The 115,343-nt window shown below is 60.8% G+C and carries 94 protein-coding genes and 16 pseudogenes (1 of these 110 cut by a window edge); 51 read left to right on the top strand and 59 right to left on the bottom strand.

The window, feature by feature from the left end:
• Positions 1-131 precede the first annotated feature (131 nt).
• Both GCT13_RS14740 and GCT13_RS14735 read left to right on the top strand, forming a co-directional pair.
• Positions 132-1,082 carry a LysR family transcriptional regulator gene (locus tag GCT13_RS14740; protein ID WP_152759204.1) on the top strand — a complete coding sequence of 317 codons (951 nt, stop codon included), beginning with the start codon at positions 132-134 and terminating at the stop codon, positions 1,080-1,082.
• Positions 1,083-1,098: 16 nt separating this feature from the next.
• Complete coding sequence (locus tag GCT13_RS14735; protein ID WP_152759201.1) at positions 1,099-1,470, top strand: potassium channel family protein; 372 nt, start codon at positions 1,099-1,101, stop codon at positions 1,468-1,470.
• A gap of 148 nt (positions 1,471-1,618) precedes the next feature.
• Here the strand turns inward: GCT13_RS14735 and GCT13_RS51180 are convergent, their stop codons facing one another.
• Positions 1,619-1,774, bottom strand: coding sequence for a diguanylate cyclase domain-containing protein (locus GCT13_RS51180; protein WP_407670799.1), 156 nt, complete (start codon positions 1,772-1,774; stop codon positions 1,619-1,621).
• Between the two features lie 135 nt (positions 1,775-1,909).
• Positions 1,910-3,007 (bottom strand): IS5 family transposase, encoded by a 1,098-nt coding sequence (locus tag GCT13_RS14725; RefSeq protein WP_152759195.1) that lies wholly within the window; start codon positions 3,005-3,007, stop codon positions 1,910-1,912.
• A 1,028-nt stretch (positions 3,008-4,035) separates the two neighbouring features.
• Between GCT13_RS14725 and GCT13_RS14720 the strand changes: the two genes are divergently transcribed.
• Both GCT13_RS14720 and GCT13_RS49215 read left to right on the top strand, forming a co-directional pair.
• Positions 4,036-4,896 (top strand): DUF2092 domain-containing protein, encoded by an 861-nt coding sequence (locus GCT13_RS14720; protein WP_227746842.1) that lies wholly within the window; start codon positions 4,036-4,038, stop codon positions 4,894-4,896.
• Positions 4,897-5,672: 776 nt separating this feature from the next.
• Positions 5,673-5,992 (top strand): annotated as a pseudogene (locus GCT13_RS49215) (IS6 family transposase); the annotation flags it as partial.
• A 54-nt stretch (positions 5,993-6,046) separates the two neighbouring features.
• Here GCT13_RS49215 and GCT13_RS14710 read toward each other — a convergent pair.
• Positions 6,047-6,344 (bottom strand): annotated as a pseudogene (locus GCT13_RS14710) (DDE-type integrase/transposase/recombinase); the annotation flags it as partial.
• 32 nt (positions 6,345-6,376) lie between these two features.
• Between GCT13_RS14710 and GCT13_RS14705 the strand changes: the two are divergent.
• Positions 6,377-6,737, top strand: a pseudogene (locus tag GCT13_RS14705) (DDE-type integrase/transposase/recombinase); the annotation flags it as partial.
• Positions 6,738-6,763: 26 nt separating this feature from the next.
• On the opposite strand, the pseudogene GCT13_RS14700 reads toward GCT13_RS14705, so the two are convergent.
• Positions 6,764-6,922: pseudogene (locus tag GCT13_RS14700) on the bottom strand (IS3 family transposase); the annotation flags it as partial.
• A 448-nt stretch (positions 6,923-7,370) separates the two neighbouring features.
• Positions 7,371-7,958, bottom strand: a complete 588-nt coding sequence (locus tag GCT13_RS14695) for a hypothetical protein (protein WP_152759192.1) — start codon at positions 7,956-7,958, stop codon at positions 7,371-7,373.
• A 745-nt stretch (positions 7,959-8,703) separates the two neighbouring features.
• Here GCT13_RS14695 and GCT13_RS14690 point away from each other — a divergent pair.
• Entirely contained in the window at positions 8,704-11,637 is a 2,934-nt protein-coding gene (locus GCT13_RS14690) for a Tn3 family transposase (RefSeq protein ID WP_152759189.1), read from the top strand.
• A 67-nt stretch (positions 11,638-11,704) separates the two neighbouring features.
• On the opposite strand, the gene GCT13_RS48355 is transcribed toward GCT13_RS14690, so the two are convergent.
• A complete protein-coding gene (locus tag GCT13_RS48355) occupies positions 11,705-12,124 on the bottom strand; it encodes a hypothetical protein (protein ID WP_193727667.1) in 420 nt (139 codons plus the stop codon).
• A gap of 672 nt (positions 12,125-12,796) precedes the next feature.
• On the opposite strand from GCT13_RS48355, the gene GCT13_RS14680 reads away from it, so the two are divergent.
• The 4 genes from GCT13_RS14680 (at position 12,797) to GCT13_RS49205 (ending at position 16,362) form a co-directional block, all read left to right on the top strand.
• The gene (locus GCT13_RS14680; RefSeq protein ID WP_152759186.1) at positions 12,797-13,255 is read left to right on the top strand and encodes a hypothetical protein; all 459 of its coding nucleotides are present in this window, start codon (positions 12,797-12,799) and stop codon (positions 13,253-13,255) included.
• A gap of 992 nt (positions 13,256-14,247) precedes the next feature.
• Entirely contained in the window at positions 14,248-14,880 is a 633-nt protein-coding gene (locus GCT13_RS14675) for a protein-L-isoaspartate(D-aspartate) O-methyltransferase (protein ID WP_227746841.1), read from the top strand.
• Between the two features lie 99 nt (positions 14,881-14,979).
• Positions 14,980-15,789, top strand: coding sequence for a hypothetical protein (locus tag GCT13_RS49210; protein ID WP_227746840.1), 810 nt, complete (start codon positions 14,980-14,982; stop codon positions 15,787-15,789).
• Positions 15,790-15,903: 114 nt separating this feature from the next.
• Positions 15,904-16,362, top strand: a complete 459-nt coding sequence (locus tag GCT13_RS49205; RefSeq protein ID WP_227746839.1) for a hypothetical protein — start codon at positions 15,904-15,906, stop codon at positions 16,360-16,362.
• Positions 16,363-16,410: 48 nt separating this feature from the next.
• On the opposite strand, the gene GCT13_RS14665 is transcribed toward GCT13_RS49205, so the two are convergent.
• Complete coding sequence (locus tag GCT13_RS14665) at positions 16,411-17,313, bottom strand: M28 family peptidase (protein ID WP_152759183.1); 903 nt, start codon at positions 17,311-17,313, stop codon at positions 16,411-16,413.
• A gap of 715 nt (positions 17,314-18,028) precedes the next feature.
• Here GCT13_RS14665 and GCT13_RS14660 point away from each other — a divergent pair.
• Positions 18,029-18,892, top strand: a complete 864-nt coding sequence (locus GCT13_RS14660) for an NUDIX hydrolase (RefSeq protein WP_152759180.1) — start codon at positions 18,029-18,031, stop codon at positions 18,890-18,892.
• Positions 18,893-19,065: 173 nt separating this feature from the next.
• On the opposite strand, the pseudogene GCT13_RS14655 reads toward GCT13_RS14660, so the two are convergent.
• Positions 19,066-19,800: pseudogene (locus tag GCT13_RS14655) on the bottom strand (IS6 family transposase).
• A 538-nt stretch (positions 19,801-20,338) separates the two neighbouring features.
• On the opposite strand from GCT13_RS14655, the gene GCT13_RS14645 reads away from it, so the two are divergent.
• From GCT13_RS14645 to phaZ, 3 genes are all read left to right on the top strand, one after another.
• Complete coding sequence (locus tag GCT13_RS14645) at positions 20,339-20,578, top strand: hypothetical protein (protein ID WP_152759177.1); 240 nt, start codon at positions 20,339-20,341, stop codon at positions 20,576-20,578.
• 106 nt (positions 20,579-20,684) lie between these two features.
• Positions 20,685-22,394, top strand: coding sequence for a PHA/PHB synthase family protein (locus GCT13_RS14640; RefSeq protein ID WP_227746838.1), 1,710 nt, complete (start codon positions 20,685-20,687; stop codon positions 22,392-22,394).
• A gap of 246 nt (positions 22,395-22,640) precedes the next feature.
• Positions 22,641-23,885, top strand: coding sequence for a polyhydroxyalkanoate depolymerase (gene phaZ / locus GCT13_RS14635; protein WP_152759171.1), 1,245 nt, complete (start codon positions 22,641-22,643; stop codon positions 23,883-23,885).
• Between the two features lie 908 nt (positions 23,886-24,793).
• On the opposite strand, the gene GCT13_RS14630 is transcribed toward phaZ, so the two are convergent.
• Positions 24,794-24,982, bottom strand: coding sequence for a hypothetical protein (locus tag GCT13_RS14630; protein WP_407670795.1), 189 nt, complete (start codon positions 24,980-24,982; stop codon positions 24,794-24,796).
• Positions 24,983-25,513: 531 nt separating this feature from the next.
• Here GCT13_RS14630 and GCT13_RS14625 point away from each other — a divergent pair.
• Positions 25,514-25,885, top strand: a complete 372-nt coding sequence (locus GCT13_RS14625) for a hypothetical protein (protein ID WP_193727666.1) — start codon at positions 25,514-25,516, stop codon at positions 25,883-25,885.
• 125 nt (positions 25,886-26,010) lie between these two features.
• On the opposite strand, the pseudogene GCT13_RS14620 reads toward GCT13_RS14625, so the two are convergent.
• The 9 genes and pseudogenes from GCT13_RS14620 to GCT13_RS14585 all read right to left on the bottom strand — a co-directional run.
• Positions 26,011-26,247: pseudogene (locus GCT13_RS14620) on the bottom strand (Tn3 family transposase); the annotation flags it as partial.
• A gap of 50 nt (positions 26,248-26,297) precedes the next feature.
• Positions 26,298-26,756, bottom strand: coding sequence for an SET domain-containing protein (locus GCT13_RS14615; RefSeq protein WP_152759292.1), 459 nt, complete (start codon positions 26,754-26,756; stop codon positions 26,298-26,300).
• Between the two features lie 76 nt (positions 26,757-26,832).
• A pseudogene (locus GCT13_RS14610) lies at positions 26,833-27,086 on the bottom strand (hypothetical protein).
• Positions 27,087-27,202: 116 nt separating this feature from the next.
• The gene (locus tag GCT13_RS14605; RefSeq protein ID WP_227746837.1) at positions 27,203-28,102 is read right to left on the bottom strand and encodes a hypothetical protein; all 900 of its coding nucleotides are present in this window, start codon (positions 28,100-28,102) and stop codon (positions 27,203-27,205) included.
• A 22-nt stretch (positions 28,103-28,124) separates the two neighbouring features.
• Complete coding sequence (locus tag GCT13_RS48345) at positions 28,125-28,271, bottom strand: hypothetical protein (RefSeq protein ID WP_407670794.1); 147 nt, start codon at positions 28,269-28,271, stop codon at positions 28,125-28,127.
• 55 nt (positions 28,272-28,326) lie between these two features.
• Positions 28,327-29,302: pseudogene (locus GCT13_RS14600) on the bottom strand (DNA-binding protein); the annotation flags it as partial.
• Between the two features lie 157 nt (positions 29,303-29,459).
• Positions 29,460-30,665 carry a hypothetical protein gene (locus GCT13_RS14595; RefSeq protein ID WP_152759165.1) on the bottom strand — a complete coding sequence of 402 codons (1,206 nt, stop codon included), beginning with the start codon at positions 30,663-30,665 and terminating at the stop codon, positions 29,460-29,462.
• Positions 30,666-30,833: 168 nt separating this feature from the next.
• Positions 30,834-31,820 carry a DNA-binding protein gene (locus GCT13_RS14590; RefSeq protein WP_152759162.1) on the bottom strand — a complete coding sequence of 329 codons (987 nt, stop codon included), beginning with the start codon at positions 31,818-31,820 and terminating at the stop codon, positions 30,834-30,836.
• A gap of 185 nt (positions 31,821-32,005) precedes the next feature.
• Positions 32,006-34,444 carry a TOTE conflict system archaeo-eukaryotic primase domain-containing protein gene (locus tag GCT13_RS14585; RefSeq protein WP_152759160.1) on the bottom strand — a complete coding sequence of 813 codons (2,439 nt, stop codon included), beginning with the start codon at positions 34,442-34,444 and terminating at the stop codon, positions 32,006-32,008.
• Between the two features lie 110 nt (positions 34,445-34,554).
• Between GCT13_RS14585 and GCT13_RS14580 the strand changes: the two genes are divergently transcribed.
• Positions 34,555-35,532, top strand: a complete 978-nt coding sequence (locus GCT13_RS14580) for a site-specific integrase (RefSeq protein ID WP_227746836.1) — start codon at positions 34,555-34,557, stop codon at positions 35,530-35,532.
• A 68-nt stretch (positions 35,533-35,600) separates the two neighbouring features.
• Here the strand turns inward: GCT13_RS14580 and tnpC are convergent, their stop codons facing one another.
• The 4 genes from tnpC to GCT13_RS14560 all read right to left on the bottom strand — a co-directional run bounded on the left by tnpC (position 35,601) and on the right by GCT13_RS14560 (position 40,480).
• Positions 35,601-35,954, bottom strand: a complete 354-nt coding sequence (gene tnpC, locus GCT13_RS14575) for a Tn3 family transposase post-transcriptional regulator TnpC (RefSeq protein ID WP_321574358.1) — start codon at positions 35,952-35,954, stop codon at positions 35,601-35,603.
• Positions 35,955-35,978: 24 nt separating this feature from the next.
• On the bottom strand, positions 35,979-38,975 hold the full coding sequence (locus GCT13_RS14570; RefSeq protein ID WP_152759154.1) for a Tn3 family transposase: 2,997 nt from the start codon (positions 38,973-38,975) through the stop codon (positions 35,979-35,981).
• Between the two features lie 498 nt (positions 38,976-39,473).
• On the bottom strand, positions 39,474-39,911 hold the full coding sequence (locus tag GCT13_RS14565) for a hypothetical protein (RefSeq protein ID WP_152759150.1): 438 nt from the start codon (positions 39,909-39,911) through the stop codon (positions 39,474-39,476).
• A 2-nt stretch (positions 39,912-39,913) separates the two neighbouring features.
• A complete protein-coding gene (locus tag GCT13_RS14560; protein ID WP_152759147.1) occupies positions 39,914-40,480 on the bottom strand; it encodes a hypothetical protein in 567 nt (188 codons plus the stop codon).
• A 290-nt stretch (positions 40,481-40,770) separates the two neighbouring features.
• Here GCT13_RS14560 and GCT13_RS49190 point away from each other — a divergent pair.
• Positions 40,771-40,960, top strand: a pseudogene (locus tag GCT13_RS49190) (IS5/IS1182 family transposase); the annotation flags it as partial.
• A 10-nt stretch (positions 40,961-40,970) separates the two neighbouring features.
• On the opposite strand, the pseudogene GCT13_RS14550 reads toward GCT13_RS49190, so the two are convergent.
• Positions 40,971-41,778, bottom strand: a pseudogene (locus GCT13_RS14550) (IS5 family transposase); the annotation flags it as partial.
• A gap of 354 nt (positions 41,779-42,132) precedes the next feature.
• Between GCT13_RS14550 and GCT13_RS48335 the strand changes: the two are divergent.
• Both GCT13_RS48335 and GCT13_RS14545 read left to right on the top strand, forming a co-directional pair.
• Positions 42,133-42,309, top strand: coding sequence for a hypothetical protein (locus GCT13_RS48335; protein WP_193727663.1), 177 nt, complete (start codon positions 42,133-42,135; stop codon positions 42,307-42,309).
• A 124-nt stretch (positions 42,310-42,433) separates the two neighbouring features.
• Positions 42,434-43,699: an IS256 family transposase gene (locus tag GCT13_RS14545; RefSeq protein WP_152759143.1), complete on the top strand. Its 1,266-nt coding sequence runs from the start codon at positions 42,434-42,436 to the stop codon at positions 43,697-43,699.
• A 269-nt stretch (positions 43,700-43,968) separates the two neighbouring features.
• Here the strand turns inward: GCT13_RS14545 and GCT13_RS14535 are convergent, their stop codons facing one another.
• From GCT13_RS14535 to GCT13_RS50855, 7 genes and pseudogenes are all read right to left on the bottom strand, one after another.
• A complete protein-coding gene (locus tag GCT13_RS14535; RefSeq protein WP_321574357.1) occupies positions 43,969-44,355 on the bottom strand; it encodes an ester cyclase in 387 nt (128 codons plus the stop codon).
• A 425-nt stretch (positions 44,356-44,780) separates the two neighbouring features.
• Positions 44,781-45,224, bottom strand: coding sequence for a universal stress protein (locus tag GCT13_RS14530; protein WP_152759140.1), 444 nt, complete (start codon positions 45,222-45,224; stop codon positions 44,781-44,783).
• Positions 45,225-45,573: 349 nt separating this feature from the next.
• A complete protein-coding gene (locus GCT13_RS14525) occupies positions 45,574-45,921 on the bottom strand; it encodes a hypothetical protein (RefSeq protein ID WP_152759138.1) in 348 nt (115 codons plus the stop codon).
• 474 nt (positions 45,922-46,395) lie between these two features.
• Entirely contained in the window at positions 46,396-46,731 is a 336-nt protein-coding gene (locus GCT13_RS14520; protein WP_152759135.1) for a c-type cytochrome, read from the bottom strand.
• A 147-nt stretch (positions 46,732-46,878) separates the two neighbouring features.
• Positions 46,879-47,013 (bottom strand): hypothetical protein, encoded by a 135-nt coding sequence (locus tag GCT13_RS50560; RefSeq protein WP_265335288.1) that lies wholly within the window; start codon positions 47,011-47,013, stop codon positions 46,879-46,881.
• 117 nt (positions 47,014-47,130) lie between these two features.
• Positions 47,131-47,325 carry a BON domain-containing protein gene (locus GCT13_RS50860; protein WP_321574356.1) on the bottom strand — a complete coding sequence of 65 codons (195 nt, stop codon included), beginning with the start codon at positions 47,323-47,325 and terminating at the stop codon, positions 47,131-47,133.
• A 128-nt stretch (positions 47,326-47,453) separates the two neighbouring features.
• Positions 47,454-47,774 (bottom strand): annotated as a pseudogene (locus GCT13_RS50855) (CBS domain-containing protein); the annotation flags it as partial.
• A gap of 457 nt (positions 47,775-48,231) precedes the next feature.
• On the opposite strand from GCT13_RS50855, the gene GCT13_RS14510 reads away from it, so the two are divergent.
• Both GCT13_RS14510 and GCT13_RS14505 read left to right on the top strand, forming a co-directional pair.
• Positions 48,232-48,735, top strand: coding sequence for a universal stress protein (locus GCT13_RS14510; RefSeq protein ID WP_152759132.1), 504 nt, complete (start codon positions 48,232-48,234; stop codon positions 48,733-48,735).
• Positions 48,736-49,438: 703 nt separating this feature from the next.
• Complete coding sequence (locus tag GCT13_RS14505) at positions 49,439-50,209, top strand: DUF3047 domain-containing protein (RefSeq protein WP_152759129.1); 771 nt, start codon at positions 49,439-49,441, stop codon at positions 50,207-50,209.
• A gap of 1,062 nt (positions 50,210-51,271) precedes the next feature.
• On the opposite strand, the gene GCT13_RS14495 is transcribed toward GCT13_RS14505, so the two are convergent.
• Together GCT13_RS14495 and GCT13_RS14490 are read right to left on the bottom strand one after the other, a co-directional pair.
• Positions 51,272-51,619: a hypothetical protein gene (locus GCT13_RS14495; RefSeq protein WP_152759126.1), complete on the bottom strand. Its 348-nt coding sequence runs from the start codon at positions 51,617-51,619 to the stop codon at positions 51,272-51,274.
• A gap of 134 nt (positions 51,620-51,753) precedes the next feature.
• Positions 51,754-52,329 carry a hemerythrin domain-containing protein gene (locus GCT13_RS14490; RefSeq protein WP_152759123.1) on the bottom strand — a complete coding sequence of 192 codons (576 nt, stop codon included), beginning with the start codon at positions 52,327-52,329 and terminating at the stop codon, positions 51,754-51,756.
• Between the two features lie 550 nt (positions 52,330-52,879).
• Here GCT13_RS14490 and GCT13_RS14485 point away from each other — a divergent pair.
• Positions 52,880-53,464, top strand: coding sequence for a hemerythrin domain-containing protein (locus GCT13_RS14485; RefSeq protein ID WP_152759121.1), 585 nt, complete (start codon positions 52,880-52,882; stop codon positions 53,462-53,464).
• A 555-nt stretch (positions 53,465-54,019) separates the two neighbouring features.
• Here GCT13_RS14485 and GCT13_RS14480 read toward each other — a convergent pair.
• On the bottom strand, positions 54,020-54,817 hold the full coding sequence (locus GCT13_RS14480; protein ID WP_152759118.1) for a potassium channel family protein: 798 nt from the start codon (positions 54,815-54,817) through the stop codon (positions 54,020-54,022).
• A 358-nt stretch (positions 54,818-55,175) separates the two neighbouring features.
• On the opposite strand from GCT13_RS14480, the pseudogene GCT13_RS14475 reads away from it, so the two are divergent.
• The 3 genes and pseudogenes from GCT13_RS14475 to GCT13_RS14465 all read left to right on the top strand — a co-directional run bounded on the left by GCT13_RS14475 (position 55,176) and on the right by GCT13_RS14465 (position 58,594).
• Positions 55,176-55,939, top strand: a pseudogene (locus tag GCT13_RS14475) (IS110 family transposase).
• Between the two features lie 302 nt (positions 55,940-56,241).
• Positions 56,242-57,267 (top strand): IS110 family RNA-guided transposase, encoded by a 1,026-nt coding sequence (locus GCT13_RS14470; protein ID WP_152759284.1) that lies wholly within the window; start codon positions 56,242-56,244, stop codon positions 57,265-57,267.
• A gap of 622 nt (positions 57,268-57,889) precedes the next feature.
• The gene (locus GCT13_RS14465) at positions 57,890-58,594 is read left to right on the top strand and encodes an IS6 family transposase (RefSeq protein WP_152759115.1); all 705 of its coding nucleotides are present in this window, start codon (positions 57,890-57,892) and stop codon (positions 58,592-58,594) included.
• 579 nt (positions 58,595-59,173) lie between these two features.
• On the opposite strand, the gene GCT13_RS14460 is transcribed toward GCT13_RS14465, so the two are convergent.
• Both GCT13_RS14460 and GCT13_RS14455 read right to left on the bottom strand, forming a co-directional pair.
• Positions 59,174-59,539, bottom strand: a complete 366-nt coding sequence (locus tag GCT13_RS14460) for a hypothetical protein (protein ID WP_152759112.1) — start codon at positions 59,537-59,539, stop codon at positions 59,174-59,176.
• Positions 59,540-59,803: 264 nt separating this feature from the next.
• Entirely contained in the window at positions 59,804-60,742 is a 939-nt protein-coding gene (locus tag GCT13_RS14455) for a LysR family transcriptional regulator (RefSeq protein ID WP_152759109.1), read from the bottom strand.
• A gap of 97 nt (positions 60,743-60,839) precedes the next feature.
• Between GCT13_RS14455 and GCT13_RS14450 the strand changes: the two genes are divergently transcribed.
• Together GCT13_RS14450 and GCT13_RS14445 are read left to right on the top strand one after the other, a co-directional pair.
• Complete coding sequence (locus GCT13_RS14450; RefSeq protein WP_152759106.1) at positions 60,840-61,853, top strand: zinc-binding alcohol dehydrogenase family protein; 1,014 nt, start codon at positions 60,840-60,842, stop codon at positions 61,851-61,853.
• 24 nt (positions 61,854-61,877) lie between these two features.
• Entirely contained in the window at positions 61,878-62,303 is a 426-nt protein-coding gene (locus tag GCT13_RS14445) for a GlcG/HbpS family heme-binding protein (RefSeq protein ID WP_152759104.1), read from the top strand.
• A 1,713-nt stretch (positions 62,304-64,016) separates the two neighbouring features.
• Here GCT13_RS14445 and GCT13_RS14440 read toward each other — a convergent pair.
• Positions 64,017-64,301: pseudogene (locus tag GCT13_RS14440) on the bottom strand (transposase); the annotation flags it as partial.
• 196 nt (positions 64,302-64,497) lie between these two features.
• On the opposite strand from GCT13_RS14440, the gene GCT13_RS14435 reads away from it, so the two are divergent.
• A complete protein-coding gene (locus tag GCT13_RS14435; protein WP_321574355.1) occupies positions 64,498-64,848 on the top strand; it encodes an RNA chaperone Hfq in 351 nt (116 codons plus the stop codon).
• A gap of 25 nt (positions 64,849-64,873) precedes the next feature.
• Here GCT13_RS14435 and GCT13_RS51175 read toward each other — a convergent pair whose 3' ends face one another.
• From GCT13_RS51175 to GCT13_RS14370, 12 genes and pseudogenes are all read right to left on the bottom strand, one after another.
• A complete protein-coding gene (locus tag GCT13_RS51175) occupies positions 64,874-65,281 on the bottom strand; it encodes an efflux RND transporter periplasmic adaptor subunit (RefSeq protein ID WP_407670792.1) in 408 nt (135 codons plus the stop codon).
• 271 nt (positions 65,282-65,552) lie between these two features.
• Entirely contained in the window at positions 65,553-65,897 is a 345-nt protein-coding gene (locus tag GCT13_RS14425; protein WP_321574354.1) for an H-NS histone family protein, read from the bottom strand.
• Positions 65,898-66,214: 317 nt separating this feature from the next.
• Positions 66,215-66,454, bottom strand: a complete 240-nt coding sequence (locus GCT13_RS14420; protein WP_152759095.1) for a hypothetical protein — start codon at positions 66,452-66,454, stop codon at positions 66,215-66,217.
• A gap of 247 nt (positions 66,455-66,701) precedes the next feature.
• Positions 66,702-66,893 carry a hypothetical protein gene (locus GCT13_RS14415; protein WP_152759092.1) on the bottom strand — a complete coding sequence of 64 codons (192 nt, stop codon included), beginning with the start codon at positions 66,891-66,893 and terminating at the stop codon, positions 66,702-66,704.
• A 496-nt stretch (positions 66,894-67,389) separates the two neighbouring features.
• Positions 67,390-68,461, bottom strand: a pseudogene (locus GCT13_RS49185) (DUF4158 domain-containing protein); the annotation flags it as partial.
• 222 nt (positions 68,462-68,683) lie between these two features.
• Positions 68,684-68,803 (bottom strand): annotated as a pseudogene (locus tag GCT13_RS49180) (IS6 family transposase); the annotation flags it as partial.
• 262 nt (positions 68,804-69,065) lie between these two features.
• Positions 69,066-69,365, bottom strand: coding sequence for a hypothetical protein (locus tag GCT13_RS14395; RefSeq protein ID WP_152759083.1), 300 nt, complete (start codon positions 69,363-69,365; stop codon positions 69,066-69,068).
• 443 nt (positions 69,366-69,808) lie between these two features.
• A pseudogene (locus tag GCT13_RS14390) lies at positions 69,809-70,737 on the bottom strand (ATP-grasp fold amidoligase family protein).
• A gap of 256 nt (positions 70,738-70,993) precedes the next feature.
• The gene (locus GCT13_RS51170) at positions 70,994-71,425 is read right to left on the bottom strand and encodes a helix-turn-helix domain-containing protein (RefSeq protein ID WP_193727661.1); all 432 of its coding nucleotides are present in this window, start codon (positions 71,423-71,425) and stop codon (positions 70,994-70,996) included.
• Positions 71,413-71,886 carry a type 1 glutamine amidotransferase family protein gene (locus GCT13_RS14380; protein ID WP_152759077.1) on the bottom strand — a complete coding sequence of 158 codons (474 nt, stop codon included), beginning with the start codon at positions 71,884-71,886 and terminating at the stop codon, positions 71,413-71,415. The genes GCT13_RS51170 and GCT13_RS14380 overlap by 13 nt, the downstream gene beginning before the upstream one ends.
• A gap of 257 nt (positions 71,887-72,143) precedes the next feature.
• Positions 72,144-73,520 (bottom strand): undecaprenyl-phosphate glucose phosphotransferase, encoded by a 1,377-nt coding sequence (locus tag GCT13_RS14375; RefSeq protein WP_152759075.1) that lies wholly within the window; start codon positions 73,518-73,520, stop codon positions 72,144-72,146.
• A 41-nt stretch (positions 73,521-73,561) separates the two neighbouring features.
• The gene (locus GCT13_RS14370; RefSeq protein ID WP_152759281.1) at positions 73,562-75,037 is read right to left on the bottom strand and encodes a mannose-1-phosphate guanylyltransferase/mannose-6-phosphate isomerase; all 1,476 of its coding nucleotides are present in this window, start codon (positions 75,035-75,037) and stop codon (positions 73,562-73,564) included.
• Between the two features lie 752 nt (positions 75,038-75,789).
• Between GCT13_RS14370 and GCT13_RS14365 the strand changes: the two genes are divergently transcribed.
• Both GCT13_RS14365 and GCT13_RS14360 read left to right on the top strand, forming a co-directional pair.
• Positions 75,790-76,251 carry a hypothetical protein gene (locus GCT13_RS14365; protein ID WP_152759072.1) on the top strand — a complete coding sequence of 154 codons (462 nt, stop codon included), beginning with the start codon at positions 75,790-75,792 and terminating at the stop codon, positions 76,249-76,251.
• A 490-nt stretch (positions 76,252-76,741) separates the two neighbouring features.
• Complete coding sequence (locus GCT13_RS14360) at positions 76,742-77,221, top strand: hypothetical protein (protein ID WP_152759070.1); 480 nt, start codon at positions 76,742-76,744, stop codon at positions 77,219-77,221.
• 443 nt (positions 77,222-77,664) lie between these two features.
• On the opposite strand, the gene GCT13_RS14355 is transcribed toward GCT13_RS14360, so the two are convergent.
• The 3 genes from GCT13_RS14355 to GCT13_RS14345 form a co-directional block, all read right to left on the bottom strand.
• The gene (locus GCT13_RS14355) at positions 77,665-78,435 is read right to left on the bottom strand and encodes an IS6 family transposase (protein ID WP_152759067.1); all 771 of its coding nucleotides are present in this window, start codon (positions 78,433-78,435) and stop codon (positions 77,665-77,667) included.
• 152 nt (positions 78,436-78,587) lie between these two features.
• Positions 78,588-79,157, bottom strand: coding sequence for a DUF4142 domain-containing protein (locus GCT13_RS14350; RefSeq protein WP_152759064.1), 570 nt, complete (start codon positions 79,155-79,157; stop codon positions 78,588-78,590).
• 287 nt (positions 79,158-79,444) lie between these two features.
• Positions 79,445-81,403 (bottom strand): alkaline phosphatase family protein, encoded by a 1,959-nt coding sequence (locus GCT13_RS14345; RefSeq protein ID WP_152759061.1) that lies wholly within the window; start codon positions 81,401-81,403, stop codon positions 79,445-79,447.
• Positions 81,404-81,522: 119 nt separating this feature from the next.
• On the opposite strand from GCT13_RS14345, the gene GCT13_RS48330 reads away from it, so the two are divergent.
• Positions 81,523-81,666, top strand: a complete 144-nt coding sequence (locus GCT13_RS48330) for a hypothetical protein (protein WP_193727660.1) — start codon at positions 81,523-81,525, stop codon at positions 81,664-81,666.
• Positions 81,667-82,011: 345 nt separating this feature from the next.
• Here GCT13_RS48330 and GCT13_RS14340 read toward each other — a convergent pair whose 3' ends face one another.
• Positions 82,012-83,796 (bottom strand): IS1634 family transposase, encoded by a 1,785-nt coding sequence (locus GCT13_RS14340; RefSeq protein ID WP_152759058.1) that lies wholly within the window; start codon positions 83,794-83,796, stop codon positions 82,012-82,014.
• Positions 83,797-84,444: 648 nt separating this feature from the next.
• Here GCT13_RS14340 and fae point away from each other — a divergent pair.
• From fae to GCT13_RS14290, 11 genes are all read left to right on the top strand, one after another.
• Positions 84,445-84,978 carry a formaldehyde-activating enzyme gene (gene fae / locus GCT13_RS14335; RefSeq protein WP_152759055.1) on the top strand — a complete coding sequence of 178 codons (534 nt, stop codon included), beginning with the start codon at positions 84,445-84,447 and terminating at the stop codon, positions 84,976-84,978.
• Between the two features lie 305 nt (positions 84,979-85,283).
• A complete protein-coding gene (locus GCT13_RS14330) occupies positions 85,284-86,264 on the top strand; it encodes an NAD(P)H-dependent flavin oxidoreductase (RefSeq protein WP_407670798.1) in 981 nt (326 codons plus the stop codon).
• Positions 86,265-86,287: 23 nt separating this feature from the next.
• Positions 86,288-86,683, top strand: a complete 396-nt coding sequence (locus GCT13_RS14325; protein ID WP_152759050.1) for a group II truncated hemoglobin — start codon at positions 86,288-86,290, stop codon at positions 86,681-86,683.
• A 372-nt stretch (positions 86,684-87,055) separates the two neighbouring features.
• Positions 87,056-87,391 carry a hypothetical protein gene (locus GCT13_RS14320; RefSeq protein WP_152759048.1) on the top strand — a complete coding sequence of 112 codons (336 nt, stop codon included), beginning with the start codon at positions 87,056-87,058 and terminating at the stop codon, positions 87,389-87,391.
• Between the two features lie 124 nt (positions 87,392-87,515).
• On the top strand, positions 87,516-87,902 hold the full coding sequence (locus tag GCT13_RS14315; RefSeq protein ID WP_152759045.1) for a hypothetical protein: 387 nt from the start codon (positions 87,516-87,518) through the stop codon (positions 87,900-87,902).
• A complete protein-coding gene (locus tag GCT13_RS48325; RefSeq protein ID WP_193727671.1) occupies positions 87,899-88,039 on the top strand; it encodes a hypothetical protein in 141 nt (46 codons plus the stop codon). Before GCT13_RS14315 ends, GCT13_RS48325 begins: the two co-directional genes overlap by 4 nt.
• Before the next feature lie 44 nt (positions 88,040-88,083).
• Complete coding sequence (locus GCT13_RS14310) at positions 88,084-89,478, top strand: APC family permease (protein ID WP_152759042.1); 1,395 nt, start codon at positions 88,084-88,086, stop codon at positions 89,476-89,478.
• Positions 89,479-89,494: 16 nt separating this feature from the next.
• Entirely contained in the window at positions 89,495-90,172 is a 678-nt protein-coding gene (locus tag GCT13_RS14305) for a hypothetical protein (RefSeq protein WP_152759040.1), read from the top strand.
• Positions 90,159-90,446: a hypothetical protein gene (locus GCT13_RS14300; protein WP_152759278.1), complete on the top strand. Its 288-nt coding sequence runs from the start codon at positions 90,159-90,161 to the stop codon at positions 90,444-90,446. The genes GCT13_RS14305 and GCT13_RS14300 overlap by 14 nt, the downstream gene beginning before the upstream one ends.
• Before the next feature lie 290 nt (positions 90,447-90,736).
• Positions 90,737-91,867, top strand: a complete 1,131-nt coding sequence (locus tag GCT13_RS14295; protein ID WP_152759038.1) for an aminomethyltransferase family protein — start codon at positions 90,737-90,739, stop codon at positions 91,865-91,867.
• 183 nt (positions 91,868-92,050) lie between these two features.
• Entirely contained in the window at positions 92,051-92,566 is a 516-nt protein-coding gene (locus tag GCT13_RS14290) for a hypothetical protein (RefSeq protein ID WP_321574351.1), read from the top strand.
• Positions 92,567-92,574: 8 nt separating this feature from the next.
• Here the strand turns inward: GCT13_RS14290 and GCT13_RS14285 are convergent, their stop codons facing one another.
• The gene (locus tag GCT13_RS14285) at positions 92,575-94,458 is read right to left on the bottom strand and encodes a sensor domain-containing diguanylate cyclase (protein ID WP_152759036.1); all 1,884 of its coding nucleotides are present in this window, start codon (positions 94,456-94,458) and stop codon (positions 92,575-92,577) included.
• A 72-nt stretch (positions 94,459-94,530) separates the two neighbouring features.
• Here GCT13_RS14285 and GCT13_RS14280 point away from each other — a divergent pair, with 72 nt between their 5' ends.
• Positions 94,531-96,345 carry a histidine kinase gene (locus GCT13_RS14280; protein ID WP_152759034.1) on the top strand — a complete coding sequence of 605 codons (1,815 nt, stop codon included), beginning with the start codon at positions 94,531-94,533 and terminating at the stop codon, positions 96,343-96,345.
• A gap of 20 nt (positions 96,346-96,365) precedes the next feature.
• Here the strand turns inward: GCT13_RS14280 and GCT13_RS14275 are convergent, their stop codons facing one another.
• The 5 genes from GCT13_RS14275 to GCT13_RS14255 form a co-directional block, all read right to left on the bottom strand.
• On the bottom strand, positions 96,366-97,502 hold the full coding sequence (locus GCT13_RS14275) for a porin (RefSeq protein ID WP_152759032.1): 1,137 nt from the start codon (positions 97,500-97,502) through the stop codon (positions 96,366-96,368).
• Positions 97,503-97,634: 132 nt separating this feature from the next.
• A complete protein-coding gene (locus tag GCT13_RS14270; protein WP_152759030.1) occupies positions 97,635-98,228 on the bottom strand; it encodes a dimethylamine monooxygenase subunit DmmA family protein in 594 nt (197 codons plus the stop codon).
• Positions 98,229-98,255: 27 nt separating this feature from the next.
• Entirely contained in the window at positions 98,256-99,935 is a 1,680-nt protein-coding gene (locus GCT13_RS14265) for an APC family permease (RefSeq protein WP_152759028.1), read from the bottom strand.
• A 148-nt stretch (positions 99,936-100,083) separates the two neighbouring features.
• Positions 100,084-101,154, bottom strand: coding sequence for a heme-dependent oxidative N-demethylase family protein (locus GCT13_RS14260; RefSeq protein WP_152759026.1), 1,071 nt, complete (start codon positions 101,152-101,154; stop codon positions 100,084-100,086).
• 15 nt (positions 101,155-101,169) lie between these two features.
• Positions 101,170-102,126, bottom strand: a complete 957-nt coding sequence (locus GCT13_RS14255; RefSeq protein WP_152759024.1) for a PDR/VanB family oxidoreductase — start codon at positions 102,124-102,126, stop codon at positions 101,170-101,172.
• Between the two features lie 502 nt (positions 102,127-102,628).
• On the opposite strand from GCT13_RS14255, the gene GCT13_RS14250 reads away from it, so the two are divergent.
• The 8 genes from GCT13_RS14250 to GCT13_RS14215 all read left to right on the top strand — a co-directional run bounded on the left by GCT13_RS14250 (position 102,629) and on the right by GCT13_RS14215 (position 114,892).
• Positions 102,629-103,741 carry an aminomethyltransferase family protein gene (locus GCT13_RS14250; protein WP_152759022.1) on the top strand — a complete coding sequence of 371 codons (1,113 nt, stop codon included), beginning with the start codon at positions 102,629-102,631 and terminating at the stop codon, positions 103,739-103,741.
• 153 nt (positions 103,742-103,894) lie between these two features.
• Positions 103,895-106,087: an oxidoreductase gene (locus GCT13_RS14245; RefSeq protein WP_152759020.1), complete on the top strand. Its 2,193-nt coding sequence runs from the start codon at positions 103,895-103,897 to the stop codon at positions 106,085-106,087.
• Between the two features lie 151 nt (positions 106,088-106,238).
• Complete coding sequence (locus GCT13_RS14240) at positions 106,239-108,401, top strand: heterodisulfide reductase-related iron-sulfur binding cluster (protein WP_152759018.1); 2,163 nt, start codon at positions 106,239-106,241, stop codon at positions 108,399-108,401.
• 29 nt (positions 108,402-108,430) lie between these two features.
• Positions 108,431-109,996: a hypothetical protein gene (locus GCT13_RS14235; protein ID WP_152759016.1), complete on the top strand. Its 1,566-nt coding sequence runs from the start codon at positions 108,431-108,433 to the stop codon at positions 109,994-109,996.
• On the top strand, positions 109,993-110,790 hold the full coding sequence (locus tag GCT13_RS14230) for an electron transfer flavoprotein subunit beta/FixA family protein (protein WP_152759014.1): 798 nt from the start codon (positions 109,993-109,995) through the stop codon (positions 110,788-110,790). The genes GCT13_RS14235 and GCT13_RS14230 overlap by 4 nt, the downstream gene beginning before the upstream one ends.
• Positions 110,790-111,749: an electron transfer flavoprotein subunit alpha/FixB family protein gene (locus GCT13_RS14225; protein ID WP_152759012.1), complete on the top strand. Its 960-nt coding sequence runs from the start codon at positions 110,790-110,792 to the stop codon at positions 111,747-111,749. The genes GCT13_RS14230 and GCT13_RS14225 overlap by 1 nt, the downstream gene beginning before the upstream one ends.
• A 220-nt stretch (positions 111,750-111,969) precedes the next feature.
• Entirely contained in the window at positions 111,970-112,617 is a 648-nt protein-coding gene (gene narL, locus GCT13_RS14220) for a two-component system response regulator NarL (protein WP_152759010.1), read from the top strand.
• Between the two features lie 235 nt (positions 112,618-112,852).
• Positions 112,853-114,892: a sigma-54-dependent Fis family transcriptional regulator gene (locus GCT13_RS14215; protein ID WP_152759008.1), complete on the top strand. Its 2,040-nt coding sequence runs from the start codon at positions 112,853-112,855 to the stop codon at positions 114,890-114,892.
• A gap of 32 nt (positions 114,893-114,924) precedes the next feature.
• On the opposite strand, the gene gph is transcribed toward GCT13_RS14215, so the two are convergent.
• On the bottom strand, positions 114,925-115,343 hold the 3' portion of the coding sequence (gph, locus tag GCT13_RS14210; RefSeq protein ID WP_152759006.1) for a phosphoglycolate phosphatase. 352 nt of this gene lie beyond the right edge of the window; the window shows 419 of its 771 coding nt (coding positions 353-771); the start codon falls outside the window, past its right edge; it ends in the stop codon at positions 114,925-114,927.

Genomic DNA, 115,343 nt, shown 5'->3' with positions numbered 1-115,343 from the left:
CACAACGGGCTCTGGATTCTACCTATATCGGTCAAGGTTACCTTTGCGAAGCGCTTACCGTTTTCTATAACTCCGTGCATGAGGGGCAGCCGCCGGTACGAGGCCACGACAGCTAACTTCGGATAGTGCTCATGAATCAGGTCAATCTGATGCGCGTCTTCGTGCGGACCGCGGAGAGCGGCAGCTTTCGCCGTGCTGCTGACCAGTCGCAGGTATCGGGGGCACAGGTCTCTCGCGCCATCGCATCGCTTGAATCGCGCGTACAGACGCAACTGCTGAGCCGGACGACCCGCAAGGTTTCGCTTACCGAGGCGGGCATGCGCTACCTACAAGGCAGCCGGGAATTCCTGGAAAAGCTTGACCAGCTGGACCGGTCGGTCTCCCGCAACGATGGAATTTGCGGTGGTACGCTACGCGTCGTCGCCACTGACGCCCTGCCGCCGCAGACGCTCATTCGTCTGCTCGACGCGTACCGACATCGATGCCCGGAAGTAAAAGTGCACATTTCACCCGGCGAGGGTCTTTCTCATCTGCTCGATGACCGACACGATGTTGCACTGTTTGATGGCTCATGGCGGCCCATCCTCGGCGGAGAACTGGAAACCGTCCCGCTTTCCTTTCCGGCCCAGCGCCTGATACCCTGTGCAGCGCCCGCCTATCTGGCCGAAAGCACCGAGCCCGCCGAACCTGAGGAACTGGCTAGCCATGCCTGCATCTCGAACATCGACAGGCTGCAGCAACTCGTGTGGAAGTTCGTCGACGCGAATGGCAACATACACGACGTCAGCATCAACCCTTGCTATACAGTCAACAGCGCGTACCACCTGCGACTTGCCGCAATTGCGGGAATGGGGGTCGCGGTCCTGCCCGAACCCCTCGTAGCCGATGAAATCGCCAATAGCAGATTAAAGCGCATTCTCCCCTGCCACACGATCGGCAATTTCGATACGACGGTATCGCTTGTCTATCCACGCCGGCGATTCCTGAACCAGAGAGTCCGCGCATTCATCGACAACGCGATCGAACTCGCCGGCCAAGGCTCAGCAACGATTGATCTCATGTCAGAAGTAAGATCAGAGTGAAAACGCACCGCCTGAGATGGCGAAGAATTCCGAAGAGGCGTCGCCGGCTCGCCATGTAGTCCACGAATTTACCAGGAGCCTTTGGCACCTGCGTGATCTGCTCGCATTTCTGATTGTGCCGCTCTTTTTGCTTTCGGTTGTCATGTATTTCGTCGGCGGCCCGGTCGAATCGGGTAGCCGAACGCCATCCTGGTTTGCGCAAACCCTCTACTTCTGCGCGATCACGGCGCTCACGGTCGGTTACGGCGACGTGGTGCCCACCACAACTCCTGACCGTATCGATTCGGTATTGCTCGGAGTCTTCGATGTGCTGATGATGGGTATGGTCACCGCTGTAGCGGTTCAAGCTGTTCAGGAGGCAGCGCGCCGCGCTGGCCGACAGCGCTAAGGCCCTTTCCCGCAGTTGAGACAAGAGTTTGAAGCGGGTTCAAATTTTCACGGGCACCTGATGGTGCAATGGACGGCTTGTCGCCATACCGGTGCCAAGGACCGGTCCAGTGCGAAGATCAGCGGTTGGAAGCGACGTCGTAGCTTTCTCATCCTTTTCGCGGATCCACGAACAGGATTGCTAATTCGTCACCCGTCACCCGCGCGACAACGTTCTTTGGACCGGCGAGTTTCCTGCGTCGACGGCCCATCTCGCAGAGAAGGAGGTCCCCCAACTTGTGCCCTAACAGGTTGCTGAAATACACCCGAGCTGAAGCGGTCTCGCTCCAATTACGTGGCTCTCGCCGCAAGATTTTCGCATTGTGCAAATTCAATGCGAATTCAACGTCCTTTTAAGCGTTTTGAGGCCATTCCTGGCCTCATGTCTGCGTTTACCGTCACTATGGACGGACCTGTGCCAATGATCGCAGGCGCACGAGGTTGTAGGCGGCCATGTTCAACACGAACATCTGATCCACCTTCTTTAACCCGCGCACCATCGCCTGGCGCATCCGCCCTACGGTCTTCGCCCAGCCGAAGCCTTGTTCGATCAGCTTGCGCTTTTGCTGAGAAATGGCGTAGCCCACGCTCGAGGCAATCGTGTCGGCCACCGCCGAACGTCGCCCCGCGGTATTTTGCGCTACGTGCGGTGTGACCTTCATCTCGTGGCAGGCCTCGATGAATTCCTGTGCGTCGTAACCCTTGTCCGCACCCAGCGTGATCTCTGCGCTCGCATCCTTTACCGCTTGCCGCGCGTCGTTGATCATGATCTTGGCCGCTTCACGCTCGGCATGCCCGTCAGCGCGTGTCACGCGCGCGTTGACCACCAGGCCGTGCCGGTTATCCGTCAGCGTATGGCCCATGTACCGCAATTCGCTGGCCGTCTTGCCTTTGCGGTAGAGCCGCGCATCGGGATCGGTCCTGGACTGATGCGTCCCGTTGCTGCGCTTCTCGCCCTTGAAATTGCCTGCGCCCCCGTCGTCGCTGTCCTGATCGTCACCGTCCTTGCGCACGAAGCTCTTGTGCCCCGCCCACGCCTGGATCAGCGTGCCGTCCACGCTGAAGTGCTCGCCCGAAAGCAGGCACTTCTTCTCGGCGATCGCCACCACTTCGTTGAAAAATTCGATGACCGCATCGTGCTTGATCAATCGCTCGCGATTCTTCGTGAAGACCGTGGGCACCCACACCTCGTCATCCATTGCCAGCCCGATGAACCAGCGAAAAAGCAGGTTATATTGCACCTGCTCCATCAACTGCCGCTCTGAGCGGATGCTGTAGAGGATCTGGATCAGCATGGCTCGCAGCAGCTTCTCTGGCGCGATGCTCGGCCGCCCGCCCTTTATGTCCGCTTCGTACATCCCGGCAAACAGTCGATCCATCTTCGCCAGCGCTTCGTTCGCCATCACGCGGATCGATCGCAACGGATGCGACTGCGGGACGAAGTCGTCCAGCTTTCGCAGGGAAAACAGACTCTCGGTGAACGTGTCGGCGCCGCGCATGATCTCCAGTGGGCAAGTGAGGGACGTAATATCAACGCATCAGCGGCCTTATGCGATGACGTAAGCCGCCAGTACTTCAGCAACCTGCTAAGGCATTGTTAATGTCCTTGAACCCATCGAGATCAAAGAGGACAAGACCGCACACGATCCTCAGGGCAGAGTACTTCGGCACACCTGTGCGTCTCGGTGCCTACACGGTACGTAAAAGTGAATGGGCGCCCGAAGGCCTCCTCGATGAGGGAGGGAAAGTTGCGACACTCGCGCTACTCCGCCCATTTACTTGCCATTCGGTGCCTGGACAAGGCACGAAAGAGCCCTTGCTGAATCTGCGTGCCTGAAAGTGCGGATAACGGGCCAGTCGAATTTGACGCGCTTAGCGTTCTGTAAAAGGGATTTGCGCAGTAGTCCGGCACTCCCGGTTCATCGGCGAGTTTTCGCGTGAGGTCCGCTGTCGTGCTTCGTTCTTCAATGTGCTGACGAGCGAGATTCAGAGCCCGCCCTCCTTCGATCAGAAATGGATCATTGGCGGTCTCCTTTGAGGATTGCTGGTAGACATGCGGAATGATTGACCGGGCATGGCGCGCCGGGTGACCAGGCTGGGTTATGCCAGATCAACAATCAGGTTAGAAAGTCGCGGACCTTCGAACGCCACGAAAGCAACGGAATATTGGAGAGCCATTCCTACTGCGGTGGGCGCAAGAGGTTGTCGGCGTTGCGTGCTGCCAGTCTTATTGTCGTGCGGCGTGTGCCGGATTGCGGTCCCGTTTCGGCGGGTTATCCTTTCGACGTGGGTTTTGATCACGAAATAAGCGGAGAAGCTGAGGAGACGAGCGCAAAAATGTCTCGTTCTCGTTCGCTCCCAATGCGCTGTGGGCGTTGGTGATCACCCCTATTTCAGGGGATACGCGTTATCGGTGCGTGAGAGACTTCGGTCGGTGGAGAACTGTACTATATTGAATTCTCAAGGCGGGGGTCTCCTTCACGGGCTCGCGTTAGCGGTGAGGCCCAACGGCAGAAAGGGATAGCTCATGAGCACAAAACGTCACATGCTGCAGCGCTTCGAGTCTGCTTTCCTCGTCTCTGCGCTCTTCTTTATGAGCGGCCAGCTGGCTTATTCGCAACAGTATTCGACACCACAGCAGAAGCAAACCGCAGCGGTGAAGGAGACTGAGTCTCAGGCGCAAGCCCACGCGATCCTGATGAGGATGGCAGAGTTCCTTGGCAACGCAAACGCGTTCAGCGTCGATCTACGCAGTGGCTATGACGCCGTTCAAGCCTCCGGACAGAAAATTGAATTCGGTGAACTGAGAAATATCACGGTAAGCCGGCCCGACCGACTGCGTGCTGAAAGCGAACGCAGTGACGGCACCAAGACCGTTGCCGTTTTCGACGGCAAGGACATCGCCGTGGTCGATTTTGCTAACAAGGTCTATGCGACTGAAAAGCAGCAAGGTAACGTGGACGACACGCTCGTCCATTTTGTCCGCGATCTCCATCTGCGCTTTCCCTTGGCAATGCTGCTGACAAGCCGGCTGCCTGCAGAATTGCAACAGCGGGTGTGGCGGGTCGATTATGTGGAAAAGACAAACATTCAGGGCATTCCCGCGCATCACATTGCCGCTCGCACCGATACGGTGGATTTCCAGGTCTGGATCGCGGACGGCAACGAGCCCTACCCGGTGCGCGTTGTCCTGACTTATAAGGATTCTCCAGGTCAGCCGCAGTTCTGGGGGCAGTTGTCGAACTGGAACTTTGCGCCGAAGCTTGTCGAAGACACGTTTGTAGTGAGAATACCCGACGGTGCAAATAAGATCGCGTTCGCCGCTGAGATTCCCACGCTGCCCTCCAAGGCACGCAGGTCGTCGTCTGCCAAAGGAGCCACGAAATGAAAACCCTTCCATGGAGTAGCGTTGGTACAGTGTTGCTGGCTAGCCTCGTCCTTGCGGGGGGCATGCTCGACGCCAGCGCGGCGGGTCGTGAGGGTCGTGGCCGGGCTGGCGGTGAGCGCGGCAGCGGCGGTGAGGGGGGCTTCTCACGGGGAGGAGCTGCGGCTGGCGGATCGTTCTCGTCGGGGCGTGGAGGCGGAGCGGGTGCCTCCGCATATAGCGCGGGCGGCGGGCAGGCTGCCAGCGGTCAGCGCAGGCAAGCGGCCGGCGAAAATCAGGCGCAGCGGCAGTCTGCAGTGAATCAGGCGCAACAGACATCCAGCGCCAATCAGGCACAGCGACAAGCGGCCGCAAGCCAAAACCAGGCACAGCGACAAGCCGCCGCTAGCCAGAATCAGTCACAACGACAATCGGCGGTCAGTAACTGCTCCAATTGCGGCAGTTCCAGTTGGGACAACAATGATGCTGGCGCTGCATTTGTCGCTGGCGCGATGATTGCCGGCACGGCAGCAGTCGCAGCAAATGCGGCTGCTACTCCGCCTCCCGTGAGTACAGCGGCACCCATGCCTGCACCGCCACCGCCGCCAGCCCCGCCGCCCTGCAACGTGGCCCCGATCCTGGTCAGCGGCGCCTCTTATTACAAGTGCGGGGCGACATGGTTTACAGAGGGGTACGGAAGCGGCGGCGTCGTGTACGTGCCGACCCAGCCACCACCTGGCCATTCATAGCAGTTTCTGCGGCTCTGTCAGGCTGGTATGGACCGGCGGTAGAACGGAGCGGTGAAGAATACGAAATCGCTTTATCTCACGGCCACCGCTTCCCCGCTGTCGGCATTTGCTGCGCGATTCGGCGGCATTCCGGTTCTGCTTGAGCCTGCGCGACATCGACGTGTAGCTGCTTGAGCGTGGGGTCGTGGTCACCTACGAAACGATCCGTTGCTGGTTACGCCAGGTTCGGTGCTGGATTCGCCCAATGCGCAAGGCGGTGCGTCGGGCGGAAGCCCGGCAGCACTTGGCATCTAGATGAAATGTTCGTCACGCCGCGCGGCGAACCGTATCTATTGTGGTGTGCGGTCGACGAACATGGCGCCGAACCCGACGGTCACTGATCGCGCTCACCAATGAGTTCGCGCTCCCTCGCGCGAGCGTGCGCCTCAGTTAGCCACGCAGGAGCCACCTCCGGCTCCGCGTTGAAAGCCCGTGGCGATCATGTGCATGAGACTCGATGCCGCTCAACAGGATCCGGGCGCAACGAAAATTCTTGAAGCCGAGCATAGGCCGCGTGCGTCGCTTGATCGCCCGATGATCTTGCTCGACAACATTGTTCAGATACTTGTTCTGGTGAATCTTGATCGGTGTTTCCCGCTCCGCGTCGAGAGCATCCAGCGCGGCCAGGTTCGCACCGCTTTTATCGATTGTCACCGTCGCGGGTTCGCCGTTTGGTTCTGTTGCAATAAGGCGGTCGGATGAAAGCTTGATGATGAATGATGGCGGAGCGAGGCATCTCAGACGATCATTCAACCGTACATCGTGGGCTCTCAAACTGCTGCCTGTGCTGGAAAAGGCGTTTCGCCACTATAAACGCCCCGTCGGCAAGAGCTGGCGCGTTGACGAGACCTACGTCAAGATCAATGGCCAATGGAAATACTGTATCGCGCCGTCGACACGACAAGGCCGGCAACACCATCGACTTTCTGTTGCGAGCCCAGCGGGATAAGACTGCGGCGCGCGCGGCATTTCGAAAAATCGATCGCCCAGAGTGACGAACCCGAGACGGTGACGATCGCCAATATGGCTGCGCTGGAAGCCATTCACGCCGAGCGAGAAAAGCCCATCATGAACCGCCCCGGGAATCGTGGAGGCTGGTTGGTTTAGTAAGTCGATACCGGCGCAGCAGCTGTATTGCTGAGTTGCCGGTAGTGGTTGAACCACCATTCCAGCGTCGCCAGCTCGACAGACTCACGCGTTTTCCACGGCGCACGGCGATGAATCAGTTCTGCCTTGTACAGGCCGTGAATTACGGTGGCGAGCCGATCACCTCGAGCTTCGTCGAGTCAGCGGTCAATCAGGTGGTCAGCAAGCGCTTTGTGACCATCATCGGCTGATGGAACCGCTCGGCTATATCCCGCCCGCAGAAGCTGAGGCAAACGGATGCTGGAGCGGACACAATCGCTGACGGGCTCGAGTGGTCGTATGGGTGGGGACGTGCCGGCCGCTCAGCACACGTACGCGCCGGTGCGCGATCGCGTCCTGCGTAATCGGCGACGACAAGGCGCGCCCTGCGTTCGGCGCTCGTATGATAGAAATTCGCGCGTACCTTGTTGGCATCCCGATTACGAAGGGAAGCGCCGGTACGCGCGTGAGTACGGCCGAGCCCGGCCTGCGCTACTATTCCTCACGCCAGTAAGCGGCGGCGAACGCAACGCAAGAAAAACCGTCGCCTTCGCGGGCCCACCCTTCCGGTGGGCCCGCTCCGTCCTATTTTGTGCTGGCTGGCGTGACAGAGATTGCGACCGACTCCGTGTACACCACCTCGACGTGGTCGCCCTTGCGGATATTCTTCAGCTGTTCCGGATTTTCGACGATCAGGTCCACGTCACTGCCTTGAGGGCCTTTGACCGTGATGGTTTTCAGCTTCGGGCTCACCGAAACGACATCGGCCATCACCGTCACCTCGCGGCCAACTGTGCCGCCGGGCTTTTCCCCGGAAGCCGCGCGCTCCTGGATCAGGCGTTGCGTGCCCGAACGGGGGCCGCCCTTTTTGGCAAGACTCACCGAGATCGCCTTTGTATAAACGGTCGTGACAACGTCGCCAACCTTGAGCTGGTCAAAGTTGCGCGTCTCGTCGCCCACTTCAAGCCTGATCACCTTGCCTGCGCCGTCCTTCAGCGTGACGGTACGGGTTGCCGGCTCAATCGCAACGATCGTGGCGGTGACTGTGGTCGTTCCCGCCGCCGTGGTTTTCTCCGGTCCTTTTGTGACGTCTAGGGAGGTTTGAGGCTGCGCAAGCGCCACAGTTGTCGTCAATGCGGCGACAGTCATGCACACCAGATTCTTCACTTTCATGTCTGAGCTCCTGTCCATGTCAAAGAGCGTTTAGCACGCTCTTCAGCAGCCAAAGCTTCGACCGTCGAGCGGAGCCGCTAATCACATCACAAATTTTGGGCGGTAGACAAGGGTGCAACGCGCAAACCCACCGCGCGGGCGCAATCCGGGACGCTCCTGCTAGAGTAAGCATTCGCTCTGTGACAACTCACCGCAAGTCGCCCTCCGTAACGTTTTTATACTGAAAACGTTCCGAAAGACTGGCAATAAAACGTACCAAAACTCAGCGAGCTTCTCGGTCAATCGAAATTTGTATTGATTTTTGTAAGTGAAGCACTCGCCATGAAAACTCTTAAATCTCTTCTCGCAGCAACCCCTCTCGCTCTTGCCTCTGTGGTTTAGCTCAATCGACACAAAGGAACGCGCGAACCGCGACGTATTAATCTCCATTTACATCGTTTGCATGAACGAGGAACGACTCCCATGACCTTGCTTGACATTGTGTCTTTGTTACTGCGCCTTCTATGAAATACACCGAAGCCTTTTCTTTCTTTTGGGCGAAACCGACAATATCAATTGGTCCGCTTCTATTCGTCGCGCACGATAAGGGGTATCCGTCCTTTTCGTGCTAAATCTGGCGGTTTCTCCGCAGAGCCTTTATTTATAAGGCTGTCGTCGGCTCTGGCTCTTCAGGAGATCGCAAAAGTATCTGCGATAACATACCTGCCCGCGATCACGGATCGCGCGACCTTGTCGGGAGGCGAAGATGCCAGGCTTGGAATTTCGCTATGTGGGACAGGATCGCCTGCCCGCCCGACTTTCGGAATTTGACGTGGAGCGCTACTTCGCGTTGACTGATAGCGACGTTGCCGCAGTCAACGAGCGTTTCCGGCGCGATCACCGTGCCGGCGTCGCGATCCAGTTGGTCTTTCTGCGTGCCAGTGGCCACACTCTCGATCATGTCGGCACTCTGCCGCGCCAGTTGTTGCGCTATGTCGGCGAGCGGCTCAACCTGCCCACCCCGACGATCGCCTCCCTCCGGACGCTCTATCAGCGCTATAAGACACTGTACGAGCATCAGCACTGGACCTGCGAATATCTCGGCATCACGTCGATCGGACCGAAGCACTGGGCGGAATTGGAAACGTGGATGCGACAGGACGCCACCGAATCGCTCACGCTTGACGAACTGCTCCAGCACGCCCTTTGCTGGCTGTATGAGCGTCGCATTCTGATACCCGCCGAACGGAAGCTGCGCGATCTCGGCCGTTCGATCTGGTCGGACGTTGAACGTGGTCTGCTCGCACTTATCGAGGCAACGGTCACGGAAACGCAGTTGATGCACGCCGATGCTGTTCTCTCTGCCCAGCACGGGACGTCCGGCATGAGAGTTCTCGAATGGCTCAAGACGCCACCGGCGCGACACAGCCCCACGACGCTCACCGAAACTCTCGCAAAGGTTCGGTTCCTCAAGGAACTCGGCGCGCATACTTGGCTACTCGACGCCGTGCCAATCGAAAAGCAGCGTGCATACGCGCAGCGCGTCCAGGCTCGCCGTCCTGCGAAGGTCCGCGAACTCAAGGCATCGACCCGTACCATCGAGCTGATCTTCTTCCTGCGCGTCACGCTGCTCGAGCTGACTGACGCGCTACTCTACCAAACAGGGCGCCGCGTATCCGACCTCGTCCGGCAGGCTTACGATCGAACGACGGTTCGACAGGCACGCTCTGCTATCGAATACCGGCAGCAACTGGTCGCGATAAAGGAGCTGGTTCACGATAGCGAGCGCACCGCGCAAGAACGCCTCGACGATATTGGAAAGCTGCTTGAGGACCTCGTAGACAGGCCACCGATAAGTCACGCAGCCAGCGTACGTGAAACGCTCACCGACGATCACCACCGCATCCGCAATCCGCTGGGGCCGTTACGTGAGCTCGGCTTCGTGGGACGCGACGCGGAACCAAGCCTGCGGCAGTTCGAACTTGTCGGCACACTGCATGACAGGGGCGCGACCGAATTGCCGGTCGACTGCGACGTGCCGGTCAGCGCGGCCTGGCGCGATCTCGTCCAAGGTGACGATCGGGCGCGCGCGTTGCGGGCACTGGAAGCCTCGGCAATCACCGGTCTGCGCAAGGGACTTCGCCGTGGCTCGGTCTGGATTGACCACAGCCTGTCGTTCCGGGAGCGTGACCAGTTGCTGATTCCACCCGCTCAATGGGAAAGCGAACGCGACCGCTACCTGGCATCGCTCGGATTGCCTGCAACCGCGGAGCCATTCCTGGAAAGGTTGACGGAACATCTCAAGGCCGGCCTGGCCGCGCTTGAGGAAGCGCGCGAGGCAGGCCGCGTGACGATCGGCACGGACGGCGCGGTGCACCTGTCGACGATCGAAGCGTTGCCGACCGATGGCATACCGAAACACACGCGGGACCTGATATTCAGGGAGATCGGCAACGCGCAGTTCGCCGACATGATTATGGAGATGGACGCCCACACTGGCTTCAGTGAAGTGCTCCGGTCACGCAAGGCGCGCGATACGAACGAACTCGTCTCGCTGTACGCCGCGTTGATCGCCCACGGCACGGAACTGGACGCGAGGAGCGTCGCGGCCATGATCCCGCAACTGGACCCCGCGAACATTTCAACGGCAATGCGCTTCCTTGAAATGCCCGGTCGGCTGCCGCGTGCAAATGACCGCGTGGTTGAATTCCAGCGCACGCATCCGATTACGGAACTCTGGGGTAACGGACGGCAGGCATCGAGCGACTCCATGAGTCTGGATACGTCACCGCACCTGTTTTATGCGCGGGTCGATCCACGGCGTCGCACCCATGCGGTGGGCATGTACACGCACGTGCTGGATCAGCACGGCATTGTCTATAACCAGCCCATCGTGCTGGACGAACGCCAGGCTGGCGTGGCGATCGAGGGCGTAATCCGTCACAACGAGAACCGTGACGACGGTGGACTGCTGCGTCTCTCAGTAGACACGCATGGATACACGAACGTAGGGATGGCGGTGTCGAAGCTGCTCGGTTTTGATCTCTGCCCACGTCTGCGCAACCTCTCGGAACGCAAACTGCATCTGCCGAGAGCCGTGGCTGCGCCCGACGGGCTGGCAGCGGTCGTCGCCTACGAGATCTCCATCAAGGCAATTCGTGAAGGCTGGAAGGAACTGCTGCGCCTCGTTGCATCAATTCATGCGGGACGCGTGAGCGCAATGGTCGCGTTGCAACGGTTCGGCAGCGCGGCGCAGGGCGACCCGGTGTACCGGGCTGCAGACCACCTCGGCAAGTTACTGCGCACGCTTTTCCTGTGCGACTACTTCAGCAACATTGAGTTCCGGCGAGAAATGCATACGCTGCTCAACCGCGGTGAATCGGTTCATCAGTTGCAGCGCGCAATCTATACCGGCAAGATCGCGCCAGAGCGCGGACGGCGCCGCGACGAAATGATCGCGATTTCTGGCTCCTTGACGCTGCTGACAAACCTGGTCATTGCGTGGAATACACAGCGCATCCAGGCGACCCTTGATCGTTGGCGAAGCAAGGGTCAAGGGGTGGACGACGACTGGTTGCGGCGGATGGGGCCAGCGCACTTTACCCATGTGAATTTCCGTGGAACGCTGAGCTTTCCGATCGATCGCTATCGAGAGATGCTTCTGGATGCTGCGCCATGGCGGCGCATCGCTCGATCGTGAATCGGTTCTGCATGCACACAGATTGCAGGATTGAGGCGCGTGGCGCGGTTTCGTCGGCCGCCCACAGTCATGCGCTCGCCGGCCAAGCGCGCGGGCGGATGAAAGCGCCAGATTTTGCATCAAAAGGATGCGGTCCCGCAGAATCGAAGATTTGCAAGTGTTTGTTTGTAAAAGAAAAATCAAAACAAACCGCCAGATTTAGCACGAAAAGGACGGATACCCCGAAAATGATCGACAGCGCGAAGTGGACAATCAGGGCCACCATCACAATGCCCAGGTCAAACGCGGCCGGTTGCGCCAGGATACCCTGCCCCAAGGCGATTGCCGCGATCATACGCGGTGGTCCCCATGGGCTCTGCCCCATAACCCACATGGCGAGGAGCTCGAGCACCAGAAAGACCACACCTGCCACACAGCCGCCGATGATTGCTGCACGCCAGTCAGGCGTACGGCGCGCGAAATGATGGGAGTGCATGTGAAGTTCCATCGTGACCTCCTTTGAGAGCGTCTCGGGTTACCGGATATCACAGAATTTCGGGAGTGAGTTTGACAAGGTGATCCGGTTCGGCATGCACGCGCAGCCATTCCTGCGTGATGCCGCAGTTCGCTTTCGATACGCGCCTACTCGTCCGCGCCCGCGTTAGAAAGGGGCAGCAAACCCTTCGGCAGTCATCCGTACCAGTCGAATTGCAAGAACGCCCTACGTTGGTGGCGCGTAAGACCGGTTCGTCAGATCACTTCTGCAAATGATGGTTAGCCAGCAGACCGGTGCCCGGTCGGCGCAGACGGCATAGAGCAGCATTGGCTCCAGCTTTAGGGCCGCGGCGTTATCCTGGGAAATCGGATCACGGACGAAAACAATCCCATGGCTCGGGTGGTTAAAGTTGAAGCTGGCAATCACCATGTATGACGCGAACGACAAGCCCATTGGCCATAGCGATAAGCGTGGCCACAGGACGGTGCCACCCGGCTCGCAGGCTATGATGGTCGCGACGGTGCTCTGCGAAGGTGCGCAGGCCAAGAAGTAACCGCATGCGATAGAATCGATTGTGCGCATCTCCTCCAAAGACTGCGCATTACCTTGTGTTTTTCGGGGCGCCTTGTGCGCCCTCTTTTTCTTGCCAGCCGGCCCGCGTTACTCGCCGCCTTCGGGGGCAGCATGAAAGAGGCAACAGCAGTGGCGTTCCTGGTCGCATGTGCGTATCTGCCTATTCGAGCCTTCGCGAAGCAGCCTCCGTCCGATATAGACCTTCGAGCGGCATACTGCATACCGATCGTCAATCAACAGGTGGCCGTCTACCAGAATGCACTGTCCAGCCCCGGCCGGCCATTGCCTCCGCAGCTAGAACAGACGATCAAAAACATGGCTGCAGACGCACAGGACAGGGCCGACCACCTGAAGCGCTATCTCCAGCCGAGGATGGCAGACCTCGACGCAACCGCATTGCTAGCAGCCGCAGAGCAGGGGAAGCAGGACTTGCAACGCGGCGAACAGGATGTAATTCAATGCATGACCTCCTGCCAGAACGACGCCAATCCGGCCGCGTGCACGTCTTCATGCAGCACCGACACGTTGGCTAGGGTGAGAAGGTGTACGAAGCTGGACTGGCTGCCCTGACGCACTCCCAGATCCGTTGCCCTTTCGCAAGGCTGCGGAGCCAAAACGATGGGCAGCGGAACCATAAACGTAGTCCTTTCGCGAAGGCACCCGATTCGCGGTTCGTAAAGTGAAAAAGTCCCGGTGCGCGCCCGCCCGCGACTCGACGTTGGTCCGATTGTCCCCATAGACGTAGGCTTTTCACGTCGGACCATCTCTTCGGACCCGCATAGGCAGGGCGAAAAGACTATGTCTATAGGGGCGCGGCGACGATGTCGCTGCATGTCCTGAACTCCCTCTCCTTCCGCACAGCATCTTCGAGCCGTTGCTCGACGAAGTCTCCAAGCCCGAGCCGGGACCCGATTCGCGACCAAATCTTGATTTGCGACCAGTCAATTCCCATGGCGCACCCCCGGATTTTTAGAAACGAATACCGGCGCCCCGGGTGTTTCATCAACAGCGTGCGCCCAGGTCGACGCACCGCCGCAGGAAGATGCCGAAGGGAGTCGCAGTTATTGCGACGGGGCACATCAAAAACCGCGTGCCACGTGTAGTCCGCCAAGTGTGCAAGGGCGGTTTGACAAGGTTCGTGCGACAGGCCGACGTCCGCGCCAATGTTGTAGCATTTCGCCTGACGCGATCGGCCGTAGCCGACCAGGAACTGACGTGCGCGGTTGCAAGAGAGCAAAGACCGCACTCAACGGCTCTTCGGTCATTCGGTTTCCTATTTGCTCGGCACGTGCCGCAAAGCAAGAGCGGCCGCGCCGCCCCGGACGCTCTGCGGCAGCGATACGGCGCGACGGGCTCGGGGGCTGCGCCTGACACGCGGCAGGTGGTCGGACGGGCCCTGCCCGACCTCGCATGCGCGGGCGTAGAATTGAAGCAGGTCCGGCAACAGGGAGCCGCACGGTGAAACCCATCATGCTGCGCTGGCTGCGCACCCTGATTCCAGCAATCGCATTGGTGTGGATGTCTTCCACGCGGCCGACGATTTTGCGCCCCTTCGCACGAAAATGATCAAGGACATCGGGGAGCTCACGACCGAAACCTTCGCCGCAACCGGCAGACCCGCCATCGATCCGCGCGTGTTCGCCGCAATGGACCAGGTGCCTCGCCACCAGTTCGTTCCGCCTGGCGAGGAGCGCAACGCCTACGAGAACCGGCCGCTTCCCATCGGCTACGGCCAGACCATTTCGCAGCCATACATTGTCGCGTTGATGACCGACCTGATGATGATCAAGCCCACTGACGTCGTGCTGGAGGTCGGCACGGGCTCAGGGTACCAGGCGGCGATCCTCTCGGCACTCGCGCGAGCGGTTTATACGATCGAAATCATCGAGCCTTTGGGCAAGGCGGCACAGGAGCGCTTGCAGCGGCTCGCATACAAGAAGGTGGAAACCACAGTGGGAGACGGCTATTACGGGTGGGAAGTCCACGCGCCCTACGACGCCATCATCGTCACCGCCGCCGCGAGCCATGTCCCTCCTCCCCTCGTGCGGCAGTTGAAGCCGGGCGGCAGGATTGTCATTCCGGTAGGCGCGCAGTTTCTGACGCAGTATCTGCTGCTGATCACGAAGGCGAACGACGGGACCGTCTCCACCCGGCAGATTCTGCCCGTCAGCTTCGTGCCACTCGCCGGGCACTGATTCTGCGCGGGAATCAGGCGACGCAACGGGACAGCGCGAACCCGCATCAGCATGGGCTGAGCGCGCCCCGTCCCGCATCCCCTTCAGGTACACGCAATCATGCCCGCCGTGCCGTTGTTCGCCCTATCCCTGCTTTCGGCCGCAACGCTTGGCTACGAGATTCTGTTGATGCGGCTCTTTTCGATCATTCAATGGCATCACTTCGCGTACATGATGATCAGCGTCGCGCTGCTGGGTTACGGAGCAGCCGGTGCGATGGTCACGCTGGCGCAGCGCTGGCTCGCGCCCCGGTTCGAAGCCGTGTTCGTTGGCGGCGCGATTCTGTTCGGCGTTTTTGCGGTTGCCTCGTTCTCTGTCGCTCAGCGTGTCGCGTTCAACCCGCTGGAGATTCTGTGGGATCCGCGCGAACCTTTGCGCCTGCTCCTGATCTATCTGCTGCTCTTCGTTCCTTTCTTTTGCGCCGCGACCAGCGTCTGTCTCACATTCACGCGGTTCAACGATCAGATTCCTCGCATTTACAGTTTCGATATCGGCGGAGCGGGCTTGGGCAGAGTCGCAATCATTGGCGTGCTATTCGTGCTCCGTCCGCTGGATGCACTACGGTTACTGGGCGCTTCGGGCGTCCGTCCCGCCACGGACGACAAGCCCTACTTGTTTCACTTTTTCAAATGGCGGTCACTGCCTGAGTTTCTCGCGTTGAAGGGGCGAGGCGGCCTGCCCTTGCTGGAGTGGGGCTATCCGGTACTGATCGCGACGCTGCTTCAGGCCACGTTGATGGCCCTGACATTGATCCTCTTTCCTCTCTGGGTGATAACGCGCCGCAAACGCACGGCTCATGATTCGCCCCTCTTGAAGGCTACTTCCCGCAGTAACGCGATTTCCTTCGGTGGCGGCGATATCCGGACGTAGAGTCGCGATCTATTTCGTCCCGATCGGCTTCGCCTTCATGCTCATCGAAATCGCGTTCATCCAGAAGTTCGTCCTGCTCCTGAGTCACCCGCTCTACGCTGTCGCCGTCGCGCTATGCGCGTTCCTTTCGTTCACGGGACTTGGAAGCCGGTACGCGCAGCGCCTGCAGGGCCGCGGCCGCGCAGGAACACGAATCGCTGGTCGGCCGCGGCGACGGCCATCGTTGCGATCTCCGCCATCTCGTTTTTCTACCTGTTCGTGCTCCCCGCTCTGTTCCCGTTGCTGATCCCGCTATCCGATCCGGCCAGGATCGGTATCGCCGTGCTGCTCGTCGCACCGCTCGCGTTTGCAATGGGGATGCCCTTTCCGCTGGGGCTCAGCCGCATTGCTGCCGGCGCCGAAACGCTCGTGCCATGGGCGTGGGGCGTCAATGCGTGCACTTCCGTGGTGGCTGCAGTTCTGGCGATGGTCCTGGCACTTCATCTTGGCTTGACCGCAGTGGTCGTGATAGCTGTCTTGCTCTATCTTTGCCGCGGCGGCTGTCTATCCTTGATCCAGCATGATCCGGTTTGATTCGACGTGGTTCCGAACGGGCCCGCGTGCTCACGAGCAGGAGTGTGCTCACCGCATCCCGGGTTTTGGGGACGTCGGCGCGAGCGACGCGACGCTCGCTGCGAGGCCGAGCGTCACGGCAGCCATGCGGCCATAGTCGAGCGTCGCGGGGACATCGTGCGCCGTATGGTAGTGTGGGTTGCGCAGGTACGCGGTGTCCGTGACCATCACAGCCGGATAGCCTTCGCGCCAAAAAGACGAGTGATCGCTCAACGCGACGCCCGGCACCCACCACGGCAACGCCGCGCTTTGCAGCGGAAAATCCGACGAGGCCTGAAACGCATCAGTTAGCCATCTCAGTCGCTGCGCCGAGCGAAGGTTGGAAACGAAGCCGATGAAATTGCCGCGTGACGGATAGAAGTAACGCAGCAGCGGCGGATACGCCTGGGTGCCCGGCTCGTCCCGGTAGTAGCCCAGCATCTCGAGCGACAGCATCAGGCGAATGCGATCCCCGCGCAGACGTGCGGCCCTCGCATACCGCAGGCTTCCCATGTCGCCTCGGAAGAAAAACGGCGCTTCCTCATTCACGAACGCGACGCAGCGCATCGTGTACAGGGGCGTAAACGCCTGAAGCAGGAACATCGTCTCGAGCAGCGCGGCGACGCCGCTGGCATTGTCGTCGGCCCCCGGACTGCCGGGCACCGTGTCGTAATGCGCACCCAGTACGATGATTTCGCCAGACTCAACGCTGCCCGGCAGCGCCGCCTCGATGTTCGCGCACTGGACGCCTCGTACCAGATAGTTCTGGCGCGTCACCGCGCAGCCACGTATCGCCCAATGCCGTTCGATATAGTCGGCAGCCGCGTGCAGCGCAGTGGGGTGCAACACGTTGCGCTCGCCAATGTCTCCAGCAAGGACGTTCACATGGCGTTGCAACGCCGCCGCCAGGTCGGACACGCTCGCAGTCTGCATACGACTTCCCCCGCGCACGTTGTTATCGACTCGAAGCTGGACCCGTTGCAGCCGGGTGGTTCGGTGCGTGTCGCCGCGGGAGATGCACGGATTCCCGCTCGCACGCCCACGGTCACGGTCACGATTACGGTCACGGTAAAAGCGTCCTGTCGCCGCTCGATGGTTTCAGCCTAGCCATCAGCCGGGAGAATTCAAGGCGCGACGCGTACGCGGATGCGGACCGGCAACACCTCACAACCGAGCCTGATGACGGGTATTCTGGCTGACGAAAACTCCCGCCCACCGTCACACGGAAGCGGAAGCGGAAGCGCTCAATTCAAGTTCCGCTTCCGCGAGCGTCTGGTGCCGCCCATGAATGAGCCCATGCCCATATCACGCAATGGTTAAGGGAGCCGATTCAATGCCTGAACAAATTACCAAGCATCCAGACGTGACGCTCCGGGTGCTGTAACGCGCGGGTGCCATGTGCGGTGAAGGAGCCAGCCAGAAAATCCTGACGTAATGCCGTGCTGCGCGGTTCTGCGCGCTACCGACCGGCGAGACCTGTCTGACTTCCGTGCGCGCCTCAAGCTCGCGCCCCAGAAGCTGCAGGATATCGGTTTTCTCAAGACCTTCATGGTTCGCAACGATATCGTCCACAGCGGATCGAGCCCATCCTGACGCGCACGACTATGATGTAAGAGGACTTGGCCGCCTTCGAAAAGGGGAAGGAAAGATGAGCCCTGTGCTCGAAACACCTCCCGACGCAACTGATGCGCCGGAACGCAAGGCAACCCCGCATACGGCCATACTCGAGCCCGACCGCCGCAAGGACACTGAGCTCCCGTCCGGCCTTATTCCGGAGAAGGACGCGGTGCGCATGGCGGGCTATCCCGGCATCATGTATCTCGGCATTCGCGGTCTGGAGCCGCTGCGTCTCGGCGACGAGGTGCCGTACTACGAGGTCGCGATTCACGGAACGGTTTATCGTGGGCTGGCGCGCCCTGTTCCCGGCCAGAGTCGGCAAGCCGATACCCGCGACCTGAAATACGGGCTTGCGCGTTCCTGTGCGCAAGGCCTACAGGTCGCTGGACGGACGCTCGAACCATCGCCGGCAGCGATGCCAAACACGCCGCGCGCGCTGGTGCGCGAACTTCAGGAGGTAACGGACCTGTCCATCGGAGACATCGTCGATAACGCGTACAGCATCCTGAATTACCGTCGTCACCACGGCGCACGCTATCCAGACTCGATGGAACCCAGGGGTTACCGGTTCAGAGAACTGTTTCTGATGTCGGTCGACGCCGACGGCAACCTGAAGACGTTCTATGAAACACCCGCGGGCGTGGACCCGGAAAAATGGACGCACTTCCTGCGTGTGCTTGACCGCAAGGAGTGTGATTCGCTGCGCCAGTACGCAGTCTCCGGCATGGTTCACAGGGAGTACGGAGAGGCCGGCACGCAGGCCATTCGCGAGGCGTTACGACTGCGTGACGGGGAGCTTCGCCGTTTCCCGCCGATGTCGTACGTGCCCTTCCTGGAGCTTTTCCCGCCGGAATTCCCGACGCTCGAGCGGACCGTAGGCGGCCAGCGGCGATAGCCCAGGCTAGCGGGAACGGGCACGTGCCTGTTCCCGGTATTACCGTACCGCAAACAGGTAGAAGTCAAAGCTCCTGGTGTTGTGACCCACCCAGTTCGCGCACCGCAGGACCCACAGGGGCGCTGTCACGTTGAGGTGTTCGCCACGCAATGACGGAGAGGTAGCCCACGCTTTCAGAAAGCGGACGTAGCTTGGGTAAGCTCTGTGAAATGACGCCACGCGACAAAGCGCGCGGCGAGCTGCTTGCGATAGAGCGAGGCGCGCAGTAAATGTCGCTTGAGCGCGAAGTGCTGCCGGATCGGACCGAAGCTCGAAAGGAATGCCTGGGTGCGTTGAGGAACCCGGAAACCACGCATCCGACGCTCGCGTTCCCGTGTGGGCTGATGACTGTTTTCGGCTCGGTTGTTCACCCGGGCGCTGGCTTTGACGAAGACATGCTTGACGTTCGTCAGCTCGGCGATTTCAGCTTTCGCGGCCGGATAGCTGCGCAGTTGATCGGTCACGATCTTGCGCGGTGCTTCGGCACAGGAGGCAAGCACGCGCTTGAAGAACCGCTTGGCAGCAGCCTTATCGCGACGCTTTTACAGCAGGATATCGAGTTCAGCGCCGTGCTGGTCGACTGCTCGCCACAAGAGATAAGGTTCGCCGAGCAACCTAACAAAGACTTCGTCCAGATGCCATGTGGTGCCGGGTTTGCGACGCACGGCTTTCGCTCGATGGGCGAAGGCCTCACCGAACTTATCGCACCAGCGCCGGACCGTCTCGTAACTGACGACAACACCGCGCTCGAACAGCAACTCTTCGATGTCGCGCAGGCTCAACTGGAAGCGAAAGTACCAGCGCACGGCGCAGGCGATCACAGCGCCCGGGAAGCGGTAACCATGGTAAAGCGATTTCGGTTTGTTCATCGCGTCATCTTACGCGACAGCCGCCGCAACTTGACAATGCCGGGCGGCCTGAAGGCCCATTGCTGCATCAAATGCCTGCCTGCCCTTGTCTGTCAAAATGACAGGTTGCGCGCGGCGATGGTGGGGGTTGACCTCGAATCGAACCAACCCGTCCCCTTCCAGATCGTTGACTATTCGTTTCACGTTCTGGCGGAAAGCGAATTTTCCGACCGGCCTACACAAGGAAAACGCACCAATGAGGATTGCCGGCTATTTGCACGATTCGTCAATCGAGGTCGCGCTTTCGCGGACCGTGCGATGTCAAAGCCATCGGCCGTACGTCGTCACGCAGACACCCCCGTGCCAGACGACAAAATCACTACCGCGAAGGCGGCAGGCCGTGGCGGCGTTCGTCAATCGTGGATGAGTGTTGCCACGGCTATGTTATTCGCAATCCGTGCGGCACACTTCCGCTATCGGCAGTCGTCCGCGGTACCGGCACTTAGCGTATCCCTTTTTCAGGGCTTATCATGATTCGACCAGCAAGCAACGCGTTGAAATGGCCAATGTGGGTGTCCTGTTCGGTTTCGCACTCGAAACAGCCGATGCAGAGGAAAAACTCGCCCGGTTAGCGCTCGCCACAGCCGCATCGGGCTTTTACAAGGAGCGCTTGCAGACGTGCGCGCGTCGGTCAGGTTCAGCGAACAAACAGGCCGTTAGGTTTCCCAGACCGCAAACGCAAAATGCGATGCGGACGGCAAGCGCCGCCTGCCACAAGGCAATGATGGGCTACATGTGACTCTCTTTTCATTCGTATGCGAGCCATCGAGACAACATCCTCCCCTGCCCCCGTCTCGCCGACACGCCTGACCGGGGCGGCCGTTGGGGCGGGTCCTGAAAGGGAATTGCCCCAGGCATCGTTCGATGCCGCATTGACGCGACTCGACCGGGCCGTCTATGCGGCATTCGCCCGCGTCTCGGGTGGCGGGTCGCCTGCCACTCCCGTGCTGGCGTGGCTCGACTGGATGCTCCATTTTGCCTGCACGCCGGCCAAGCACTACGAACTCGCGACTCACGTGCTTGCGTACCTGGAATCCTTCATGACCGGCTCTTTGCCCGATCACCTCGGGAACGACGATCCGCGGTTCGACGACCCTGGGTGGGGCCATTGGCCCTTCAACCTGCTGCGCAACGCATTCGCTCAATACGATTCGTTCTGGCAACAGGCGACCACCAACGTGCGTGGCGTTTCCCCGCGCAACGAACAGTTGATGCACTTCGCTGTTCGGCAATCGACGGACGTCCTGTCGCCGGCCAATTGCTGGTGGCTGAATCCCCAGGTGCTGCGAGTGATGGTTGAGACCGGGGGGAGTAACCTCGTCAAAGGAGCGCACAATTGGCTCGAAGACCTGGAGGACCTGCTTACGTCCCGTGTACCGGGCAGTTCAAATCGCAGGTTCGCTCCCCATCAACTTGGCCGCGACGTTGCGGCCACGCCCGGCAAGATCGTCTATCGCAATCCGCTGATAGAACTGATCCAGTACCAGCCACAAAGTCCTACGGTGTGGCGTGAGCCCGTACTGCTCGTGCCTTCGTGGATCCTCAAATTCTATGTTCTGGATCTTTCGTCACATCACTCCCTGGTCCGCTATCTCGTCGAGCGCGGACATACGGTCTTCATGATTTCCTGGCGTAACCCTCATGGCGAGGCACGGGATCTCGGATTGAGTGACTATCTTGAAACGGGCCTGTTCGACGCCCTCAGGCAGGTCCACCGCATCACGAGCGCTCCCGTGCACGGGGCAGGTTATTGCCTTGGCGGTACGCTTCTCGCACTCGGGGCCGCCGCAAATGCGCGGGCGCACCAGAAGGAGATTCCCGAGCTAAAGACGATCACGCTCTTTGCTGCCCAGACCGACTTCAGCGAGCCGGGGGAGCTGGGTCTGTTCGTCGACTCCAGCAGACTGGCGTATCTTGATGCACTTATGTGGGAACAGGGTTATCTGGACGGCGAACAGATGGCCGCAGTCTTTCAGATGTTACGCTCGCACGATCTGATCTGGTCGCGCCTCGTACGGGAATACCTGCTCGGCACGCGCACACAGCCTACTGACCTGATGGCATGGAGCGCAGACACCACCCGGTTGCCGTATCGGTTGCATCTCGAGACCCTCACACATTTCTATCTGCACAATGACTTCGCCGAAGGCAGGTATCATATACACGGAAAGCCGGTGCACCTTGGCGCACTAAACGTGCCGATATTTGTTGTCGGCACGGAACGCGATCACGTCTCCCCATGGCGCTCCGTCTACAAGCTCCACCTGTTGACCGATGCGGAGATCGGTTTCGTGCTGACCTCGGGGGGGCACAATGCAGGTATCGTTTCGGCGCCTGGCCATGCGCACCGGTTTCGCTTCCGAATCAGGCACAAGGGCGAACATTACATGAGCCCGGCCGAGTGGCTCGACGCCACACCGGTGCAGCACGACTCCTGGTGGCCCTGCTGGCAGCAATGGCTCGCCGATCGTTCGAGCAGCCAGGTCGATCCGCCGCCAGTCGGTGCAGGGACCACGCTGGGCGATGCGCCCGGATCGTACGTGCTCGAATGCTGAAGGCACGCCCGACCGCGCCCGAGCAGCCGCGCCAGGAGACGCGATGCCTCACCCCCACTGGAGTTCGAAATAACCGAAATGCCGTTTTTGACGCATAAGCCCCAACGCGCTGCTCAACCCGGAGCGGCAAGCTGGATCGATCACCATCTGCCTGGCGGCGTGCTGAGCCTGAATGGGGACCGGTCGATGTTTGCGCAGACTATCGGCCTGCACGCCAGCGACGCAAAGCAGCAACCTGGTGCGTAAATGTGGTACGCGTGGATCGACGCCGAGCGAAATCTCGTTCGCCATCTCGGTGCACTCGGCTGGCATGTGATTCCAGGTTATGACTGGATGTCGCAGCTGCTTCAGCCGCCGCCGGCCGTGCCTGCGTTCGATATTGCGGCGGTCAACATCGACGGGAACAAGGTGCCGGTCGTCGAGCAGGTCGTCGACCGCATCCCTTTTTGCGAGCTGCGGCGCTTCTCGCTCCAGCCAGGCGCACCGCTGCCTCCCGCTCGCCGGGCAGCTCCCAGCATCCTGATCTGCGCACCATTGGCCGGTCACCGCGCGGTGATGCTGCGCGACATGGTCGAAACGCTGCTCGAGGACGGCGACGTCTATCTGACCGACTGGGCCGATGCGCGCGACGTCCCGCTCAACGACGGGGATTTTGGCCTCGAGGACTACGTCCTCGCCGTCGAGCGATTCCTGCGCAAGATCGGCCGCGAACGCATCAACGTGATCGCCGTCTGCCAGGCCGCCGTGCCCGCGATAGCAGCCCTCGCGCTCGCCGCAGGCGATGGCGCGACGCCTGCCGCCGCGCTTACCTTGATGGGCGGCCCTGTTGACACACGCATCAACCCGACCGCTCTCGCCCGGTTTGCGCAGTCGCACAGCTTCGACTGGTTCCGTCTCACCTTGATCGACACGGTCCCGCCACCCTACGCCGGAGCCGGCCGCCGCGTTTATCCGGGCTTCTATCAACAGGCCGCCATGATCGGCGTCTTCCCGCATCACAAATGGCAGCTCGAGGCGAGCTACTGGTCGAACTGGATCGCCGGCGATGCGGAAGGGACCGCACGTAGTCTGCGCAGCCTCGGCGATTACGCAGCGCTCCTTGACATGAGTGAACGCTACTTTCTTGACGCGATTCGTGTGATCTTTCAGGAGCAGTGGCTCGCGCGTGGCAAATGGCGCATCGGCGCCCGTCTCGTACGCCCGCGGGCGCTTTCCTCCCTCGCGCTTTGCACGATCGAGGGCGGCCGCGACAACGTCACCGGCGCCGGGCAAACTCACGCCGCTCACACGTTGTGCGGCGCGATTCCCGACTCCAGGCGGCTGAAGATCACAATTGCCGATTGCGACCACTATGGGCTTTTTAGCGGCAGGAGGTGGCGCGACACGATTCATCCGGCGCTTACGCAATTCTGGAACTCGGTGTCCACATCCATCAATGCCTGGGATGCCAAGGCTTCGCCACGCCGCGTCGTCGCCCATCCATCAAGCTGATTGGCACCCGGCCGACCCGGCCGCATGCCAGCGGGTCGGTTGCCGCCCGAGCCTGCGGGACAGGGACGCGCACCCTGACGCATGCATACGGCGCCGCGCAACCCACCTGTCTTTGGAAAAGACGAAAAGACGACGCGCCGTGTTCCGTACGGCCTCCCGTCCTCACACGGAAGATTTCCCTGGCCACCATCCTTCTGTCGACCGGATTTTCTGGCGAAGCTTGGCAAGTGGGTTGGGGTGATCGTACTTTGAGTTGAAACCCGGATGCGCCGGGCAGTTTGCGAAGGCCCCGCGCCCCGGCGGCTCATTGCGCCGCTCCCGTGAGTACCGCTCACATTAGCGTGTCACGCGCGTGAGGTTGCTCGCGACCATCGTAAGCTTGAAGTGCTGGTCGACCCAGTTGATGCCGCGATACGACAACGTTGCTCAGATCCTTGTTCTGGCGAATCTTGATCCTTGTATCACTTTCAGCGCGGGATGCTTCGAGTGCAGCCAAATTCCTGTAAATAGTAATGCTACATAATTACTGAAAGATACACTTCATGTTAAACGATGACGCAACCAGTGCCGCGCAAACGCGACGTTGAGCGTGACACGCGAACGAGCCCCGTCGGCTATTCAGCGTGAGGCTTAGCAATGTTTCCGGACGGATCATGGGCGATCAGAACCTGGGAACTCGACCATGTCGTCAAAGCGCCTCGCATCGGCAAAACGATGTTCCGACAGACATGTGCGCGTGATCGCTTCCCATGCGAGATATGCGCCGAAGGCGTAGTCGCGATACGTGCTGCGTGATGCCTCGGATAATGCTGAATCAGCCGCGCGCCGATTCTTCCCGCCAAACCGCTCTACTCGGTGTCGAAGCCAATCGGTTCGTCAAACCGATTTTCGCCGCGCTAGCCGCGGCGTTACTGGCCACCTTGCGAGCCGTTGCCAGGCTGGAACATCGTGTCGCCGCTCGTGCCGTTGTACGTGCGGGTCGTCGACGGGCGGTTAAGCGTCGCGCCCGTTCCCGTGCCTGCGCCGCCGCCCGTGCCTGTCACGCCAGGCGAGCCGTACCCGCTATCGTTCGTGGAGCCGCGCGGCATTCTGTTCACGCCGGCACCCGCCTTGAGCGTGCACCGTCGCGCGACTCAAAACACATCGAAGGAAGATAGTGATCGATCAGGATGACTACAGAATGTTGATAAGTATTCTTTAGGTTAACTATCTTTATGGACATCCAATGTGCAGAGAACCGATACAAGAATGCTTGCGCCGAGCCTTGTTCGAGTGTATGATCGCGCCTCGCTGTTCGGAAGCGCGTGCCTGGCATGCCAGCGAGTGGACAAATTGAAAGGTGGTCCGAATTCGCAACCCCAGTTCCAGGCAACAATCATCGAGGATCATCCGCGGCCTTGGTAGTCGGAGGTCGAGGTAGAGACTGCATCTGGCATCGCACCGCCGTAACTTTGTCGCGGCCACCTTACCTTTTCCGTCGGCGCCCGCAAATATCGCTGCTCACGTGTCGACAGATCGATCCGATCCTGCGCAATCGCGTTTTAATTGAATTTGTGTTCAGCCAGCGACAGCACGATGCTGCGCGGCGCCAGCGCCGACTGGACAAAGCAAATCTGGAGACGAAGAAAATGCCTGGAAACCTGCGTGACCCCCATTCGACCCGTCAGACCTCCGATCGTATCCGCGCTGCGAAAATCGCCCTGATTCGGTGCGCGAGCGATCGCGCTGGCATGGAGGTGGTCGATTTGCACGGCTACCTGTACCGCGCTGACGACGCGGGCGTCCTGTCGTCTTTCGATCCGCTCGGTGTGGATTCGCACGCACAGGACATCTTCGATGCCATGCGCTTTATCGTTGCCGGCCGCTTTCTCACGCGCAGAATCGTCTCGCCGACGGGCGTCAGCATTCCTGCCGTGATTGGTCGCGGCAGGCTGTGGCGCAAGGCGGTTGTCGACTTCGCCGCGTCTCATGCGAGTTCGCGCATGGCTCCAATCTCTTGATTCACCGCGCAGCTGCTTGGCCTGTCCATCGAGTTACGTAACTGCAGATCCACGCCCTCACTTCGACACCCACGCGATCAGCGACTGTGAGAACACCGGGCGGCGTGCCAGAGGGTCGGCCGGTCGCGAACCTCAAAGCCTTCTGCGCGCAGTTGCGCGAGCACGGCGTCCATGTAAATCGTGTTCCAGAGCACGATGACGTTCAGGATCCACCCGAGGGTCGCCCAGCTGGTCTACCCGACCTTCCCGATACTGCTGATGCAGTTCGCCGCCGTTTGCCATGGAACAGCTCGCGCGCAAGCTGATGCCGGCGTTCGCCCAGATTCAGCTGGATAAACGGTATCGCGTCGATGCGCTTCGTCAGACCGACTGGCGCGCAGCATTCTCCGGCGCTGGCGCTATCCCGACCTGCCTATCGTGACCCTCCTCCAGCGATCATCGTACCTCGACATCGCCGGGCCCCACAGTGACAGGCATACCGTTCGCGAAGTGCCTTTGACATCTTTTCATCACTGACCAGCGCATAGTCGATGCTCAATTCTTCACCGGCGTCAATCTGGCGACGGGCACGAATGAAGATTTTCTGTCCTTCCAGCTCCGGTACGCAACTGGGATTGCATGAATGGTTAATCCATCGTGCGCTGTTGCCACCGATGGCACCGTCGATGACATAACCATCTCCGATATCGAAAAGGAAGGTGTGGTCCGGTTGCGCCAGATCCCGGGGAGGACCGCTCATCGCGGCTTCCCATGGGACCCGTTTTCCCTTGTACTCGCAGATCAGTTCCCCGCGCAGGATCGTCACGGTCGCAAACACGCCTTTACCGTGAATGGGTGACCTGCGGACCGAGATTCGACGTCGACTTTGCATCTGATGATTAGCGACCATTGTTGCCGGGAAGCAGGGCGGACCTCGCGAAAAGCCTGGAACACGTCGGCGCCATCGCTCAATGGTCGTCAAAGAGGTCTGAAATCACATGGCTCGCCTCTTGTCGTAGCGGCATCAAGCCGCTCCTGACCTGCGAGAGTACATCCGGCGGCAGCCAGGTAGCTTCAATAGCAGCGATGCCGCTCTCGATGATCTGCTGCAGGAAAAACGACTGCCTGCGTCCGGTTACTTCCGCCAGTAGCCGCAACCTTTGCTCGATCTGGGGGTGACGCGTACCGCGACCACCAGCTTGTTCCCAGCGGTCCTTTTCACCGCATCCTCCTGTCTTCATTGTGGACGGTGCTTCTACCACGGTGAATCGCGGCCCGCAATACTGATTCGACGAATGGACCGCGATGCCCCCTTGCTCGCCATCCGTGTCAGGCCCTTCATCGATGCTGCACTTTCCGCGTTGTCATGTACACGTCGAACAGACCCGCATGGAGGTGGCTGAACTCCTGCCGCAGGCTGACCAGTTCGTGCTGGTCGCCTTCATGCTCCCGGCGCAGGATCTCCCCCAGCAGGGCCGTCGCGCGCGAGGCCGCGTGGTCACGCTGCACGCGCGCCTCGCTGAGGCGTCCCGCGAGCGCCGGCTTGACCACCAGCAGCCACGCCGGGAACCACGCATAATCGTCGACTGCACCGGTGCCGGGAAACTCCGCATCGAAGCGCCGGCGCAATACATCAAGCAAGGCGTCGCCCAGTCGAGGCAGCAATGCCGCGAACCGCGCGGGCGCCAGCCACGCCAGTTCCGCGAGCAGCGGCCACGCGGCATCCAGCCCGCCCGTCCGGTAGCGCGCCTCGGTCATCCATGCGAGCGGTGCCGGGACGCGCCACCACGATTCGATGCCCTCAACCGCATCGATCGCGGCCGCCCCGTCGCCCGCCAGCAGCCACAGCGGCGCGGCGTGATTCTCATGATTTTCAGCCTCGGTGCCGCGAAACGCCAGGGGCGCGGCACGATCAGCGAGCGACCGCCAGCACGGCGCGAGCCATCGCTGTACGTCCTGTACGGTTAGCACCCGTCGGGCGGCGGGTATCACCTCGTCTTCAAAGTAACGGCGTGCGACGGCCAGTGCCGCGTGATCGGCAAAGGGTGCGGTCGATGTGCGTTCGAGTTCGCCAACGAGCACGGTCATCGCAGGCAGCGCGCCATCGTCCGGATATTCGCTGGCGAACCGTTCCAGTGCCGGTCGGGCCAGCACCGCATCGCGACGCTGCAATTGTTCCAGCACGTCATTGCGCAACATCACGTCGTGGCTGTCGGCGAAGATATCGAGCTGCTGCATGGTCGGCTGCATTGTCATCGCGTCAGAAAAGCTGCCCGTCAAGAGCGGCCAGATTAGCCCACTTCACGGCGCTGCGGAAGGTGCGGCCGTCCTCGTCGACCGACTCGATGATTACCCGCTGGCCGCTCGCCTCGGCGATCACGCGCACGGTCCGCTCGCCGTAGCGCATCAGCGCACCGATCGGCGGGCAGGCCGGGCCGTTGGGTCGCCTGCGCGGGCGGGGGCTACCTGTCATCGGTCCTGCCCCGCTTGCGGCGCACCGCCGTCTGGCTGGCGGGCGCGGACGCGGCGCGCGCCGCACCTGCGGGACGTGCGGGGCGTGTCGCGCCTGGACGTGCCGCGGTGGTCCCGGCAGCGGCGCCCTTTGCGCGAGCCTGCCGGACCGGCCGGGCCTCGCGCATGTCCGCCCCGCGCCGGGCGGCCAGCTGCTGCTGCAGCGTCACGTTCGTGGCCTGCACCGCATCGAGCCGCCCCTGCAGCACACCCGCCTGATGGCGGGCATCCCCGAGCTGCGCCTGCAGCGTCTCGACCGCGCGGCGATGCTCCGCGTCGCGCCGGTCGGTGCGCCGGTTCGCCTCGTCGAGCTCCTTGTGCAGCTTCGCAGCGGCGCCCCGTTCGCGGTCGATCTCGATCAGCGCGCGCTTCTCCGCAGCACGCAGACGCTCCTCCGTACGTTCGGCGGTCTCGCGCAGTTTCTCCAGATCCCGCGAAAACCCCTCCCGCACTTGTTCCAGTTCGCGGTCGCGCGCCGCCGCCTCGGCTTTCAGGCGCGTGACCTCCGCCTCCAGCGCCCGCCGCGCCGCGTGGCCCTCGGCCTGCGCCTTCTCCAGCTCGCGGACCTCGACCTGGGCGGCGAGCAGCGCCGCGGTGCGCTGCTCGAGCGCCGTTTCGGTGCGGCCCAGTTCGTCGCGTGCGGCCGCGACGCGCCGGTCTGCCTCGGCCCGATGGTCTTCCACCTCCGCCCGCAATGACGCGAGCTCCGCCTGCGCCGAGGCCGTCGCGCGCGTCCACAAGGATCGCGACCAGTTCCCCCGCCGCATCCCGCAGATCGGTGGGCAGGTCCGGGTGCTCGATGCGCACGCGGCTCTTCTCGCGCAGCTCCGTCCAGAACTCGCCGAGCACCGCCGCGGGCGTGCCCATGCTGCCGCGCTTCACCAGCTGGTACAGGCGGTTGGCGGTCGGCGTCTGGCCGAAGCGGAAGAGGGGGGCGAACAAGGTAAGCACAATTTCCTATCATAGGCGTCCAAGTTATTATGACTTGGCCAAATCGCCGAAAATTGGCATATATGCCGGGCGTGCCATGTGGGCTCGGAGCTCATCCCGGATTTGCGGAAATTCCTTTGATTCAGTAAGAAGGCTAAGACTTGGGTTGCCACAAATACCCCGCTTTTTGCAGCCGGGCAAGCCAGGCTCCCCGCTTGCCGTGACTCGACATCAATTGCGCCAGGCGACGCCGGAATACGGCATCCCGCCTGGCGTTTGCATATGCTTCGGCGAGATCCTGCAACTTGTGGAATGCTTGATCGTAGGCGCTGCCCGTTGTGCGTCGCAGTTGAGCATCGATGCTTGACCACGCCGTGTCTTCCTGTTCGAGAAGTGATGTGAGGTACCGTGTGCGTTCCTCACGACGGCGGGCCTCGGCTGCCTGGCGTGCTTCCTCCTCCCTTCTTTCACGGATGGCACGATGAGAGGCGACCCTTGATTCGATTTCGGATATTCGACGGCGCCTGGGCAAATTCAATTGCTTTGCATTCCTACCTTTCTCCCATTTGAGAAAAGCGTTTCGAAGCGTTCGCTCCGCTTCACGGCTGCGCCCCTGTAGCAGCATGCGCAGTTTCGCCCGCATTTCCTCAACCGGCAACTCACGTAACCAGGGATCAAAGCGCCTGTCTTCGCTCCCGCTGGATTCTGGGGCCAGTAATGACGGGCTGGCCTCGGCGGCGGCGGCGAGCCAATCCGCATCCAGCATCAGAAACTCGGCCAGTGCTACCTGTGCGGGCGTCAACGCCTGTAATCCCGCAGGCACCGGCGGTTCGATTTCATTGTCGTGTAGCTCATCATTCCCGAGTCGGGCAAGCCATCCAAGATAAAGCGGGCGGGCATCGCCGCCGAGCAGCTCGTCGCGTACGGGCAGCAGGCGCGTCATCCACCCCGCACCATCCATCTCCTCCGAGAAGCGGGCGTGTTCGCCCGAGTCATCGTTGAACGACCAGTCGAGGAGGCACCAGTCATCGACGTCCATGGCCTCGAATGCTTTCTGGAAACGGGAGCGCCTCTTTCGTCCAGCCTTGACGTAATCGCGGATGGTCGCCGCGTCAATCGTCCCGTGCGGCAGGCGAAGAAGCAGGCGGCAGCTCCCCCAGTTGGAGGAGTAGACGTGGGCATCGAAATATTGCTGTACCCATTCGAGCGGGTCGCCCTTGAGATTTCCCCAGTGATATTCGTTGACGAAGCTCGAGGCGGTGATCGTGGCCCGCGTGGAGAAACTGCGCAACTCTGCCTGCTGGGTTGCCGTAAGCAGCTGGTCGACGCATGCAAACTCGTAGTATTGGTATTCGCTCATGCCAGATTCCCGTAGCGAAGCGCATGGAAGAAGGTGAATGTGCTGGTGCGCAACCCGCCGGAGCCATGAAACTCCGAGCCGACGCGAAAGCCGGAATGCTTCATGGCAAGCGCCGAAAGGCGTGCGCGTTGCCATTCTGACGTCCTTTCGGCACGCGATGCGGCGCTTTCAGCCAGCCGCGCCGCCCAGCCGCATCCGGTAGTCCACCAGGAGCTGCTGCTGTGCTTCGAGCTGCGCGGCCAGCTTCGTGAGGTCCGCGCGGAGCGAGTCGCGAGCCTCGCGTACCTGGAGCAGCTCGGCTGCCCGCGCATCGGCTGCCGCCTGCGCTGCGTCGCGCTCCGCCTCGGCGCGCGCCCGATCGGTGAGCGCACGATTGAGGGCGGACTGCAGCGCCTCGCCATGTGCCTGCTGATCGCGTGCGAGCCGGGTCGTGGCCGTCGCTTCGGCGACGAGCCGCGCGTTGTCCCGGTTCAGCTGTGTGATCTCGTTCTGCCGGACGATGGCCGTCTGGTTCGCCTGGCGTAGCTCAGCCTGCACCTGCTGGACCTGCTGCTCATGTCGGCGCGCTTCCTGTTCGCGCTGCTCGCGCGCGGCCGTACGGAAGTGCTCGAGGGCATCACGCGCATGCACGAGCTTGGCCTCAAGCGACAGGCGGAAGCCTTCCTGCTCGGCAACACGCTCGGTCTGGTCGCCTACCTGCTGGGTGAGCCGGTCGACGTCCAGGTCGCGCTGATGCAGCGCCACGCGAGTCCCGGCGTGCGCCTCCTGCTCCGCGCAAAGGGCGGCGGTCGCGCCGGAGAGTTGCTCCCGCACCGTGGCCAGCTCAGCGCCGAGCCTTGCGATTTCGGACTGCGCCTGCTGGCGCTGCGCGGCCGCAGCGGCGGCCTGCCGGTCGACGAGGGCTTGTGCTTCTTCATGCAGGCGGGCCGCGAGCCGGGCCACCAGATCCTGGATCGCGTCCGAGAGCGACCCGGCGCGTGTGAGTGACGCGCCCTCATCTTCCTCCAGTTCCTTCAGGTACCGGTGGATCGTGGTTTTCGAGCCCGTGTTGCCGAGCGCGATACGTATCGCGTCGATCGATGTGTGCTGCCCCTGCGCAAGCAACGCGTCGCGGGCGCGCTTTACGTCGATACGCGTAAGACCGGTGCGGGCCATCTGCTTCCTCGCTCGAATATCGTACTGTATTACGTACCATGTATATACGTATCAATGCACGCGGTCAAGAGCGGCTGGATGTGGGTGTGACTGGCTTGCGATAAAGGTGGATTATCGAATGTGAGAGCCGAAGAGTGGCTTCCGGCGGCCGGAAACGGTACGGAATACGGATTCGCTGCCCGATTTCAGGCCAGCTGCAGCTGGAGATCTTCTCCGGGCGTGCGGACCTGATAGCCCATTGCCCAGTAGCCGCGCTGGCGTTTCTCCCACATGCGCTGCAGCACCGGATGGCCGCCATCCACATAATCGATCACCCGTACGCCGGTCTTGCCCGCATGCTCGCGGTGCAGCCGGCCGGCGTACTGCTGCAGCGTGCCCCTCCACGCAACCGGCATGGCCAGCACCAGGGTGTCCAGCGCCGGGTGGTCGAAGCCTTCGCCTACGAGCCTGCCAGTCGCCAGCACCACACGGGGCGTGTCGCCGGGCAGCGCGTCAAGGGCCGCCAACTGGGTAGCGCGCGCTTTCCTGCCGAGGCGACCGTGCAGCACAAACAGCGGCTTCACCGTGTCCTCCAGGACCTGCTGCAGGCTTTCGAGATGGTCCGTCCGCTCGGTGAGCACCAGCACGTTCCGCCCCTGCACGTATTGCTCACGGATGGCCGTGGCGATCATGTGCGTGCGCGACGCATCCTGGGCGAGACGCGCGAAGACCTCCTGGATTGGCGCGTCGGCCGCGACGTCCACCGCGGAGGCAAGCCTTTGCGGGAAAACCTCAAGCACCTGCGGTGCGCCGGCGGGCGATTTCGCCGCATGCCGGATCGGTCCGCACAGCATGAACATCACCGGTTGCTGGCTGTCGCGCCGCACCGGCGTCGCCGTCAGTCCGAGCACATAGCGTGCATTGACGCCCTTGAGCACGGCCTCGAAGGAATCCGCGGAGACGTGATGACATTCATCGACGATGACATGGCCGTAACGCCGCAACAGCTCGCCGCGGGCACCATCGGGTGCCACGGATTGCAACATCGCGACATCGATCCGGCCCGTCGCCTTCGACTTGCCGCTGCCGATCGTGCCGATCGCGCGCGCGTCGAGTGCGAGAAACGACTGCAGGCGCTCGCGCCACTGGTCAAGCAGCTCCCGGCGGTGCACAAGCACGAGTGTGTTGACGCCACGCTGCGCGATCATCGCGGCCGCCGTCACGGTCTTGCCGAACGCCGTCGGCGCATGCAGGATGCCGGTGTCGTGTCGCAGCAGGTCGGTAACGGCCGCCTGCTGGTCATCGCGCAACGTGCCGGCAAAAGGAACTGCAAGCGGCTCGCCGGTGCAGCGCTCTTCGCGGATGTCGCAGGCGATGTCGTTATCGCGCAGTAGCGTCACGACGTCGTCAAGGCATCCGCGCGGCAATGCAATGTGGCGCGGGCAGTTCTCGGCGCGCCCAATGATGCGTGGCTTGTCCCATACGCTGAAGCCGCGCGCCTGGGCTCGATAGAACTCCGGATTCTGGAAGGCGGCCAGCCGGATGAGTCGGTTGAGCAGTGCCTGCGGAAGCTGCGCCTTTTCAAGATAGAGCTGGTTCGCGAGCGTCAGCGTAAGCGACGCCGGCATCGTTCCGGCCAGCCGCTTCGGTTGCGCGGGCGGTGGCTTCCAAGGTTCGGCCTGGTCCTCCTCGGCGATGAACGCGACGTCGAGCGGGTGCGCACCGCCCGTGGCGCGAAAGATCACCCCCTCGATGTCGCGGCTGTCCATGGTTTGCACGGACGCGAGATACGACCACTGGTCAGCGTACGGCTGAAAGCCGTCATCGACAAACACGCTCCAACCGTGCTCGCGTGGCTGCTTCTGCAGCGGCAGGGCAATGAGGTTACCGAAGCCGCCTTTGGGCAGCACATCCTGGTTTGGAAAGAGCCGGTCATAGGACGTCAGTTCGAGCTGCCGGGTCCGGGCGCAGGTGTGGCTGATGATGGCTGAGCCCATCCGTCGCGCGTCGCGTGCAGCGACGGCCGACGAGAAGAAGATCCACGCGTGCGCGCCATTGCCGGAACGCGAGATTTCGAGCGATACGGGCACGTCCATCTCGAGGCAGGATTGCCGGAACGCCTGCGCATCTTCACGCCAGCCTTCCTCGTCGAAATCGACAGCGAGCAGGTAGCAGGTGCCGTCCGGCATCAGCGGATAGAGGCCCACCGTGCGATCGCCGGCCAGGTGCGCATAGACGACCTGGTCGTCCAGCGTCAGCAGTACACGATGCCCGCAGTCGGCGCAGCGGATGCGGGGCTTGTCGCAGATCCCGGCGCGCCATTCGTTGGCGCACGCCGGCGCGTAGCCGGATTTTCCGGAATTGCGGCTTTCCCAGCGTAGCGGATAGACATCCGTGCGGCCGCGAAACAGCCGCCGGAAGAGCTGGACCTTCTGCTGGGGCGAAAGTACGGGGGCGCCAGTGTTTCGCACTGCTGGCGATGGTTCGTTCCGGGCCACCCGCACGGGCTTTGCCTGCGCCTGCAGCGTTGCCGGCAGCAAGGCGGTGAGCCGCGCGATTTCGGCCTGCAGGCGGGCGAGCTCCGCGAGCAGCTCCTCGCGTGTGAAATTTTCCCAGTCTGCCTGTAGCAGCTTGCCTTCGTTCATTGCTTCACCGGCCGAAACCCTGGCTCCTATCGAGCACGCCGGCTGGCGCACACGTTCGTTGTTGCATATCATCGTGTCCGATACAGATCACCTGATTTTACCCACGAGCCATGTCTGCCATCGATCGCTACGTCGAAGCCGCGACGCGCGAAAACACCCGGCGCAGTTACCAGTCGGCGCTCCGGCATTTCGAGGTTGAATGGGGCGGTTTTCTGCCCGCGAGCGCTGACATGATCGCCCGGTACCTTGCGGATCACGCAGAAACCCTGTCTATCAATACCCTGCGCTCGCGGCTTGCAGCGCTCGCGCAATGGCATCAGACGCAGGGTTTTCCGGATCCGACGAAGGCACCGCATGTACGCAAGGTCCTCAGAGGCATCGTCGCGCTGCATCCCGCAACCGAGAAGCGGGCGAAACCCATGCAGCTCGCGCAGCTCGAAAAGCTCACAGCCTGGCTCGATGAGCAGATCGCCAGGGAAGCAGACGAGCGCGAGCGCCTCGCGTGCATTCGCAACCGCGCCCTGGTGCTGCTGGGCTTCTGGCGCGGCTTTCGCTCCGACGAACTCAGTCGGCTGCGGATCGAGCACGTAGCCGTTGAGGCGGGCCGCGGCATGACGCTGTACCTGCCCCGCACGAAAGGCGACCGCGCGCAGCTGGGCGCGACCTTCAAGGCCCCGGCGCTTTCACGCCTGTGTCCGGTGACGGCTTACGAGGCGTGGATTGCGGCGTCCGGCGTGACGGAGGGGCCCGTGTTCCGGAGCATTGACCGCTGGGGAACCATCAGCGACGAGGGACTGCATGCGGGCAGCTTCGTGCCGCTGTTGCGTGCGCTTTTCCAGGCGGCAGGCCTGGCCGCGCCGGACAGCTACAGCAGCCATTCGCTACGGCGGGGCTTCGCAACGTGGGCCAACTCGAACGGCTGGGATCTGAAGATGCTGATGCAGTACGTTGGCTGGAAAGACGTGCGCTCTGCGATGCGCTACATCGACGCGGCCGATCCGTTCGCGCAGCATCGCATCGAATCGGCACTCGCAACGCCAGGCGCAGACGTGCAGGAGCTACCCGTCATCGCATTGCCTGCAGCATAGTTGCTGGCTCGAGGTATCACTCCACGCTCCCCTGACGGATAAGCACGGGGGGGAGATTCGCTGCCAGCTCAATCGCGATCTGGGCCTGCCATATCTTCATGGCGGAGCGCTTCGAGCGGGCGCAGTACATCGCGGATCGATAAAAGTCCGGCGACATAGTGATCGATCTGGTCAAGCACGTCCTCGAGCTGCTCGACAATCGACGCGTCCCGGGTTGTTGCCGCGAAGTTCGCGCCGTTGACGAGTGCATGCACGATGCCATGCAGGCGCAACAGATCGTCCCGCAGGCCTTCCGGATCGTTAAGGCCCGTGCGCAGTTCGTCGAGCGTATCCACCGCATCGAGCACCCGCGCCGCGTCATAGCGCGACTGCAGTCCCTCCAGTGCGGCGGCATCAACTTCACCGTACGGGGTGGTGGTCACCGCGGCTCTCGCGCTCATCCAGCGTTACCTCATTTCGTCGTGAGGCCGGGCCGCCCGGCCAAACAGGGCATCGTTGATCCAGCTTTCGGGCGGACGTTCCAGATGCAGCCGGTAGCGCCCGAAGCGGCGAATGTTGTGCGTCGCATATGGGCTCACGAATTCAATGTCCTCGGTGCGGACCTTCTCGCCCTCGGCCACCATGTCGCGCAGGGCCCGCATCATGTCCACCGTGTTCTGCAGGATCACGGCCGATGCGATGAGGTCATTGTAGCGTAGCCGTTTTTGTTGCTCTTCCGGCTCATTCTCCGCGATCACATCGCCGCCGAACGACAGCCATTTGGCGAAGCCGTTGTATGACTCTATCTTGTTGGTGCTTGCCGTCACGTCCTGGCGCAGTTCCCGGCTGCCGATCCATTCAAGGAGAAAGACCGTCCGTACGACATTGCCGAGTTCGCGTGCAGCGAGATACAGGCGGTTCTTGCGGCTCTCCGACCCAAGGCGGCGCAGCAGCAACGGTGAAGAGATCGTGCCCGCCTGGATCGACACAGCCACCTGCATGAGCTCTTGCCAGTGCCGTTCGATCAGCACCCAGTCGATGGTCGCCGTGAAAAGCCCGTCGATATGCCTGTACTTCTCGTCGCTGTGCGGGCGGTACAGCACGAGGTCTTTCCAGTTGCGGATTCTGGGCATCAGCTTGATGCCGAGCAGATGGGTGAACGCAAACACGGCGGCCGATTGTCCCTGCGTATCCGCATGCACGGTGTCGGCCTTGACGGACAGGCCGGCCTTGAGCAGCCCTTCGATTACATAGATCGCTTCCCAGACGCCCGGCGGGATGAAATGCCGGAATACCGCGATATAGTTGTCGGCGACGTGGCGATAGGCGACCGCACCCATTTTCCGGTAGCGGAAGTGATAGCCGGCCAGCAGGTTGTTGTCGTAGAAGTCGTACTGCGTGCCGTCGGCCGCTACCGTCTTGCCGTCGCCCCAGTGCTTTGGCAGATCGAGCCGCAGGTATAGCTCGATCAACTCGCGCTGCGCGGCCTCGAGCCTGTCCAGATTCATATGCCGACGGTTCACGAATGACAGCATGTGCGCCGTCACGTCGGTATCGAGATGGCGCGCCGCCTGGGTCGGGCCCAGGTTGCAGCCCATCGCGAAGATCGTCAGCAAATACCGCTCGGCCGCCTTGCGTATCTGCGGATCGATCCCGGACAATGGTCCGAAGTGCCGGGTAAAATGCGTCCAGTGCTCGATGTTCGCGAGAATGTCGAGCACATTGCGGGTCGGCAGACGCGCATTGATCCGCTCCTGCAGGGCGATCGCACTGGCTGGAATTTCCCTGGCGATGGTCTTGCGCAGGATTGGCTCGCCTTTCTGGTCGATCGTGACATGCTCGCGCTCGCGCGGATACTCGTCGTCAAGCTTACTCGCCGCGTCGGTCAACCACTGACGCAGTTGGGCAACGAATTCGCTGCCCGTTTCCGGCAGGCCGACTTTCGCGCAGTAGTCGGGCAACTGCTGCTCACACTGTCGCCACGGCAGCAGGTGGTCGCGATAGTCGGCGTAGGCATCGGACCCGGACACGCACAGATCGCCGACGCGCAGTTCCTCCGCCATGTACGAGAACACGCACAGCTCAAGATAGCGCCGGTTGGTCGGCGCCCCTTCGCCGTGGGAGCGCCGCACAAGCTTGCGCCAGCGCGCCGCTGCGAAACTCAGGTCCACATCGGCATCGATCCACTCGCGGTGTAACGTTTCGTTTTCCAGCACAACACCGAGCGCATCGAGAAGCGTGCGTACCTGGCTCGTGGAATCCCATTCGAGCGTGCGGGCGAGACGCATGAGGACCGAACGGTGCGCCCGGAAATGCTTCCAGAGCAGCGGCAGGTGATTGCGGCCGCTGAATGCGCGGATCTCGGCACAGCTCTCACGCAGCGGTTCGAGGTCGCCTTTCGGTGCAAGCCACTTTCGTATGGACTGCGCGATCGTCCTCTCGTCGGACTCGTCAGAAAGAATGTCGACGACGCCATCGAGCAGGACCACGAGAACCTCGACCTTGTCACGCTGCCTGCGCTGAACGATTTCCAGTTCGTCGCTCGCGCGCTTGTGGATCGCACCCATACGTCGCACGAACATGTCGGCGAGATCGTCGCGGGCGCGCACGCGCATGCGATTAAGCAGCGCCACGATCAATGTGTAACGTTTCTCGGGAAGAGTGTCTTTCCGGAGGGCGGACGCGTCGAGTGCCATCGCCTGCGTGGCCAGTGAGCGCAGCTTTGATGCCGGGACGCCGGCGAGCGCAATGGTGAAGTCGCCGATCTCGTCGAGCCAGGTAATCTGGTCAATCAGCAGGTCCAGGTGCTGCCGCGATGGCCGCCTCGCGTGGCGCTTGATGCGGTTGTAGTCGGTCTGCCGGCTCGACAGGTCGCGGGCCAGCAGACGGTCCAGATTGTTCTTCTGTTCATCGGTCAGGCGTCGTGCGACCCGCCGGAAAAGTCGCGCCTGGGTCTTTGCATGGATCTGCTCGGTAATCCGGTCCAGCGTCGAAAAAGCCGGTAGTTCGATGTCCTGCGCGATCAGTTCGTCGATCGTGGCATTGATGATGTCGACCGGCTGGTCCATGGACAGCGCAGCCGTATGTGCGGCGCGCGTCGCAATCGTGCCCGCGTCGGTGCCGTAGTACGGCTTGACACCGAGGTGCTCACGCACTGCGGCGTAATGCCGGAACAGCGTCGGCGATGCCTGCGTGTCATATCCGAAGCGTACCGCGGGACCGATATTTGCCACCGCGCGCACGTGTTCCACGACGGCCACCGGGATGCTGTCGAGCGACGGGAAATGATGCATCTGCTGAAAGACTTTCAGGAGCACCAGCAGACCCAGCCGGGGGCGCTCGCCCCGGGACGAGCGCCGCGCCCATTCCAGTTCATCGGGCAGGGGTGTGTAGCAGGCTTGCAGGTCCCGCGTGGCAAGGACCTTAGGAAAGCGCGGATAGGCAGTACGTTCGATGGTGGCCATGCGAGTCGTCCTGATCGCAGCGGGCCGCTCAGATTAGCTGAAGAAAATCCGGTCGTTACCAGGTCAGTTCGAAATGATTCCGCGCGTCTCTATAACCCGAGAGCTTATGATAGGAATTTACGCTTACCGTGCCGCTACCCCAGGTGCGGATCAACGCGAGTTCGAGCGCTGGCGACAATGACAGAGGATGGACCAACATTACACTCGCCCCCCCCCAGAAGATAGACCTCCTCTCACTCACGACGGCACGATGGCGACGCTCGGTCAGGCCACGCTGCCGCTGTCTGAATTCCCGGCGCCACCTCTCTTGTTGCCGGAATCAGCGAATTGAACGTCTGCAGAGCCCAGCTGACCTCCGCACAAACGGAGCGATCTCGCATCACCTAACAGACGCTCGGTCGAAATTCAGCAAATTTGAAATCACAGATGCAATGACAGTGCGGCGATCAATCATGCCAATTCACCCGTTAAGCGAGAGTACGAACCGGACATGTGTCTCTATTTACCTTGAAGGAGATCCATGAATGGCGGGAAGGTAAGCAGGACAGCGAGGGCCAGCAATACGAACGAGGCCAGAATGATGCGGCCGAGTTGCACCGTCCTGTCGCCCCAGCGACGCGACAACCCATACCATGTGAGCAGCCAGATCACGATTGCGGTCGTCGTCACGCCAGAGAGAGCGCCGGTCGGCTTGTAGAACGTGAACATGTGCGAAATCGCAGGCGAAGCATCGCCCGCCAGGGCGAACAGTCCGACCAGGAAGCAGCCGATGCCCGCCGCAAGAATCGCTGCGGCCGCCGGGCCGTTGACGAGAGTGCCGGCAGCACCGTTGATTTGAGGGGACGTCGTGCCTGAATCAGTAGACGGATATGACTCGCGCTGCTGAGCCGCCTCGGTGCTCCGCTGTGTGGCGCTCCGGACGTCGGGGGTATTCATCGCTATTCTCCATTCATGATGTGGATGGTTGCGCCACCGCGAACCGGTGCGTACTTGTTCAGGAAGGCGCCGAACGCGCCGGCAACGCCCGTCGCGATGAACGCGACGACGACAAACGCCAGCACGGCAGCCCGTATCTGACGCATCCCGCCAATGGCGGGCCCGTACTTGGCAAACACGTAGGCGACCATGGTCATGCCGATCGGCGCGAGCCACGCGACGTGCTCTTTCCACTCCATGCCCAAGCTGTGCCAACCGGACGTATTGTGGCTCGACAGCAGCAGTTGCCGAGGGTAGTCCGCCAGGTCCGTCACGCCGGCCGGCGCGACACCCCGGTACCACGGATAAACCACGTATGCGCCTGATAGCACTGCGGCCCATGCGAAGACCACCATGACAGAGAGATAGAGGACGAGCAATTTGTGCTCCCGCGCGCTCGGCTGTGGCGGCGCCCCTGGCGCGGACATTCTGTATAACTCAGCAACTGCCCCCGAGAACGCGAGCATGAACAGCGCGCCAAACCCCATACCGTGTAACACCGTCATCAAGTCGCGTAGGGAAATTTCCATGGCGGGTCTCCGTATGGATATGGATTTGCTGGTGATAGCGTGGCACCGCTCCTGAACGCAACCTTGACGCAAGTCAAGAGGGGTACAATCACTCGTCCCGAGAGCCCACCTAAACCGGAGACACTTCTTCAGCCCGGAAAGGAAGGTGTGACTAAAATTCGTGCAAGAATGCCCCGGCCGAAACGTCCGTCACGCCTGTCGCATTGCCCCGAATGGAACAGCCGCGACAGGAACTACACGGCGGGCACGTCGACAAACGTCGGCAGCAGATCGAGGAGAGCGTCCAACGATCCGGCATCGTCGGCTACAACGTTCAGGTCGCGGTGGACACGAAGCGCCACCTGTTCGTTGAACACGAAGTGAGCAATGTTGGAAACGATCACGGGCAACTCGGCAGGATGGCGCTGTCCGCAAAGAACGCGATGGCCAGGCCGAAGCTAAAGGTGATGGCCGACCGGTGGCTACTTCAGCGGCTCGGAGACACGTTAAGGAAGGACTTTGGCACGGATGCCCGCCTTGAGCCCTTGAGCCGCTCGATCTGATCGTGTATCGCGTCCAGAGGATCACTTAGGTCCAGTAGTCTGCGCTTGCCCGGTCTCATCGCAACATGCCAACGAGCTGCGTCTGCCCCACAATGCTTTTCGATTCCCTGATACCGGGCGTCAGCGTAGACATCCGTCTCCTTGCCGTGCAGCAACGCCTGGGCAACGGTGACGTCGTGCACATTGGCCGCCGTTCCAATGACTGGATGAACCAGTCCGGAGTCTGCGTCCACGCCGATGTGCAATTTCGTTCCGAAGTACCAGTTGCCGCCTTTCTGCGTCGAGTGCATCTCTGGATCCCGAGTGCCGGAACCGGTCCTTGTCGAACTGGGCGCGGCAATCACGGTGGCGTCGACTGCGGATCCAGCCTTTAGCATCAAGCCTTTTTCCGTCAGGATCTCATTGACCAGCGCGAGCATTTGCGCAGCCAGCCCATGTATTTCAAGCAGATGGCGGTACCGGAGAATCGTGCTTTCATCCGGCAAACGCACCATGCCGCCGTCGAGACCCGCGAACTCGCGATACAGCGGCACGTCGTACAGCGCCTCTCCGACAGACCGAACCACTGCTGCATAAAATGAATTTGCAGCATCGTCGCGATCGGGAAAGGCGGCCGTCCGGTTTTCCTGCCGGATAGTGCGGCTCGATCCGCGCAATCAGCTTCGGCCAAGGCACAACACGCCGCATCTCATCGAGAAATTGCCGCTTGTGCGAGCGCTTGGTTGACAGATCCAGGCCAAGACCCAACGGCGACATTACTCTTCTCCTCAACTAATTCGCGCTGCTTCCAGGATAGCTGAACGGGGCGTCAATGCCAAGACTTTTGCAGACCTTCCTTTTAACCGACGCACGCCAGCCGCGGGTATCGTGGAACAAAGGCAAATTGACCGACCGCTGTCCAGACCTTACTGGTCATTCTGCGTTGCTGAGAAAGCTGTCTACGCAGTCATGGTAGTTCATGGCGCACTCACGCGAATGCAAACGGTTACAACCAGGCGAACACGCAAACGCCAATTGGCAAATGTCTGTGCCCGACCGGTTACGTTCGGACACACTTCGCTGCGAATCAGAACCCGTCCGCCATCTACAATCCGCGCACGGAGAAAAAACATGATCAGACTTTTGTATGTCCTTGCGCTTGGGGCTAGCCTGTCAGGCTGCATTGTCGCTCCGCCGTACGGCTATGCGCCTGCGCCGGCCTATGGATATGGTTATGCGCCGGCGTACTACGCAGCGCCTTCCGTCGATGTCGGCATCGGTTTCGGCGGTCACGGGCACGGCTGGTGAAGATAAGAGATATGCTCGGATCTGGTGTACGGGGGAGTTGGGGCGGGCGATTGAAGGCGGTGGAGGTTTTAACTGAGAATCTGATTGTCGAAATCGGAAACCAGCAAACAACAAACCATCCACCATGAGCAAGTTTACGGAAAAAGCGGTTATTGGTCTATCAGAAAGCGGTCTGGGCCTGGACGAATTAGTCCGTCAAGGAGCCCGTCAGGTGATTCAACAGGCGATCGAAGCAGAGCTGCAGGCGCTGCTGGAGCGGTTCGAAAACGTCAAGACGTTGCACGGACAACGCGCGGTGGTACGCAATGGCTATTTGCCGGAGCGCGAGGTATTGACGGCGGCCGGCCCGATTGCGGTGAAGGTCCCCAAGGTTCGCGATCGTTCAGGGTCAGGCGTGAAGTTCAATTCATCGATCGTGCCACCGTATGTGCGCAAGTCGCCGCGTGTGAGTGCCGCGTTGCCCTGGCTTTATCTGAAAGGCATCTCAACGGGCGACATGAGCGAGGCGTTGAGCGTGCTGCTGGGCGAGGATGCGAAGGGTTTGTCGGCGAATGTGGTGAGTCGCCTGAAGGCCCAGTGGGCCGACGAACATACGAACTGGAGCCGGCGTGATCTGTCGAAGTCGCGCTACGTGTACTGGTGGGTCGACGGTATTCACACCGGGCTGCGAAGCGAAAATTCGGACGGGCAATGCCTGCTGGTGATCATCGGCGTGAAGCCGGATGGGCGCAAGGAGCGTGTGGCGATCGGCGATGGGTATCGCGAGTCGAAGGCGTCGTGGCAGGAGTTGCTGCTCGACCTGAAATCGCGAGGCCTGCAGGCTGGTCCGCTGCTGGCCATTGGCGATGGCGCGATGGGCTTCTGGGCCGCACTGGAGGAAGTGTTTCCCGCGACGCGAGGCCAGCGCTGTTGGTTCCACAAAATGGGCAACGTCCTGAACGCGCTGCCGAAATCGCAGCAAGGCAAAGCTAAAGCCGATCTGCAAGCGATATGGATGGCCGCGACGCGCGCCGACGCGCATGCCGCCTTCGATCGGTTCGTGACGATCTATGCGGCAAAGTATCCGAAGGCTACTGAGACGTTGAAGAAGGATCGCGAAAGCCTGCTTGCTTTCTATGACTTCCCGGCCGACCACTGGCAGCATTTGCGAACGACAAACGCGATCGAGTCGACGTTCGCGACCGTGCGCCACCGTACTACGCGCACGCGCAACTGCGTGTCGCGACCAACCTTCCTGGGTCTGGCATTCAAGCTGATCGAGGAAGCCGAGAAAACATGGCGGCGCATCAACGGCCCCGAACAGATCACGCTGTTGCTGGAAGGCATTGCCTTCAAGGACGGCGAACCGGTGCAAGACGATCAACACGGTCAGCAGAAACTCGCCGCCTGACGTCGCCGTTCATCCAACCGCTCATACACCAGACTTGACCGTATCTCATGAAGATAACCTCATTGCGGTACCGGCTCCGTTCACGAAGGGGGCTATCATTCAGAAAGCAAAGACCCAAGCGACCACGAAATCCCAGCCGAAGCGCTGCGCAATCCGTGAGACTCGACGCCGCGGAGGCATAGCGGAGACTATGCCGATGAGGTTCGTTCGGAAGAGCCTGATCGTCGATGCCATTTAGCACCGCCCTCTCAAAGAGTTTTGTCTTCCATTCACTGGCATCTCCAACGAGCTTCGGTCCTGAGGCGGAACTCGTGAAAAGAGTGAATCGCAAACTCGATTGGCTTGGATGTCGCTGCGATGCCCATCAGAGACCCAGACTGCGTTCCCTTGACTCTTGCCCGCACGCCAACCAGGTTCCCGTGGATCAATAGATCAAGGATCTGAATGTCCATGTCCGGTAACGCAGAAGCTAAGTCAACGAATACTGGAATCATCTGGTCTGGCCCCCCGGCCGGCCCGAAAGACGCAGGCACATATTGCCAGTCGGGCGTAACAACCGTCCGCAGAAGCGCAACGTCTTTTTGAGCGTGCGCGCGGTAAAAGCGGCCAATGATCTGCTGCGCAACATCGCGGGTTACTTCGTTCGGTTGGACCACGGCATCACCTCTCACCGACAGAAGACGACACGCCCACTAATAGTAGCTCGGGCTAGAGAGCATACTGCAACGCAAAATCGAAGACGAGGATGCCAATTGAACAGCCCACCCCAGCCAGGACATTTGCAATTCGATGATCCAGATCGTGATGTCGCCCCATCAAGACTCCCAGGAGGAAAGCGACTTCGACAATGACTGGAGCGCGACGAACACGAGCATGAGCAGATGCTCATAGCCTTGTCCTTACATCTTGTCGCTATCGCACACCCGGAACGATTTGGCGGGCCGTCGAAAATTCCATGAATGTCGCCGCAGAATGCGCTCTTACTTACTATGCGGTCCTCATCTTCATAGAATCCGGCGTCTTGTCAACGGCGGCCCGAGTCTCGTCCTACTCCCTCGTCCGTGAGTCGTACCCAGGTTCGTCACTGGCCGCGGCATACCAGCACCGGAATCCGGCTGTGAATCAGAACCTTCTGCGTCTCGCTACCAATTAGGAGTCCTTTTACTCCGTGCCGGCCGTGCGACGCCATGACAATCAAATCACAGTGCCGTTCCTGCGCAGTGCGGATGATCGCTTCATATGGATGGTCGCTTGCCACCCAGGTCGTATCGCATGTGACCGCTGCGTCCGTGGCAGCACGCTCGAGGAAGGCCAGATATCGTTCTGCGTGGTTCTTCGCGTGCTGGGCGTATTCGGAGCGGGTGTCGGCCAGCATCTGCGAGTCGTACGTCAACAGGTGGAATTCCGGGATGGCGTGAATCCCGGTGATCCTCGCCTCGAACTCTTTTGCGAGACTTACGGCCATATGGATGGCTTCCTCGGACCGTGCCGACCCATCGGTCGGCACCAGCAGATGCTTGAACATGTTCTCCCTCCCGGCGCGAAGCGGATATTCATGGTTTCGCGCAACACCACTCAGTGCCACGTCTGCGTTGTGCGCACAAGCCAGCGCCATCGGCGTCCAACCGGTCCTAGAACGTGGACTGTCCGCACACCGAAAGGCCTGTGCAATTCAGCATAATGGCCCGCTGCGAATTCGAGCTTCTTCTCCACTGATCGTGCGTGGATAGCCGCAATCGCCGAAAAAGCAGATTTGAGCACCAAATCGGCCGGGGACGCGCTTTCCATGATTAGCTTAGATGCCTAACAAGAAAACATACCCTCCGCTTTCGGATGTGGTCTTGTAGTCATGCCGGTTGTGGAACGCCCCCCATTTACTTGCCTCGCGGCATGCCTTTTACGACTGCGTATCCGTCAGCCGCGCACTTCCAGTGGCTCACTCTCTGCAACCTCTCGAACTTGTGGATCGCGTCGATTATCGCCTCTTCCTGAACAGCCGGTGTGACCGAGACGCGCATCAGTTCGCATTGGTGCGGAAAACCGCAGTGATCCAAAATTTCCTTGTAAAAGACAACGTCTAACGCATTGGATTCTGTACCGTCGCTTTCTGTGCGACGACCAACAACGAACTCGCCAGGCGTCGCGCGAGCGAGGCGGTGTCCGCTCGCCGTACCACGCGACGCGAGACCGCGATGCAAGTTCTTCATCTGGCTAACTGGCATGGCAAATCTCCTGATTCGACGGTTATCGACGCATCCCGCGTGGGGGACTCACACCAGACATGCCAGTATGACTCTCGAGTCTTGAAGAGAGACGGGAGACGATACACTAATCACTTTATGCGCTCGACTCACGACTTCGTTGACCAAGATCAAATAGATATATGCGGCCCGCGCGAGTCGCGCAATGCTACAGTCGCCACTCGGCCAAGTCATTTCAAACGATGCGCGCATCGCATGCCGCTGGGCCAAACCCTGCGCGCGACCCGCGGTTGAGCAGCCACATTTTCCGCGCACGTTCAGTGGAACCAACCGGCGCTCATACGAAGCTTCATTCGGTTTCTCGTGCGGTGTACGAGTGCGCCCTCGCAATTCCCATTACACATCGTCGATTGCGCAGGTCCGAAGCATTGCATGAGCCGTTCGGGCTCCGATGCGGCTCCGCTTTTCGCCAGAGCTCCGGTGGATAGGTGCCCGCTACTTGAGCGTGTGCAGGTAACGCTGGATCGCATCAACTTCAGCTTTGCTGGGCGCAATACCCTTGTCGGTTTTAAAACTGGCGGCGCCCCAATGCGGCATAGGGGATTTGAGTGGTTTTCCCTGGTCATCGATGCCCTTTAGCACCGCCCGCTCAAAGAGTTCCCTCTTCCATTCACTCGCATCGCCAACGAGCTTGGGTCCCGTGTCGCCCTTGCCATTTTGTCCATGACAACGGGCGCAATTTTCCTGGTACAGAGCTTTCCCGTCCGGCGGCACAGCCATGACCTGAGCGCACGGCCACAGCATCGTGATTGCGATAAGCATACGCTTCATAACAAACTCCCGAGCTCGCATGAATCGGATTCGTCTACGCAATACATATTGCTGGCTCACCTTGCCTGTCGCTAGCTTCCCTTTGAAAGATAGGCGCGCGATAGTAATGCCAGTTGATTACAGCATGTGCCCCCCACACCTTTGTCCTCAAAAAGCCATCGCGACAAGCTCGCGCTCAAGCAGCATATCAAGTTCCTCCCGCTCGGTAATGTAGTCGGCCGACTCCCTTACAGGCATCAAGGTCGCAAATTCGTGAGCGCTGACCTTTCCGTTGGCAAGCATGGCGCCTTTACCGGCGCTCGATGACGCGCGGGTCTACCGGACTCTTATGTTGGGCAGGGTTGCTTGCGCGGGCTGCGCATCGAGTGAAAGGTTACGTCTTGGCCGGGACTCTTCCTGTCACATACCTATCGGCATCGGATAGACTTCGACGTGATCCTCGACGCGCTTAACTCCTTGAATGCTCTCCGCGGCAGTGCGCATGGCCTGGATTGCCGCAAGTGACCGGTAGATTCCCCACAGGTGAACCACGCCGTCGCGCACAACGATATTTTGGCCGGCACACGCCCAGGGATGCCCAGCAATTTCACCCATATTATAAGCATCGCACGTATCTCACGGTCGGTTGGCATTGTCTCAGCCATGGGCTCGTCGACGGCAGTCGCCAAGGCCTGCACGATATTGGCGCGGCTGACAATACCAACGACCCGCCCTTCCCGCATGACAGGAACACGCTTAATGTGTCTGGTTTCGAGGAGGTTGGCGACCACAGGGAGCGGTGTCGCTTCATCGATTGAAATGACATCTCTCGTCATCAGATCCGCGACAAGATTGCTGTGCGACTTGACATAGTCCCTGGCATCGCGATTCGGCGAAAACAGGTCAAGCCACCACGAGTGCCGGCGCTCCTCAGTTTCGAGTTCTGCCCGGTGGATCAGGTCGCCTTCGCTGAGGATACCCACGACACTGCCGTTTTCATCAATTACCGGTGCACCGCTGATTCCATGGTCTATCAGGACTTTCGCAGCTTCGCGCACGGTCATTTCATGCTTTACCGAAATCACCGTTTCGGTCATTACATCGAGCGCGCGCATTGCCAGACTCCTACGGTGGTGTCGCGAGCCGCCGAGACTTGCGGCGAAACTCAAAAAAGCGCGGCTGACTCAACCCGGCGTCAATCCGGGCCTGCGCAATCTTCGGCGTAAGTATCCAGTTAGCCAGAGCACGGTCGAACCACTTGCAAGGCAGGCAAGGCAGGCGTGAAGGCCGTGTAGCACCCTGAGAGTCCAATCGAACCTTCACCTGTTGGTTCAGCCTACAAAGAGAAAGCAGTCGTCATGGGTCAGCAGATTATGATCCTTTCAAGGCGTCCGCCCGGCGTTGCGTCTGTGGCAGCGACCGGGGCTACTCCGGCCTGCGGTATCGTTTGATTCAGATCAAGCCGCTGTGGCAGCTCGACGGCAAACATGAGCGTATAGGTCCATCGACCCGAGCCCTCACATGTACTCGCACATACTCGTTCCGATTGACGGTAGCCAGACCGCTGCGCGAGCGTTCGACGCCGCCCGGAAACTTGCCTGCGAGACTGGCGCGCAATTGCAACCGCTCTACGTTGTTGCGGCTCCGTTGATGGCTTACGATGCGCCCGGCAGCGACCATGGCATCTTACGCGACGCATTCCTGCATGAAGGGAGGACCGTGATGAAGGAGGCGCTTGCGTTAATGGATCGCGACGGGGTGCAAGGCAGTCCGAGGATTATTGAGCCTGAAAAGGCGGGCGATGACATTCCGCACTGTATCCTGCGTGCGGCCCGCGACATTAGAACCGACCTCGTCGTTATGGGCACGCATGGGCGCAGCGGAGCAAGCCGGTTCATGCTCGGCAGCGTGGCGGAACGTTTCCTCCGCATCTCCAGCTGCCCTGTATTGCTGATTTCCGCGCATATTGACGAGAAAGGCAACGACGACAAAGAGGCCGCCGAACTGGCCAGGCCCCTATCATAAGCTGCCTGACCTCCGGTCCGTCTTGCTGACCGCGTAAGACCGAGAGCACTTCTGCATTTCACGGCGGACTGGATCCCTGGTCCCATACACGGTTTCCATGATCGTCAGCGTTTCGAGGATTCGTCGTCCGGCGAGTCTTTGTGGACCACCTCGACGTCGACGGTCCGGCCATCGCCGCCAAACGCGCGCGCGTCTCCCACCAAAGATAGCCGACGACGATCGTGCCCCCCGCGAATAGCACGGCGAGCAGCACCACCGACAGCATCGCAGCCGCCACAAGCGCCACGAATTTTCAATCTTCATAGGTCGCATTCTCAGGATTGCATTTGCGCGGAGGCCGGAGGACTCTCGCCGGTCCTTCGGCCAACGAATCCAGACCCCGCGTGCGCTCAACCCTGACTTCACGCGACGGTCATGGCTGTCACTGACGCTTTACCTCATGCTTCTCAGCGTCCCCGTCATCGCGGCCATAAGATACATCATGGCCATGTGATATGTCAGACTTTCTCCGCCGGGTCGCCACTTCATAGATACGTACCATGCATGTGCGCCCATTACCGGCCGACGATGGGAAAGAAGCGGTGTTCGCGGAGTGAATCTGTCAGCGGCGTCGCGCCGCAGAAAGTCAAACTGTGTGCTACTGGGCTGCTCAACGGGCTCCACTACAATGCAGGCTTGCCACGAGCAAAAAAAACGACACGTCATGCATCATCTCTCGATCACGCGCGCTCGGAAACGATCAGCCAGGCCAGTCCGGATCGCAGTATGCGCCGCTCTTTTGCTGTCGCCACTGGCCCTTCTTGCCGAGGACGAAATGCCGGGTCTCGCCTTTTCCATGATCGCGCCCGGTGCATCTCTGCCCCCGGGATGGAAGAACCTGCCGGTCGTGCACGGCAAGCCGATGACGCAATACACCCTCGTTCACGACAGTCAGACTACCGTCCTTCAGGCAGACGCGAACCGTTCCGCTTCCGCCCTGATGCATGAAGGCAATATCGATCTGGCGCAAACACCGGTTGTCGCATGGCGCTGGAAAGCAGAGAAGCCGATCGAGGGCGCCGACAACCGCGACGGATCGAAGGAAGACGCGCCCGCGCGACTGGTGTTCGCATTCGATGGCGACAAAAGCAAGCTGTCGCTTTTCGATCGGGCGAGCATGGGCGTGGCGAAGCGCCTCGGTGGCCAAGACCTGCCCTATGCGACGCTGATGTATATCTGGTCAACCACGGCCGCGCCAGGCAACGTCATTGCCAATCCGCACACCGGCCGCGTACAGATGATCGTCGTCTCCGGGCGGCCCGGTGATGCAGGCCAGTGGCAAAGCCTGCGCCGCAACATCGTGCAGGACTATCAGAAAGTCTTTCACGAGCCGCCCGGCCGGATCACCGGCTACGGCCTGCTGACCGATACCGACAATACCGGTACTACGACACGGGCGTGGTATGGAGACATCCAGTTTCTGCCCGGGCCATGATAAGTTGACGCCGCACGACGACGCCCCGGACAACGCCGATCGCGCTGCCGCCGTCGGTTGACCTATCCATCGCCACTTCCGCGCAGACGGGTTGGGCGGAAGGCGCGATAGCCCCGGGCGTCGGCTACGCGGCGTCGCACGATTGGCCAGCGCGCGCCGGTACTGGCCTTGTCCACAATGAGATAATCGATCCGCTCGCCCAATTGCCGGTGCAGGTGCGCAGCGCATCGGCCTCGGACGCCGCCTGCAGCCGCACGGCATCGTTCTGCGCCTTGAGGAATTTTTTCGGTGCCGGCCAGTTGCTCTGCGGTGCGCGTCAGTCAGCACCCCGCTATCGCTGCGGGACGCCGCGATTGCCTCGCGCAGATCCGCGAGCATCGCATTGACGTGTTCACCGGCCAGATCGCGAGGCCTGCGCCTGACCCAGTTCCCGGCGCAGTTCGGACATCTCCTGCCGCAGTCGGCAGTTGCCGCGCGCGCCATCCAGAAGAGGGATGACCCATGAATGGGTGAGTGAACGCCCCGTAAAACGGTACGGTCAGCGATTGCACCAGGACTAAGAACTGCCCCGGATGCGCCGCACTGTTACGCTGCTTCGTGCCGGTTTGTGGGCGAGAACGTGGTACGCCCCTGCCGAGCTGGTCGCGGCGTTTTGCGCTATCGGCTCAATCGGATGCATCCGTACAATGCGAAATACCGGGTAGTCATCGGCCATTGTCTCGAAGGCGGCGAGAGGGGAGTCGTAAGCCACCGGGAGATGCCGGCGCCTGCTCTTGGCAATTACGCAAGTTTTTCAATACCGGCGCTCGCTCCCGGGCATCGCGCAATGGTGATCCCGGCTACTCATTCACAGCGTGACGAATGAGCAGCTTTGATTACTGGCTATTCGCGAACAAGTGATCGCCCAAGCGCAATGACCTGCGCCACTGTTTTCATGCGACGAGCCTTCGCTCATCCGCATCTTCGGCTGCTTCACACCGGCGTGTCTGGAATGCTCGCGCCGGCGCTTGCTGGATATGATACGACCTATCACGAGGGAGATTATGCCTTCATCAACGCACTCTACAGCGCGTACTGCAATGCAAGATCGAAAATAAGGATGCCAGCGGAACAGCCTGCTCCAGCCAGAACATTTGCAATTCGATGTTCGAAGTCGTGATGTCGCTCCAACCGCGCTGCGAGGAGGAAGACTGCTTCTACAATGATCTGGAGTGCGACGAACACGAGCATGAGCAGATACTCATAGCCCATAAACCTGTAGTTTGAGAAATGCAGTCCGTTGTCGAAAATCCACCTTCCGACACGATGCACTTCGTAGGCGAACAGAAGAAGCGGGAACAGATAGCTTGCAACATAGGTGGGCATCGTTGCGTGCCGCAACTCCAGGCGAAAATGGTGCGTGGCTTGCATGATACTTCCCTCCTGGGCCTGATGATGATCCGCTGACGGTCACTTACTACCCAGCATGAACATGTACCGATGGCGCTCCATTGACACAGATCAACATTTCAACTATCGATGCCTCGCCGGATCGGTAGGCGGAGCTAAGGTTCCCGGATGGCCCTGACGATCATTGCAAAGAGGCGGCCGAGATCTGCTTCGACATTGACGCCGGCGAACGGATCGCGGTTTGTACCAAACGCCTCACCCAGTTCGTTCCAGTCCGCCTCTGTGAGCCATTGATGTGCGGCAGGCAGAATAACCTCTTCTTCCAGCCGTCTGTGATTCGCGGAGAACGCGGCGTATTCTTCGACCATCTCGCGCAACACGGGAAGGGTGGACGTGCCAGCCAGCTCGTATCGGGTTAACGCATGTTCAATATTTCGCAGTCGCGCTTTACCCTGAGCGTGCTGTTCCTCCAGCTCGTCGATCGTTTTGTCGAGATCGTCGGCATGGTGCCGCAAGCGCGCAAACAGATAGCGCTCTTCCTTGGGATGATGCAGTTTCTCCGGATATTCGCTGATGTAAAACAGCATGGACCGGAACATCATCGGCCTGGGCGCGTCTTCGCCAGCACCGAGCAGTTTGACAACACGTTGCATGCCCATAACGACCATCGAAAGTTGCTGATGTTCCCTGACGATGACCTGTACGGCATTTCTTGCTACAGGCGTTTGCATGTCACCCCCTTGCCGATGATTGGCCGGTTGTAGACAGTATTGGTGGAACTGGTCAGGTGCAATTGACCTCAATCAGATGTGCAGCAATCTGGACCGCCGATCGGGTTTTCCGAATCCGGGGAGCATTTGGGAAAGTATCGGGTGAGAGATCGCTGCGGACAGGCCGTTCCCTTTCCCGGCACGACGGTCCAGCCTTGCCGCGTACCTCGCATTTCCATTCGTGCGCGCCAGGAGATCGCGGCATGCCGTCAACGGGTTCGCAGCTGGTCGAGGTGATTCGCACTCGCGGCGATTGCGCGGCCAGTGAAGCCGCCGACCCATCAAGGACCCGCCCGTGACGTCCAGGTCGCATCCCGGCCAGCTGGCCAGGCACGATCCCTGTGCACTAACGCCGTTGGTTTGACCTGCGTCAGTTTTTCTCCGGTTGAATCCCATAGCATTCCAATTGCATCGGATCGCGCTGGGCGTGTCGAGCGCAGGGCCGCGAGTAATGTCCCTGCCTTTCGCACCAGACGTCATCTGTACATGCCCCATTTCCATGGAGCGCGCCATGACCGACCCACTTGCCGCATGGCACACCGAACACCTCAATTTCGCCCGGCTACTCGACATTCTCGAAGAACAGGTTGCGGCCTTCCACATGGGCGAGACCCCGAATTACGCTCTGATGGGCGACATCCTGTACTACATGCGGAATTTTACCGATCGCGTTCATCATCCGCGGGAAGATGTTGCGTACGCGCGGCTTACTGAACTGGATCCCGGGGTCAAACTGGTGGTGAACCGTCTTCTGCAGGAGCATCGCGTGCTTGCCACAGCCGGTGATGATCTCCTGACTCATGTTATTGAAGCCGGGGAAGATGTTGTGATCCCGCGCGCCGCGCTCGAGGCAGCTACCGCCACGTACCTTGTCTACTATCGTCACCACCTTTCCACTGAAGAGCGCGATGTAATGCCTCGCGCTGCGCAGTTGCTGACAGAACAGGACTGGGCTGCAGTAGATGCAATCGTACCGGTCAGGCCCGATCCACTTTTTGGAAGCAATGTACTGGAACGCTTCGAGACACTTCGCAGGCAAATCGATCTTGATGCGAAGGCGGCCAGAGATCAGGGGCCCGCACCAGGCACGCCTTGATTGACAGTAACGCGCGTCAGCAATGTAACTGCATCTCGCCATGAGGAGGGCGACTCTCCGGGAATGATCCAACCTCGACGCCCGGACCTGATCTTCATCAATCCTGGCCTGCGTGCTGGCTCATGTGATGAGGTTACTCCCCGGGTAATTCTACGGGGCTGTGTCCCTCGAATCATGGGCGTCCCGGGCCTGGCAACATTCGATTGCCCGAACCGCATCCGAAGTCCCTTTCCGTTCATCACTGTCAATCATCGACTGCGCCGATACGAGCCGCGTGCCTCTCGGACAGGAATTCAAAAAGCGATCCAACGCTAGCACCCCGGCAGCGGCAATCAGCGTGCCGGCGAGCGCACGTTCGACGCGGCTGTCAGGGCTTCTGCGGACATGACGCGTTCGCGAAAACCGGCAACGAACGAGCACGCCACACGCCCGATACCGGGACGGCGCTTTCGCGGCGAATGATTATTCGAAAGAGTTTCTTCACCCATGCTCGCGCGGAGCCGTGCAATGTCACTCGTAGAAGGGCGTATTCGGAAGATTGCATCGGTGGTTCCCTCAACGGGAAGATCGCATCAGTGTTTCCCTCAATGCGCGAAGTTCAAGGTGCAGTTGAGCAATTTCCTCGTTCAGGTGCTTGATGTCCCGGTGCATTTCATGTCGCAGCGCCCTTTCCTCTATTCCGACAAACGCCGCCGCAATGCTCGCAAAGACCAGAGATAACATACCGTAACCCAGCAGCACGACGAATACGGCGAACACGCGTGAGGCTGGCGTAGTTGGCGCGATGTCCCCGTATCCCACGGTTGCGCTGCTTTCGAACGCGAGCCAAAGTCCATCGGCATAGGAGTGTACCCGGGGCTCGATCCACAGAAAACCGGCACCCGCCATTGCCAGCACAGCAGCGCCCGCGACCAGCAACCAGACAAGCCGGCTCGGCGTAAAAAAGCTCTTCAGGGACAGCACGATCCGAACGGCCACGAGGCTCACGAATAATAGTCGCAGTACCCATTCGGCGGTGTGCCATGGCGGGGTGCCCCATCCCGCACTCAATGCGGCGCCCATTGTGATCACAACATCAAGACGATTATGAGAAAGCAGCGCCTTCGGCTTCTTGCTGAGGTACAGCACCCGGAGGATCGAAACAGCGAAACCGGCAGACATGCACAGATATAGCACTCGCGCGACGACAAGCGCGGCACCGGTGGTCGCGGTGAGTCCACCGTAAAAGGCAGGAATGGCCAGCAGACTCCATGCACACAAGAACCAGCGGATATGGCGCCATGCGCGAATCGCCCGCGGATTATCGTGCGAATCCACGCCGCCGATTCTGAAAAAGCCGAGGCTGTTAACCATTGCGCAATGAAAGATCGATCGAGCCGCGTTCCCATACTGCACACCGTCGTCGTGCTCAAACGGTTTGAGATACGGCTTAAGCGCGGGTACCCGCCTATCAGGCTATCTCACGTTTTGAAGCCATTCTTGATGCAGATCAGGATCGACGGTGCGGCCATCCCCGGCGCTCTTTCGCGAACGATACTGCTTCCTCAAGCAGGTCTTCAAGCGACGCGAAGGCCGGGCTGCCTGCGTTGATTGCCAGCCAGCGTAGCGATGGATGGTTTTGATAATCATATAGCCGACCTCCCTCCGTTCGAATCGAACGGCCGGCGTACAGTCAGGGTGCGAACACCGACGTGACGCACAGGAGGCCGGCATGGACAAGTTTAGTGGAATCGACCTGCACTCGAACAACAGTGTGGTCGTCGTCAGCGATGACGCTGACCGGGTTGTCTACCAGCGACGGTTGCCGAACGATCCAGTGCAGATCCGGGCGGCGCTGGCGCCGCACCGCGAAGATCTGGTGGGCGTGGTCATCGAAGCAACGTATAACTGGTACTGGCTTGTGGATCAGTTGATAGACGATGGCTACCGGGTGCATCTGGCCAACCCCGCGGCAATCAGGCAGTACGAGGGACTGAAATACAGTGGTGACTTCACCGATGCCGCCCATCTCGCACAGCTGCTGCGTCTGGGACTATTGCCTGAAGGCTACATTTATCCACCAGAACAACGTCCGGTGCGGGACCTCTCTCGCAAGCGGATCCAACTGGTGCAGTGTCGTACGGCCCAGATCCTTGCAATCGAGAATCTGTTCTCACGCCATACTGGTGGGCAGATGCAGGGCGAGCGGGTTAAGCGCCTGGATGACACGCAGGTGAACGGATTCGGTTTTGCACCTGACGTAACGCTCGCGATGCAAGCCAATCTCGCGGTCATGCAGACCTTGCGTGGGCGTTTGTCGAGGCGGCCAACTTCGCGATACGCTCGTGCCCGGAAGCCCGGCGCTTTTACGAGCGCAAGAAACGCGCGCGAAACGCGATTGTGGCGATCAAGGCGCTGGCGCACAAACTGGCGCGCGCCTGCTATCACATGCTTCGGGAGCACAAGTCATTTGAGGTAACCCGCTGCTTTGGCTAAAAGGTGGTGCAAGGGGAACGAGCCCAGTATTGCGACTGGTGCAAAGCCATGGTTTTGATTGGGCCTTCCCTTTGCCCCACCGACTGTTTGCGGATGATCGGGTCGCCCAGGCGATGAGCCACCATTGACTGGCGTTGCGCAAGCAACAGCCACGGTTCTGCGAAACCCATTGGACCTCGTCTGGCACCAACGAATGAAAGGGACTTCCCCGTCCAGTGGTTGCGGTGGAAGCCGCAAGATTGGCATCAACGTGCCATGATGAAGTTTCGAACGTTCACCAACACCAACAAGAGGGGAAGTCCATGCCTGTTGTCACTGTCGGAATCGATCTTGCCAAGAGCGTCTTTGCGGTTCACGGCGTGGATGAAGCCGGCAAGGCAGTATTGATCAAACCGCGTGTCTCACGCGATCAACTGCTCGCTCTGATCGCCCAGTTGCCGCCCTGTCTAATCGGCATGGAAGCATGCTCGGGTGCGCATCACTGGGCACGGATGTTCCAGCAGTACGGCCACACGGTGAAACTGATGGCGCCGAAGCTCGTGGCGCCGTACCGGATGTCGGGCAAGCGTGGCAAGAACGACGCGGCCGATGCGGCGGCCCTCTGCGAAGCGGTGACCCGCCCGAGCATGCGTTTCGTGCCGCTGAAGGACGAACACCAGCAGGCCACGCTCTGCCTGCATCGGACGCGTCAGGGTTTTATCGAGGAACGGACCGCGATCTACAACCGCATACGTGGCCTGCTCTCCGAATTCGGCGTGGTGCTACCGCAGAGCCCGGAGCGCCTGCGAAGAGACATTCCGGTCCATCTGGATGCCTTGCCCGGCTGGGCTCGACGATGCATCAGTGATCTGCTCGAGCACGTCGGCAACATCGAAGCCCGGCTTGCTGAATACGACCGCGCAATCAGCGAAATCACGCGAGACGACGAGCGCAGCCGACGTCTGATGCATCTGCGCGGCATTGGCCCGACCACCGCGAGCGCATTGCTTGCGAGCATTGGCGCCGGACGCGACTTCAGAAACGGCCGACAGGTGGCCGCATGGATAGGCCTCACGCCAAGCCAGTACAGCAGCGGAGGTAAGGAACGGCTGGGCGCCATCACGAAGACGGGAGATGCGTACCTCCGAAATCTGCTGATACTCGGAGCTCGCTCCGTGATGGCGAGTCTGGGCGACAAGCAGGACCGTTTCAGCCGCTGGGTGAGAAGTCTCATCGAGCGTCGCGGCTACTGGCGGACAGCTGTGGCAATCGCCGCCAAGAATGCGCGCATGGCCTGGGCAACCCTCAAGTACGGCGAAGCTTTCAAACACGAACCGGCGATTGCGTGACCAAACACTATGTCCGACGGATTAGCAGCTCAAGGCATTTCAGCAACCATAAGCGGATAGACGATCACTTTGCACTGCCAGCGGTGATGTGAAGCGGGTTGGACCCGCGCAAGGCATACCTGTCAGAGAAACGGGGATTCCTATCCCGTCCAACGAATGAGGTTCTTGCGCGCGTCTTTCATCAGGGTCCGGACATTGGTCCAACATGACCGGTTGTAGTACAGCAGTCCTTCACCTTCTCACGCGCGCCGGCGTGGCATTGCAACATGTATCAACAACCAACTTCGATTGAGCTTGTGCTAAACGGAGAAGCCCTTGTAGTTTCTCTGGGGCGGCAATGGCCGCCAGGGCAGCCGTTAGTTACATCACGGCATGCTTGATCTCGATGGGTGTCTGGTGCGATCCGGTTCGCAACCAGTTTGGAGAAAACGGATGCGACTACGATCGGCAGACAGCATGGCAGGTTACAGAAAGAATTCCGCCCGATTGCAGTGGCGATAAGAATACCATCGCCACTGCAATCGGGCGGTGAGTAAATTTGTGCCTTGACTTCGGTCGGCTAATGGGTGTCGCGATAAGCCGAGCCGCTATGCTGGCAGCGTGAAGGCGAACGCTTTGATCGATGAAACAGAACCTTAATCCGGCCGTGGCAAAGGTGCTCAAGCGCCTGCACTACCCGCTGGACGTGATCCTGATGTGCGTGCGGTGGTACGTGGCGTATCCGCTGAGCCTGCGGCATCTTGAACAGATGATGGCTGAGCGCGGGATTGCAGTCGATCATTCGACCGTGCACCGCTGGGCCATGAAGCTGTTGCCTGTACTGGAGAAATCGTTTCGCCGTCGGAAGCGCCCGGTCGGCAAGAGCTGGCGCATGGATGAAACGTACATGAAGGTCAAGGGGCAGTGGAAATATTTATACCGCGCCGTGGACAAGGCTGGCAACACGGTCGATTTCCTGCTGCGTTCCCATCGTGACAAGACCGCAGCGCGCCGGTATTTCGAGAAATCGATCGATCAGAACGGGGAACCCGACACCGTGACGATCGACAGGAGCGGCGCCAATCTTGCAGCGCTCGAAACGATCAATGCCGATCGTGAAGCCCCCATCAAGATCCGCCAGTCCAAATATCTCAATAACGTGGTCGAGCAGGATCATCGGGCGATCAAGCGACGCACGCGGCCCATGCTGGGATTCAAGACTTTTCGCTGTGCCCGGATTCTTCTAGCCGGCATGGAGGTTATGCACATGATTGCGAAAGGGCAGATGAAGTGTGCTAGCGGAACCCATCCGTCTGCCGCTGATCAATTCTATGATCTCGCAACATAAGCGGAACTTTGCATTTCGATCTCGCTCGCCCTTTGATCCTTACCGCGACAAAGCCGAGACTTCCACGTCCTCGCCGATCGACCACGCGAGTAGCCGTGCCAGTGCTGAATCAACTACGTGCCGTCGCACGATCTGCACATAGTTGCGACCTGCGCATAGGGGTTGCAAGTACGCATTCGCTAGCAGTGAACGCTGACGTTCGCCGCGACCGAACTGCGAATGTCGGCAAAGCGACTCGTTACGGCCTGACGGACGCGATACCTGAAGGTCAGGTATGGCCGATCACGCGACGTGCACATCGGTACGTGAGCGGCCAGGTAACGGATGCGAAGCCGAAACCCGAATGTCAAACTCACGTGCTCGGCGAACGACGCCAGGGGTGCACGCCGTTCGAGCATCACGCCGTGGCTTCTGAAACGTACGATATTCAGTACCTGCCTGCTGTCGAGTTAGGCGTCACGTCCTTAGTAATCGCGTGACGACGAGCTATGAGCTCCATGAGCTATGTTGGATGCGCGTTGTCACTGACCGCACCAAAGAAAGGCAAACTTTCCGGCGGTCGCGTGGTCGAAGAACTCGTTAGACGCCCGATAGCATAATCCGACGATCATAGTTCATCCGTGCGAGCACTCTTCGCATGGCCTTCACCTCTCTCTCATCGACCTTTCGAAGATCCAGCTCATAGCTCCGCAGACTGGTTGTCAGGCGAACTACGGCTAATTTTCTGTCAAGCTGGAGTCTTTCCAGCAATTCTTCATCGTCTTCCACATACCGTTCAAACGAAACTTTAACTCCTCGCTCCCAATTGCCCAGCAGATGTTCGTATTTCGGCGTGCGCAGAAGAGTGAGACTTTCGATTTCAGTCGGATCAGCAGGGTCCATGACCGCAAACGACACAATCAAGTCGTCCCCGTTCTCAGTCGTGATAAACGCGACAGTTTCCATATCGTTCGGCCCGTAATTTCCGCAGTCACAATGCACGATCATCTCATCGCGACGATCACCGTCGCGACGAGGAGAAGGTCAAGTACGAGCAACGATAGCATGGCGCATAAAGCCGAGCCGACTCGGTCGAGCCCTCTTCCTTGAGTTGCCTCGGATTGTCCGAATCCTGCCCCTTCCGTTTGGCAGTAACCGGCCAACAGACGAACTTCGCGGGCAACGGGATTCGGAGATTCAGACGTCCGGTTGCGCCGTGGCGGCGGCCATTTAAATCGCGAGTACAGCCTGAGTGCCCCCCGATGGATGGCTGGCAAGCAATGCAGCGCAGCACTCGCGCAGGAAGGTATGCAACGCGTTAATCGCCGGCGACAGTTGCGCGCGGTGAGCACAAATCAAGTGCAGCGGCGCAGGCTCGCAGTCCTCCGGGGCAAATAACTCCACCAGTCGACCTGCCTTCAGATCGTCGATGAGGTCCAGTCGCGACTTGTAAACAATGCCTTCCCCGGCTACGGCCCAGCGACGAACGGCATCGGCATCGTCGCTGATGCGATTACCTGTCACGGCCACGGTGCGCTCGCCGCCTCGCGGGGTAAAGCGCCAGCGTTCATGTATCTGTTCGCTCCAGACGTACCGAAGGCAGTTGTGTCGCCGCAGATCCTCAACTTTGGTCGGTGCGCCATGCCGTTCGAGGTATGACGGTGCGGCACACAATGCGCGTCGATTGTTGTCGACCAGTTTCATGGCCAGAAGAGACGAATCTGGCAGCGCTCCGTAGCGCACGACGGCATCCAGCGGCTGTCGGATGAGGTCGGCCGCCCGGTCGCTTATTTTCAGGTGCAGCGACAAACCAGGGTGCCGGTGCTGAAATTCATCCAGCCACGGTAACAGCAGGTTTCGACCAAAGTCAGACGGGGCGGACAGCCGCAGCGGCCCGGACAGCGCCCCCCGGCCGTTGGCCAGGGCCTGCTGGCCTTGCTCCAGCGCGCCAATCATGACCCGCGCATGCGGCAGGTAACACTCCCCGGCCTCCGAAAGTTGCATGCTTCGCGTGGACCGCGTGAACAGGCGCGTGTCCAATGCTTTTTCGAGCCGCTGAACTGATGCGCTCGCGTGTGCGGGCGCGATATTCAGCTGGCGCGCCGCCTCAGAGAAGCTGCCGTAATCCACCGTATGCACGAAGATCTGAACGTCATCGAGTCGAATCATTTTCTTTGAAATGCCGAAATTGTTTTGGCTAAACGGGCATTTATCCGCATACCGACGAAAGATACCATGGTCTCAATAACCCTTGGAGACCATGTGTATGAAAGCCATCGGCTTCTATCAGAACCATCCCATCAGCCACCCGCAGGCGCTGCAGGATATCGAGCTGCCCACGCCGGAACTGCGCGACCACGATCTGTTGGTGGAAGTGAAGGCGGTATCGGTCAACCCGGTCGATACCAAAATCCGGCGCGGTGGAGATATTCCTGAAGGCGGTGCCCGCATCGCCGGCTGGGACGCGGCGGGAATCGTCCGCGCGACCGGTCCGCTGGCCACGCGCTTCAAGGCAGGCGACCGTGTCTGGTACGCGGGCGACATCAAGCGACCCGGCAGCAACAGCGAACTGCACGCCGTGGACGAACGCATCGTCGGACCCATGCCGACATCACTGGATTTCGCAGAGGCCGCTTCGTTGCCGCTGACCACGATCACCGCGTGGGAGCTGCTGTTCGACCGTCTGCATGTTCAGGCAGCGGACCCGACCGACAACAACGTGCTGCTCGTGATCGGAGCGGCGGGCGGCGTCGGCTCGATTCTGACCCAACTGGCACGTGAGCTGACCGGTATGACCGTCATCGGCACGGCCTCGCGACCGGAAACCCGCGAGTGGGTGCTGGCTCATGGCGCGCATTACGTCCTCGATCACCATCAATCCTGGGCAGCCCAGTTGGCCGCGCTCGGTATCGAGCACGTCACCCATGTTGCCGGGTTGAACAACAGCGCTGCCTATGTGACTCAAATTGCCGCCGTGCTGCGCCCGGAAGGCCAGTTCGCCCTCATCGACGACCCGGTGGGTCTGGACATCGGTCCGTTCAAGGGGAAATCCATCTCGATTCACTGGGAGCTGATGTTTACCCGCGCGATGTTCACCACCGACACCCTCGCACGGCAACACGCCTTGCTGCGCCGCGCGGCGCAGCTGGTTGACCAGGGCCGCCTCAAGCACACCCTGACCCGACGCATTGACGGCATCAACGCGGCAGGTCTCATCGAAGCGCATGCGCTGGTCGAGGCCGGCAACATGATCGGCAAGGTCGTCGTCGCCAACCACTGAACCCTTCTGACAACGGACATCAACATGACATCGCCAATCATCAGCACGACCACGATCAGCCTGGAAGCTGCGCAGGCATTACTGGCCGAAGCGCGCCGCGCGTGCGCCGCGCGAGGATTCGCCGCGACAATTGCGATTACCGATGCAGGCGGTCACCTGCGCGCTTTCGAGCGCGCCGATACCGCGCCGTTCCTGACTGTTGACGTCGCCATCGACAAGGCATGGACCGCCGCGTCATTCGGCATGGCCACGCACCAATGGAATCAGTATATGGCCGAACCTACCGTTGCCCCGCTGGCGCACCATCCGCGGCTGATGCCGGTCGGCGGTGGCGTACCGATCTTTCACGAAGGGCGTCTGGTCGGGGGCATCGGTGTTTCTGGCGGAACATCGGCTCAAGACCACGAGGCCGCTGAGGAAGCGCTGCGCCACGCAGGGTTTGACCAGTAAGCCTGGGCCGTTGAGCGATCGCCTTGCCGTCAATCGACAAACGTTCCACAAAGGCGGAACCGTTGCTCGTGAGGGACCGGCCCGGACGGCCGGCACTCCGATAATTGTCGTTGAAGCTCTGGCGGCTCGAACGACGGCTTCATGCGATGTAGGTACTGGAGACGTCCCGTTGCGATCTGTAGCTCGAGCTCGATGCAGACGCTACGGGGCGAGCGTACTTTTCGTGAAGGACGGCCATAAGAGAGAATTGGGTAGCCTGAAGGACGCGTTCGCCATGCCAGTTTTTCGCAACCGCCGCCACTGAGAGCAGCGCGCCAACCACGCGGGAAGTGATGACGACAGTCGAGTGCAGGCTGTTGCTTGAGTCGCCTCGTAACGGCGAACGACAAGTGGCGTCCCGGGGAGGCACAGCCTTCCAAAATCCAGTTCGCGCACCGTCGTCCATTCAGCCTTCGCGCGAAGGCTGCGAGTAGTGCCCGTTGCGCCCGAGTGCATCGCCTGTTCGATTGCCTTACTAAAGATATCAAGCTGCACGACGTGATTGCTTCCCTGAGCGGTGTCAGTGGCCCGGCCGTGGTCCGTGCGATCGTGGCCGGAGAACGGTCTCCCGAGGCACTTGCCGCCTTGTGTGCCGTGCAGATCCGGCGCCGAAAAATAACGCAATGTGCGGTCTGAACTAATGTTTTGCCGCGGATGTCAGCGCAACAGGAATACGGCGGCGGTTTGGCGCGTTTATACCTATGTCGATGCCTGCCTTCGCGATGGGCCGCACGGCGCGTCCGCAACGCAGGGGAAAGTTGGAATCGGTTGAGTGAAGCGAATGCCTCGCCCGATATCTCTCCAAAGAACCTCCTACGGGCCGCCCCCCAACCAGGAGATCACCATGAAGCAGTTTCGGGTTATTTTTGCGTGTCTGGTTTTCGTCGGGATTGCCGTGGTCTCAGGTTCCGCGGTCGCGGGCAGCGATACGAATCGGAGCGCCGACAGCGCGTCGAGTAGTTCAGGAAATTCCTCAGGCGGTGGTTACTGAACCGCACAAGCCGCACCGTACGGTCCCGTAACCGTCGATGTGATCGCGGAGGAGTGACATGACCCGACGCTCACGGCTGCGCGCTGTTGTTAGGTCGACGAGTTCTCGTTGTCATGCGTCAGCGTGACCTGTATCGACGACGCCTTCGGCCACTGTTCAAGATCGACGATGTTCGCCAGCCCCTCACGTGAAAATGCTATCCGCCGTATCTCGACGCGCGCAGGTTTATCGCCTGACGTTGAACAGGGTGCTTGTCCTTTTCGTGCATGTATGGGCCCGACGCCTTTTGCAAGCTTCTTGTTCGTGATGTCGAAACGGTCTGCATGCATGTATCCGGCTTGCGTGTTGGGCGCTTGCCGAAGCACGCCCGCAGCCTCGATGAGATCCGCGCACCCCGTCCTTAGCAAAATCGCGGCTTGCCGCAAACGGCAGCCGGCACGAAAAACAGGCTTCAGAGCGCTGGTTCAACCAATTTCGTCATCGCTTTGAGAAGCTTCGCAAAACCTGTGCGGGTGTAATTCTCCATGAAGGTGAAACGCGTCAAGCGCGGGCGCCAGCCCGCCAACGCGAACGCTTGACGCGTCGTCGGGTTTGTCATGCTATGGCATGGCTGTGAGCACGGCACGGGCGAACTTTCAGCCATGCAAAACTGGTTGTTTGATATTGCCGTTCAAGTTGTCCCTTTATGCCTGGCCCAGACTACGTTTGCGAATGAAGTGTTCGTCGCTACTGAGCAGCGCCTGTACGATACGGGCATTCTTGTTGGCCAGCGCGACGGCGGCGCAGTTATATCCGCGCCGCGCGATGAGCTGCTGCAGCCAGATGCTATGCGGGTCGGTCTTTGCTTTCACATAACGGAGTGCGGCCCGTGCGCCATGGATGAGCAACGTGCGCAAGTAGGTGTCGCCGCGCCGGCTGATACTCTTCAGGCGCAGCTTGCCACCGGAAGAATACTGCCTGCCCCTCCAGCCGTCGGTTCCATGAGAGTATGCCGTCGGCTTTTCAACGGGATGCAGCCAGCATCAGGCGCTGCGCGACGTTCTGGAGTCCAGACCGGGAAATCCGGCGTAAAGTCAATCGGCGGTTGGCGCGCGTTGACGTTCTCTCAACGCAATGACGAACCTTTGAGCGAGCCTCGGACGGGCCTGTTCGCCTGCGCCCACAATGGCCTCGCCTACGAGCGTCTGCAGAAAGTTGTCTTGTATGCTTGGGCGTGCAGTCATCGTAAAGGACAAGACTACCGTCAACGTGTTTCTCGTGAACGGCATCAAACTGAGTGGTCAATTGGCCGCCTTTGACCAGTTCGTAGTTCTGTTGCAGGCTGGTTCAGCAGTGCAACTCGTGCAGGACGCGAAACCGCCGCCGGCATGGCTAATCGCCGCCCGGCGTCAATCCCCTTCGATACGGCTCGCCGGTACAATCAAAGGACCTATAACTCTGCCCTCAGAACAGCACGCCCGGCGAACGAGGCGCCTATGGGACGCGACAAGCCAAACCGCTAGAGCTCGCGTCTGATGAGAGCTCACATTGCATGCTGCGCCTAACCTTCGCCTGCGCATAGCCAGGTAACGTCCACGTCAAGAAGCTCAGAAAGTCGCTCACCATCAGTACGCTTCGGAACGGTCACTCCGGCGCGCCAAAGCGTCACGGCGTGTTCCGGTACGCGGAGCGACCTGGCCACCCCACTGGAAGTAACCTTTGCACGCTTGATGGTCATGTCCAGCCGCGCTGCGAAGGTCGTCGCGTCGACGGTGATGCCTGAAAACTGCAGCACGCCCGCGTGTGCGTACGGCGTGCCGCCCTCCATCACGAGCTGCACTGCCGCGCCGCTGCCTGCGCGCTTCAAACGGCCCGACGCGAACGCCTTACGCAGACGCAGCCAGTCGGCGCTCGAGCGCGTCACATCGAGGTACATTTCGCTGGTATCGTCGATCTTCGTCTGGCTCACGATCGGCTCCACGCTGCACGGTGCTGTTCGCGACCGGGTACCCTGATCGTGCGCAGGAAAACCGAAAGTCGGTATGGCTTTGCCACAAGCGGTTTCCCACGATGTCACACCGCGAGAGCCCGCACCGGTCGAACACGCGAATCGCCATGAGCGCCCGCGAGCTTTTTCCCCCGGGTCAATACCCTACACAGGCTCGTGATGGTCTACGCGTGGGGTGACGACGTGTCCGGCTGCGAATGAAAGCGCGTCACGCCAGTATTGCACTCAGGCTTCAACGGGCATGACCATATGAAGGGTGAACCGTTGCCAGGGGCGTACCTGCGAATGGGTCTTCGCGCCAGTCTGTTTTTCGACGCGTGGCAGCCTCGCGCCGCGACACCATTCCGTCCACGGCAAAATGTTCGAGCGACTGTCCGGCACTGAGGGCCTGTTTAAGCCATTGGGGCATTTCGCCATCGCCGGACCATGTCTGTCCTGTTGCGCTGCGATACCGTGCAGCGGTTTGCCGGATTTCGTCCTGCGCGATGGCGGCTGCAACATCGTCCAGCCCAATTCCGACCTCGGCCATTCGACGGCGCAGGTAAGCGACAATGCTGTCGCGTTTTCGTTGATCCACTGTAATTTCCTTTCTCATCGGTATTGCGCGGAGGGATGCAATGTTTGCGCAATCTTCGTGCCTTTCATGTTGGGTCTTTTGGTCCGTGCAGTTCCTGTGAGGAAACCTGACAGATCCGCCGAATAAAAAATCGGCCAGAAAACTGAAAGCCGCGCAGGTGGCTGGACGCTCCCACCGCCGCCATTGCTCGCTCGAAACGTACCTATACCCCAACGTTTTGGGTATTTGCTTGCGCACATTTTCGTACGCACGTTAAACCGACAGGTCCGTTTGGACAGGTCAGATCCAGGCAAGGGCGCGTTCCTGAGGTATCGGAATCAGACACATCGTGCCAGCACCGGCACCATGCGCTTCCTGCAGGACAGCCGCCAACAGGTGCCGACGCCGCTCCATTTCCGCCAGTTGTTTCTCAGCGGCGTCAGGAACATGTCCATGGCGACCTCTGACGGCTGGCGCTCAATCCACCTTTGGGTAGGCTCTATCTCGGCCTTGCCCGCTGATATTTCCGCGTCGAGGTTCAGGAGTTCTACGAGCAGTTGCTGGGCGTCGTCTCTCATCTTGTCTTATCTGATTTGATCAACGAAGCGCTCCCGGTCGATGAACCCAACCGTTACTCTCGTATCATCCGAAACTTAACAAATCAATTGATTCACTCGATACGCGCCAGAAGGTCCGCGGTTGGGCGCGGCCGGCGAACCGCGCGGACGTCTCTCCCGCAGTGCCGCGGCTGCTTTTGCGGCGTCGCGGGAAACCAAAAAAAGGAATTTCACCGGTTCCCCGCTCACAGCCAGAGGTTTCAACCGGTCACATGCGCGCAAGGTTACGAAGAAGGGAATCCCCGTCCTGCGTAATGCGAGGCCGTACCGCTCCGCCGGCAAGCTGCTCCATGGCGACGAGCTGACGTTCAAGCAACGTATCAAGTTCTTCCTGCTCGGCAATCTGGTCGGCCGAGTCCCTCACCAGCATCAATGTCGCAAATTCATGGGCGCTGAGCATGCTTGCCTCCTGATAGCTCGAGTAGGTGCTGTATGGATGGATTGCGTCGGCTCAGGCGCTCGCTTTTGACGATGCATTGCCGGTGACGCACTCACCGCAATATGGGCGTGGGGAGTTGATGGTAGGGCGTGCGCCGGGACGCGACAATGCGGGTCGTCCCGCATATTGGGCAAATTCGGTTGCCGCACGAGTTATGGAGCGGCAAATGCAATGTCGAATGCCTGTCGAGCGGATGCGGCCACCGAACTCCGCCTCCTTGCGTCCCACGTTGGCTCATCAAAGGGAACAACCGAATCGCTTCCTTGTTATCAACGGCATCCTCAGGGCTTGCTCCCACGGCGTCGCGGAGGCGTGCGCTGAAAAAAGCGTCACGAATCATCCCGCAGGTCGGGGCGGAGTTCCGCCTCGATTTCGCGAATCGACGGCAGTTTCGTTTCGAGCGAAGCTGGCACTTCGCGCAGCAGCTGGTACTCGGCGACGCCCATCGGCTTTGGTCAAGGGCCTGGTCGGCCAATTCGCACAGTCTCGCGCTGAGATCTTCGCGCGATAACGTTGCGTCAAGTGCGACGGCTTTTACAGCCGATGCAAATTCGCGCAGACGTGCCTTCGGATCGAACAGGATCAGTTCGATCTCGCGCATCGCGTCGTTGGCCGCCTTCAGAATCCAGCGGCGCAACATCGATAGCAACTGATCGGTCGCGGAGCACAGCGCGTAACGCATGAAGCAGGCTGCTTCCAGCTTGCGCGATCGTTGCTCCACGCGCTTACCCATCGAAGGCGGCCGGCGCGCACAGCGCCGCGCGTAGTGCCGCACAGTGGCCTCGTTGCAAACGGTTGGCCAGCCCTGATGAACGCCGACCGCATAAAGGCGATCGATCTTTGTGAACACGTCACTCATCTGATGCGTAGACTGACGCAGCGGTACGGACCACAACCATTGCTGCAAGCTTCCATGCTCACTGTCGGGCTTTACCAACAGCCGACTCCAGTGATCCAGCGTCGTGTCGCCGAACGCACAAACCAGTCCATTCGATAAAGACTCCTCAACATCCTGCCCCGCCCTGATGATGAACCGCCTGAGCAACCGATCGTGGACGATCAGAATGCGATGCTCATAGAGCCAGCGTTTCAATTCGTAAAGCAAGTCACCGCGGTCGGGCCGACCTGTCAGGCGTTCTTTCAGCCAGCGCACGACATACCGGCGCTGGTGCTCGGCCATCGGGCGGAATCCAAGCGCCTGATATGCGAGGACCTGATGATCAATGAGCGTGCGAGCATGTTTCGTACAGCGTCCGCAGCGTGCCGAGATCGGGTGGATCGACCGCGAGTTGCGCGCCAAGATAATTCCAGAGCACCTTGGGAATCTGCCTGTAGGCGTCGAGCGTGCGGCCGCTCATCCGGATAAAGCCGATGTGGAGCGCGACAGCAAGCCGGTATAGGTCGCCGCGACGCGCGTCGATCAGCGCGCGCTCCTTCGCCGAGAAGGTGAAGAACGTGGCAAGCTCAAACTCGGTGAGTTCGCGAGGAATCTGCCGGTTGCCAAGATAAGTGACTTGCCAGTGTTCCATCGTGCTCGCCTTGAAGCGGATGACGGACCAACGAGCATAGCGGCAACGAATGACGGGGCGACGACTACTGCCTGCGCAAACATGAGGCAGCCGTGACCCAAGGCGCTACCCAGACAGCAAGCGATTGATTTGACGTGACATTTTATTAGGGCCGCCTCGCAAACCAGCGTCACGCCTAGCCTGCCCTACCGTCGCAAAATGCACTGGAAGCGAGGGGACACCGAACAGCAGTTCCTCGATGTCGCGAAGGCTCAACTGGAACCGGAAGTACCAGCGAACCGTGCAGCTGATGATGGCTGCCGGAAACCGATGGCCGTGATACAGCGATTTGTTCGTCGTCATCTGGCCATCTTACCCGACCGCTCTTGCCAACGTGACAACGCCCTTCAACGCGGTTCGCCATGGGACGTTGGTCTTCCATCCGTTCGGCGAGGCACACCATGGTCAATAATGTGTCTTCAAAACCATACCTGCGTGTCGTTACCGATTTTCGTGTCGCCGCTCGTTCGGCGGCTTCAGCTTTGCTTGTCTGCCATTCGGACTGTTGCGACCGCGAATGTCGGGTTTCATTTCGAGTGGGGACGCGAACTTGGGCCCGGAAGCATCAATGCAGGGTGTAGACGCTGCTGATGGGCTCATCATCGTCCTCATCGGACGAAGCTTGATCAAGGATCGCGCACCGGAAGTCCAACTTGACGCGAAGGATGGCTGATTCGATACGTGCATCGCCGCGATGGCCGCTCAGGCGAGTATTGATCGCCTCCTCGACGGCGCGAATCGCCTGCTCGATGCTTTCCGGATCATCGCTATCGAACCCGACCTCGACCTCAATGCTCTCCAGCAGGTTCAACGCTGTCGCAATGTCTTCGGAAACGACGAACAGCGTCTTGGTGTTTTCTCTCATCTACCCTCCCCGTTGGGTTGTCTCGAGTGGTCAGACAGGCGCGAGTTGCACGGCAATCGTTGCACATCCAGAGCAAACCTGCCGGGTGATGAAGGCGGATGTTGGGTTCTAAACAACGAAGGGGTTGCTGTACGCAACGAAGCGAATAGAATTCACTGTTCAACCCATCGGTCACCGAAGGTCGTAATCTGCACGTCAAATAGCTGCGGTCGCGTTAGCACAACGGACAGCGGCCGTTGTGCTGTTAGGTCGACTGCGTCGTATTCGGCCATGTTGCCGACGTTCGAATATTGGCTGTGGTCAAGTGGCTATTATGTTACCTTCCGGACGTTCGGATCTCCGCGATCGCGAGTGACCGGTCTCACTAAACCGGCCGCAATCTCGAAATGCGAAAAAGCATCGGTCGTGCGTGCTCCGCATCGCCGCAGCCCTTACAGAAGCGGTCAGTTCATGGCGTTATCTGCAGATCCCATGGTTCTGAAGAGTTTGCCCCACTCGAAATCGATATGGTCGGGGAATATGGGCACGACCCCCGCGCCAGGGGTAAATGTTAATTCACCAAAATAAATCACGTTATCCATGGCATAAAGGTCGACCCGAACATAGTCAAAACCTTGAGATAATATCTCGGCGGCCTGAAGCACCATGGCCAGGTTATCGGGGGGCGGCTCCGGCGCGACACTACGGGCATACCCGCCGACGATATGTCGAGATGCTTCCAGTTCTCGTCATAGATGTTGCCGCGCGGGTCTTGCCCAAAGCGATCGCTGATGTGCAGGATGTACATCTCGGGTCGTCCCGCTTTCCGACCGAAACAATGCACTTTATAGTCGGCAGGAATCTTTCCTCGTTTGTCGAGCAGAAGCATTTCGAAGAACAACCGTGGTTCGATGTCCCTGTAATGACGCTCACGAGCATTTCTGTAAAAATTCGTCGCCAGCCATCGAGTGGCAAGACGTTGCAGTCCTTCAAAGCTGACTTTCGATTTGTCGTGCACGACTTCTACGAACGAGCTTCCGTGATTCGCTTTCATGACAAAGGAATCCGGAAGAGAGTCGAAAACGGAGGGCGTAAATTCCGCAGGTGCCGAAATCAACGGTACGAGAACCTCTTCGCCAAGCATGTTACCCACATATTCGCGTACGCCAAGCTTGTCCGTCAGAAGGGAGTATCGAGGATCCGGTTTAAGGCTTCTTCTCAGGATCTGCTCGTTGAATGTGCGCGGCTGGATCAGATTTGGAAATCGCCCCACTTCTTTTCGATGCAGAAGTGAAAGAAATAACGAGTCCGGCAGCAGAGCTTTTGCTTTCTCTTTTATCCGTCTTTGGAAATGTCCCACAGCACACCTGAAGTCTGCGCACGAGCGTACCACCGCGTCAATGAAGCGAGCCGCTTTCCCGTGCGCATTGCGGGCATAGACGCGTCTGTTTCCGGCCGGCGAGCCTTGATGTTCCCAACAGGCATCGAACTCGATGCTGATCCGCACTTTTCAGGTGGGACGAGGTTGAACGCTTTAAGACAACCGGTACTACGTTAAGCTTAACAGCTACCCCGGCTTTGCAACAATTTCGGGCGCTAAGTCGGGTATTATTGGCCAGAAACGTTGGGTCGTGGCGCCGTCGGTACTCTTAAACCCATCCGTAAATATTCATGTCGTTCTCAACCTGTGTGCTTTCGGTTCGAGCTTCGACAGGTGGTTCCAACCTTGATTGTCTGGGCGCGGTCGTGCGGCGGTCATGCAAATGGCGCTGCCTGTACTCCGATGGCGAGAGCGCGGGGAACCGCCTGAACATCTTCGCCATACAGTCGCCACTGGTCGTTCCATCGCGGCGTGCGATCGTGTCAACAGGAAGATCCGTTTCCTCCAGCATCCGGCACGCACACTCCACCCGCTCGCGCGAGAGAAATTCCGACGGTGAGACGCCCATCTCTTCCCTGAAGTGGCGCAACAGACTCCGCTCGCTCATCGCAACAATCGCCGCGATGTCTGTCACAGAAATTGGGCGCACAAAGTTTTCCCCTATCCATCGCACAGCTTTCCGAACTTTCACACGAGGCATATTACCCTCGGCATCAGCCAGTATGGGCATGAGCGGCGCTGCGAGGGTGTCAGGAATTGCTCTGCAATGTGCTGGACGAATCCGTCGTCCGCGCCGCGCCCGATCATGCGAGGCGCGGCGCTGAGCCCGTCATATGCGGAAAACGGTCTGGTATTCTTCTGCCGTCGTGCATGCGACTGCGGAATGAAGGTGGCGCCATTTCCCTCCGGCGCTCCCGGGTAAATCACAGGCACATCACTGGCGCGTGCCCGCTCGACCAGCAATGTGATCGACAGTTCATTGCCCGCGTAGTCTCCGGCGGCAACAAAAATGGTGTTGAAGTCACGGAGACGCTGGTCGTCGGCTCGTCGCGTGCAGACCCTGAGCGTCGAACTGCCGCGTACGGACCCGCCTGCCGGCGAGATCAGGTGGCTGCGCCAAACGACAGCGACGTCAGCACTGTTAGCGGGTCGGTTCGCCATGTCGAACGCCTCTGCTAACAGGCTGGTTCCTAGGAGGTCACACCCGTCGAACACGATGATGCCGATGTGATGCTCTCTCGGCCAACTTGAGCCACCGCCCGAAAAAGACGTCTGATCGACACATAGCTCTGGTTGTGTCCGCAATATATTTTTTCCCTGAAATGTGGCTGCCGGCGCCGAGTGCGCAGCACGTTTTTTGATGCACATCGAAATACACGGGTATTGGCCACCGCGATCAAGCGCAGCCTTCCTTACACTCAATAGGCGTTGTGGTGAATGAGGCCTTTGAAAATGGTCGCGAGAATAATCCGCAAATCCAGACCGAAAGACCAGTTGCGAAGGTAGTACAGATCGTGCTCGACACGCCCTTCCATCTTTTCCAGGCGGTCCGTTTCGCCACGGAATCCGTTCACCTGTGCCCAGCCAGTGATTCCCGGTTTGACCCGGTAGCGATGGATATATCCTGCAACGACGTCTTGATACAGGTCGTCATGCTCGAGCGCATGCGGACGAGGCCCGACTACCGACATATCGCCGCAAAGCACATTGAAGAACTGCGGCAGTTCGTCGAGACTCGTGCGACGCAGAAAGCCGCCGACGCGAGTAATGCGTGGATCATTGCGTTTGGCCTGCTCGAGAACACCCGCCTTTTGCTTGTGCAAACGCATCGTGCGGAACTTGTAGATCATGAAGACCCGGCCATCCGCGCCCTTGCGCCGCTGCCTGAAAAACACAGGCCCGGGAGAACTCAATTTCACCGCGATTGCGCACATGAGAAGAATGGGGGAAATCGCGAGCAATGCGCATAGTGCAAAAAATCGATCAAACAACTCCTTCTGGAGCATCGCGTCAGGTGGCAGCGGCGACGCGGCAAGGTTGATCGTCGGCAGATCCAGCAGACTGGTCACGCTGCCTTCGAACAACGCGAGGGTATGCACGTCCGGCATGAAACGGATGTTGATCAGGTCATTACGAAATTCGTCGACGAGTTTCAGAATTGTGCGTTCTTCAGTCAACGGCAATGCAAGCCATACCTCGCCGATATTCTGTTCACGCACGTAGTCGGCAAACCCCTTGTGATCGGCAAATTCGGGCACCCGTGAAGTCGTTTTCGAACCGGGCCGAAGATTGTAGATCACCCGCGGCCGAAAGCCGGATGCGGGCGCGCGGTTCATTCTGTGAATGATCTCGTTGCAGTGGTCACCGCACGCGGCGATCGCAACGGGCTGCAAATCCAGTCCGGCATTACGCATCCGTCCAAGCAGATTGTGCATGACAAGACGGCTGACGATCAGCCCGCTTCCGGAAATGGCTGTCCAGTATGCGAACCACGGACGGGACACAAAGTCGATCCGCTGCAGCGAGAACATCAAGGCCATTGCACAGGCCTGCACGGTCAACCAGCCTAATGCCACTTGCCCCGTCAGTACTCGCTTCGAACGCCCCCGCCACGATTCGTACACGCCAAGCGCAGGGAATATGGCGAGTGAAAGGGCCGCGGCAAACGCAACGAACGCCAGATAGAATCCGCGCTGCGAGACGTCGTCGAACCGGATTCGCGACGCGACGATGGCACCCGTCACGATCAGGGTGACATCGAATAGCCTCGCCTGTAGTCCTCCCATTGTACGCATCAGCACACCCCTTTAACCGCACCCATGCCCATTACGGCCGTTCAATTGCAACGGCCATACTTGTCATCGAACCGGACGATATCGTCTTCTCCCAGATATGCGCCGGATTGAACCTCGATGATTTGCAGCGGTACATGGCCGGGATTCTCAAGCCGGTGTTGCACGCCGAGTGGAATGTAAGTCGATTGGTTCTCGGTAAGCAGGAACTGTTCATCGCCACGCGTCACGAGCGCGGTTCCGCTCACGACGATCCAGTGCTCTGCGCGATGGTGATGCATTTGCAGCGACAGTCGTCCGCCGGGGCTCACTACGATCCGCTTGACCTGAAAGCGCTCTCCCTGGTCGACGGAATCGTAAAAGCCCCAGGGACGCCGCACTTTCCGATGGTTGTCGGCTTCCGGCGACTTCGACTCCCGGATGCGCGCCACAAGACCCTTGACATCCTGCACGTGCGAGCGATCCGCTACGAGAACCGCATCATCCGTTTCAACGACAACGAGATCGCTGGTGCCGACACACGCCAGCAGCCTGCCGCTCTGCGAGCGCGCGTAGGTAGTCGTCGCCCCTTCCAGCAGCACACGGCCATTCACCGCGTTGCCGAACTCGTCCTTTTCCATCGCCTGCCATACGGCGTCCCACGAACCGAGATCGGACCAGCCTGCCTCCAGCGGCACCACGACACCCGTGAACGGCGAGTCGAGCTTGCCGAGTTGCTCCATCACGGCATAGTCGATCGAATCGGAAGGCGACTGTCCGAACTCAGCCACGCCCGGCGCGATGAAGCCGTCTTCACGTTTGGCGTTCGCGTAAGCCTGAACGCACGCCGCGTGCATCTGTGGCTGAAAGTCTTCCACGGCAGCAAGCCATACTGACGAACGCACCACGAACATGCCGGCGTTCCACCAATAGTCGCCTGACGCCACGTATTGCGCCGCCAGTTCAGCCGCGGGTTTTTCCACAAAGCGGTCGATACGATGCGCGCCGTTGGGTAGTTGCGCGCCGAGGCGTATGTAGCCGAAGCCCGTGTCGGCTCGCGTCGGCGGAACACCGAGCGTTGCGATCTCGCCTGCCTGTGCATGACGGGCAGCGTGCTCGATCGCCCGATGCAATGCGGGCACGTCGGCGATTGCATGGTCCGCGGGCATCGCCACGAGAATCGGATCGTCGCCGTTGGCGCATGCCGCCAACGCGGCCAGCGTCAAGGCAGGCGCCGTGTCGCGCCGTTCCGGTTCAATGACGATGCACGCCTTCACGCCGCATTCGCGCGCTTGCTCACGCGTCGCAAACGAATGCTCGGCGCCGCATACGATCACCGGTTCCGTTGCAACTTCCCATTCTTTCGAGAAGCCATCCATCCGCGTCATGGTGGCCTGCAACAACGACTGGTCGCCAACGACATCGATCAGCTGTTTTGGATACTGCTCGCGCGATACCGGCCAGAGCCGCGTACCCGATCCGCCAGCGAGAATGACCTGCACAAGCCGCCGGGTGTCGGTTACCGACTCGGCAACAGCCATGGCGACGTTCTGTTCTTCCGCACGAATGCTTCGTTTGCCCACTTCAATCTCCCTGTATTGCAGTCTGTCCTTACCGCTCGTTACTGCTCGAACGAAGTTCAAAGGACTCGCGACCGTTTCTTAACGACACACCTTGCCTTGCGCGCGAATCTTTCAGAAGTTGGTGCGGGATTGTGATGGCCGCAGATCGCGCCGGCCGCGAACCGCGAACGATCAACATCAGATCGCCCAGTCCGCGTCGTGCTCGCGCGACCCTGCAAGACGGATGGACAGATCGAAGGTTTGGCCCCGCCAGGGGCCACGATGTTCAATTTGACCGGTGAGGGATAATAGACACGTTACGCTGCACCACAGCATCTCTGGCGCGATCGGTTGAAGTTGTGGCATGCCGCGCTGAGCCTTTCGCATGACGCCGATCACTATTGCCAGGCTATCTTTTTCCAGATCGAACCAGACTCAAAGATGGACAGTTCGAGCACGCCGTGCTCCCCATACATGCGCTGCAATTCCGGTCCGTGGATCGAATCTTCAGCGCCCTCATGGCCCGCCAGATGGAAGAAGTCGTGCGTGTGGCCGTGTAGACCGTCACTATGTCCGTGGCTGCCCCCTCGCAGTTCGAACCACGACGAAGTCGGGTCTTTACAGTTATCTCTAAAGGTAATCGCAGCCTCCACGGGTAGCGCGTCCGATATACGTTCCGGGCACAATGCGACACTTGGGGCGAGCAATATTGCCCGGGATGGAGAATGAGGATGGACAGTAAAAATATTTTGCCTGTGGCGCTAGCGTGTCTGGCTCTGACGGCGTGTGGGTGGCTGCGTGAAGGTCCGAACGCATCGGACATCGACAGTGCCGTACGTCGGGCGCTGGATGTGGCTAATAAGGGAGGGCTGAATGCGCTCGCTGGTAATTCGTTGCCGACGTCTGACAGGGTTGCGTTGGTGAAGCCCGATGGCGACTGCGCTGAACAAGGGAGCACGGGGGTTAGCCGCGCATTCACCTGCAACGTCAGCATCGTCCTGCGGCCCGGTGAGACCGACGATCAGGGCACCACCCTTCACGTGGAACTACAGTTCACAAAGGACAGCGGCGGTCGCTGGCAGACCTCCGATATCGACCGTTCGATTGTTGTTGGCGCTGCGAAATCGCTCATCGATCAGGCGAGCCACGCGCTCTCTGGACAGGCGGCGCCAAATCCACATAATCCTGAATGAAATGCCGACTCCCTGACCAGCGGCGGGGGTACGGCTCTTCTTGTTCGATCGCATCACAATCGATCCCGCCTGATGCATGGCAAGTTCGTCCCAACCGAATCGCATCCTGTGCAAGGTGGACCGGAAGGCGTGTGCCACCAAGGCGCGGCTATCGCAAATGCCGCTCCCGAAAGTTCGTGCCCTCTCACTCCACACTTGGCGCCCTGACCGTGTGTAAGTTCAGCTGCGAAATCCGGTTTACCTAACAATGCGGTCACCCGCCGCGTCTGAAGCGCAAGTTGTCGCCGTCGATCTCGCATCGTGTTCGTGCCGTTGCTTTTCATCTTTTCCCACTGTGGGAGAGAGACACCTGTCGATGCATGCGTTCGTGTTGCATCTGGTCTCGGCTCGTTACCCTTTGTCACGATACAGGGGTCAACGTTGGCTAGTCTGTGGACGTTGATCGAAACAGCACCGACTTATGCGGTGCCTTTTCCCAGGGAGAAAAACCATGAAGAAGATTGTCGCGGCTCTCGCATCGGTACTGCTCGTTTCTACGGCGTTCGCACAAACGACGGTGCCTCCTGAAGCAGGCAAGGCACAACTGAAGACAAACGGCGAAAAAACCGAAGCGCAGGCTACTGCCAACAAAAAGAAGGCAGAAGCTCAGAGCGACGCTGACAAGGCTCAGGCGTCGGCGAACGAATCCAAGGCTTCGGCTCAGGCCGACGCAGACAAGAAAGCAGCGAAGATAAGCAAGGCAACGACGCCGAAGGACGCGTCGGATGCGCACGCAGACGCAACCAAGGCGCAAGCAACGGCAGACAAAAAGAAGCACAATGCGCAAGCCGATGCTGACATGAAGAAGCGCGAGACCGAGAAGAATGCCCACGTGGCTCAAGCGAAGGCCGACAAGGAAAAGGTCGAGGCGCAAGGCGACGCAAATAGTAAAGCCGCAGATGCGAAGGTCGACGCTGCCAAAAAACAATAGATTGCTATTGTGACATCTGCCTGCAAGGGGGCAGGAAACAATGCCGGATGATCAGCATCTGTTTCGAGGGCGGGCCTCCAGGCTCGCCCTTTTCAATGACACTGCATTCCGGATAGCAAACTGAGAGACCAGCGGGCGTATATCTGTGAAGCCCTAACGTTGCCTCGACCCTTTCTTCGGATGCGGTGACCCGGTCGTAGCCAGCGGCGACCCGGTGCCGGCCCGAAGGCGGCAGGCGCAACTCTCCGAAGCGGTCATTCATCGATGGTGAGCGACTGCGACTAACAATGTGGCGAGGTCTGCGCGGCGAACCGCTACCGTCCATGCAACCGAATGTCAATGAGAAGCATGATGTGTCGGCGACCGCCCTGCCAGGATCTGTCAAGACGGCGTTGTCACGTTAAATTGCTCGCGACGCAATAGCGGAGAGGGCATCGGCTTGCTCAAAAAACGGACGGAACTTGGGTGATCTCAGTGAAACGACGCCAGGCAGCGAAGGGTGCCGCAATCTGTTTGCGATAGAGCGAGGCACGTAGCAGGTGTCGCTTGAGCGCGAAGTGCTGACGGATCGGCCCGAAGCTTGATAAGAAAGCCTGCGTGCGTTCAGGATCGCGAAAGCCCCGCATGCGTCGCTCACGTTCACGCGTCGGCTGATGACTGTTTTCAGCCCGGTTATTGATCCGCGCGCTGGCTTTGACGAAAACGTGCTTTACGTGAGCCAGTGCGGGAATCTCGGCCTTCGCCGCCGCATAACTGCGCAGTTGATCGGTCACGATCTTGCGCGGAACCTCAGAGCACGAGGCAAGCACGCGCTTGAAAAACCGCTTCGCGGCAGCCTTGTCGCGGCGCTTCTGTAGCAGGATATCGAGTTCGGCACCGTGTTGATCGACGGCGCGGCACAACAGATAAGGCTCGCCGCGTAACGTCACAAATACTTCGTCAAGGTGCCATGTGGTGCCGGGCTTGCGACGCGTCGCTTTCACACCGTGTGCGAAGCGCGCACCGAATTTATCGCACCAGCGTCGGATCGTTTCGTAACCGACGATAACCCCGCGCTCGAACAACAGTTCTTCGATATCGCGCAGGCCGAGCTGAAACCTGAAATACCAACGCACCGCGCAACTGATCACCGATGCCGGAAAGCGACGGCCGTGGTACAGCGATTTGCGTTTTTCATCACGCGATCTTACTCGACCATCTCGGCAACGTGACAGTGCCGCCGCAACCTGTGCGAAAGCATCGCAGTTGCCGGCTACGGGAAGACGGGTCGCTTTATTTCCCGTAGACGGTTGTCGCGAACATTCGCGTCATGCCTCTGACAGGATGCCGATAACATGATGCGCGTGACATGCACCCTGCGTGTTGACTACTGGGTGGCGCCCGCCAGGTGCTTTCTCTTCGCGAGTTCCTGAGCCATCGTGTAGTGCTCCTGAATCGTCGGCAGTGCCTTGCGCGCTGCGTCCTTCAATTTCTCATTGCGCCCGGACTCGGCTTCCGCCTTGAACACTGACAACGACCTTTGTCCGCCGCCGAGCGCGACCTGCTCGATGTAGGTCTTGTCGAACTCGCCGCCACGCAGGTTCCGGATGCTGTCGAGCGCGGCGGCATCCGGCTCATTCCGCGGCACCTTGACCCCGCGCGGGGTGGCCGCGCGCAATTCTTGCTCGATTGTCGCATTGTCGTTGGCGACGCGCTCCGCAAATGCCTTCACTTCACGATCACCTGATCGTGCAGTGGCAATGCGTGCTGCATCCCGCTGGGTCAATACCGCTTTCGTTGCATCCGTGATGAACGCCTCGTCGTTGCCATGTAACCTCGCGGTGTTCTCGTGCGCCGGTTGTGGCGGCTGTCCCGTCTGCGCATGAGCCGCGGCCGAGACCACGAGAAGACCGGCCACGCATGCGCTGGCGATCGAATGGATGGGAAGGCAAATCATACGTTCTCATTTCGGTTGTCATCGTAAAGACTCGGAGGTGGAGGCAGCGGCATCTGTGCAGGCTTCACTGACGCATGGCATTCCAGGAGCCACCAATCATCGGAGGTGAAACGACTGGTAGCCTGGTCTGGCAGCATGATGGACGGATTCTTCAGGGACGATGCGGTAGTTCAAACACAAACATAAGACGTCAGAAGCCGAAAAAGAAACCGCGCCCCAGGCCAGGTGCGCGGTGCAATCTTTCAGATCAGCATGGCCGGTTCGGCTTCGCCCTTCATGCCACACCGTTACGGTCTGCGTGGAAACTCGAAGGCGTCGGACAGATCGCCGATCGCGGGCGCATTGACCGGCACATACGGATGCGTCTGCAACTGGATCGGGTTCGGCAGATTGTCGCGGCTTCTGTGCGTGACCGGCTTCAGATGCCAGTTGCGTTCGATGAATTTCAGGATCGAAACGTGATCTGCGTACTGGTGCACGACACGGCCACCACGCGAGTATGGCGACACGACGATCATCGGAATGCGCGGGCCGTCGCCGAAGAAATCCAGCGGCTGGATGTAGCCTGAGTCGTAATAGCCGCCGCCTTCATCGGTCGTGACCAGAATCGCCGTCGAAGCCCACAGGCTCGGGTCGCGCTGCACCTTATCGACCAGCTTGTGGACGAACGATTCGAAAAGCCCGAACTTCGACGACTCCGGGTGCCCGTCGAGCAGCCCGCCCGGCTTCACGAACGACACCGCTGGCAGTGTACCGTTGGCAATATCCGCGTACAGCTCGGTCGTATCCTGCAGGTGCGCATTGACGAGCGCGGGGTTCGTCATGATCGCGGTTTCATACAGGAACGGGTTGCAGATATTGCAGTAGACACTCGCGGCCGGAGACTTCACGAACGTATTCCAGCCTTCGCCGTAGTACTTCCACGAGATGTTCTTTTCGATCAGCGTATCGGCGATCGTCCGCACCGGCGATGGCGGAATCGTGAACGGGCTTGTATTGACCGTGCCGTCCCTGTTGTAGCCGGGGTTGTAGTTGTTCAGCAGGTAATACGTGTTCGGCGCGCACTTCGCTTCCGGCTTGTATGGCAGGCGGGCCAGGTAGTGGCGCAGCGCGCCGACGCCGGGCTGATGACTGTCCGAGCAGTTGCTGTACGAGCCACCTGAATAGCCGTCCTGCGTGTACCAGTTGTTAGTGTTCGGCTGCGGCAGCGGATTCTCAATCTGATCCGCGGGCGGCTTTGCGGCATTGCCGTTGCCGTCCGTGAAGTAGAGCGCGTCGCCGGTGCCGATCATGATGCTGTTCGCGCCCGTGCCGCCCATCACCGGCTGGTGATAGTTATCGCTGATCGTGAATTGGCGCGCGAGATGCGTGAAGTACGGCATGTCGCCGGTATTCACGTTGTAATAGCCGAGCGCGGTCGCGCCTTCGCCAGTCGTCTGGTCGTTGAAGTTCGCGGGCCGCGGCTTGCCGTTCGAACCGGCGCCCACCGACGTCTCCACCCAGGCGAACAGATCCATCTGGCAACCGCTCGGATTATCGAGCGTGGCTTGATCGATATTGCAATCGGCCTGTTGCCAGTTCTGGTAGAAGCGGTGCACCGGGCTGTTGATGTACTGGTCATAGTCGGGACCGACGCGCGAGATCTGATACGGTCCATTCGGCAGGTTGTACGTGTTCGAGCCGAAGCGCGTATCGACGCTATGCTGCGGCAAGCCGCTCGCGCCAGTGGTCAGGTGCACGACGTCCCACGGCTCCATCATTGCGCCCTCGACCGCCTGCGCCGCGGCGAGCGTGGCAAACGGCGGCGGACTGGTATCGCTCGACGCGCTTGCCGTACCGCCGGTATTCGGCGCCGGCAGGACGGTATACGGCTGCTTGCCGCCCGGCGCCATCTCGAAGCGCTTGGGGTCTGTGGCAGTGGCCGTGTATTGCGCTGCCAGTGCGAAGTTCGGGCCCGGGCGGCCATCGGCCGTGATGATGCCCTTCGACAGCAGGTTCGAGATCGTCTGCCCCCGGCGCGGGGTGTAAGCGCCGAATACGTGATCGAACGTGCGGTTCTCCCCGACAACCACGATGACGTGCTTGATCGGCGACGCGGTGTTCGCTACGGCAGCCTGCTGCTGGCTTTGCGCAAGAGCTGGCCCGATGGCTGCGGCAAGCGCGACGGAAACGGCGCCGCCAAGCAAGCCGCCTTTAACTGTTGATGTACCAACTGCATTGACGATTTTTTTCACGAACGCCTCCATGACGTCACCCGGACGAGAGCAAGCGGTAAGGTCGCGTGTGGAAACGACGGGCAGCCTTGTGTGGAAACGCTGCCTCTCTTGCAAAGCGTTACAGCACCCAGAAGGCCGCAGGAAATCGAATGGCGTCGCTCTTCAACGACTTGCTCGTGCTCGCAGACGCAGACAGATTCAACATGATCGCCATTTCTTTCCGCCTTTCTTTTACTTCGGCTGCGACGATGCTAGCTCCGTGGATGACGACAAAAATCGAAAATAAATCGTGAAAATATGCGCGCGTCATGCGTGAAAATCGACGCCGAGCGTCAATCGCTCGTCACGCCCTGGCCCTGCGACGCGCAGCGAAGGGCAGTGCTTTTCTCCAAGCGGATGGGCACGACGCCGCTGCGCCACAGAAAGCACGATGCATGAGCGCACGCCTGACCTACCGCTCATGGTCGTGGAGCACGTGGAAACCTTCGACTGCGGGTTGTGATCTAGTCAGCATCACGCCATTGTTCTTTCGAATGAGTAACCATGACGTTACCCGGACTAGCCCAACTTTCGCGATTCGCGCCATCGGCTCAGTCTAAGTCATTGATTTTCAATGACACGAGGTGCAAAGGTCTTCACTACAGAGCGTAGGTTTCGGGAGCAGGGACGGCGGATGGCCGGGCCGTGATTTTCGGCGGTGGCTGTGCGGGCAGTTTGAGACGCAGATGGTCGAGCAGGAGGCGGTGTTCCGGTTCCGGCTGCGTGTAGCGCGAGAGGATCAGGTGACGTCCGTCCGTGGTTGGCAAATGAACGTCGACCATCTGCATGGTCTTGAATGTGTCCAGTGCTGCGCGAGGCGTCAGGCCCGGAGCTGCGCGCTTGAGCTGATATTTGAGCGTGACCTGCAGACAGTACGCCAGGAAGGCGACGAAGATATGGGCTTCGATACGCTCTTCCTTGGAATGGTAGATTGGCCGGATTGATAAGTCGTGCTTACGTTCCTTGAACACCTGCTCGACCTCGGTGAGCTGCGTATAGAAAGTCCAGAGCTGCGCCGGATCGTGATCTGATAGGTTGGTGCGCAGCAGATATCGTCCTTCCCGACGCCGCACCTCGCGCAATTTGATGCGATCCAGCTCAAAGCGAAAGGTGTCCGCCGTCACGACCTCGTGGCTTTGTGGCAACCTCAGTTTGATCAGTCCGGCGGCTCGCCCGGCGTCCTGTTTGGCGGCCCCCACCTTCATCATCAGGTGATCGCGCGTGAGGCTTTGCTCCTGCAACTGCTTGAGCCGTTGCACATAGCGCTTCAGACGGCGCTGGCGCATGCTACGCTCCTTGCCGATCCGCTGCTCACTAACGGCAAGCACATAGGTTTCGCTCTCGTGGGGCAGGCGCTTGACTTGCACGCCGTCTCGCACCTGTTCCCACGACGCTGACAGGAAGGACTGCTCCAGCTTGCTCAAGCGTCCCTTGGGTGTACCAACCAGATAAGAGGCGCCCATCTCACGCATTTGTGCCAGCGTCTCTTCCGTCGGAATACCGCGGTCCATCACCCAGATTCGATTCGCTTTGCCGTATCGCGATTCGATGCGCTTGAGCAGATCCGACAGTGTGGTGCAGTCGGCGGCGTTACCGGCCAGCACTTCGTAGCTCAAAGGAAAGCCTTCCGGCGTGACGATCAGGCCGATCACGACCTGTCGGCAGTCGCCGCGCTTGTCGCGGCTGTAGCCGTATTGACGCTTGTCCGGTGCTTCTCTCGGCGTGTCGCTCTCGAAGTAGGTGCTGGTCAAATCGTACAGCAGCACGTCGAAAGAGGCGCCGAACAGTTCGCCCCAGCGCTGCTTCAGAAACAGCATCAAGGCGTCCTTGTGGGGCAGCAGCTTATCCAGGCAGCGATACAGCGTGTCTTTCCCGGCCAGCGCAAAGTCGGCCTCCAGGAGATCGGCCATCGCGCTCGATGTGAACCAGTGCCGGTGCAAGCGCCATTCCGAGCCGGGATCGATCAGTCGATACGCAACTAAGGTTTGCAACACCTGCAGCCAACGGGTGCCCTTGCGGGAGGCCGGCAGGCGCGCCGACCAGAATTCGTCCATCCCCAACTGCTGCCACAGCACACACGACAGCCAGCACGCACCCCATTGCCGCGGACGCTTCAATTGCATCTCGCTCAACCGCACGCCGATCACCTTCGCATCGTCTACCGGCAGCGTCCCTTCGGCAAACAGTGCGATCTGACGTTTGGTGCCTTCGTCGAAGACCTCGATCGTCTTGCGCCAGGCGAGTTGCTGACTATCGTTGATCTCGCCGAGGTACAGGACTTGACGTTGCACTACCTTGCCATTCAATAAGCGCCGGTTCTCCACCACACTCCAGTAGTGGTGCGTCTTGCCGTCCTTGATCCGTTGGGTGCGCTTGAGGAACATGCGCCCCACTCTGAGCCGCACACAGTCCTTGATAACAGGATGGACTACCCACCGTAAATGGGGAAGGACCGCGCCAATTCACTGCTAACGACCTCTGCATGAAGGGCCAGTCAGCAGGCGAGCAACAAGAGAGAACAGCGTCCCAACAGTTTTCGACGTCCGGCCCAGCGGTTTTGTCAAATTGACGGCAGCGCCGGATAGCGCGGCGCTCCTGACCGTCAGTGTGGTGCTGTGCCGTGCAGAGGCCAACATCGTGGTCGCGCGTACGGTTCGGGTGCAGATCGGCGGGAGAGCGAAGAGTCCCGCTGTATTCATATACGCGCTGCCATAGAGCGCCGTGTCGATCCGGGAACATTGAATTTATAAGCAATCGCCGCTGCTTCGGTTTGCTTTCTTAACCACTATATATGGACCCCTGATAGATCATCTTTAATCATCCGGCGCCAGAGATGCTGCCTGATTGGCGATATAGTCAACGTGCCAGCGCAGGGGGACTTCTGCGCGACGGGACGCCGCGATTCGCGTTTGCCACTTTGTCACGAAGACGATACATATTGCGTATCACTGTAGTTGCACAGGCGCATTGAATCGGATGGCATCGTCCTTGCGTTCCACGAATCTTCAGTATCCAACCAAAGGAGGTCGACAATGAATCTCGATTTGACGTTCCGTGCAGGCGAAGCGACGGTGTTCGCCGCCCCCGGCCAGGTGACTGATGCGATGCCCGAAATCCTGATAGGCCGTGTCGACGGACCTGTCGGTCACGCGTTCGCCAACATGATGGCGCAGAGCAAGGGACACACGGCCATGTTCGCGATCCGCGCGTGCAATCAGATGGTGCGCCCTGCCACCATGATCGTCCCCAAGGTGACGCTCAGGGACATGACCACCATCGAGCTATTCGGTGGCGTCGTTCAGTCGGCTACGGCGGATGCAATAGTCGATTGCCTGATCGAGGGCATCCTGCCCAAAGATCAGGCCAACGAGCTATGCATCGTCAGTCTCGTGTGGATCGATCCACGCTGCGACACAGAGACAAACCTCGACAAGAAGGATATGTATCGCACGAACTACGAGGCGACCAAGCTCGCCATTCAACGTGCAATGAACAACGAGCCGAGCGTCGACACGCTTATCGCCAACCGGCACTCCATCAAGCATGATATGGACGACTGGAGCTGAAGCGCGTGCAGGTTGCGGTGCAAAACGTACTGGCCTTTCGGCAACCGCGTATGCGCGCCCCGTTCCAGCGCATCGGGCGGGTGTTTCCGCCAGAGTTGGTATTGCCTCTACCCCCTCAGGTAGAGGCCAGCACGATGCCAGCTCACCTATCATGGACGCACTGGCATCAATTCGGACGACGCGCTGTGCCGCCGACTTGCCCAGGGCGTTGCCGTGACCGTTACAAGAGCATGTTGTATGAACGTGGATACCGAAGCAGGCTCCTGTCGCAATGAGCTGACCCGTCTGTTGGGTGCCAGCATCCGATCATTTCGGCTGGCATGGGCGGACCAGCACGCTCCGAACTCGCAGCAGCCGTTTCCGAAGCAGGTGGATTCGGCTTGCTTGGAATGGTGCGCGAAACGCCCGAGTTGATCGAACGTGAAATCGCCGCCGTGCGCGCCGCCACGCAGCGTCCGTTCGGCGTCAACCTGATTCCCGCAGCGACCGAGCCGTCGCTGTTTGCCGCCGAACTCAGCGTCTGCATTGCGGCTCGCGTTCCCGCGCTGTGCTTCTTCTGGGATGTCGTGCCCGAGGTCATCAAGCAGACGAAGGATGCCGGGGTTATCGTGCTGTATCAGGTCGGCTCGCTCGAAGACGCGATCGCGGCTGAACAGGCCGGCGCCGATGCCGTGATCGTTCAGGGTATCGAGGCGGGCGGCCATGTGCGTGGCCGAGCTGGAATCCTGACGCTGCTTCCCGAGGTCGTGCGGCATCTGCGCGTGCCCGTGGTCGCGTCGGGCGGAATCGCGACGGGCGGCGGGCTGATCGCTGCGCTCGCTCTGGGTGCATCCGGCGTGCATTGCGGCACGGTGTTCCTGACAACGCACGAGTCGTTCGCACACGACTATCACAAACAACGCGTCTGCGAGGCGCGCGCTGGCGACACCGTCTACACCGACCTCTTTGCAATCAACTGGCCGCCCAATTCACCCGTCCGCGTGCTGGCCAACAGTGTGACCGACGAAGCTCACGGGCAGCTTTTCGGACACCACCCGGACCAATTGCCCCGCGAAGTGATTGCGCATGAGGACGGACGGCCGATCTACCGTTTCAGCACCGATTCGCCGTTGCGCACCACGGTTGGGGATCTGGAGAAAATGGCGCTCTTCGCAGGCGAATCGTCCGCGCTAGTGAGCGCGCGCACCTCGGCCGCCGACGTGATCGCTCGCATGTTGCGTGAGGCGAATGAGGCTCAGCGCCGCATCGCCGCCTACGGGACGTCGGTCATGACAGGCGCGAGATAAAAGCCAGCAAACGTGAGGACATCATGGAGACGAAACGGCAATCTGTGCACCAGCTGATCGGTGGCGAAGCGGCACTCGCGCGTCTCGTAAAAACGTTCTACGACATCATCGAAAGCGACCCCGACGGCGCGATCATTCATGCGCTGCATTTAAAGGGCTTCGGGCTCGCGCACGTGCGCCAGGCACAATTCGAGTTTCTGTCGGGCTACTTCGGCGGACCGCAGTACTACCTGGAGCGGATGGGCCACGCGAGTCTGCGGTACATGCACGAGCACATCGAAATTGGGCCTTTGGAGGTCGAGGCCTGGTTGACATGCATGAAAAAGGCAATTCTGGCACTGGGCTATGACGCTCACGTCGAGGCGACGCTGATGCGGCATTTCACGCGAAGCGCTCAAGCGCTGCAAAACAAGGCGTAGCGAGCGTCGCGAACTGTCTCGCGGGTCTCGCGGGTCTTGCGGGTCTTGTGGGCTTTGCGCGTTTTGCGGATGTGGGATGTAACGCGGAGATGTTCCCGCGAAGTCGAATCCCAATCGAATTGAATTGTTGTAGGTCCCCTCTCCTGCACTTCCTCGTATCGAGCACCGCCGCGCGCCCGATCTCTGCTCGATTACCCGCATACTGCGCCGCGTATTGGGCCTTCCGCGCGTCTACCCCCTCAAACCATATTGACAAGCGTGCATCGAACAACAAATATTGTCGGGAAACTTTGTTGACCAATGGGAACCAGCAGGAACAGCCGGATCGTTGACAACCGCCGGTGCTGCCGGCACGTCCAAGGAGTTGCCAGGATGGAACACGCAATTCGCAAGCGCATCGAGCAAATGTTCTCCCGCGACCGACGCATGGCGCAAATCGCTCTTCTGCTGCTCTGGATCACGTTGGGCTATGTCTATTTCGCCATCACTTCGCAGACGACTGATTCGTCCGTGCGCATCGCGCTCACCATCGGCGTGGGCGCAGTGCTTGTTTTCAACTCCGCGTCGATTCTTGCCATGATCCGTCATTACAAGGAAGACAAGGATCACATCTACGGCCTCGACATCCGTCACCTCGACGAGAACCGCGCACGCAAGGCAGAACTTGCACAGCGCGACGACGAAGCGCTCAGTCCGGCCGTCAAGTAAGCGCTCGAACCCAGAGCTTTCACGCATGCTGATGCGCCCTCCCGTCGCCACGCAGGCGATCGGGCTGTACCCGCACTGCTTCGGGGCGTGCAATCCGAAATGCCAACCAGAAAGGAGGCCTGCAATGGCAGCCGATTATGTGCCACCCGTCCAGAAAGGCTTCGGCCAGTTTGTCGACAGCATCTTTCTGCTCGTGCTCGTTTATTGCAGTTTGCTTGCGCCGCTGTTGCTCAAGACGCCCGACAAACCGCCAGAAGCCGAAACGGCAAAAGCGCACGTGACGTGGAAAGAGCTTGGACAAAACCCCGCCATGGAAGCGCAATGGCGAAAGCTCGGCTATGACGCTCAACAGGCCAAGCCGATCATTACCAGCCGTTTCGATTACCAGATCGAACCCGTCTCGCTCATCGTGACGGCGCTCGTAATCGTCGGTTATTTCGTCTTCGTGTTGCGCGTGTCGGAAAGGCAGTACCGGCAAGTGATCGCGGAAAAATTTGGAGAGACATCGTGAACTTCTGGCAATGGCTAAGCAATGCAGCGTGGGGCCTGTCAATTCTGATCTTCGCGTGGATTCTCATCGACGCGCTCAAGGTCCACCGCGACTATGACGACGATTTCCTGATGAGTTCGACGGAAGGTAACGAGTAGATCGACAGACCGACGACGGGCATCATGCCGCAGAGGAGCAGCTCATGAGTGACGCAGCGGGAGTAGCACAGTCAGGCGAGCGCATCGCGCTACTGAAAGTGTTGGGGCCGATTCACGTGTGGGCGCTCGGCGTCGGCATCGTGCTCGTCGGAGAGTTCATGGGATGGAACTTCTCCGTCGCAAAGGGTGGTGCATATGGATCGCTGATCGCGTGCTGGATCATTGGCCTGCTCTATACGTGCGTCGCGATGATCGACTCGGAGGTGACGTCGACCGTCGCGGCCGCGGGCGGGCAATACACGCAGGCAAAGCACATCATCGGGCCGCTGATGGCCTTCAACGTGGGACTCTATCTGGTGATGGCGTACACGATGCTCGAAGCCGCGGACGCCCTCGTGGTCGGCGATCTGATCAAGGCCGTCGCCACCGACTCGGGCTACGCGAACTTCGACTCGCGTCCATTTACGCTTGTCACGATCGCGTTTCTCGCATTGCTCAACTATCGAGGCGTCTTTGTCACGCTCACGGTCAACTTCGTGATCACGGCTGTGGCGTTCATTGCGATCGTCGTGTTGTTTCTCGGTGTTGCGCCGTGGCATCCAGGGCAAACGCTGATTCATCATGAGTTGCTCACGCAACTGCCGTATGGATGGCTGGGCGTCATCGCGGCCTTGCAATTCGGCATGTGGTATTACCTCGGTATCGAAGGCACCTGTCAGGCTGCGGAAGAGGTACGCTCGGCCGGCCGCTCGATTCCACTCGGCACGATGTGCGGCATGATCACGCTGCTCGTCGCGGCGGCCATGACGTGGTATGTCGCCACCGGCCTGATGCCGTGGGAATATCTCGGTCAGGCAGTGACCCCGCTCTACGACGCAGCACGGCTCTCCGGCAGCAAGGGCTTGCAGACGCTGCTCTTCGTGGGCACGTTGTTCTCGGCGGTCGCGTCAGCCAATGGCTGCATCAACGATGCATCACGCGCATGGTTCTCGATGTCACGCGATCGCTATATGCCAGTGTGGTTCGGCGCCGTGCATCCGCGTTACCGCACGCCTTACCGCGCGATCATTTTTCTCGTGCCGATTGCCATTTCGTTTGCGTTCACGGGCCTGCTCGACCAGGTGATCACGTTCTCGATTCTCTCTGGCCTGCTCGGTTATACGTTCATGTCGATCAATATCGTCAAGTTCCGCCGGCAGTGGCCTCTTGGCAGCATCAATCGAGGCTATATCCATCCGTTCCATCCGATTCCCGCGATTGTGTTGGCGATACTGTGCATTGCGACTTACTTTGCAACCTATCTCGGCTATGGCACTTCGCTGCTGTCGATCATGGCGTTTTACATCATGGCCTCGATCTGGTTCGCGCTGCATCGCTACAAGTACGTGAAGCGCGGCGATCAGTTCACGATGGACTGGCCACGCCCGAAGCATTACTGATGAGGCGCTTCTTGACATGCAATCGACCGGGATCGTCCTTGCCGTCGCCTTTCTTGCCGTGCTCGCGCTGATGCACCAGCGCGATCACCGTGCACTGAGAGAGGAACGACGCAAACTATTCGACGCGTGCTTCACGCTCTTCGAACGACATCGCCTGACACAGGACGCCGTCGCCTGGCCCGTGCTGGCCGGTACCTATGACGGGTATGACGTGCATATTGCACCGCTCGTCGACGACGTCGGGTTTCGCAAGGTGCCGTCGCTCTGGCTGCGCGTGACGGTCAAGCGCGCATTGCCGATGTCGGGAACCATCGATATGCTCGCGCGCGCACAGAACACGGAGTTCTATTCACCTGCCGATGGCTTGCCCGTGCGGATCGCGACGCCGCACGCATGGCCAGCCCAGATGACAATCAAGGCCGACAGGCCCGCTGCGCAACTGCCGCTTGCCGTGCTCGATCCTCATGTGAAGCGATTCTTTGCCGACCCGCGCGCGAAGGAGATGCTAGTGACGCGGCATGGCGTGAGGATGGTCTATCAGGCACACGGTGCCGAGCGCAGCGAGTATCTCGTGCTGCGTCGGGCCGTGTTTCGCGACGCGCGGTTGCCGGCGACGCTGGTCAGATCGCTGCTGGATCAGGCGGTACAGGTGTGCGCCGATGTGATGAAAGGAGGTGTTCATGGTCAAGCCTAAGACCGCACGGCCGGTTCATCCGTATATCGTGCTGCTGGCGGCCGTGCTGTTGCCGGGCGCCGGGCAACTGATCAACAGGATGCCGACGCGCGCGCTGATCATGCTGTTTTTCATGCTGTCGCTTGGGTTCGTCACCATGCAGCTTGCCGCGCCGGGGCGCTCGTTTATCGGGCGGCATGCGGGAGGCGTGTTCGTCTATGCAATAGCCGTGATGGATGCCTATTTGATCGCCCGGTATCGCTGGGAGATGTTTCGTAGTCGGCTCGCTGTTTGATGACGACCTTCTGACCGGCTTATCGGCACAGGCACAGGCACAGGCCACTGTGTTGGCCGCGCTTCATGTCGCTCTGCTTCATGGTCTGCCAGTACGTACGCGATGCGCGAAGCAAATCAAAGAAAACCATCGCAAGCATCACATCACCCACAACCACCCTTCCCTGTTCTGCCTACCTATTTAGTCGTACCCCGACTAACGGATTGAGCATTTGCCGACGATAAGAAACGATCTCATCTGTGGTGACAATGCCGCAGACCAATCAAACGATCGACTTAATGGAGTGTTCTATGGCAAATACCTGGCGAATCTCGGCTCTCGCGGACCGCCATCGCGCGTTGGGTTCCAGCCTCGAGGACTGGAACGGCATGGGCACGGCCTGGACCTACTCGACGGACCTCGCCGACCACCACGAGGCGATACGGACCAAAGCCGGACTGATGGATGTGTCCGGCCTGAAAAAAGTCCACTACGTAGGCCCTCATGCCGAGAGCCTGCTCGACTGGGCCACGACGCGCGACATCAGCAAGCTCTACCCGGGCAAATCCGTCTACGCCGCAATCCTCAACGAAGACGGCAAGTTCATCGACGACTGCATCGTCTACCGTACCGGTCCCAACGCGTTTATGGTCGTGCATGGCGCGGGCACAGGCTACGAACGGCTGGTGCGTTCCGCGCAAGGCCGCCAGGTTGCCGTGCTGTTCGACGACGATCTGCATGACCTTTCGTTGCAAGGACCACGTGCGGTGGATTTCCTCGCGGAGCATGTCCCCGGCATCAGAGAACTGCCGTACTTCCATCATGTGCAAACGCGTCTTTTCGGCCGGCCCGTGATGATCTCCCGCACAGGTTACACGGGGGAACGCGGCTACGAGATTTTCTGCAAAGCCGCCGATGGCCCGTTCATATGGGACACGATACTGGCGAAAGGTGCAGGCTTCGGCATCGTTCCATGCGCATTCCTTGCGCTCGACTGGCTGCGCGTCGAGAGCTACCTGCTCTTCTTCCCGTATGACAATTCGGAAATGTACCCATTTGCGGACGAAAAAGCGGGCGACACGTTGTGGGAACTGGGCCTCGACTTCACGGTATCGCCGGGAAAGACCGAGTTCTGTGGTTCGCGCGAGCATTTCCGCCTGGCGGGCAAAGAGCGCTTCAAAATTTACGGTGTCGAGATCGCAGCGTCGAAAGCCACGACTGCGGGCGACACGCTATGGCACGCCGGAGAACAGGCCGGCGTCATCACTTGCGGAATGTACTCGCGGCTGACTGGCCGTTCACTTGCGATTGCGCGTCTGAATGTCGATAAGGCCCGCGACGGCGTCGCGCTCGAAGTGAAAGGCAGCCTCGATGCACGTGCAACCGCCAGGCCGCTCCCATTCGACGACCCTGAAAAGAAAAAGCGCACGGCGGTTGGATAGACACGCGTTACCTACCCTGAGGTATTGTGGGACGCCCGTTGCGCATTGCACCATGGGTGCGTGAATCGCTATTCAAAATCGACAGATGGCGGGCGCGAAGGGTGCGCGCCATGTGATCAAGAGCCGTAAAAGCTGACGCCGGTCGCGACTGTGCTCGTCATGTGGCCATCCCGTCATTTCGCCGTGTTTCCGGCGCAGTGGAGAATCGAGCTTGAACAGAACCGAATATATTGCCCAGATCAAGGCAGCTTACGAAGCGAACTCTACGGGGAAACGTGGTTCGCCATCATGGCCAGAGATGCGATCACACCGGACCGACGGCGCAAGCTCGCCGCGATCGCGCAACTCGAATACCAGACGCGTATCCGTATGACGCCGCTGATCACCCGCCTCGGCATCACCGGGATCGACGAAGCGGCTCAACGTGAAAAGGGAATGCGGCTCGCCCGGCAACACGCGAGGCAGTCGTGGCCGGCGTTCATCGGATGGTTTATCGATGAGATCGGGCGCTTCGTGACGCTTTACGACGAGATGGAGCGCAACAGCACGGAAGAGGACGCAGCAATACTAGCCGAACTGGCACGCCATGAACGCGCGTTGCTCGAATTCGCCTGCCTTGAAGCAGAGAGCCTGCCCGACCGTTCGCTCGAACCCGTGCTCGCGCTGCTGGACACGCAGAATGCCGTGAACACCGGCTGAAACAGCGTTCACGCCAGGTCAACGGCGTCGCCCCCGACGTCCCATCCGGAAGCAGCCAGCACATGATCGAGTACTTTCTTCGGGTCGGTCCTGCCATGTCCGATCGACGCGCAGCCAATCCGCGTCGGCACCTTGAACTCATGACCCTCCACGCGAACAGGCCCTTCAAGCAGTTTCTGCAGATTCTCCTGCAGTTCGTCCAGCACGGCGTCCGGATTCTCCGCTGCACGTTGCGCCAGTTGCTGCGCATCGCCGCACCACGCAAGCGCATCCGCGCTGAAATCGACCACGAGCACGACGAACACATGCGGGTCGAGCAACGTCGTGCAATTGAGCTGTCCTTGCGTCACCTCGAGCCGCCTGCCGATGTCGATCATCACCCGATCCGCGTAGTCCTGGCCAAAGCGCGTTGCAACGTGTTCAAGTTCGCCGACGTTGATCGCGAAGACCGCGCACGGCAGCGCGGTTCGCGCCGAAATGGCCGCGGAAAACTCCAGCCGGTCGATAAACATCGACACGCTCGTGAGCCCCGTCGAGTGCTCGAACGTCAGCCGCCGCCGGGCGTTTTCCTCGACCATCTGCCGGCGCGCCACCTCCACGATGAAGCCTTCGAGTCCCATCAGCTCGTCGCGAGCCGAATAGACACCGCATCCCTGATCCCACACCCACTTGGTCTGACCGGAGCGGTCCACGATCCGGTAAGTCAGCTCGTAGGGCTCGCGAGCCACCACCCGCGCCTGCACCTCGTTCCATACGAATTCGCGATCATCCGGATGAATCAGCGAGCGGAATGTCATGCGGCTTTCGTCGATCAGCTCGAATGCTTCGTAGCCCGTCAGATCGAAGCATCCCTCGCTGACGAATTCCATCGACCAGTCGCGATTGTTTTGCCCGCGATAGATCATCGCCCGCAGATTGGACAGCAGCGTGCGCAGGCTGTGCCGACTTGCGCGCAGCGCTTCTTCGTTGCGGCGTCGATTCGACACGTCCGTCACGAGACCGACGGCGCCGACCAGATTCCCCTCATCGTCGGTCACGGCGTGGCAGCGCAGTTCGACGTGAGCCGTCGTATTGTCGGCGCGAATGAGCCGCGCTTCCGTTACCAGTTCGCTCAGGTGACCGTCGAGCAGCGCCTTCACGCGCGCATTCAGCGTTTCGGCGTCTTCGGGGTGATAGAACGACGAGAGCGGCTTGGGCTCCGCATCGGTGCCGACCGCGCGCACGAGGTTGCGCCAGGCAGGATTCCAAAAGATCAGACGTAACTCGCGGTCGACGCGAAAGAGCGCCTGAGGCAGTTGCAAAACGGCATCCTTGCAATGGTGCAGCAGTTGCAGCTCGCTGCGCTGTGCGTCCACGCTCGTATAAGGCGCGGGAAACTGCAGCAGCGTCATGCTCGAGCCCCGCGCGCGCAACGCCGTGACGGAATGCAGACGGAAACCGCCGTCGCCATAGGCAATCCGCAAAGAGCCCGAGGTGCGCTCCTCCCCGTCGCGAGACTGGGTGAGCAATGCGGTCAGATCGAGCAGCGACTGCGGATGCACGAGGTTGCTGAACGGCATCCCGACGATTTCATCCGCGTAGGGCTCCCAGCGTGCATGTTTGAGAAAGGCGCTATTGACGAACACGAGCGCGTCGTTATCGAGCAGCACGGCGGGCGTCGAAAGATTGGCGGCAAACGCGCCGAGTTCAGGCGACGAGCCGGTCGCGCGCACGATGCGCGGCGCCGTGCGGCGCGCACCATACGCCATGCTGAGCAGCAATGCCGCAACGCACCCTGCCAGCCCGATCGAGACATACAATAGGCCATTGCTGTCGGAGCTGTATCCAAGTTTGGGAATCACCAGTGCAGCCACCGCAGCCAGCAATACCGTGGCGAACAGATAAACCGACATGAAGTTCTCGCTTCAGAAAACTGGATCACTGATCGTGAGCGCGTGCGTTGCGCGTCACGACTTTACCCGCCCATGAATATGGACAAGTCTGCGCCCATTCACCGTTATCCGCTATACGCAAAGGTCTGCCTGCTGCTGGCCTGCATCGTAGCCCTGATTGCGCTGCTCTACGTGGGCACGCTGATGCAGACGAGCGGAAATGAAGGCTTCAGGCAGACGCTGTTCTCTCTCGACGAAGCGATGAGATTGAGACACAGGGCGGCAGATCTGCAGTCGGGTACACCCGAAACGGCCCGTGCACTGAGGGAGCTGGCCGACTCGCTTGTTCGCAACGATACGCTACTGAACGACTGGAGGCAACGCGGTGCGCCGACGCCTGAACTCACTGCGTCGCTTGCGGCCGCGAACGCCGCGTCTGCGGCCGAACGCGAGAGCGTGCCGGATGCGAAGCTCGCGGCGCTCGACGCGCTGCGCTCGCAGGTTGCTTACCAGGCCCAGGTGCATACGGCCGTGCTGGGACTGCTGCAGGCCTGCACCGTATGCCTGCTGATCTTCGGCATCGTCTCGCTGGCATGGAGCGCCCGACGCGCGCTCCTCACGCGGCCGCGAGCGGCATTGCAGGCGCTCGCGCAAACGGGTGAGGCCGTGCCGCAAGGCCGTGATGAAATCGATCGCCTGCTCAAACTCCAGGCGCAACTCGCCGTGCGCCTGCGCACCGAGCAGGACGAGTCGGCCCGGCTCAAGCGGATCGTCGAAGACTATATTGCGTTCGCCGACCAGTCGCTCGAACTGCTGCATCACATTTGCGCGCAGCTCGCCGAAGAAGAGCCCTCCGGGCGGACACTCGAAGCCCTGCTGCAACGTCTCGTCGCCGTGCTTCGCGCGCGGCGCATCGCGCTGGTGATGACGGAAGCGACCGCGCAGCTGCTCGACGTCGATTCCGTCGTCTCGCCGAACGGCGATGTGCCCGCCATCGTGCGATCACGCGTCACGAACGAACTGATGACGCTCGTCGGCACCCACACCTTTTCACCGCTCGAAGGCGGCGAGGCACCGCCCGTGCTGGCCGCCCCCGTGCGCGTGCCGCTCGCGAGCTACGGCGTCCTGATCGCGGAAGGCGAGTCGGACACGCGCTTCGAGCAACGTCACCTGTACCTGATGGAGACCATCGCGAGCGTGCTGGCCCACGCGATCTCCAACGTCAGCCGCGATGTGCGCGACCGGCGCATGGCGTTGTTCGAGGAACGCAGTGCCATTGCGCGCGAGCTGCATGACTCGCTTGCCCAATCGCTGTCGTACATGAAGATTCAGCTTGCCCGCCTGCAAGCCGTGCTGCCGCCCGAACTCTCGCAAACCGACATCGCCGAAATTGCGCGCGGCATCCGCGAGGGCATCGACAGCGCCTATCGGCAGTTGCGAGAACTGCTGACGACGTTTCGTTCGCCGATGCATGCGCATGGCCTCGCTTCCACGCTCGAAGACCTCGCCGAGGAATTCGGCTCGCGCAGCGAGGTGCAAATCTCTATTGACAACCGTGTGCCGCGCGTGCGGCTGACGGTCAATGAGGAAATGCACGTCGCGCAGATCGTACGCGAAGCACTGACCAACGTGATTCGCCATGCGCGCGCGACGACGGCACAGGTGCAACTGATGTCCGACGGCCACGCGATGACGGTGGCGATCGAGGACGACGGCCGTGGCATCGACCGCACCCAGGGCGACGAACATCACTACGGCCTGTCGATCATGCGCGAGCGGGCCCGCAGCCTCGGCGGCCGGCTCGAAGTAAAGGCCGTGGAACGCGGCTCGCGCGTCGTATTGAGCTTTGTCCCGGCTGCGCTCGCCGCACACAAGGCGCGCGCCGTCAGCGGCGCGGGCGTGCGTTGAACGGATTCCTGAAGGCGATCCTAGAACTTGTGCGACATCGCAATCCGGGCGACCGCCTGATTGCCCGACGAAGACACGCCGCTCGAACCAACGATATGCGCGCCGTCAAAGTCGGTTCCCGTCTTGCCGTTCGTGTGCTGCCATGCGCCCTGTACATAGACAGAGGTCCGCTTGCTGAGACTGTAGTTCAGCATGAGCGCGACCTGATGCCAGTTTGGACTGTCGCTGCCGGTGGTGGATTCGAGCCGTCCGTGCGTATAGGTATATGCGCCGATCAGCGAGAGATCCGGCATCAGGTAATACTGGCCGTTGATCTCGACGTTGTCGAATTTCCATGATGTCCACGCCTGCGTGCCGATGTTCGGGGCATACGCATTTGCGGTGGGCGAAGTAACCGATACGTGCGAATACGCGAGCGACACATTGGCGTTTTCGGAGAACGTCCATTTCACGCCTGCGTCGATATTCTCCTGCTTCGGGGCGACGAATACTGCGTCGGACGTAATAGCGCCATCCGTCGTCGTACCTACTCCATTCAGATGCAGGTAAGCGACCACGAGGGACAGCGGCCCAACGGTATACGTTAGCCCCGCGCTATAGGCCCGGTTCGCGGAAAAGTTCGTCGTGTTGCTGAAACCGTACACGCCTTCCAGCTGGAACCCATACAAGGTCGGAGAGACGTACTTGATCGAGTTGTTGAGCCGGAAATCGAAGTCCGCATTGTCATTGTCGAACGGATGCGCAGCCAAGTCGCCGATCGAGCTTCCAGCAGCCGTGAACGGACTCCACATATCGACGGTTGCATCGTATTGTCGGCCAAGCGTGAGCGTGCCTGCCGATGTCGACGACAATCCGACGAATGCCTGGCGACCGAACAGGCGGCCGCCCTCGTTGAGCTGACCCGTATTCAGATTGACGCCGTTTTCGAGGGTAAAGATCGCACTGAGCCCGCCGCCGAGATCTTCCGTGCCCTTCAGGCCAAAACTGGTTTCCGCCGTGTCGCCGCTTACCATCGCGAAGCTATGATGGCCGCCTGAGTTGCTCGTGTAGTTCAAGCCCGTATCCAGCACGCCGTAGAGCGTCACGGAACTCTGCGCATAACAGTTTCCACTCACGCAGAGAGATACAAAGGCCGCATTGCGAAGCATGTATTTCATCTAGGGTTCCCCTTGGGCGATAGGCCGCCGCGCATCGGGCGGGCAACTGCCATGCGCGCACGCTCATCGCGCCGCCAAAGCGGTGCGATGAGCATTTCGATCAGACTGGGAGCGAACTACAGAACTGCGGAACTACAGGTATGGCTGCTCGATGGCGGGCAATTCGCCGGGGACTTCGGCATCTGCCTTTACACCCATGAACGCAGCAAGGCGCCGCGAAAAATGATCGCGCACGAAGAGCTGCAGTCCACAGCCGCCGCAAGCGACGATGTTTTGCGTGACGCGCTCGTTGAACGCGTGACAGTGAATGCAGTACACGCGCCGCTGCAACGTGCCGCTGTGCTGCAACCGGATGGCTTCGGGCGCAAGCGCGTAGCGCTGCGCAATGCGCCCGACGGACCAGATGAACGGCTCACTGCCGAGCGCATAGATGCGCAAGCCGACGGTCGCCGTCGCCGGGTCGCGCAACGCCTCGTCCAACGCATCGAAGAGCGCGGCTTCGTTCGCGAACGTGCGCTCTCTCGCACCGTGAAACGTGACGCCTGCCCCATGCTTCGCGGGGTCATTCACTTCCCACACGTCCATCGGCAGGAGCCCTGCGAGCGCGAGACTCACGCGCACGCAATCCTCGTTGCTCGCGCCGTTCGTGACGAACCAGTGGCGCGTGCCGTGCGGGTCGGGAGCAAGCGGCACGTATTCGGGTCGGCTTTTGTTGGTCGATATCATGGCTGTTCGATCCGTTCGACAGGAGGTTCAGTAGATAGCGAGGCTATGCGTCACCGCGACGACCACGATTCCCGCCACCACCGTCACGTATGGCAGGATGCCGGCGCGCCGGGCGACGCGGCCCGAGCCGACGAGTTGCATATCCTCTTTCATCGCATCGGGGAAATGCCCTTTGTCGGTCACGTAGTGGCGGAACAGGAACACGGGCAGAATCAGCGCCGCGAAGCACAGTCCCGAGATCAGCGTGCCCGAGCCCCAAATGTCCGCGCCCATGCCGAGCAGCGCAAGATTGACGAACGAAAACAGCGTACCGAGTGCGAGCAGCCAGTTCGGCGCACGGAACGGCCGGCTCCAGTCGGGTCGGTCCAGCCGGTGAATCCACGCTGAATTGAGGTTCAGGAAGTTGAAGATGATGTAACCGACATTCGACATCGCCAGCACGAATACATAGTCGGACATCAGCAGCAGGACCAGGTTGAAGCACAGGTCCGTCCACATCGCGCGCGTCGGCGCGCCGTGCTCGTTGACGTGCGACAGGTACTTGGGCAGCCAGCCATCGACGGATGCCTGATACAGCGTGCGCGAAGACCCCGCCATCGACGTCATGATCGCCAGCACGAGCGCCAGCACCAGCATCACGATCAGCACGCGCTCGACCAGCAGCCCGCCGTGAATCATCGGTGCCATCGCTTTCGCGACGCCCATCCCGCTATAGATATCGGGCGAGAGCATGCCGTCGTACACGGCCGGCGTAACGATATTGCCCGCTGCATCCTTGACGGCGGGCGAGACCATATGGCCGAGACCCAGCACGCCCTGGAACGCCAGCGGCACGACGGTGAACACGAAGATGCACAAGAGGCCCGAATACAGAATGGCCTTGAACGTGTCGACCTTCGGATTGCGGAATTCACGCGTATAGCAGACGGCCGTTTCGAAGCCGTATGTGGACCACGCCGCAATGAACAGCCCGCCCGCCATCAACGTGATGCCCGCGCGATCCCAGGTGCCGTCGACGATCTGACCGGCGCCGTCCTTCGCGAACGGCACGAGCGGAAAGAGGTTGTGCATCGGCAGGTCGCCGCTGAAAAGCGGCACTGTCCCGACGAGGATCAGCGGAACGAGGGCGGCCACGCCGAGTATCGTCTGGATGCGCGCTGCGTTCAGAATGCCGCGGTGCTGGATCGCGAACGTGATGAGCAGCACCACGGCGCCGAGTATGAATGTCGAATTGATCCGCAGGCTCAGGCCCGAACGTATCCAGTCGAGATTCACCAGCGTGATCTGCCAGGTATTGATCGCCGCGTCCGCGGGAAACAGCACGGAGAGAATGTAGCCGGCCGCGAGTCCCGAACCGATCGCGAGCACGGGCGACCACGCGAACCAGTTGCACCAGACCGACAGTGGTGCGAACAGCTTCGAATACCGAACCCACGCGATCGCGCCATAGACGGAGGCGCCACCCGACTTGTGAGGAAAGAGACCCGCAATCTCCGCATACGAGAACGACTGAATGAAGCCGAGCCCGATCGAGATGATCCATACCGCCCAGGACAGCTTGCCGACCGTCGCCGCGATCGAACCGATCGAAAAGAGCACGAGCGCGGGCACGCCGCTCGCCACCCAGAATGCACCCGTCCAGCTGATCTTTCGATGCAAGGTGCCGTCGACTGTTTCGACGGCGTAGTCTTCGGAAACCGCACTCATAACTGTCGTCCTTTTTCCGGTGGAATACCGATTGTGGGAATCGTTCCGCGTGAAATTGCCCGCGCCACGCCGCAGCGGTGCAACGGGGGAAGGAAACACTGCAACAGCTTGTGATTGTGAATAAGCCTGTACCCCGGCGAATATCGACCTAGGCGACTTCAGCCCCGAGCCGCTCGACTTCCGGATGCGTACCCTTCGCGATCTCTGCGCCATCGTCCAACGGTGCGAGCCAGTCGATGGCCGTCTGGCGATAGCGCGTGATGCCCTTGTATTCGGCCAGCTCATCCGGCAGCGTCGACAGCACACGATGCAGGCGTTTGCCCCACTTCGGCACGCGCGCCAGTTCGCCGAGTCCGATCAGGTAGCAGCGCACGCAAAAGAGAATCGCGTTGCTGCGGGGCAGGCGAAAGAGCGTCTGCAATTCCACGCGCAAATGCAGCTTGTCGCCGATGTTTTGCGGCGTCACGCTCGCGCGGTCCGGGCCCCACTCGTGGTAGTTCTCCGGCGAGGTATCGAGGCGCGGATTGACTGTCATCGTCCAGTTCAGCCGCCGCACGGGCGCGCCCAGTTGTAGGCGCAGCAGGAACTTGAGCGCGCGCTCGAAGATGCCCGCCTGGTGCGCAAGCGGCACGGGGCCGTGCCATTCGACGAAGTTCATACCCAGATCGAAGTCGAGCGACCAGTCCGCCTGGGTCGTGACCATGCCGCCATCCATGAACAGGTTGTCGTCGCGCTGGTCGATCAGCACGTAATCGCCCTGCGCCTGGCGCGTAATGTATTCGAACGGAGCACAGGGCAACGTGCTGTCGTCGCCGAAGGTGAAGGCCTGCTCGAGCCCAAGCGGACGGTTTGTCCATTTCCACTTGTCCCCGCTGCGCTCCAGCTCGAATTGCTCAGGATAGTCCTCGGCGAGGCTTTCCATGAGGAGTTCCAGCGTGTCCCATTGGGCCGGCCGCATGTGGTCGAGCACCTGGCAGCGCATCGGATCGCGTTCGAGCGTCAGTGCGCGGTCACGGCATTCCGCGACATAGTGTTCGTCGATATCGAAGGCCGACAGGAACACGGGCGAGTTGCCTTCCTTCACATGCGGCTCGATGTTGACCGAGTACATGTACTTGTCGTCCGGGAAGGGAAATGGAAAGCGCAGGATCGCGTCGTCGCTGTTGCGGAACGTGTAGGTATCGCGGAAAGTTTCTTCCGTCTTGAAGTCGATGGCCATGATCTCCCCCTAGCTCTAGATGTTCAGCACGAGGCGTTCGCTTCGCGCGCGAGACACACAGGGCAGCATCTGCCCACCCGTGGCCCGCTCTGCCTCGCCGAGGCAGAAATCGCGATGGTCAGGCTCGCCGTCGAGCACCTCCAGCGCGCACGTCCCGCATGCGCCGCCCCGGCACATGTACGGTGCGTCCACGCCCTCGCGTTCCAATGCCTCGAGCAGGCTTTCGTCACCGCGCACATTCACCTCGCGGCCCGTTTGCGCGAGCACCGCGGTAAAAGGCGCGCCGTGCGAGCCGCCGCCGAAGCTCTCCTGATGAAAGTGGCTCGCGAGCCAACCCAGTGCGCGCGCCGTACGGGCGACGCCGTTCATCAGGCCTTCGGGTCCGCACGTATAGAGATGAGTGCCCGCCGGCTGTGCAGCGAGCAGCGCGCCAAAGCGTTCGCTCGCGTCGCACAGATCGGTGTAGACGGCGATGTCTCCCGTGGTGCGCTTCGCGATCAGTTCCCTGAACGCCGCTTCGTCCTCGGGACGGCAGCACAGATGCATCTCGACACGCGCATGCGCCTGCGCCAGGTCCGGCAGCATCGACAGAAACGGCGTAAGGCCGATACCCCCTGCGATCATCACGTGCTTCGCGCCGCAACGCGCGATCGGGAAAAAGTTCGACGGCATTGAGATTTCGAGCTCGCTGCCTTCGTGCACCTCGCTGTGCATGAAGGCCGAGCCACCGCGCGACTGAGGCACGCGCCGCACCATGATCTGCCAGGCGTCGCGTGAGCCGGCGGGCGTCGTCAGCGAATAGGCGTTGCGCCAGAGGCGCTCCTTGCCGCGCATCGTCACCACGACATGACTGCCTGCGGAGTACGCCGGAAGCCGTCCGCCCTGGGCGCTCTCCAGCGTAAAACGTCGCACGTCCTGCGTCACCGACTCGACGCGCGCGACACGTACGGGGATCGTTCTCGAAGCATTCATGCCGTCGACACCTCCATAGGTCTGAACTGGTGGGCGTGAGTGACAAGCGATGCTTGCCCTTCGCGTCGTTGCATTCATGGACGTAGCATCGGCCTGCAAAAAACCGTTATCAATGATTCAGTGGGGGTAGTCCCTGCGCAGTAATGGTTGCCTCGCACTACCCTGCCCGCCGCGCCATCTTCTTCTTTGCGAAGTTCTCTCCTGCATCCGCGCGAGCCGCACTGGCAATGGTTCTACGGCCTCGCTTACCGGCGCCTTTCGCACGCTTTGCAGTCTCGCGCCGACATTGCATGGACTCGTCGCGTCATTGCGCGGGCGCAGCCGGAGTAGCGGGATCTACCCATCGGGAGGTAGTGCCAGCGGGCGATTGTGAGGCGAAATTGGACGGCAGAGACTTGCGGTCATCGACGCTGGCGTACCCGAGCCGTCCGATATCACCGCCTTCGCGACACAAACGCGTGTAGTCATTCCCCAGCAACGGTCCTACTTTCGGGAAAACATCATGACAAGGCAATCCATTCTCAACGTCCGTCATCGTGAGCTAGGTTCGAAGCTCGATGGCGATTCCTGGAACGACATGCCGATTCCCTGGTATTACTCGGGCGATCCGTATGACGACGTGGTAGCCGTTCGCACGGCAGCGGGACTCTACGACATCAGCGCACTCAACATCGTGCGCGTGACGGGCCCGGATGCGGCAGCCGTGATCGACAGCATCTGCGCGATCGACGTAAGCCGCATGAAGCCCGGCACAGCACGGCTTGCCGCCGAAGTCGACGAGCGCGGCGGTGTCTGCGACGACCTCATGGTGATCTACGACGCCCCACAGCATTTCCGGCTCTCGCACGGCGGCGGCACCACGCAGACGCATCTGGAGCGCGCCGCGCACAAGCGCAACGTCGAATGGCGTCAGGACTTCGATGTTCACATGCTGTCGCTGCAAGGCCCGCGTTCGACCGACATCCTGCAACCGCACATCGGCATCGAGCTGAACAAGCTGCCCTACTTCGCACACGTCGAAACGCAACTGTTCGGCCGCAAGATCATCGTCTCGCGCGGCGGCTATTCGGGCGAACAGGGCTTCGAAGTGTCGTGCGCATCCACCGACGCCGTCGCGCTGTGGGACGACATTCTCGATGCGGGCAAGCCGCACGGCGCCGTGCCCGCATCGTGGATGTCGCTGGAAATCGCGCGTATCGAAGCCGCGCTGCTCTTCTATCCGTTCGACATGCCCGAAGGCGACACCGCGCCGTGGGAGTTGAATTGTGACTGGATGGTCGATCTCGACAAGGCTGGCGACTATGTGGGCAAGCAAGCCTTGCTCGCCGCGCGCGGCAAGGAGCGCGTGAAGCAGGCGGGTGTCGTGGTCAAGCACGATGCAGCCGTCAGCGCCGGGTCGCCCATCTACATCGGCGACGAGCAGGTCGGGGTCGTGACGAGCGCGATTTTCAGCCGCTATCTGATGCAGTCGCTTGCGATGGTGCATCTGAAGCCGAACCATACGGCACTCGGCACCAAGGTCGAGATTCGCGATGCGGCAGGCAGGTTCAGCGGCGTAGTCAGCAAGACGCCGTTCTACGACCCGATGCGGCTTCGCACCCGCGTCGCCGCCTGAGTCCGTAGTCCGTCATCCCACGATACGGCGGCGCGCACCGCGTGCCGCCACCACGAGAAAGACAGAGGCAGAGCGAAGCACAGCAACTGTCCAGCGGTCCCTGATCGGCCCCGCCTTTGTCTCACGTAGTCCATGCTAAAGGAGACACTTTCCATGCCCCGCGATCCCCGTCATGACGTGCTGTTCCAGCCGATCCAGATTGGCCCCAAGACGCTGCGCAACCGCTTCTATCAGGTTCCGCACTGCATCGGCGCAGGCAGCAACCTGCCAGGCTTTCAGGCGGCGCACCGCTCGATGAAGGCTGAAGGCGGCTGGGCCGCGATGAACACGGAATACTGCTCGATCCACCCGGAGTCGGACGACACGCACCGCCTCTCGGCGCGCATCTGGGATGAAGGCGATGTGCGCAACCTGCGCGCAATGACGGAGGAGGTGCACAAATACGGCGCGCTGGCGGGCATCGAAATGTGGTACGGCGGCTCGCACGCGCCGTGCATGGAAAGCCGCGCGACGCCTCGCGGTCCGAGCCAGTACGCGTCCGAGTTCGAGACGCTGACGTATTGCAAGGAGATGGACCTCGACGACATTCGCGATGTCCAGCAGTTCTATGTCGATGCCGCGCTGCGCGCCCGCGATGCCGGTTTCGACATCGTCTATGTGTATGGCGCGCACTCGTATCTGCCGCTGCAATTTCTCTCCCCGTACTACAACAAGCGCACCGACGGCTACGGCGGCTCGCTCGAAAACCGCGCCCGCTTCTGGCTCGAAACGCTCGAAAAGGTGCGCCGCGCGGTCGGCAGCGACTGTGCAATCGCGACGCGCTTTGCCGTCGACACGCTGTACGGCAGCGGCGGCATCGAAGTCGAGAACGACGGGATGAAGTTCGTCGAGATGGCCGATTCGCTCGTCGACCTGTGGGACGTCGACGTCGGCGACATCGCCGAATGGGGCGAAGACGCGGGCCCGTCGCGCTTCTATCTGCAGGGTCACCAGGTGCCGTGGACGCGCTTCATCAAGGAGGTGTCGAAAAAGCCGGTGCTCGGTGTCGGCCGTTTCACCGACCCCGAGAAGATGACCGAGATCGTCACGAAGGGAATCGCCGATATCATCGGTGCGGCTCGTCCTTCGATTGCCGATCCGTTCCTGCCGAAGAAAATCGACGAAGGGCGTATCGACGACATTCGCGTCTGCATCGGCTGCAACGTGTGCATCTCGCGCTGGGAAATCGGCGGCCCGCCGATGATCTGCACGCAGAATGCAACGGCCGGCGAAGAATATCGCCGCGGCTGGCACCCGGAGAAGTTCGCCGAATGCGGCTCGAGCGACTCGATCCTCGTGGTCGGCGCGGGTCCGTCTGGATCGGAGTGCGCGCGCGTGCTGATGCAGCGCGGCTATACGGTGCACCTCGTCGACCAGGCGGAGAAGATCGGCGGTCATCTGAACAGCGTGGTCACGTTGCCGGGACTCGGCGAATGGGGCTATCACCGCGACTATCGCGAGACGCAGATCGCCAAGCTGCTGAAGAAGAATCGCCACAGCCAGCTCGCGCTCGGCCAGAAGCCGCTCACGGCCGACGACGTGCTCGACTACGGCGCGGAAAAAGTAGTGATCGCCACGGGTTCGCATTGGGTCGGCGACGGCACCAACTGCCTGACGCACGACCCCATTCCGGGCGCCGATGCATCGCAGCCCGACCAGCTGACGCCCGAACAGGTGCTCGCGGGCAAGAAGCCGATCGGCAAGCGCGTCGTGATCCTGAACGCCGACACGTACTTCATGGCACCGAGCCTCGCGGAAAAACTCGCGGCGGCCGGTCACGAGGTGACGATCGTGAGCGGCGTGCATCTCGCGAACTACATGCACTTCACGCTCGAGTATCCGAACATGATGCGCCGCCTGCACGAACTGGGCGTGCATGAACTGGGCGATCATTTCGCGAGCCGTATCGAGCAGGGCCGCATCCAGATCTACAACATCTGGGGCGATGGCTCCCGCCGCACGTACAAGGGCAAGGGCCAGTTGCCGCGCGACGAGAACAAGACCCACCGCTGGCTTGAGTTCGATTCGCTCGTGCTCGTGACGGGCCGCCGCTCCAATGACGGCCTGTATCGCGAACTGAAGCAACGTCAGAGCGAATGGGACGGCAAGGGCATCAAGTCCGTGTACCTGATCGGCGATGCCGAAGCGCCACGCCTGATCGCCGACGCGACGTTCACGGGCCACCGCCTGGCACGCGAAATCGAAGAGCAGAACGCGCAGATCCCGCTGCCGTACAAGCGTGAAGTAGCCGTCTGGGGCACGCCTCACAAACCCGGCGGCACCTTCGAGATCGTCTACAAGAAGTAGCAGGCGGCACGCGAGCCTCGCGGCTCGCGCCACCGTTCCCCGTCAGTCTTTACGCCACGCGCATCGCGCCGCCGACTCATCCTCACGGGATGATCCGCGCAGCCGATGCCGTGGCGGGGGAGCCCCTTTTCCTCTTTCAACGGACGAGCCCATGTCGAGCGCAGCGACCTTCGACCCCGTCAACGTCACCCGGATTCTCTTCGAGGGCTTTCCCACGTTCGCGATCGTACTGTTCTATCTGGCAGGCGTCGCAGCGATGGCCGCGTTCGCGTGGGGCGTCTATGTGCAGGTGCGCAAGTACCGGCGCGGCAAGCCCGTCGCGGGTCCCATCGATCTGCGCGCGCGCATTGGCGCGATGGTGCGCGTCGTGCTGAACCACCGCACGATCGCGCGCCGTGATCCCGCGGCGGGCCGCGCGCATCGCTTCATCTTCTACGGCTTCGCCGTGCTGTTCCTCGGCACGGCGACAGTCACCGTCGACTACGACATCACGGCGCGCTTTCTCGGCTTCCATTTCTGGAACGGCGATTTCTATCTGTTCTTCAAGCTGGCGATGAACCTCGCCGGCCTGTCGCTGACAGGCGGCCTGATCTACATGATGGTGCGGCGCGGATGGATCAAGCCGCCGAAGCTCGATTACACGCGCCCCGACCGCAAGCCCGGCGACCCCGACTACGACCGCAGCGGATATCGCCGCGAAGACTGGGCCTTCCTGTGGTCGCTCGTGCTGATCGGCATCACGGGGTTCGTGCTGAGCGCGTTGCGGCTGGTGTGGCTGCAAGATCGCGCTGTCGTCTGGGACACGCGCTGGTGGTCGCCTGTCGCAGCGCTGCTCGCCGAAATCATGCGCGGCCTGGGACTCGGCGCATCGGCGGCTTACGTATTGCGCACGGGTCTATGGTGGTTCCACGGCGCACTCGCGCTCACGTTCATTGCGCTGATTCCGTACACGAAGGTCAAGCACATCTTCACGGCGAGCGGCTCGCTGCTGATGCGCGACCCGCTCGCCGCACAGCGCCTGCCGAAAGTGGAACCGGACGCCGAGCGCGCCGGCTACAAGTCCATCACCGACTTCACGTGGAAGCATCTGCTCAATCTCGATGCCTGCACCAAATGTGGCCGCTGTCATGAGGCCTGCCCCGCACGCGCCGTCGGCGCACCGTTGTCGCCGCGCGACGTGATTCTGTCCCTGCGCGAATTCGCGAACGAGGCGCTGGAGAAAAACACGCTGCCCGAAGAGGTGAAGCTCGACGTGCATGGCAAAGATATAGGTCAGGTCTTCATGGAAACCGTGTGGTCGTGCCGGACCTGCATGGCATGCGTCGAGATCTGCCCCGTCGCCGTCGAGCATGTGCCCATCATCGTGCAGTTGCGGCGCAATCTTGTCGAAGACGGCGAAATGGAACCGCAGGTGCAAAAGACACTGCAGGCGATCCACAAGAACGGCAACTCGTTCAACGAGTCGAAGCGCAAACGCGCTGCGTGGACGAAGACGCTGCCGTTCCCGATCAAGGACGCACGCAAGGAGCCCGTCGACCTGCTGTGGTTCGTCGGCGACTACGCATCGTTCGATCCGCGCAACCAGCGTGTGACCCAAGCCTTTGCGACGCTCCTGCACAGTGCGGGCGTGGACTTCGGCCTGCTGTTCGAAGGCGAAGTGAACGCGGGCAACGATGTGCGGCGTGTCGGCGAAGAAGGCCTGTATGAACTCCTCGCGACGCAGAACATCGCGACGCTCGGCACGTCGCAGTTCCGCCGCATCATCACCACGGACCCGCATTCGTACAACACGATCCGCAACGAGTACCCGGACTTCGGCGGCCATTTCGAAATCGAGCACTACACGAGTCTCGTGGCCCGCATGATCACCGAAGGCACGATACGCCCGAAGCGCAAGCTCGGCTATCGCGTGACCTTCCATGACCCGTGCCACCTCGGCCGCTTCAACAAGGGTTACGACGCGCCGCGCCAGATCATCGAAGCACTCGGATGCGAACTCGTCGACATGAAGCGCTCGCGCGACAACTCGTTCTGCTGCGGCGCGGGCGGCGGCCGCATCTGGATGAACGACCCGGTCGGCCAGGAAAAGCCTTCGCAAAACCGCATGAAGGAAGCGGCGCAGATCGAAGGGCTGGAAGTGTTCGTCGTGTGCTGCCCGAAAGATCTGACGATGTTCGAGGACGCGCTCAAGACGAGCGGATACGAAGGTCGTTTCGTCGTGCGCGAACTGATCGAGCTGATTGCCGAGAGTCTTGCCGACGTCGACGGCGACACGCCGCCTGCTGACGGCGTACGCGTCACCGCCGACGCCTGAACGACGCACAGCCGCCACGGACAGCCGCCATGACGACCTTCGCTAGTCCGGCCGAAAGCCACCCTCGCCCCACCAATGCGGCGCGCGAGGGCGCACGGCTGCGCCGTCACTGGCGCGAACTGGTGCGGCTCGCGCTCGACGCATCGGATGTATTCACGTCGTCGATGCTCTATCCGCATGCGCAAGGCACCGATCGCAAACGGCTCGAAGCCCGCATGTTCGGCTCGCGCGGCGACCGGCTCGCGCTCGCTGCATGCGCGTACGCGCCGCCCGCTGTACTCGCGCGGCTTTGCACGCTCGCGACGGCTGACGCGGATGCCACGCTCGCGACGCGCCTCGCCCGTAACGCCGCCACGCCGGCGTGCGGCTTGCAACGGCTCGCCGACGGCCTGCAACGGCTCGACGATACCCGCACGCAGCCGTGCGGAGACCGCATCGCGCAACTGCTCGCGCGCCACCCGCTAGCGCCGCCCGCGCTGCTGGCGAGGATCGCGGCGAACACCGGGAGTATCGATACGTTGCGCTCGCTATGCGAGAACGTCGGCGTGCAGCCCGATCTGCTCGCGCAACTGGCCGGTCGCGGCATCGAACCGCTGCAACGATTGCTCGCGATTCACTTCGCGACGAGCGCCCATACGCTGCATCACCTGTGGGACAGCACGCGCGAAAGCGCCGTCCGCGCCCAGGTGCTGCGCCACACGGCGTGCCCGAACGAGCTGTTGCGAAGCATTCCCGCATCGAGCCTGGAGCGGCGCAGTCTCGCCATGAACGTGCGGACCATGGGTGAAATCCTGACGGCGCTTGCGCGCGACGACGACCCCGCCGTGCGGCGCGCCGCCGCCACCAATCCGGCGACGCCCGCAGGCGCGCTCGTTCTGCTGTGCTTCGATGCGGACCTTCTCGTCAGACGCGCGATTGCCGTGCGTGACGACCTGCCGCTGAAGGTGGTCGAGTGGCTCGCCGAAGACAGCGACGTGTGGGTGCGCAGCAGTCTCGCGCGCAACCGCGCCTGCCCGCGCATCCGGCTCGACAGGCTCGCGCGCGATCGCGAAGCGGACGTGCGCCGCTCGGTGACGCGCCACGCCGCGTGCCCGACGCCGCTGCTTTCGCTCCTCGCAAGCGACCATGTCGCATGGGTCAGAGCGGGCGTCGCGTTGCGTGACGAACTTCCGGGACGGGTGCTGCACAGACTGTCGCAAGACATCGATATCGACGTGCTGGCGGGCGTGGCGCGCAATCGCGGCACACCGCAGGCGACACTCGCGCGCCTCGCCGGACACGCATCGCCCGATGTACGGCGGTCCGTCATCCTGAACCGCCACGCGCAGCGGCGCGTGTTGCTGCCGCTGCGCGACGAGCCGTATCCGCTGCACCGGGTACTCGTATTCATGCATTCGAGCCTAACCGATGCGGACCGCTGGCGCATGCGCTTCGAACCGGACGTGGAGGCCCGCGCCCGCATGTACGGCCATCTCGCCGGCACGCTCGCCGCGGCGCTCGATCGCAGTCGCCAGCCCTGGTCCGTTGCAGCCGCAACGCAGGCACCTGACCCGGGCACACATCAACTGACCACATCAGTGGAGGAGGCAGGATGAAAATACTCGTAGCCGTCAAGCAGGTCGCGTCGCTCGATGAGGATTTCGAGTTGCGCGACGATGACCGCGACGTCGAAGCGGACTTTCATGTATTCGATCTCAACGAATGGGACCATTACGCGCTAGAACAAGCGCTGCTTCTGAAGGAAGCGGGCAATAGCGACATCGAAGTCGTGGTCGTGACCGTCGGCCCCGAGCGCGCCGACGAAGAACTGCGCAAATGCCTCGCGAAAGGCGCGGACCGCGCGATCCGCATCTGGAGCGACGAGCTGGAAGAGGCCGACCCCATCGGCGTCGCGCGCGTGCTCGCCGCGCTCGCGCGACGCGAAGCGCCCGACATGATCTTCGCCGGCGTGCAGGCGTCCGATCACGCATATGGCGCAACGGGCATGGCGCTCGCCGGCCTGCTCGACTGGCCGCACGCGGCCGTCGTCGCGGCTCTCGAGTACACGCCGGGCGCGGGCACGGCAAGCGCGCGCCGCGAACTCGAAGGCGGCGCATACGCGAACGTCACCGTGCAATGCCCCGCCGTCCTGACACTGCAACTGGGCATCAATACGCCGCGCTACGCGTCGCTGCGCGGTATCAAGCAGGCGGCGTCGAGGCCGATTGAAACCGTCACGCCGGACGCGATCGGTCTGAGCGCCGACGAAACGGGCACGCGAGGTTCGCTCTCGCGCATCCGCCGCGTCTATGTGCCCGAACTCGGGCGCGCGCAGATGATCGACGGCACGCCAGCCGAACAGGCCGCCCGCCTCGCGGGCATCATCAAGGAACTTCGAGGGGAAGCGTAATGGGCGGGATTCTGGTTATTGCTGAACATCGTCAGGGGCAATTGCGCCCTGTGAGCATCGAAGTGATCGGCGCGGCAGTCGCTGCACGCGAGGCAGGCGGCGAACGCGTGACGGTCGCGGTGCTGGGCGCCACGCCGGCGGCGTTCGTCGACGCGCTCAAGCTGGCGGGCGTCGATGAGATCGTCACCGTGCGCACGCAAACCGATGCGTTCGATCCCGACACGTACCAGGCGGTGACACACGCGCTGATCGAAGCACGCAAGCCGTCGCTCGTGCTGCTGCCTCATACGATCGACACGCTGGGCTACGCCGCGCCCCTCGCCGTCAAAGGCAACTACGGCTTCACCACCGACGCGTTCGGACTTGCGCGCGACGGGGAAAGCTGGATCGCCACGCGCTCCGGCTATGGACAGAAGGTCAACATGGAAATCGAGTTTCCCGGCCGCGCGAGTGTCGTCATCACGGTGCGGCCCGGCGCCTTCAAGGCACCCGAAGGCGCGGGCACGCCCGAAGTCAGCGAGTTCGATGCACCCGCGCTCACGCCACGCAGCCACCACGAGTCGTTTGAAGAACCCGCGGCGAGCGGCGACGTCGATATCGCCGGCGCGGACTTCATCATGTCGATCGGCCGCGGCATTGGCGAAGAAACCCATGTCGAGCAGTTCCGCGAACTCGCAAGCTCGCTTGGCGCCACGCTCGGCTGCTCGCGTCCCATTGCGGACTCCGGCTGGCTGCCCAAGGCGCACCAGGTCGGGCAGTCCGGCAAGACGGCCGCGAACTGCAAGCTCTACATCGCGATGGGCATCTCGGGCTCGGTGCAGCACATGGCAGGCATGAAGCACGTCGAGAACATCATAGCCGTCAATACCGATCCCGAGGCGTCGATCTTCTCGATCGCGAAGTACGGCATCGTCGGCGACATCTTCGATATTGCAGAAGAACTGCGCGGCCACTTCTAGGCCCGTACTATGGAAAACCCGGAATGTGCCCGCATTCCGGGTGCAAACTATTTTTTCAATTGCAGCATGTTGTTAAACTGATTGGCGCAACACTCCGGCAAAAAGCAACAATAAGCCACCGCTCAGACGTTCACAATCGCGCTGCGCTACAACGCGCAGTCCACGCAGCCAGACCGATGAAGCCGATTGGTATGGTCAATGATGAGTCCAGGAAGAGCAGATGGTCCCTCACAAAGTACTTCTTATCGACGACCACGCGTTGTTTCGCAAAGGAGTCGCGCAACTGATCCAGATGGACCCAACATTCGAGGTCGCGGGCGAAGCGACCTCAGGCCGGGACGGGATCGAAATGGCGGTACAGCTCAAGCCGGACGTCGTCCTGATCGACCTGAACATGCCGCGCATGAACGGTATCGAAACGCTGGAAGGCATGCGCCAAGCGGGCGTCGACGCGCGTTTCATCATGCTGACGGTGTCGGACAACGAACGCGATGTCGTGGCCGCGTTGCGCGCGGGCGCGCACGGCTATCTGCTGAAGGACATGGACCCCGAGGACCTGTGCGTGTCGCTGCAAAAGGCGCTCAAGGGCACAGCCGTGCTGAGCGAATCCGTGACGGGCAGTCTCGTTCACGCGCTCTCGGGCGGGCAGCGCATTCCCGCCGCGCAGAATGACCTGACGGCACGCGAACTCGAGGTATTCGACCATCTGGTGGCCGGCCTGTGCAACAAGGCCATCGCGCGCAAGCTCGATATCAGCGTTGGCACCGTGAAGGTTCACGTCAAGCACGTGCTGCGAAAACTCGATCTTCACTCGCGTCTCGAAGCCGTGTTGTGGCAGCAGGAGCACGGCTCGCGCTCGCACACTTGATGCGGCGGCGCGCATACGCGCCGCGCCGCTTCCCTTCGCTTCTCCAGGCGCGCTCACATTCGCGCGGCATCGTGCCGTGCGCTCGCTGCGAATGTGCGTCTGGTTTACCTCTACTCCCCGCGAGGTAGACCATCGAGGCTGATTGTCAGGCCGAATCCGATTGCCAATAATCGGCTTCAGTGTGACGCACCTATCCGCATGTCTGTGCGTCCGTGACTTCTCGGAGATGTTCACCATGTCGTCATGCCAGCCGCTCGCGGGAAAGAGTAACCGGGTCGAAGCCATCATGCGCGAGCGCCTTGGCGCATTCGCCCCGAGCGCGCCCGTCGTACGCTCCTGGACGCGCTGCGTCGAAGACTATGGTCTCGATCCCGACGCGAGCGTGCCGCCACCCGTGATGACGAGTGCGGAACTCGCGCTGCGCCGCGAGCAGAACGCTGATCTCGTCGATTGCGCGAAGCTCGAAATGGCAACGCTCTATCAGCAGCTCGGCGACTCCGAGCTCGCCGTCGTCATGACGGATGCCGATGGCGTGATCCTGCATCTTGCGTCGTCGCCTGAGTTCGCCAGCGAAGTCGAAGACTGGGGACTGTGCGCCGGCGCCATATGGAACGAGCGGGAAGCGGGCACCAACGGCATGGGCACCTGTCTCGCCGAAGGCGAGCCCGTCGCCGTGCGCCAGCGCGAGCACTTCTACAGCCGCTATGGCACGCTGACCTGCGCGGCCGCGCCCGTACTCGACGAATGCGGATCGATCGCAGGCGTGCTGGACGTCACGAGCCGCTCGCCTCTGTTGCAGCAACACTCGCTCGTGCTCGTCGGCATGTCCCGGCAGATGGTCGAGAACCGCCTGCTCGATGCACGTCATACGCACGCGTATCGTATCCAGTTTCACAGTCGCCCTGAGTTCGTCGGCACCTTGCATGCGGGCAAGCTCACCGTCGACGAAGACGGCGCGATACTCGGCGCGAACCGCAGTGCGCTCGTGCAATTCGGGTTCGTGTCGCTCGACGGGATCGCGGGCAAATCGATCACCGACATCTTCAATGCTTCTCTCGAAGAGATCGTCGCGCGCAGTGCACGCAGTTCGTTTTATCCCATCGCGATCTATCGCACGCATGCGTCGAGCCGCTTCTTCGTGGTCGCTCAGGAGCCGCGCGATCGCGCCGCGCGCGAAACCATCGCGCCGGCGCAGCGGCCCGCGTCGAACGACGATACGGGTGCCACGGGTGCCCGGCGTCCGGCACGCGCAACGCGGACGACGGGCGCGTCAGGTGCGGGCGCGGTGCGCGTCGAATTCGGCGATGCGCAGATCGCCAGTCAGTTCGATCTCGGCGCACGCGTGATCGATCGCGGCATCGCCGTGCTCGTGCATGGCGAGACGGGCAGCGGAAAGGAAGTGTTCGCTCACGCGCTGCACGCGGCAAGCGAGCGCGGCAATGGCCCGTTCGTCGCAGTCAACTGTGCTTCGTTGCCTGAACACCTGATCGAAAGCGAGCTGTTCGGCTACCGCGCGGGCGCCTTCACGGGCGCGCAACGCGAGGGACGGCGCGGCAAGATTCTGCAAGCCGATGGCGGCACGCTCTTTCTCGATGAGATCGGCGACATGCCGCTCGCGTTGCAGGCGCGTCTGTTACGCGTCCTCGAAGAACGCGAAGTGACGCCGCTCGGTTCCGAAACCGTCGTCAAGGTGGACTTTCAGCTCGTCAGCGCAAGCCACCGCGATCTGGCTGAACTGGTCGAAAGCGGCCAGTTCCGCGAGGATCTGTATTACCGGCTCAATGGCGTGATGCTGGAGCTACCCCCGCTGCGCGCCCGCAAGGACAAGCTCGCACTGATCCGTCATCTGCTAGAGAAAGAGCAGACCCCTGCTCCACGGCTTTCAGCGGACGTACGGCAGATTCTGCTCGATTGCGACTGGCCGGGGAATATCCGGCAGTTGCGCAACGTGCTGCGCACGGCGGCCGTCCTCTGCAACGGTGATGAGCTCACCACGGCCCATCTGCCCGCGTGGCTCGTGCAGCGTGACAAGAACCTGCATCGCTCACGACCGGGCGGCCCCGCAGCGGCACTGCCAGACCGCGACGAAGCGGCCGACGCAGAAGACGAAATGGACGCCGCTGCGCCGCTCAATGCGATTCTGCAGGCCGAACGCGAAGCGCTGCTCGCGCTGCTGGACAAGCATCGCTGGAACGTGAGCCAGGTCGCCATCGCACTCGGCATCACGCGCAATACGCTCTACCGGAAAATGAAGCGCGTCCACATCAAGACCTGACGCGCCTCGCCCTTTTTCATGACGCGCTGCGCTCAGTTCGGCTGGCTTGCCTGCATCTCCTGCGCTGCGATGCCGTGATCGATACGCGTTGCGCGACGCCATTTGCGCGACGGTCCGCCGATCAGTTCCGTCAACTCGCTGATGCTGTCTATCACGCGGAGGCACGGCAGTTCGGACACGGGATGGTCGCTGCTGTAGCCATAGCTCACGCACACCATCGGCATGCCCGCCGCCTGCGCGGCCAATGCATCCGTCGCGGAATCGCCGACGAAAAGCGTATGCGCCGGGTTGACGCCCAGCGCTTCGCAGGCATGCAGTAGCGGCTCGGGATCGGGCTTGCGCGGCAAGCGCGTGTCCCCGTCGACGACCATGTCGAACCACGTCTGCAAGCCGAAGCGCCACATCAGCGGATCGACGAAACGCGACTCCTTGTTGGTGACCACGCCGAGCT

The sequence above is a fragment of the Paraburkholderia franconis genome (assembly GCF_009362735.1).
GTDB lineage: Bacteria > Pseudomonadota > Gammaproteobacteria > Burkholderiales > Burkholderiaceae > Paraburkholderia > Paraburkholderia franconis.
This window is presented reverse-complemented; position numbering and strand designations above follow the sequence as displayed.

Coding starts and splice junctions, on each gene's coding strand:
- GCT13_RS14740 (WP_152759204.1), top strand. CDS start 132: ATGAATCAGGTCAATCTGATGCGCGTCTTCGTGCGGACCGCGGAGAGC.
- GCT13_RS14735 (WP_152759201.1), top strand. CDS start 1,099: ATGGCGAAGAATTCCGAAGAGGCGTCGCCGGCTCGCCATGTAGTCCAC.
- GCT13_RS14725 (WP_152759195.1), bottom strand. CDS start 3,007: ATGCGCGGCGCCGACACGTTCACCGAGAGTCTGTTTTCCCTGCGAAAG.
- GCT13_RS14720 (WP_227746842.1), top strand. CDS start 4,036: ATGAGCACAAAACGTCACATGCTGCAGCGCTTCGAGTCTGCTTTCCTC.
- GCT13_RS14695 (WP_152759192.1), bottom strand. CDS start 7,958: ATGAAAGTGAAGAATCTGGTGTGCATGACTGTCGCCGCATTGACGACA.
- GCT13_RS14690 (WP_152759189.1), top strand. CDS start 8,704: ATGCCAGGCTTGGAATTTCGCTATGTGGGACAGGATCGCCTGCCCGCC.
- GCT13_RS48355 (WP_193727667.1), bottom strand. CDS start 12,124: ATGGAACTTCACATGCACTCCCATCATTTCGCGCGCCGTACGCCTGAC.
- GCT13_RS14680 (WP_152759186.1), top strand. CDS start 12,797: ATGAAAGAGGCAACAGCAGTGGCGTTCCTGGTCGCATGTGCGTATCTG.
- GCT13_RS14675 (WP_227746841.1), top strand. CDS start 14,248: ATGATCAAGGACATCGGGGAGCTCACGACCGAAACCTTCGCCGCAACC.
- GCT13_RS49210 (WP_227746840.1), top strand. CDS start 14,980: ATGCCCGCCGTGCCGTTGTTCGCCCTATCCCTGCTTTCGGCCGCAACG.
- GCT13_RS49205 (WP_227746839.1), top strand. CDS start 15,904: ATGCGCGTTCCTTTCGTTCACGGGACTTGGAAGCCGGTACGCGCAGCG.
- GCT13_RS14665 (WP_152759183.1), bottom strand. CDS start 17,313: ATGCAGACTGCGAGCGTGTCCGACCTGGCGGCGGCGTTGCAACGCCAT.
- GCT13_RS14660 (WP_152759180.1), top strand. CDS start 18,029: ATGAGCCCTGTGCTCGAAACACCTCCCGACGCAACTGATGCGCCGGAA.
- GCT13_RS14645 (WP_152759177.1), top strand. CDS start 20,339: ATGGCCAATGTGGGTGTCCTGTTCGGTTTCGCACTCGAAACAGCCGAT.
- phaZ (WP_152759171.1), top strand. CDS start 22,641: ATGTGGTACGCGTGGATCGACGCCGAGCGAAATCTCGTTCGCCATCTC.
- GCT13_RS14625 (WP_193727666.1), top strand. CDS start 25,514: ATGCCTGGAAACCTGCGTGACCCCCATTCGACCCGTCAGACCTCCGAT.
- GCT13_RS14615 (WP_152759292.1), bottom strand. CDS start 26,756: ATGCAAAGTCGACGTCGAATCTCGGTCCGCAGGTCACCCATTCACGGT.
- GCT13_RS14605 (WP_227746837.1), bottom strand. CDS start 28,102: ATGCAGCAGCTCGATATCTTCGCCGACAGCCACGACGTGATGTTGCGC.
- GCT13_RS48345 (WP_407670794.1), bottom strand. CDS start 28,271: ATGCGCTACGGCGAGCGGACCGTGCGCGTGATCGCCGAGGCGAGCGGC.
- GCT13_RS14595 (WP_152759165.1), bottom strand. CDS start 30,665: ATGAGCGAATACCAATACTACGAGTTTGCATGCGTCGACCAGCTGCTT.
- GCT13_RS14590 (WP_152759162.1), bottom strand. CDS start 31,820: ATGGCCCGCACCGGTCTTACGCGTATCGACGTAAAGCGCGCCCGCGAC.
- GCT13_RS14585 (WP_152759160.1), bottom strand. CDS start 34,444: ATGAACGAAGGCAAGCTGCTACAGGCAGACTGGGAAAATTTCACACGC.
- GCT13_RS14580 (WP_227746836.1), top strand. CDS start 34,555: ATGTCTGCCATCGATCGCTACGTCGAAGCCGCGACGCGCGAAAACACC.
- GCT13_RS14570 (WP_152759154.1), bottom strand. CDS start 38,975: ATGGCCACCATCGAACGTACTGCCTATCCGCGCTTTCCTAAGGTCCTT.
- GCT13_RS14565 (WP_152759150.1), bottom strand. CDS start 39,911: ATGAATACCCCCGACGTCCGGAGCGCCACACAGCGGAGCACCGAGGCG.
- GCT13_RS14560 (WP_152759147.1), bottom strand. CDS start 40,480: ATGGAAATTTCCCTACGCGACTTGATGACGGTGTTACACGGTATGGGG.
- GCT13_RS48335 (WP_193727663.1), top strand. CDS start 42,133: ATGATCAGACTTTTGTATGTCCTTGCGCTTGGGGCTAGCCTGTCAGGC.
- GCT13_RS14545 (WP_152759143.1), top strand. CDS start 42,434: ATGAGCAAGTTTACGGAAAAAGCGGTTATTGGTCTATCAGAAAGCGGT.
- GCT13_RS14530 (WP_152759140.1), bottom strand. CDS start 45,224: ATGTTCAAGCATCTGCTGGTGCCGACCGATGGGTCGGCACGGTCCGAG.
- GCT13_RS14525 (WP_152759138.1), bottom strand. CDS start 45,921: ATGCCAGTTAGCCAGATGAAGAACTTGCATCGCGGTCTCGCGTCGCGT.
- GCT13_RS14520 (WP_152759135.1), bottom strand. CDS start 46,731: ATGAAGCGTATGCTTATCGCAATCACGATGCTGTGGCCGTGCGCTCAG.
- GCT13_RS50560 (WP_265335288.1), bottom strand. CDS start 47,013: ATGCTTGCCAACGGAAAGGTCAGCGCTCACGAATTTGCGACCTTGATG.
- GCT13_RS50860 (WP_321574356.1), bottom strand. CDS start 47,325: ATGGGTGAAATTGCTGGGCATCCCTGGGCGTGTGCCGGCCAAAATATC.
- GCT13_RS14510 (WP_152759132.1), top strand. CDS start 48,232: ATGTACTCGCACATACTCGTTCCGATTGACGGTAGCCAGACCGCTGCG.
- GCT13_RS14505 (WP_152759129.1), top strand. CDS start 49,439: ATGCATCATCTCTCGATCACGCGCGCTCGGAAACGATCAGCCAGGCCA.
- GCT13_RS14495 (WP_152759126.1), bottom strand. CDS start 51,619: ATGCAAGCCACGCACCATTTTCGCCTGGAGTTGCGGCACGCAACGATG.
- GCT13_RS14490 (WP_152759123.1), bottom strand. CDS start 52,329: ATGCAAACGCCTGTAGCAAGAAATGCCGTACAGGTCATCGTCAGGGAA.
- GCT13_RS14485 (WP_152759121.1), top strand. CDS start 52,880: ATGACCGACCCACTTGCCGCATGGCACACCGAACACCTCAATTTCGCC.
- GCT13_RS14480 (WP_152759118.1), bottom strand. CDS start 54,817: ATGGTTAACAGCCTCGGCTTTTTCAGAATCGGCGGCGTGGATTCGCAC.
- GCT13_RS14470 (WP_152759284.1), top strand. CDS start 56,242: ATGCCTGTTGTCACTGTCGGAATCGATCTTGCCAAGAGCGTCTTTGCG.
- GCT13_RS14465 (WP_152759115.1), top strand. CDS start 57,890: ATGAAACAGAACCTTAATCCGGCCGTGGCAAAGGTGCTCAAGCGCCTG.
- GCT13_RS14460 (WP_152759112.1), bottom strand. CDS start 59,539: ATGGAAACTGTCGCGTTTATCACGACTGAGAACGGGGACGACTTGATT.
- GCT13_RS14455 (WP_152759109.1), bottom strand. CDS start 60,742: ATGATTCGACTCGATGACGTTCAGATCTTCGTGCATACGGTGGATTAC.
- GCT13_RS14450 (WP_152759106.1), top strand. CDS start 60,840: ATGAAAGCCATCGGCTTCTATCAGAACCATCCCATCAGCCACCCGCAG.
- GCT13_RS14445 (WP_152759104.1), top strand. CDS start 61,878: ATGACATCGCCAATCATCAGCACGACCACGATCAGCCTGGAAGCTGCG.
- GCT13_RS14435 (WP_321574355.1), top strand. CDS start 64,498: ATGGCCTCGCCTACGAGCGTCTGCAGAAAGTTGTCTTGTATGCTTGGG.
- GCT13_RS14420 (WP_152759095.1), bottom strand. CDS start 66,454: ATGAGAGACGACGCCCAGCAACTGCTCGTAGAACTCCTGAACCTCGAC.
- GCT13_RS14415 (WP_152759092.1), bottom strand. CDS start 66,893: ATGCTCAGCGCCCATGAATTTGCGACATTGATGCTGGTGAGGGACTCG.
- GCT13_RS14395 (WP_152759083.1), bottom strand. CDS start 69,365: ATGAGAGAAAACACCAAGACGCTGTTCGTCGTTTCCGAAGACATTGCG.
- GCT13_RS51170 (WP_193727661.1), bottom strand. CDS start 71,425: ATGCCTCGTGTGAAAGTTCGGAAAGCTGTGCGATGGATAGGGGAAAAC.
- GCT13_RS14380 (WP_152759077.1), bottom strand. CDS start 71,886: ATGGCGAACCGACCCGCTAACAGTGCTGACGTCGCTGTCGTTTGGCGC.
- GCT13_RS14375 (WP_152759075.1), bottom strand. CDS start 73,520: ATGCGTACAATGGGAGGACTACAGGCGAGGCTATTCGATGTCACCCTG.
- GCT13_RS14370 (WP_152759281.1), bottom strand. CDS start 75,037: ATGGCTGTTGCCGAGTCGGTAACCGACACCCGGCGGCTTGTGCAGGTC.
- GCT13_RS14365 (WP_152759072.1), top strand. CDS start 75,790: ATGGACAGTAAAAATATTTTGCCTGTGGCGCTAGCGTGTCTGGCTCTG.
- GCT13_RS14360 (WP_152759070.1), top strand. CDS start 76,742: ATGAAGAAGATTGTCGCGGCTCTCGCATCGGTACTGCTCGTTTCTACG.
- GCT13_RS14350 (WP_152759064.1), bottom strand. CDS start 79,157: ATGATTTGCCTTCCCATCCATTCGATCGCCAGCGCATGCGTGGCCGGT.
- GCT13_RS14345 (WP_152759061.1), bottom strand. CDS start 81,403: ATGGAGGCGTTCGTGAAAAAAATCGTCAATGCAGTTGGTACATCAACA.
- GCT13_RS48330 (WP_193727660.1), top strand. CDS start 81,523: ATGGCGTCGCTCTTCAACGACTTGCTCGTGCTCGCAGACGCAGACAGA.
- GCT13_RS14340 (WP_152759058.1), bottom strand. CDS start 83,796: ATGTTCCTCAAGCGCACCCAACGGATCAAGGACGGCAAGACGCACCAC.
- fae (WP_152759055.1), top strand. CDS start 84,445: ATGAATCTCGATTTGACGTTCCGTGCAGGCGAAGCGACGGTGTTCGCC.
- GCT13_RS14325 (WP_152759050.1), top strand. CDS start 86,288: ATGGAGACGAAACGGCAATCTGTGCACCAGCTGATCGGTGGCGAAGCG.
- GCT13_RS14320 (WP_152759048.1), top strand. CDS start 87,056: ATGGAACACGCAATTCGCAAGCGCATCGAGCAAATGTTCTCCCGCGAC.
- GCT13_RS14315 (WP_152759045.1), top strand. CDS start 87,516: ATGGCAGCCGATTATGTGCCACCCGTCCAGAAAGGCTTCGGCCAGTTT.
- GCT13_RS14310 (WP_152759042.1), top strand. CDS start 88,084: ATGAGTGACGCAGCGGGAGTAGCACAGTCAGGCGAGCGCATCGCGCTA.
- GCT13_RS14305 (WP_152759040.1), top strand. CDS start 89,495: ATGCAATCGACCGGGATCGTCCTTGCCGTCGCCTTTCTTGCCGTGCTC.
- GCT13_RS14300 (WP_152759278.1), top strand. CDS start 90,159: ATGGTCAAGCCTAAGACCGCACGGCCGGTTCATCCGTATATCGTGCTG.
- GCT13_RS14295 (WP_152759038.1), top strand. CDS start 90,737: ATGGCAAATACCTGGCGAATCTCGGCTCTCGCGGACCGCCATCGCGCG.
- GCT13_RS14285 (WP_152759036.1), bottom strand. CDS start 94,458: ATGTCGGTTTATCTGTTCGCCACGGTATTGCTGGCTGCGGTGGCTGCA.
- GCT13_RS14280 (WP_152759034.1), top strand. CDS start 94,531: ATGAATATGGACAAGTCTGCGCCCATTCACCGTTATCCGCTATACGCA.
- GCT13_RS14275 (WP_152759032.1), bottom strand. CDS start 97,502: ATGAAATACATGCTTCGCAATGCGGCCTTTGTATCTCTCTGCGTGAGT.
- GCT13_RS14270 (WP_152759030.1), bottom strand. CDS start 98,228: ATGATATCGACCAACAAAAGCCGACCCGAATACGTGCCGCTTGCTCCC.
- GCT13_RS14265 (WP_152759028.1), bottom strand. CDS start 99,935: ATGAGTGCGGTTTCCGAAGACTACGCCGTCGAAACAGTCGACGGCACC.
- GCT13_RS14260 (WP_152759026.1), bottom strand. CDS start 101,154: ATGGCCATCGACTTCAAGACGGAAGAAACTTTCCGCGATACCTACACG.
- GCT13_RS14255 (WP_152759024.1), bottom strand. CDS start 102,126: ATGAATGCTTCGAGAACGATCCCCGTACGTGTCGCGCGCGTCGAGTCG.
- GCT13_RS14250 (WP_152759022.1), top strand. CDS start 102,629: ATGACAAGGCAATCCATTCTCAACGTCCGTCATCGTGAGCTAGGTTCG.
- GCT13_RS14245 (WP_152759020.1), top strand. CDS start 103,895: ATGCCCCGCGATCCCCGTCATGACGTGCTGTTCCAGCCGATCCAGATT.
- GCT13_RS14240 (WP_152759018.1), top strand. CDS start 106,239: ATGTCGAGCGCAGCGACCTTCGACCCCGTCAACGTCACCCGGATTCTC.
- GCT13_RS14235 (WP_152759016.1), top strand. CDS start 108,431: ATGACGACCTTCGCTAGTCCGGCCGAAAGCCACCCTCGCCCCACCAAT.
- GCT13_RS14230 (WP_152759014.1), top strand. CDS start 109,993: ATGAAAATACTCGTAGCCGTCAAGCAGGTCGCGTCGCTCGATGAGGAT.
- GCT13_RS14225 (WP_152759012.1), top strand. CDS start 110,790: ATGGGCGGGATTCTGGTTATTGCTGAACATCGTCAGGGGCAATTGCGC.
- narL (WP_152759010.1), top strand. CDS start 111,970: ATGGTCCCTCACAAAGTACTTCTTATCGACGACCACGCGTTGTTTCGC.
- GCT13_RS14215 (WP_152759008.1), top strand. CDS start 112,853: ATGTCGTCATGCCAGCCGCTCGCGGGAAAGAGTAACCGGGTCGAAGCC.